General features: G+C 45.3%; 104 protein-coding genes and 1 CRISPR repeat array (2 of these 105 only partly in view). Of the genes, 36 read left to right on the top strand and 68 right to left on the bottom strand.

Features of this window, described 5'->3' with window-relative positions:
* The 7 genes from pstS to BS617_RS01545 all read left to right on the top strand — a co-directional run.
* Nucleotides 1-616: the 3' portion of a phosphate ABC transporter substrate-binding protein PstS gene (gene pstS, locus BS617_RS01575; RefSeq protein WP_083609892.1), read on the top strand. 440 nt of this gene lie to the left of the window's left edge; the window shows 616 of its 1056 coding nt (coding positions 441-1056); the start codon falls outside the window, past its left edge; the stop codon is at nucleotides 614-616.
* Nucleotides 617-746: 130 nt separating this feature from the next.
* A complete protein-coding gene (pstC, locus tag BS617_RS01570) occupies nucleotides 747-1724 on the top strand; it encodes a phosphate ABC transporter permease subunit PstC (RefSeq protein ID WP_075171170.1) in 978 nt (325 codons plus the stop codon).
* Complete coding sequence (gene pstA, locus BS617_RS01565; RefSeq protein WP_075171169.1) at nucleotides 1721-2611, top strand: phosphate ABC transporter permease PstA; 891 nt, start codon at nucleotides 1721-1723, stop codon at nucleotides 2609-2611. Before pstC ends, pstA begins: the two co-directional genes overlap by 4 nt.
* Before the next feature lie 15 nt (nucleotides 2612-2626).
* Entirely contained in the window at nucleotides 2627-3478 is an 852-nt protein-coding gene (pstB, locus tag BS617_RS01560) for a phosphate ABC transporter ATP-binding protein PstB (protein WP_083609891.1), read from the top strand.
* Between the two features lie 109 nt (nucleotides 3479-3587).
* The gene (locus tag BS617_RS01555) at nucleotides 3588-4298 is read left to right on the top strand and encodes a Fic family protein (RefSeq protein ID WP_075171168.1); all 711 of its coding nucleotides are present in this window, start codon (nucleotides 3588-3590) and stop codon (nucleotides 4296-4298) included.
* Complete coding sequence (locus BS617_RS01550) at nucleotides 4291-4569, top strand: hypothetical protein (RefSeq protein ID WP_075171167.1); 279 nt, start codon at nucleotides 4291-4293, stop codon at nucleotides 4567-4569. The genes BS617_RS01555 and BS617_RS01550 overlap by 8 nt, the downstream gene beginning before the upstream one ends.
* 104 nt (nucleotides 4570-4673) lie before the next feature.
* Complete coding sequence (locus BS617_RS01545) at nucleotides 4674-5978, top strand: glycerophosphodiester phosphodiesterase family protein (protein ID WP_075171166.1); 1305 nt, start codon at nucleotides 4674-4676, stop codon at nucleotides 5976-5978.
* Nucleotides 5979-6054: 76 nt separating this feature from the next.
* Here BS617_RS01545 and BS617_RS01540 read toward each other — a convergent pair whose 3' ends face one another.
* The 4 genes from BS617_RS01540 to BS617_RS01525 all read right to left on the bottom strand — a co-directional run bounded on the left by BS617_RS01540 (nucleotide 6055) and on the right by BS617_RS01525 (nucleotide 12493).
* Nucleotides 6055-7275, bottom strand: a complete 1221-nt coding sequence (locus BS617_RS01540) for an EAL domain-containing protein (protein WP_075171165.1) — start codon at nucleotides 7273-7275, stop codon at nucleotides 6055-6057.
* A 48-nt stretch (nucleotides 7276-7323) separates the two neighbouring features.
* On the bottom strand, nucleotides 7324-8766 hold the full coding sequence (locus BS617_RS01535) for a diguanylate cyclase domain-containing protein (RefSeq protein ID WP_075171164.1): 1443 nt from the start codon (nucleotides 8764-8766) through the stop codon (nucleotides 7324-7326).
* A gap of 227 nt (nucleotides 8767-8993) precedes the next feature.
* Nucleotides 8994-10223 carry a PQQ-dependent sugar dehydrogenase gene (locus tag BS617_RS01530; RefSeq protein WP_139303125.1) on the bottom strand — a complete coding sequence of 410 codons (1230 nt, stop codon included), beginning with the start codon at nucleotides 10221-10223 and terminating at the stop codon, nucleotides 8994-8996.
* Nucleotides 10224-10321: 98 nt separating this feature from the next.
* Nucleotides 10322-12493 carry a bifunctional diguanylate cyclase/phosphodiesterase gene (locus tag BS617_RS01525; protein ID WP_083609888.1) on the bottom strand — a complete coding sequence of 724 codons (2172 nt, stop codon included), beginning with the start codon at nucleotides 12491-12493 and terminating at the stop codon, nucleotides 10322-10324.
* A gap of 256 nt (nucleotides 12494-12749) precedes the next feature.
* Here BS617_RS01525 and BS617_RS01520 point away from each other — a divergent pair, with 256 nt between their 5' ends.
* From BS617_RS01520 to BS617_RS01510, 3 genes are all read left to right on the top strand, one after another.
* Entirely contained in the window at nucleotides 12750-13169 is a 420-nt protein-coding gene (locus BS617_RS01520) for a Rap1a/Tai family immunity protein (RefSeq protein ID WP_075171163.1), read from the top strand.
* A 349-nt stretch (nucleotides 13170-13518) separates the two neighbouring features.
* Nucleotides 13519-14046 (top strand): hypothetical protein, encoded by a 528-nt coding sequence (locus BS617_RS01515; RefSeq protein ID WP_075171162.1) that lies wholly within the window; start codon nucleotides 13519-13521, stop codon nucleotides 14044-14046.
* A gap of 182 nt (nucleotides 14047-14228) precedes the next feature.
* Nucleotides 14229-15389: a GNAT family N-acetyltransferase/peptidase C39 family protein gene (locus tag BS617_RS01510; RefSeq protein ID WP_075171161.1), complete on the top strand. Its 1161-nt coding sequence runs from the start codon at nucleotides 14229-14231 to the stop codon at nucleotides 15387-15389.
* A gap of 90 nt (nucleotides 15390-15479) precedes the next feature.
* Here the strand turns inward: BS617_RS01510 and BS617_RS01505 are convergent, their stop codons facing one another.
* Both BS617_RS01505 and BS617_RS01500 read right to left on the bottom strand, forming a co-directional pair.
* Nucleotides 15480-16946 carry a RimK family ATP-grasp domain-containing protein gene (locus BS617_RS01505; protein WP_075171160.1) on the bottom strand — a complete coding sequence of 489 codons (1467 nt, stop codon included), beginning with the start codon at nucleotides 16944-16946 and terminating at the stop codon, nucleotides 15480-15482.
* On the bottom strand, nucleotides 16939-18072 hold the full coding sequence (locus BS617_RS01500; RefSeq protein WP_075171159.1) for a peptidase M42: 1134 nt from the start codon (nucleotides 18070-18072) through the stop codon (nucleotides 16939-16941). The genes BS617_RS01505 and BS617_RS01500 overlap by 8 nt, the downstream gene beginning before the upstream one ends.
* 315 nt (nucleotides 18073-18387) lie before the next feature.
* Between BS617_RS01500 and BS617_RS01495 the strand changes: the two genes are divergently transcribed.
* The gene (locus tag BS617_RS01495; RefSeq protein ID WP_075171158.1) at nucleotides 18388-18960 is read left to right on the top strand and encodes a glutathione S-transferase family protein; all 573 of its coding nucleotides are present in this window, start codon (nucleotides 18388-18390) and stop codon (nucleotides 18958-18960) included.
* Nucleotides 18961-19015: 55 nt separating this feature from the next.
* Here the strand turns inward: BS617_RS01495 and BS617_RS01490 are convergent, their stop codons facing one another.
* The gene (locus tag BS617_RS01490; protein WP_075171157.1) at nucleotides 19016-19318 is read right to left on the bottom strand and encodes a hypothetical protein; all 303 of its coding nucleotides are present in this window, start codon (nucleotides 19316-19318) and stop codon (nucleotides 19016-19018) included.
* A 260-nt stretch (nucleotides 19319-19578) separates the two neighbouring features.
* Between BS617_RS01490 and modA the strand changes: the two genes are divergently transcribed.
* Genes modA through modC form a run of 3 tightly spaced genes read left to right on the top strand, consistent with a single transcriptional unit; the run spans nucleotide 19579 to nucleotide 22139 of the window.
* A complete protein-coding gene (gene modA, locus BS617_RS01485; protein WP_083609887.1) occupies nucleotides 19579-20370 on the top strand; it encodes a molybdate ABC transporter substrate-binding protein in 792 nt (263 codons plus the stop codon).
* A gap of 9 nt (nucleotides 20371-20379) precedes the next feature.
* On the top strand, nucleotides 20380-21051 hold the full coding sequence (modB, locus tag BS617_RS01480; protein WP_075171156.1) for a molybdate ABC transporter permease subunit: 672 nt from the start codon (nucleotides 20380-20382) through the stop codon (nucleotides 21049-21051).
* On the top strand, nucleotides 21048-22139 hold the full coding sequence (modC, locus tag BS617_RS01475; RefSeq protein ID WP_075171155.1) for a molybdenum ABC transporter ATP-binding protein: 1092 nt from the start codon (nucleotides 21048-21050) through the stop codon (nucleotides 22137-22139). The genes modB and modC overlap by 4 nt, the downstream gene beginning before the upstream one ends.
* Before the next feature lie 24 nt (nucleotides 22140-22163).
* On the opposite strand, the gene BS617_RS01470 is transcribed toward modC, so the two are convergent.
* From BS617_RS01470 to BS617_RS01455, 4 genes are read right to left on the bottom strand one after another with little or no spacing between them, the layout of a single operon-like run.
* Nucleotides 22164-22979, bottom strand: a complete 816-nt coding sequence (locus tag BS617_RS01470) for an ABC transporter permease subunit (RefSeq protein ID WP_075171154.1) — start codon at nucleotides 22977-22979, stop codon at nucleotides 22164-22166.
* A complete protein-coding gene (locus BS617_RS01465; RefSeq protein WP_075171153.1) occupies nucleotides 22979-23881 on the bottom strand; it encodes an ABC transporter permease subunit in 903 nt (300 codons plus the stop codon). The genes BS617_RS01470 and BS617_RS01465 overlap by 1 nt, the downstream gene beginning before the upstream one ends.
* Nucleotides 23878-25014, bottom strand: coding sequence for an ABC transporter ATP-binding protein (locus BS617_RS01460; protein WP_075171152.1), 1137 nt, complete (start codon nucleotides 25012-25014; stop codon nucleotides 23878-23880). Before BS617_RS01460 ends, BS617_RS01465 begins: the two co-directional genes overlap by 4 nt.
* Nucleotides 25015-25069: 55 nt before the next feature.
* Nucleotides 25070-26188 (bottom strand): polyamine ABC transporter substrate-binding protein, encoded by a 1119-nt coding sequence (locus BS617_RS01455; protein ID WP_075171151.1) that lies wholly within the window; start codon nucleotides 26186-26188, stop codon nucleotides 25070-25072.
* A 242-nt stretch (nucleotides 26189-26430) separates the two neighbouring features.
* Between BS617_RS01455 and BS617_RS01450 the strand changes: the two genes are divergently transcribed.
* Nucleotides 26431-27549: a tRNA-queuosine alpha-mannosyltransferase domain-containing protein gene (locus BS617_RS01450; RefSeq protein WP_075171150.1), complete on the top strand. Its 1119-nt coding sequence runs from the start codon at nucleotides 26431-26433 to the stop codon at nucleotides 27547-27549.
* 72 nt (nucleotides 27550-27621) lie between these two features.
* Here the strand turns inward: BS617_RS01450 and BS617_RS01445 are convergent, their stop codons facing one another.
* Complete coding sequence (locus tag BS617_RS01445) at nucleotides 27622-29109, bottom strand: helicase HerA-like domain-containing protein (RefSeq protein ID WP_075171149.1); 1488 nt, start codon at nucleotides 29107-29109, stop codon at nucleotides 27622-27624.
* Nucleotides 29110-29362: 253 nt separating this feature from the next.
* Here BS617_RS01445 and BS617_RS01440 point away from each other — a divergent pair, with 253 nt between their 5' ends.
* On the top strand, nucleotides 29363-29944 hold the full coding sequence (locus tag BS617_RS01440; protein WP_075171148.1) for a DUF1294 domain-containing protein: 582 nt from the start codon (nucleotides 29363-29365) through the stop codon (nucleotides 29942-29944).
* Here BS617_RS01440 and ureG read toward each other — a convergent pair.
* From ureG to BS617_RS01375, 13 genes are all read right to left on the bottom strand, one after another.
* Nucleotides 29941-30561, bottom strand: coding sequence for an urease accessory protein UreG (gene ureG / locus BS617_RS01435; protein WP_075171147.1), 621 nt, complete (start codon nucleotides 30559-30561; stop codon nucleotides 29941-29943). The two genes, BS617_RS01440 and ureG, sit on opposite strands and share 4 nt — an antisense overlap.
* Before the next feature lie 33 nt (nucleotides 30562-30594).
* Entirely contained in the window at nucleotides 30595-31260 is a 666-nt protein-coding gene (locus tag BS617_RS01430) for an urease accessory protein UreF (RefSeq protein ID WP_075171146.1), read from the bottom strand.
* Nucleotides 31261-31269: 9 nt separating this feature from the next.
* Nucleotides 31270-31470 carry a hypothetical protein gene (locus BS617_RS01425; protein WP_075171145.1) on the bottom strand — a complete coding sequence of 67 codons (201 nt, stop codon included), beginning with the start codon at nucleotides 31468-31470 and terminating at the stop codon, nucleotides 31270-31272.
* A gap of 20 nt (nucleotides 31471-31490) precedes the next feature.
* Nucleotides 31491-31976: an urease accessory protein UreE gene (gene ureE, locus BS617_RS01420; protein WP_075171144.1), complete on the bottom strand. Its 486-nt coding sequence runs from the start codon at nucleotides 31974-31976 to the stop codon at nucleotides 31491-31493.
* A 50-nt stretch (nucleotides 31977-32026) separates the two neighbouring features.
* Nucleotides 32027-33730, bottom strand: coding sequence for an urease subunit alpha (ureC, locus tag BS617_RS01415; protein ID WP_075171143.1), 1704 nt, complete (start codon nucleotides 33728-33730; stop codon nucleotides 32027-32029).
* 10 nt (nucleotides 33731-33740) lie between these two features.
* Complete coding sequence (locus BS617_RS01410) at nucleotides 33741-34046, bottom strand: urease subunit beta (protein ID WP_075171142.1); 306 nt, start codon at nucleotides 34044-34046, stop codon at nucleotides 33741-33743.
* A 9-nt stretch (nucleotides 34047-34055) separates the two neighbouring features.
* Nucleotides 34056-34358 (bottom strand): urease subunit gamma, encoded by a 303-nt coding sequence (gene ureA, locus BS617_RS01405; RefSeq protein WP_075171141.1) that lies wholly within the window; start codon nucleotides 34356-34358, stop codon nucleotides 34056-34058.
* A gap of 273 nt (nucleotides 34359-34631) precedes the next feature.
* A complete protein-coding gene (locus tag BS617_RS01400) occupies nucleotides 34632-34994 on the bottom strand; it encodes a Na+/H+ antiporter subunit G (protein WP_075171140.1) in 363 nt (120 codons plus the stop codon).
* 12 nt (nucleotides 34995-35006) lie between these two features.
* Nucleotides 35007-35276, bottom strand: a complete 270-nt coding sequence (locus BS617_RS01395) for a K+/H+ antiporter subunit F (protein WP_075171139.1) — start codon at nucleotides 35274-35276, stop codon at nucleotides 35007-35009.
* On the bottom strand, nucleotides 35270-35761 hold the full coding sequence (locus tag BS617_RS01390) for a Na+/H+ antiporter subunit E (protein WP_075171138.1): 492 nt from the start codon (nucleotides 35759-35761) through the stop codon (nucleotides 35270-35272). The genes BS617_RS01395 and BS617_RS01390 overlap by 7 nt, the downstream gene beginning before the upstream one ends.
* Nucleotides 35762-37285 carry a monovalent cation/H+ antiporter subunit D gene (locus BS617_RS01385; RefSeq protein WP_075171137.1) on the bottom strand — a complete coding sequence of 508 codons (1524 nt, stop codon included), beginning with the start codon at nucleotides 37283-37285 and terminating at the stop codon, nucleotides 35762-35764.
* Nucleotides 37285-37650: a Na+/H+ antiporter subunit C gene (locus tag BS617_RS01380; RefSeq protein WP_075171136.1), complete on the bottom strand. Its 366-nt coding sequence runs from the start codon at nucleotides 37648-37650 to the stop codon at nucleotides 37285-37287. The genes BS617_RS01385 and BS617_RS01380 overlap by 1 nt, the downstream gene beginning before the upstream one ends.
* On the bottom strand, nucleotides 37650-40451 hold the full coding sequence (locus BS617_RS01375; protein ID WP_075171135.1) for a monovalent cation/H+ antiporter subunit A: 2802 nt from the start codon (nucleotides 40449-40451) through the stop codon (nucleotides 37650-37652). Before BS617_RS01375 ends, BS617_RS01380 begins: the two co-directional genes overlap by 1 nt.
* Nucleotides 40452-40776: 325 nt before the next feature.
* Between BS617_RS01375 and BS617_RS01370 the strand changes: the two genes are divergently transcribed.
* Nucleotides 40777-41307, top strand: coding sequence for a 3'-5' exonuclease family protein (locus BS617_RS01370; RefSeq protein WP_075171134.1), 531 nt, complete (start codon nucleotides 40777-40779; stop codon nucleotides 41305-41307).
* Nucleotides 41308-41321: 14 nt separating this feature from the next.
* Here BS617_RS01370 and BS617_RS01365 read toward each other — a convergent pair whose 3' ends face one another.
* The 5 genes from BS617_RS01365 to BS617_RS01345 form a co-directional block, all read right to left on the bottom strand.
* The gene (locus BS617_RS01365; RefSeq protein ID WP_075171133.1) at nucleotides 41322-42158 is read right to left on the bottom strand and encodes a sugar phosphate isomerase/epimerase family protein; all 837 of its coding nucleotides are present in this window, start codon (nucleotides 42156-42158) and stop codon (nucleotides 41322-41324) included.
* A complete protein-coding gene (locus BS617_RS01360; protein ID WP_075171132.1) occupies nucleotides 42155-42979 on the bottom strand; it encodes a VOC family protein in 825 nt (274 codons plus the stop codon). The genes BS617_RS01365 and BS617_RS01360 overlap by 4 nt, the downstream gene beginning before the upstream one ends.
* 164 nt (nucleotides 42980-43143) lie before the next feature.
* The gene (locus BS617_RS01355; RefSeq protein ID WP_075171131.1) at nucleotides 43144-44643 is read right to left on the bottom strand and encodes a tripartite tricarboxylate transporter permease; all 1500 of its coding nucleotides are present in this window, start codon (nucleotides 44641-44643) and stop codon (nucleotides 43144-43146) included.
* Nucleotide 44644: 1 nt separating this feature from the next.
* A complete protein-coding gene (locus BS617_RS01350; RefSeq protein ID WP_075171130.1) occupies nucleotides 44645-45166 on the bottom strand; it encodes a tripartite tricarboxylate transporter TctB family protein in 522 nt (173 codons plus the stop codon).
* A gap of 69 nt (nucleotides 45167-45235) precedes the next feature.
* Nucleotides 45236-46231 (bottom strand): tripartite tricarboxylate transporter substrate binding protein, encoded by a 996-nt coding sequence (locus tag BS617_RS01345; RefSeq protein ID WP_075171129.1) that lies wholly within the window; start codon nucleotides 46229-46231, stop codon nucleotides 45236-45238.
* Nucleotides 46232-46656: 425 nt separating this feature from the next.
* On the opposite strand from BS617_RS01345, the gene BS617_RS01340 reads away from it, so the two are divergent.
* Nucleotides 46657-47340, top strand: coding sequence for a GntR family transcriptional regulator (locus BS617_RS01340; RefSeq protein WP_075171128.1), 684 nt, complete (start codon nucleotides 46657-46659; stop codon nucleotides 47338-47340).
* 66 nt (nucleotides 47341-47406) lie between these two features.
* A CRISPR array of direct repeats spans nucleotides 47407-50216; the repeat unit is 28 nt; unit sequence TTTCTAAGCTGCCTGTGCGGCAGTGAAC.
* A 127-nt stretch (nucleotides 50217-50343) separates the two neighbouring features.
* On the opposite strand, the gene cas6f is transcribed toward BS617_RS01340, so the two are convergent.
* The 6 genes from cas6f to BS617_RS01310 all read right to left on the bottom strand — a co-directional run bounded on the left by cas6f (nucleotide 50344) and on the right by BS617_RS01310 (nucleotide 57785).
* Nucleotides 50344-50895, bottom strand: coding sequence for a type I-F CRISPR-associated endoribonuclease Cas6/Csy4 (cas6f, locus tag BS617_RS01335; protein WP_075171127.1), 552 nt, complete (start codon nucleotides 50893-50895; stop codon nucleotides 50344-50346).
* Between the two features lie 8 nt (nucleotides 50896-50903).
* Complete coding sequence (gene cas5fv / locus BS617_RS01330; protein ID WP_075171126.1) at nucleotides 50904-51914, bottom strand: type I-Fv CRISPR-associated protein Cas5fv; 1011 nt, start codon at nucleotides 51912-51914, stop codon at nucleotides 50904-50906.
* Nucleotides 51915-51922: 8 nt separating this feature from the next.
* Complete coding sequence (gene cas7fv, locus BS617_RS01325; RefSeq protein WP_075171125.1) at nucleotides 51923-52870, bottom strand: type I-Fv CRISPR-associated protein Cas7fv; 948 nt, start codon at nucleotides 52868-52870, stop codon at nucleotides 51923-51925.
* Nucleotides 52871-52873: 3 nt separating this feature from the next.
* Nucleotides 52874-55813 carry a CRISPR-associated endonuclease Cas3'' gene (locus BS617_RS01320; protein ID WP_075171124.1) on the bottom strand — a complete coding sequence of 980 codons (2940 nt, stop codon included), beginning with the start codon at nucleotides 55811-55813 and terminating at the stop codon, nucleotides 52874-52876.
* The gene (cas1f, locus tag BS617_RS01315; protein ID WP_075171123.1) at nucleotides 55810-56787 is read right to left on the bottom strand and encodes a type I-F CRISPR-associated endonuclease Cas1f; all 978 of its coding nucleotides are present in this window, start codon (nucleotides 56785-56787) and stop codon (nucleotides 55810-55812) included. Before cas1f ends, BS617_RS01320 begins: the two co-directional genes overlap by 4 nt.
* 149 nt (nucleotides 56788-56936) lie before the next feature.
* Nucleotides 56937-57785, bottom strand: a complete 849-nt coding sequence (locus BS617_RS01310) for a helix-turn-helix transcriptional regulator (RefSeq protein WP_075171122.1) — start codon at nucleotides 57783-57785, stop codon at nucleotides 56937-56939.
* A gap of 233 nt (nucleotides 57786-58018) precedes the next feature.
* Between BS617_RS01310 and BS617_RS01305 the strand changes: the two genes are divergently transcribed.
* Nucleotides 58019-60958: a toxin VasX gene (locus BS617_RS01305; protein WP_075171121.1), complete on the top strand. Its 2940-nt coding sequence runs from the start codon at nucleotides 58019-58021 to the stop codon at nucleotides 60956-60958.
* 3 nt (nucleotides 60959-60961) lie between these two features.
* Nucleotides 60962-61924 carry a hypothetical protein gene (locus BS617_RS01300; RefSeq protein ID WP_075171120.1) on the top strand — a complete coding sequence of 321 codons (963 nt, stop codon included), beginning with the start codon at nucleotides 60962-60964 and terminating at the stop codon, nucleotides 61922-61924.
* Between the two features lie 16 nt (nucleotides 61925-61940).
* Here BS617_RS01300 and BS617_RS01295 read toward each other — a convergent pair whose 3' ends face one another.
* From BS617_RS01295 to urtA, 6 genes are all read right to left on the bottom strand, one after another.
* Complete coding sequence (locus BS617_RS01295; protein ID WP_075171119.1) at nucleotides 61941-62777, bottom strand: urease accessory protein UreD; 837 nt, start codon at nucleotides 62775-62777, stop codon at nucleotides 61941-61943.
* Nucleotides 62774-63469 carry an urea ABC transporter ATP-binding subunit UrtE gene (urtE, locus tag BS617_RS01290; RefSeq protein ID WP_075171118.1) on the bottom strand — a complete coding sequence of 232 codons (696 nt, stop codon included), beginning with the start codon at nucleotides 63467-63469 and terminating at the stop codon, nucleotides 62774-62776. The genes BS617_RS01295 and urtE overlap by 4 nt, the downstream gene beginning before the upstream one ends.
* Before the next feature lie 22 nt (nucleotides 63470-63491).
* Complete coding sequence (urtD, locus tag BS617_RS01285; protein WP_075171117.1) at nucleotides 63492-64331, bottom strand: urea ABC transporter ATP-binding protein UrtD; 840 nt, start codon at nucleotides 64329-64331, stop codon at nucleotides 63492-63494.
* On the bottom strand, nucleotides 64328-65416 hold the full coding sequence (gene urtC / locus BS617_RS01280) for an urea ABC transporter permease subunit UrtC (protein ID WP_075171116.1): 1089 nt from the start codon (nucleotides 65414-65416) through the stop codon (nucleotides 64328-64330). The genes urtD and urtC overlap by 4 nt, the downstream gene beginning before the upstream one ends.
* Before the next feature lie 3 nt (nucleotides 65417-65419).
* A complete protein-coding gene (gene urtB, locus BS617_RS01275; protein ID WP_246283308.1) occupies nucleotides 65420-66916 on the bottom strand; it encodes an urea ABC transporter permease subunit UrtB in 1497 nt (498 codons plus the stop codon).
* Between the two features lie 305 nt (nucleotides 66917-67221).
* A complete protein-coding gene (gene urtA / locus BS617_RS01270; RefSeq protein ID WP_075173381.1) occupies nucleotides 67222-68460 on the bottom strand; it encodes an urea ABC transporter substrate-binding protein in 1239 nt (412 codons plus the stop codon).
* A gap of 332 nt (nucleotides 68461-68792) precedes the next feature.
* On the opposite strand from urtA, the gene BS617_RS01265 reads away from it, so the two are divergent.
* From BS617_RS01265 to BS617_RS01255, 3 genes are all read left to right on the top strand, one after another.
* Nucleotides 68793-68990 carry a hypothetical protein gene (locus tag BS617_RS01265; protein ID WP_075171115.1) on the top strand — a complete coding sequence of 66 codons (198 nt, stop codon included), beginning with the start codon at nucleotides 68793-68795 and terminating at the stop codon, nucleotides 68988-68990.
* A 192-nt stretch (nucleotides 68991-69182) separates the two neighbouring features.
* Nucleotides 69183-69485, top strand: coding sequence for a c-type cytochrome (locus BS617_RS01260; protein WP_075171114.1), 303 nt, complete (start codon nucleotides 69183-69185; stop codon nucleotides 69483-69485).
* Between the two features lie 45 nt (nucleotides 69486-69530).
* Entirely contained in the window at nucleotides 69531-70598 is a 1068-nt protein-coding gene (locus BS617_RS01255) for a hypothetical protein (RefSeq protein ID WP_075171113.1), read from the top strand.
* 9 nt (nucleotides 70599-70607) lie between these two features.
* Here BS617_RS01255 and BS617_RS01250 read toward each other — a convergent pair whose 3' ends face one another.
* Complete coding sequence (locus BS617_RS01250; RefSeq protein ID WP_075171112.1) at nucleotides 70608-71465, bottom strand: ThiF family adenylyltransferase; 858 nt, start codon at nucleotides 71463-71465, stop codon at nucleotides 70608-70610.
* Between the two features lie 215 nt (nucleotides 71466-71680).
* Here BS617_RS01250 and BS617_RS01245 point away from each other — a divergent pair, with 215 nt between their 5' ends.
* The gene (locus BS617_RS01245) at nucleotides 71681-72508 is read left to right on the top strand and encodes a PEP-CTERM sorting domain-containing protein (RefSeq protein ID WP_075171111.1); all 828 of its coding nucleotides are present in this window, start codon (nucleotides 71681-71683) and stop codon (nucleotides 72506-72508) included.
* Nucleotides 72509-72580: 72 nt separating this feature from the next.
* Here the strand turns inward: BS617_RS01245 and BS617_RS01240 are convergent, their stop codons facing one another.
* Both BS617_RS01240 and pomA read right to left on the bottom strand, forming a co-directional pair.
* Nucleotides 72581-73522: a flagellar motor protein MotB gene (locus BS617_RS01240; RefSeq protein ID WP_075171110.1), complete on the bottom strand. Its 942-nt coding sequence runs from the start codon at nucleotides 73520-73522 to the stop codon at nucleotides 72581-72583.
* Nucleotides 73523-73531: 9 nt separating this feature from the next.
* Nucleotides 73532-74290 (bottom strand): flagellar motor protein PomA, encoded by a 759-nt coding sequence (gene pomA, locus BS617_RS01235; protein ID WP_075171109.1) that lies wholly within the window; start codon nucleotides 74288-74290, stop codon nucleotides 73532-73534.
* A gap of 171 nt (nucleotides 74291-74461) precedes the next feature.
* Here pomA and BS617_RS01230 point away from each other — a divergent pair, with 171 nt between their 5' ends.
* From BS617_RS01230 to BS617_RS01215, 4 genes are all read left to right on the top strand, one after another.
* The gene (locus BS617_RS01230) at nucleotides 74462-74701 is read left to right on the top strand and encodes an exodeoxyribonuclease VII small subunit (RefSeq protein WP_075171108.1); all 240 of its coding nucleotides are present in this window, start codon (nucleotides 74462-74464) and stop codon (nucleotides 74699-74701) included.
* 3 nt (nucleotides 74702-74704) lie between these two features.
* Nucleotides 74705-75583 (top strand): polyprenyl synthetase family protein, encoded by an 879-nt coding sequence (locus BS617_RS01225; protein ID WP_075171107.1) that lies wholly within the window; start codon nucleotides 74705-74707, stop codon nucleotides 75581-75583.
* A complete protein-coding gene (locus BS617_RS01220; protein ID WP_075171106.1) occupies nucleotides 75584-77323 on the top strand; it encodes a 1-deoxy-D-xylulose-5-phosphate synthase in 1740 nt (579 codons plus the stop codon).
* A gap of 132 nt (nucleotides 77324-77455) precedes the next feature.
* The gene (locus tag BS617_RS01215) at nucleotides 77456-78535 is read left to right on the top strand and encodes a hypothetical protein (protein WP_075171105.1); all 1080 of its coding nucleotides are present in this window, start codon (nucleotides 77456-77458) and stop codon (nucleotides 78533-78535) included.
* Nucleotides 78536-78605: 70 nt separating this feature from the next.
* Here the strand turns inward: BS617_RS01215 and ribA are convergent, their stop codons facing one another.
* The 9 genes from ribA to glyA all read right to left on the bottom strand — a co-directional run bounded on the left by ribA (nucleotide 78606) and on the right by glyA (nucleotide 85982).
* The gene (ribA, locus tag BS617_RS01210; RefSeq protein ID WP_075171104.1) at nucleotides 78606-79214 is read right to left on the bottom strand and encodes a GTP cyclohydrolase II; all 609 of its coding nucleotides are present in this window, start codon (nucleotides 79212-79214) and stop codon (nucleotides 78606-78608) included.
* A 99-nt stretch (nucleotides 79215-79313) separates the two neighbouring features.
* Nucleotides 79314-79790 carry a phosphatidylglycerophosphatase A family protein gene (locus BS617_RS01205; protein ID WP_075171103.1) on the bottom strand — a complete coding sequence of 159 codons (477 nt, stop codon included), beginning with the start codon at nucleotides 79788-79790 and terminating at the stop codon, nucleotides 79314-79316.
* 11 nt (nucleotides 79791-79801) lie between these two features.
* The gene (gene thiL / locus BS617_RS01200) at nucleotides 79802-80815 is read right to left on the bottom strand and encodes a thiamine-phosphate kinase (protein ID WP_075171102.1); all 1014 of its coding nucleotides are present in this window, start codon (nucleotides 80813-80815) and stop codon (nucleotides 79802-79804) included.
* Nucleotides 80816-80818: 3 nt separating this feature from the next.
* Nucleotides 80819-81301 carry a transcription antitermination factor NusB gene (gene nusB / locus BS617_RS01195; protein ID WP_075171101.1) on the bottom strand — a complete coding sequence of 161 codons (483 nt, stop codon included), beginning with the start codon at nucleotides 81299-81301 and terminating at the stop codon, nucleotides 80819-80821.
* Between the two features lie 6 nt (nucleotides 81302-81307).
* Entirely contained in the window at nucleotides 81308-81781 is a 474-nt protein-coding gene (gene ribH, locus BS617_RS01190) for a 6,7-dimethyl-8-ribityllumazine synthase (RefSeq protein ID WP_075171100.1), read from the bottom strand.
* A 9-nt stretch (nucleotides 81782-81790) separates the two neighbouring features.
* Nucleotides 81791-82912, bottom strand: a complete 1122-nt coding sequence (gene ribBA / locus BS617_RS01185) for a bifunctional 3,4-dihydroxy-2-butanone-4-phosphate synthase/GTP cyclohydrolase II (protein ID WP_075171099.1) — start codon at nucleotides 82910-82912, stop codon at nucleotides 81791-81793.
* Complete coding sequence (gene ribD / locus BS617_RS01180; RefSeq protein WP_083609885.1) at nucleotides 82909-84078, bottom strand: bifunctional diaminohydroxyphosphoribosylaminopyrimidine deaminase/5-amino-6-(5-phosphoribosylamino)uracil reductase RibD; 1170 nt, start codon at nucleotides 84076-84078, stop codon at nucleotides 82909-82911. Before ribD ends, ribBA begins: the two co-directional genes overlap by 4 nt.
* Nucleotides 84075-84563: a transcriptional regulator NrdR gene (nrdR, locus tag BS617_RS01175; protein WP_075171098.1), complete on the bottom strand. Its 489-nt coding sequence runs from the start codon at nucleotides 84561-84563 to the stop codon at nucleotides 84075-84077. Before nrdR ends, ribD begins: the two co-directional genes overlap by 4 nt.
* Nucleotides 84564-84725: 162 nt before the next feature.
* A complete protein-coding gene (gene glyA, locus BS617_RS01170; protein WP_075171097.1) occupies nucleotides 84726-85982 on the bottom strand; it encodes a serine hydroxymethyltransferase in 1257 nt (418 codons plus the stop codon).
* A 227-nt stretch (nucleotides 85983-86209) separates the two neighbouring features.
* On the opposite strand from glyA, the gene BS617_RS01165 reads away from it, so the two are divergent.
* From BS617_RS01165 to BS617_RS18460, 3 genes are all read left to right on the top strand, one after another.
* Complete coding sequence (locus BS617_RS01165) at nucleotides 86210-86608, top strand: glutathione S-transferase N-terminal domain-containing protein (RefSeq protein WP_075171096.1); 399 nt, start codon at nucleotides 86210-86212, stop codon at nucleotides 86606-86608.
* A 110-nt stretch (nucleotides 86609-86718) separates the two neighbouring features.
* A complete protein-coding gene (gene ettA, locus BS617_RS01160; protein ID WP_075171095.1) occupies nucleotides 86719-88377 on the top strand; it encodes an energy-dependent translational throttle protein EttA in 1659 nt (552 codons plus the stop codon).
* A gap of 123 nt (nucleotides 88378-88500) precedes the next feature.
* The gene (locus BS617_RS18460; protein ID WP_075173379.1) at nucleotides 88501-88875 is read left to right on the top strand and encodes a PilZ domain-containing protein; all 375 of its coding nucleotides are present in this window, start codon (nucleotides 88501-88503) and stop codon (nucleotides 88873-88875) included.
* Nucleotides 88876-88928: 53 nt separating this feature from the next.
* Here BS617_RS18460 and radA read toward each other — a convergent pair whose 3' ends face one another.
* Together radA and hemE are read right to left on the bottom strand one after the other, a co-directional pair.
* Nucleotides 88929-90299: a DNA repair protein RadA gene (radA, locus tag BS617_RS01150; RefSeq protein ID WP_075171094.1), complete on the bottom strand. Its 1371-nt coding sequence runs from the start codon at nucleotides 90297-90299 to the stop codon at nucleotides 88929-88931.
* Between the two features lie 221 nt (nucleotides 90300-90520).
* On the bottom strand, nucleotides 90521-91609 hold the full coding sequence (gene hemE, locus BS617_RS01145; protein ID WP_075171093.1) for a uroporphyrinogen decarboxylase: 1089 nt from the start codon (nucleotides 91607-91609) through the stop codon (nucleotides 90521-90523).
* Nucleotides 91610-91828: 219 nt separating this feature from the next.
* On the opposite strand from hemE, the gene BS617_RS01140 reads away from it, so the two are divergent.
* Nucleotides 91829-92593 carry a helix-turn-helix transcriptional regulator gene (locus BS617_RS01140; protein WP_075171092.1) on the top strand — a complete coding sequence of 255 codons (765 nt, stop codon included), beginning with the start codon at nucleotides 91829-91831 and terminating at the stop codon, nucleotides 92591-92593.
* A 75-nt stretch (nucleotides 92594-92668) separates the two neighbouring features.
* Here BS617_RS01140 and purK read toward each other — a convergent pair whose 3' ends face one another.
* Entirely contained in the window at nucleotides 92669-93745 is a 1077-nt protein-coding gene (purK, locus tag BS617_RS01135; RefSeq protein WP_075171091.1) for a 5-(carboxyamino)imidazole ribonucleotide synthase, read from the bottom strand.
* Nucleotides 93746-93750: 5 nt separating this feature from the next.
* A complete protein-coding gene (gene purE, locus BS617_RS01130) occupies nucleotides 93751-94242 on the bottom strand; it encodes a 5-(carboxyamino)imidazole ribonucleotide mutase (protein ID WP_075171090.1) in 492 nt (163 codons plus the stop codon).
* Between the two features lie 312 nt (nucleotides 94243-94554).
* On the opposite strand from purE, the gene putA reads away from it, so the two are divergent.
* From putA to putP, 3 genes are all read left to right on the top strand, one after another.
* On the top strand, nucleotides 94555-97689 hold the full coding sequence (gene putA / locus BS617_RS01125) for a bifunctional proline dehydrogenase/L-glutamate gamma-semialdehyde dehydrogenase PutA (RefSeq protein WP_075171089.1): 3135 nt from the start codon (nucleotides 94555-94557) through the stop codon (nucleotides 97687-97689).
* A gap of 10 nt (nucleotides 97690-97699) precedes the next feature.
* Nucleotides 97700-98377 (top strand): hypothetical protein, encoded by a 678-nt coding sequence (locus BS617_RS01120; protein WP_075171088.1) that lies wholly within the window; start codon nucleotides 97700-97702, stop codon nucleotides 98375-98377.
* Nucleotides 98378-98477: 100 nt separating this feature from the next.
* Complete coding sequence (gene putP, locus BS617_RS01115; RefSeq protein ID WP_075171087.1) at nucleotides 98478-99968, top strand: sodium/proline symporter PutP; 1491 nt, start codon at nucleotides 98478-98480, stop codon at nucleotides 99966-99968.
* 155 nt (nucleotides 99969-100123) lie between these two features.
* Here the strand turns inward: putP and BS617_RS01110 are convergent, their stop codons facing one another.
* From BS617_RS01110 to pilM, 10 genes are all read right to left on the bottom strand, one after another.
* On the bottom strand, nucleotides 100124-101554 hold the full coding sequence (locus BS617_RS01110) for an FAD-dependent oxidoreductase (protein ID WP_075171086.1): 1431 nt from the start codon (nucleotides 101552-101554) through the stop codon (nucleotides 100124-100126).
* Nucleotides 101555-101725: 171 nt separating this feature from the next.
* Nucleotides 101726-106183, bottom strand: a complete 4458-nt coding sequence (gene gltB / locus BS617_RS01105) for a glutamate synthase large subunit (RefSeq protein WP_075171085.1) — start codon at nucleotides 106181-106183, stop codon at nucleotides 101726-101728.
* Nucleotides 106184-106397: 214 nt separating this feature from the next.
* Nucleotides 106398-108050 carry an AAA family ATPase gene (locus tag BS617_RS01100; RefSeq protein ID WP_075171084.1) on the bottom strand — a complete coding sequence of 551 codons (1653 nt, stop codon included), beginning with the start codon at nucleotides 108048-108050 and terminating at the stop codon, nucleotides 106398-106400.
* A gap of 27 nt (nucleotides 108051-108077) precedes the next feature.
* Entirely contained in the window at nucleotides 108078-109154 is a 1077-nt protein-coding gene (gene aroB, locus BS617_RS01095; RefSeq protein WP_075171083.1) for a 3-dehydroquinate synthase, read from the bottom strand.
* Between the two features lie 11 nt (nucleotides 109155-109165).
* Nucleotides 109166-109720, bottom strand: a complete 555-nt coding sequence (gene aroK / locus BS617_RS01090) for a shikimate kinase AroK (protein WP_281363044.1) — start codon at nucleotides 109718-109720, stop codon at nucleotides 109166-109168.
* 18 nt (nucleotides 109721-109738) lie between these two features.
* Nucleotides 109739-111835 carry a type IV pilus secretin PilQ gene (locus tag BS617_RS01085; protein ID WP_075171082.1) on the bottom strand — a complete coding sequence of 699 codons (2097 nt, stop codon included), beginning with the start codon at nucleotides 111833-111835 and terminating at the stop codon, nucleotides 109739-109741.
* A 15-nt stretch (nucleotides 111836-111850) separates the two neighbouring features.
* On the bottom strand, nucleotides 111851-112402 hold the full coding sequence (locus BS617_RS01080) for a pilus assembly protein PilP (RefSeq protein WP_246283307.1): 552 nt from the start codon (nucleotides 112400-112402) through the stop codon (nucleotides 111851-111853).
* Nucleotides 112383-112985 (bottom strand): type IV pilus inner membrane component PilO, encoded by a 603-nt coding sequence (locus BS617_RS01075; RefSeq protein WP_075171081.1) that lies wholly within the window; start codon nucleotides 112983-112985, stop codon nucleotides 112383-112385. The genes BS617_RS01080 and BS617_RS01075 overlap by 20 nt, the downstream gene beginning before the upstream one ends.
* Complete coding sequence (locus tag BS617_RS01070) at nucleotides 112985-113572, bottom strand: PilN domain-containing protein (protein ID WP_075171080.1); 588 nt, start codon at nucleotides 113570-113572, stop codon at nucleotides 112985-112987. The genes BS617_RS01075 and BS617_RS01070 overlap by 1 nt, the downstream gene beginning before the upstream one ends.
* An 11-nt stretch (nucleotides 113573-113583) precedes the next feature.
* Nucleotides 113584-114645, bottom strand: a complete 1062-nt coding sequence (gene pilM, locus BS617_RS01065; protein ID WP_075171079.1) for a type IV pilus assembly protein PilM — start codon at nucleotides 114643-114645, stop codon at nucleotides 113584-113586.
* Between the two features lie 143 nt (nucleotides 114646-114788).
* Here pilM and BS617_RS01060 point away from each other — a divergent pair, with 143 nt between their 5' ends.
* Nucleotides 114789-115343, top strand: partial view of a penicillin-binding protein 1A gene (locus tag BS617_RS01060; RefSeq protein WP_075171078.1) — the 5' portion only. The gene runs 1791 nt beyond the window's last position; 555 of the gene's 2346 nt are visible here — the first part of the coding sequence; it begins with the start codon at nucleotides 114789-114791; its stop codon lies off the right edge, out of view.

The following is a 115343-nucleotide window of genomic DNA, read 5'->3' as shown; positions in this document are numbered from 1 at the left end:
CAACCCTGGTGTAGAACTACCAAACGAAGCCATTACAGTCGTCGTACGCTCGGACTCTTCTGGTACCACCTATGTTTTTACAGGCCACTTATCAGAAATCAACAGCCACTTTAAAGACAAGATTGGTCAAGCAAAATCTCCACAATGGCCAAATAGCGCTAAGTTCGTAAAAGCGCCTAAAAATGATGGTATTACTGCAACTATCAAACAAACACCTGGAGCTATTGGTTATATTGAGTACGGCTACGCTAAGCTCACCAACGCCAAAACTGCCATGCTAGAAAACAAAGCGGGTCACTTTGTCGCTCCGGGTTCGGAATCAGGTGCTGCTGCATTGGCTAGTGCTGAATTTCCTACTGGTAACCTGCCAAACAGTGATGTTCCCAACCTAATTGCTTGGGTCAATGACCCTGCTGGTGAGGAAGCCTACCCAATTGCCTCTTTCACATGGTTACTGCTTTACAAAAACCAAGATGACGAAAAAGCAAAAGTGTTACGTGACCTTATTGAATACTGCTTAACAGAAGGCCAAAAAAGCGCTGATGCATTGGGCTATATCCCATTACCAGAGAACGTTATCGCCAAAGTACGTGAAGCGGCAAAACTGGTTCAATAATAACCCGACTGCTCACAACAAGCCCAAACGGATTACCCATTCTTGTTCGAGCTTGGAAGCGTAGTGAACAAACACCTCTGGTACGACGAAACGTACCAGAGGTATTAGTAAGACGGATGAGGTATTCTCAATGTCGCAAAACCCTTTCGCACATTTGGCTAATGCCAGCCCCATATCAGCACCCCCTTCAAGCGCCGATTACACAGCCGATAGATTGTTCCGTAGCATCGCCATATCCAGCGCATCTTTAATTGTTATTTTAGTCGCTTTCATTTTATGGCAAATAGGTGGGGAAGCTGTTCCAGCCTTTAAACTACATGGTTTTGGTTTTGTAACAGGCACACAGTGGAACACTAACACCGGAACCTTTGGTGTTCTTCCAGAAATTTGGGGCACATTGTATAGCTCCTTCCTTGCTTTAATTATGGGCGGCTTACTCGGTGTAGCAATTGCCATATTCTTAACGCAAGACTTTATTCACGCCCGTTTTGCGGTTGTTTTCAGAACAATAGTCGAGCTATTAGCGGCAATTCCATCGGTGGTTTATGGCTTGTGGGGTATTTATGTTCTGATCCCAATGCTACGTCCCATAGCCGATTGGTTACACGAACACTTTGGCTTTTTACCGTTTTTTAGCACCGACCTAAGTGGACCTGGCTTAGCACCTGCTTCACTGGTCTTAGCCATTATGATTTTGCCGACTGTCGCGGCTATTTCCGTCGACTCTTTTCGTCGCATTCCTTACAAAGTTAAAGAGGCTGCCTACGGAATGGGCACCACAAAGTGGGAAGCTATTCTCAAGGTCATGTTGCCTACGGCATCTTCCGGCATTTTAGCCGCCTTAGTATTAGGTTTTGGTCGTGCATTAGGCGAAACCATGGCCTTGGCGATGTTAATTGGCAACAGTAACCAAATTAGCTTATCGCTTTTCTCTCCGGCGAATACTCTGGCCTCATTACTCGCGTCAAACTTCCCAGAAGCCGGTGGTATCGAAGTAGAAGCGCTGATGTATGCCGCTATGGTTCTACTAGCCATTACCTTCATCGTTAACGTGATTGGACTCGCCATCCAGCAATACACCGTTCGTAAGTTTGAGGGCAAAAAATGAAAGATGTAGATTTAAAAGCGCCCAGCATAGCTCCAACTTTACCGACACTTGAGCGCGAAATGTTTGAGCCGCGTGCGCTTAAGAATGGGTTATTGACGGGATTAACTTGGTTTGCGGCAATCGTGGCAAGTGTACCGTTATTCTCGGTTATCTTTATGCTCATCATGGAAGGTGGCTCGCGGCTGGACTGGGAAGCACTTACTGAACTGCCACCTACCGCATTCGAAACAGGCGGAGGCTTTGGTAACGCCATATTGGGAACACTCGTGATGGTTGGCATTGCCAGCTTAATCAGTGTACCTATTGGTCTGTTAGCCGCCGTTTACATGTCCATTTTGGGACCAACGAGTAAATTATCCATCACGGCGCGCTTTTTATCAAAAACGCTCACTGGCTTCCCATCGATTTTGGCAGGCGTATTTACCTACAGTGTATTGGTCATTACGTTTGGCTATTCCGCTTTAGCCGGTGGTATTGCCCTCTCCGTTCTAATGCTACCCACGGTCGTCTTAGCGGCGGAAGAAGCGATGCGCCAAGTTCCACAACGCATGAAAGATGCAGCATTTGGCATGGGTTGTACGCGTACCCAAGTTATTATGAAAGTAGTACTACCAACCGGTTTACCGGGCATTATTACCGGTGTGCTATTAGCTGTTGCAGGTGCGGCGGGTGAGTCAGCGCCGCTGCTCTTTACTGCTTTGTTCAGTAACTACTACCTATCAGAAGTGATGGAGCCAACGGCTTCTCTTTCTATTTTAATTTATAACTTTTCCGCGATGCCGTTTGATAATCAGATTCAACTCGCTTGGGCTGCCTCTTTGACACTTGTTTTGATTGTACTAGTGATCAACATTTTAGCTCGACTCATCGGCCAACCTAAGGTTTAACAAAAGGACTTTATTATGAGCGTAACAGCTATGCGTTTAGCAGAAGAATCAGTCGCCGCTAATCACCAACGTGCATCAGCTTTTGTCCCGCAAGGTGAGGTCGTAATCGACTGTAATATCGACAAAATATTTTACGGTGATTTCTTAGCCGTCAACAGCAGCGCGGTTCCGATTGAAAAGAAAAAGATCACTGGATTTATAGGGCCTTCGGGATGTGGTAAAAGTACCGTATTGCGTAGCCTTAACCGCATGAACGACCTAATTAGCAGTTTCCGATTAGAAGGACAGGTCAACTACCACGGCAAAGATATCTATGCGAAACAGGTCGACCCCGTGATTGTCCGTCGTTATATCGGCATGGTGTTCCAGCAACCAAACCCGTTTTCAATGAGCATCTACGATAACGTTGCGTTTGGCTTACGTTTAAATCGCTTTAAAGGTGACGTAGACGAGCGTGTCCAACAAGCCCTTGAACGTGCCGCACTATGGAACGAAGTTAAAGACAAACTCAAAAATAGCGGTTTATCGTTGTCCGGTGGTCAGCAGCAGCGTCTTTGTATCGCTCGTGCGATTGCAACAGAGCCTGATGTGCTTTTAATGGACGAACCTTGCTCAGCGTTAGACCCTATCGCAACAAGACAAGTTGAAGAGCTAATGCTGCAACTTAAAGAGCGCTATACGGTTGCGATGGTGACACATAATATGCAACAAGCTATGCGTGTTGCTGACACAACCTGCTTTTTTGGTGTCGACCTGTCTAAAGGCGGGCGTACAGGCTACCTCGTAGAAATGGGTGAGACTCGCCAAGTATTTGAGGACCCAGTAGCAGAACTAACCAAGCAATACGTCTCTGGTGAATTCAGCTAAGCCTATAGCTCACGCTAATCACCAACAGCTTCATAACAAATCGGTACAGTGACTGTTATTAGGTTACTGTGCCGATTTTTCCCATACCGCAGCCATGGAAATACACTGGATGGCCTCCCTTTCACTAGACATGGTAGAGATTCAACATACGCTGGAGAATGTCCAGCAACAATACTACTCGATCATTACCATGCTGGACGCTCGAATAGCGCCCATGGATGACCTAGTTATAGACAACTTATTAGCCGGATATGAACTAATTGACCAGTTTGTTAACGAAGGTATCGACCTATTTTCATTGGGTTATTCAACACATATTTTAGAGATCAATAATACGGTCCTATTTGGTCCCGCAAACGGCAAAGATCGTCAACATTACACCCAGCAACTTAAAGCAAGTGAAAAATATTTCTATGAAAAGTCGAGCGGTGGCATTCAAGACCTTATCGAATATCACCAGCAAACCCACTTTAGTGATGCGTTTACGGAAGCCGCTGCCGTGTATATTCGAACCCTTGCACAGCCTCAGCTATTTGTAGAAGGCAATCATAGGACTGGGGTACTGCTGATGAGCTATATATTGCTACGCAATGGATTCCCTCCCTTTGTCTTATCTGCAGACAATGCAAAGCACTACTTCGAAGCGCCGCCTATCAGTAAGATAAAACGGCACAGCCTCACTATGCTGATCAAGCGCTCACAACTTAACCGTTTTATTGCCTCATTATTGAAAAAAGAAGCATCTAAAGCCCACCATTATTTTTTGGATAAATCCAAAGCAACGCACATGACGGATAAGAAGGGACGTTTTTATGGATAAGCGACACGATGCTACTTCGTTTGAAGATGACCACTTAACGCCATTGGATAAAACCGAACAGTTCTATCAAAACTTGCTATCGCATTATGCGAATGGCGATGATAAAGAGTTAAGAGCCGCCTCCAAACTATTATTGGTGGCACTTGAAAAATTTCAGTGTCATGGTGGGCCTGCTTGGTACGCACTGATGTATGAATACATCAATATTGCCATCCACGAGCCTGAAAAGTTTGAGCTCATTTTGCAGCAAAACCGAAGTAGCACGCATTAGCAAAACAAGCCTGTGAATCTAGGATATAACGTAATACAAGTCTCATTAAATCGTCATCCAAAGGCATTACGATTGCGGCTAAAAATAACCCTAGGGACATCATTATGAAAGCTACTATTTTACCCTTATGCGCCTCGGTCATTGCGACTTTGTTGAGTATTCCTACTCTGGCTGCCCACCACGAAACCGCTCAAAAAGTAACTAATGTACAGGTAGGGCCACGCCCTTATTTTTTAGTTGCTGATATGGATGAAGGACCTCTCAAGGATAAACTGGCGTCCTGTGCTAATAGTCCGATGCAATCGAGTGATTTTTCCATTGGACATCGCGGTGCACCAATGCAGTTTCCCGAGCACACAAAAGAGTCTTACGAAGCGGCCGCTCGAATGGGAGCAGGAATTATAGAATGTGATGTCACGTTCACCAGCGACCAAGCACTGGTGTGCCGTCATTCACAATGCGACCTTCACACCACCACCAACATTCTAGAAACGCCTCTTGCAAGCAAGTGCTCTGTGCCGTTTCAACCCGCGCAATTTGGTAGCGACGGTAAGATGACTCAAGCGGCAAATGTCCAATGCTGCACGAGTGACATCACTTTGGCTGAATTCAAAACACTCAAAGGGAAAATGGACGCAGGTAATCCTAATGCACGAACAATCGCAGAATATCTAGATGCTACACCAAACTGGCGTACCGACCGCTACAGTAGCCAAGGAAGCTTGATGACGCATGCACAGAGTATAGAGCTCTTTAAATCATTAGGCGTAAAGATGACTCCCGAGCTGAAGTCTGCCAGCGTCGACATGCCATTTAATGGTTTTACTCAAGAAGCATACGCGCAAAAAATGCTCGATGAATACAAAGCCGCAGGTGTCGACCCATCTGACGTTTGGCCTCAATCTTTTAATCTAGATGACGTGAAGTACTGGATTAAAAATGAGCCTGAGTTTGCTAAACAAGGGGTGTACCTAGATGATCGCTATGATATCGAAGGCTTTGACTTTCGAAACCCAGATAGCTGGTCTCCGTCCATGGAGGAGTTGGTAGAATCAGGTGTTGCCGTCATTGCCCCCCCATTATGGATGCTAGTTGATGTCGAAAATGACAGCGACGGCAAAGCGGTCATTGTACCGTCAACATACGCCAAGGCGGCGAAAGACACAGGCTTAAAAATTATTGCCTGGTCACTTGAACGCTCCGGTCAACTTACCGAAGGTGGTGGTTGGTACTACAGCTCGCTTAATACCATTAACCCTAATACTCAAGTCAACAATCCAATCGCCATTAACAATGAAGGCGATGTAATGACATTAGTCGATGTGCTTGCACAAGACGTTGGGGTTATCGGAATTTTCTCCGACTGGCCTGCAACAGTCACCTATTATGCAAGCTGCATGAACAAATAAGTACACGCACCAGAGCATCACTAAAAAGCCCAGACATGTAGCAACATATCTGGGCTTTTTTTACTCTCAAATACAGTTAGGTTTCTAACCCTGGCACCCAGCTGGCCGGCATAGCACTGAAGCCAGAAAGTGTTTCGTTCGCTTTTTGCGTATCAAGCATATCCGCCAACAGAATTCGCTGTTCATCAATAAACATAACGGCTGTTTGCGCTTGCTTGCCACTGTGGATGTCTTGATAAGGTGCCGAAAAAACAACTCGGCTGTGTAAATCACTAGCCCCTAGCAGCTCAAAGAAATAAGGGCGCCAGCTCCAGTTCGAACCTTTAGGAGCCTCATTAATAATCCATCCCCGATCACTATTTTCGAAGTTAGGCGACACCTGATTACCGGACAAGTCGCAGATATAAAAGCGTAAAAAATGTTCGCTAGGTACAAATTGAATCAACTCTTCATCGCTGGGCGTTGTGCGTAACACTTCACGCAAGCCTAGCAACTCACCTTTGGCTTTTTCTGCCCGCCAATGATTTCTGGCCACCAGCTCAGTCGCCATATCCCGATAGTAATTGAGCAGTTCAGAAGCTTTCTCAACGGTGGACTCTGGATCCAACATGTTTTGCTGGGCAGGCGAGAACAAAAAACCTTGTGTACACACGGCTTGGCAGCTTAGCGCCAGAAAGAAGTCATCCTCCGTTTCAACCCCTTTACACATAACCTTACAACCCAAGCGCGAAGCAATCATACTGAGTTGTTGGACAAGCGAGACTCCTCGCCCTGCATCGGCCCCTTCGCGCAAATGCTGTATATTCAGTTTAACGTAATCAGGCTTTAATACGGCAATGCGATCTAGCTGAGAATAACCATTTCCAAAATCATCTAAGGCAACCTGCATACCTAACTCTCGGTAGCGGTTTACCAATTGTTCCAGCAAATGAAGGTCCCCTTCAGACTCGGTTATTTCGATAATAACCCGTGCAGGATCAACACCTGCTTCTTCAACCATTTCAAGAGTCGGCAATGCATCCAGAGTATCTAAATGCTGTATCCATTCAGGAGAAATATTAATACTAATGAAGGTGTTAGGCGGTAGCAGATGTAACTGCTCCATTGTTTGTCGGCGTATACTCCGGTCCCATTCAATACGCTCAAGAATAGGCACCAACTGATCAGTAAAACTATCTCCAGCAGACACTATTTTGCCGCCTGGCTCTGTTGTCCGAGCCAATGCTTCGTAACCGGCAATACGCCCGGTAGCTGTTTCAATAATTGGCTGATAAAAAGGGAAACGTTGCGATGCCATGGTCAATTCCTAATACGTAATAGACTCAATTAACTCAAGTATACCTCATTAACTCGCTTGTTTATCCTGGTACATTTTCTGGTCGGCGATCTCAATCAGCTCTGTGGCGCTTAAACCTTCGACGGGATAAATGGCCATACCTAAACTGCACCCAATGCGCTCTTCTACCCCCTTGATTTTAAATGAATAGCTAAATATTGAGCGTATCTTATCGCGTATTTTCAATAATTCATGCTGATGATTAACGTCCGTTACCATCACCACAAACTCGTCTCCAGCAAAGCGGGCAACCGTGTCGACCTCTCTAACAACATGCAGTAACCGGTCAGCTACTGTTTTTAATAGCTCATCCCCGGACGTGTGGCCCAGAGTGTCATTCACGCTCTTGAACTTATTTAAATCTAAGAAAAAAACACCCAATAACTGACCCGTTCGGCGCGTACGTAATACCTCTAACTCTAAACGATCAAAGAAAGCACGTCGATTAACTAATCCGGTCAGCGGATCATGGTTAGCTAAATGTGCTAAGCGTTGTTGTTCTTCGGCATGTTTACTGATGTCTGTCACCGTAATAATTGTTAGTGACTCATCTTCAAATTTAAATGGGCGTGTTGTTAAGTCGATACGAAAAGTATCGCCGTTTCGGCGGCTCCCTATCGTTTCGCCATTCGTTTTACGAATCAAGTTTTCAACGCCGATAGACATGAACAAATGAGCAGGATACCCAAATAACTCCTGGCTCATCCGATTAGCCATTACCACTCTTTTACGGCTATCAATAACAATCATGGCAGAAGAAGCATTATCTAGAAGCGCAAGAAAGCTACTCAACTGCCTGCTAGACTGCTTAGCACGCTGAAAGAACATACGCACAATAACAAAAAAATTAATCAGAGCTAGCGCAAAAGCAGCCCCTTGAACTCGCCTAATCAGCTGTGTTTTTTGCTGAGACAGTATCTCCATACGGCTTGTTAATTGATTCATTGCGGCCAGTAAAGGCCCGTTTACTTCAATAGCCACTCGGGCTGCCTCAGCAATTGTTGATGGAGAAGGAGCCGCCTGAAGTTGATTAATCGACGAAGAGAGTGGAAGGAAAAAGCTCATCGCTTTATGAATGACCTCAGAAGACTCCGGATCAAGGGTGCGTGAAAACGGTTTTAATATTCCACTGCCGTCAATGACATAACCACCATTTAAAAAGCCATCCAATGTCGTTGAAAAAAGATGCCTAGCGTTATTAAGCTCTTGCCGAGTTTCTCCTGAAGGTGTTTCGTACTGATTGGCTTTAATTTCTAATAGTGTTTTCGCCATTTGCTGGGATAGCATACGCTGGCGACCCGCCACATTGATCGCCAATGCATTCTGTTCAACATGCTGTGTTAACCACACATTGATTGCCAGAATAGAGCAGTCCAAAAGGATAAATAAGGCTATTGCCAACATTAAAGCTGTAGGCTTTCCTGCGCTGCGTTTTATCAGCTGCCGATCCATCGTCATTCTTATTAACTTCTTGTTATACAACCCTATAACGATCAGGCCGTTAATCTTTAGCTAAAAAGCACCCCATTTGTCGATCTTGATTCACATGATCGGTCTGCTTTATTCGTTAAGCTTCCATTCAATATTAACTTTAGATCAGCTAGCTCAAATTCCCAATTAATAATCGTAAAAGCTTACATTTTGGGGCCAAAACACGCCAAACCCATAAAAATCAGCCTTTAACTAATAGGCACCAAGCGGTATATAGCAGAAACAGGGCCATCGCTAGAGAAATAAATCACACCATCAGGGCTTAACGCGACACCTACAGGGCGTGACCATCGACGCCCATCAGCCCACTGAAAGCCGGTTACCCAGTCGATAACTTTTGGTGGTTGCTCTTCACTAAACACTACCAATGACAAGCCCGGAGGACGTTTAGATGCCCGACCTTCTCCTTCTTTAACAGCCCAGGAACCATGTAATGCCACAACAGCATTTCCGGCTAATCGAGCATCCGCATGTGTAGACGGGATAAACTCAATGGCCATGGGTGCGTTACGTGAAGGAAACGTTGCAACGGGTAGCGTAACAGCATCCATATCCATAGGAGGCTTATTGGTACGGCATGAATCACGAACAACCTTACCATCGATTACTTGATACCAGGGCATGCCATGAAAAGACCCTTCACTCAACGCCGCTAATTGTTCTTCAGGTTGATCATATCCCCAATGGTCTGGCCCGTTATTAGTAGCAAACAGTTCGCCTTGGTCGTTCCAAGCGAATCCAACGGGGTTACGTAACCCTGTCGAATAGGGTCTTAATTGCATTGATTTCCCTTTCTCTTCAACAACGAAAAGACCTCCACGTCGCTGCTCAAACGGGTAACCGGCTCCCATAAACTGATCACTGCAGTTACCGCTAATGCCCAGGCTGATATACAACTTACCATCATGCCCTTGTTTGACGGTACGACTGCTATGACCGTTACCCGCAGGCAGGTCAAGAACCCGCTGTACATTCACCAATTGTTTACCATTGATGCCTTCGGCTCGATACAAGGCTTCGGTAGATGCAATAAATAACTTACCCTCGCGTACCGTCAAGCTGTGTGGGTAACGAAAGCTTGGGGTTAGTTTTTGTACGCGGGTATAAGGCGGCACTAAACGATACACATAGCCGCTTTGAGATCCTGCAAACAAGTCGCCATTATCAGCAAAGGTCAGAAATCTTGGTTGCGACAGATCAGTGGTTACCAGCTCAAGCCGATAACCCTGCGGGACATTCACGCTTACACGCTTTCCCTCTACCGTAAGGGACTGCGGCTGTAATGCAAAAGTGCTGGCCTGCCCTGTTTGAGCCAAACTGGCGGCTAACATGATCAAACACACGCTAAAACGAGGAGTGCTTCGGGGTTTACGCATGGCGAAAGTATTCACCCAATACCTTAAACTGTCTTTGGTCATTATGCCTCCTGCTAAATGGGCACGTGAACATCCCGCACGACAAAAATGCCCTTTACAAAATTAGCCGCTATCCAGAGCCGGCCTCATGAGTAATTATATTAAGGTAAGCCTTCATAATAATGTTCGATAGATTTTGGCTTACTAAAGAAATACCCCTGCCCTTGCTCACACCCTAACGATTGTAAAATAGCACACTGACTAGGGGTTTCTATCCCTTCTGCTACAACTGTTAACTCTAACGTGTGAGCCATCGAAATAAGTGTACCAACAATTTTTCGGCCGCTCTCATCGGTTTCCAAGTCCATAATAAAACTACGGTCTATTTTCAATTTATCCACAGGTAAACGCTTCAATAAAGATAAGGAGGAGTAGCCTGTACCAAAATCATCAATAGCAACATTAATACCCATAGCACGGAGCTTATCCAATGTTGCACAAGCCTCGTCTAAGCAGTCCATTAAAGCAGTCTCAGTCACTTCAACTTCCAAATATTTCGCATCTATCTCGTATTTTTTAATAAAACGCTCGATAGTCGGAACAAGTTCCGCATCCGTGAACTGCCTCGGAGATAAATTAACCGCCACCCCAAAGCGCTCGTCCCCTAAGTAGGCCGTATTCTTAATCAATAAACAGGCTTGATTAATAGCCCAATAACCCATCTGCAGCAAAATGCCGCTTTCTTCAGCAATAGCAATAAACTTATCCGGGCTTAACAGCCCGCTTTCAGGATGCTCCCAGCGTATTAATGCCTCATAGCTAACTACTTTTTCAGTATTTAAATTTACAATCGGCTGGTAGTACAAACGGAACTCATCCCGTTCTAGTGCTTGGATTAGCCCTTCCTCTATTCGTAAACGATCTAACGCCGCTTGCTGCAAGGCACTATCGAAAAACTTAAAGCCGCCTTTTCCTTTACGCTTAGCCGCGTACATAGCAATATCTGCATTTTTAAGCAACGTGGGCACATCATCACTATCAGCAGGTATCAAGGTAATCCCGATGGAAGTAGAGATAGACAATGATTTTTTTTGTAATAGCATTGGCGCCTCAATAACTTGGATCAGCTTGCTCACCAATTGACTAATGTTATGGGTACTTGAAAAGTTAACAAATAACACCGCAAACTCATCTCCCCCTAAGCGTGCGGCAATATCACCTTTACGAATATTATTGACGATGCGTGTCGACACTTCTTCTAATAAACCATCCCCTATTTCATGCCCTAGGGAATCGTTAATACGCTTAAAGTCGTCTAAGTCCAGATACAACAAAGCTGACTGAATATTATTCCTGATGGACTTATTCACAGCATATTTTAAATGTTCAATGAGCAATCGCCGGTTTGCCAAACCCGTCAGTGGGTCATAGAAAGCAAGCTGCTCTAACTCGGCAGTCTTCTCATCAACGATGAGTTTGAGCACCTCCGGTTTACGCATATAGTAATTTGCCAGAAAAGCCAACAATCCCGCAAAAAATACGCTAAGCACTCCCCCCAACACATCAATTAACTCAACCCCATGATGAGGCTCATACACCGTCAAAAGCCAGCTAGAATTTGGCACATTAATACTGACAGTTTCACTAATACCTTCTAGCTCAAAACCGGATTTCAAAAAAATATAAGGCGCTTTAGACACAGGATCGGTACGTGACAACTGATACCCATAGCCCTGTTCCAATAGGTCTTCAAGGTAAGCCTGTTTGAGGAGTTCTTCCAAATAGATAACGACGGAACAAAACCCCCAAAACCGGCTCCCAACCTCGGCATCCAAAAAAACAGGATAACGTCCGATAACGGCGATGCCGCCCTGAACTAACTCAAAAGGGCCGGCTAACGTTAAGTGACGTTCTTTAATCGCGAGTAGCGCCTCATCCCGACGCTTATCATCCCGGAGTATGTTATGACCCAACGCTTTCTCATTACCCGTTAGAGGGTATATTTCAGTCACAATACCGTCAGGGGCTAACTGCAAATTAGAGATACCGCCCAAGGAGCTGATGATCTCTGATGCAAATTCATCAAAATTGTTGATGGTGCCGTTGTTGCGATTAATTTCAAGCGCCATGATGCGCGTGGAAGTCAGAATATGACCTAATCGACTTTCTAAAAATCGAGCCTTAGCATTACCCAAAGCACTCATTTGCGCACGAAGATGCGCATCGGCTAACGAATGACCTAATGTGACCCCATACAAGCCGATCGCTAGCGTTAACAGGAAAACAAATGCCGTTATTAATTTACGCTGGCTATAAATACGCTGCAACGCCATTAAGCACTCTCGTTTTTATACAGTTTTATCAAAATTAATAGTCTCCTCATTAGTTATCATCAGCATAGTACAAACCTTACTACTTTGGACGTATCCAGAGGAAAAGAGTACTTAGCCAAGACCTTAATTCACAGGCTACCCAATTATCCCTGCTAACTCATACGAAAATTTCATCGACCCCATCTAATGAAGATAACGATCTTTCATTCTTTATGGTAAAGTTCAAACAGCTTTTCAAAAAATTAAGGATAATCTCATGAAAGGACTTCTTTCTGCTGCCTTACTACTTTCCCTTTTCAGCAGCCAGTCTTACGCACTTACCAGCCAAGAGTTTTATGACAAGTGTAATAACCTCTATCAATCTCCCGGCAAAGAAACACCACAAGATGCAGTTAACCGTGCGCTAAACGCAGGATCTTGTTCTGGATTTGTAGGCGGTATGATCAACGGCTTTAATTTAGTGGGTAACATGTTGGGACAAAAAGGGGCGGTAAAACGTAACTTTGTCTGCCTACCTGCCGGTAAACAGTCTCAAGAGCTACTTGATGAAGTTATTGCTTACATAAAAGAGAACCCAGAGAAAGCCTCTGAGCCGGTTCAGATTAGCGTATATAACACGTTTGTGTTGGGCTACCCTTGCGAAGAGTTTGCTAATAAACCCGCAACTCAACCCTAATACGTCATCACTTTCCTGACATGATCTTCTTAACAAGAGCCTCTTATTGACGGCTCTTGTTATCTGTATGCTCCCCTCTTATCTTAGGCATCCACGCTAAGTACTAAGCTAATCCTGCTTTCTGCTATACCCAAGAAACTTTTATACCAAGGAACTTTCGGGGTTTATGTGCACTCTATGCGCTGACAAATTGTCAGCTTTCTTTACGATTAAGAGCAATTACACACTGATTTTCAAACGCTTGTTTTATTAATCTTGTGTTAAGTATATGCTTTACAGGCCTATTAGCTTATCAGGCATATTTGTTGCTTTACCTTAAGAAAGGCCTTTTGATTTGGAGATTTTCAGCATGTTTTATCCGTTACGAAAGGCAGAGATTTATCGACGTTGTAAAATCTGTATTCTGCCATTACTAACAACTTTCGCACTGACCGCGCCTGTTAATGCGGCCCCTATCACCACAACCACTTTTATGGGTATCGACTTTTCTATTGAGCCGGGATCTGCTGGTATTTTCGAGAGCGTCACACTCCCCGATATTGTGAGCGGTGGGTTATTCGGGCTTTTTATGTGGAATGGTTCAGAGTTTGTCTTTAAAACCGAACATTATGCAGGAACACCTTACACATTTGAGGATCCCGGCGTTACTACCTTTCGCGTGCTTGGTTTAGAAGACTCTACCGGAGTAGATGATACGGACCTTAGCTCTTTTGATGTCGACTTTACTTACACCATTGGTGATGACACCAATAACAGCTACACCATGAGCCCAGTATATAGTGATGCCTATGATGTGCCTGCCCCCGGTACACTAGCTTTGCTAGCAGCAGGCTTGCTGTTAGTTTCTGGAGCTTCTTACCGCACTAAAACAGCCTAATACTCAAGCGTTAAGGCCGGGAAATATTTCTACGACTCCCGCTCTTAACGCCCCTCTTCGCAGTAACGTTTATTTCACTCATTCGGTACTCATCTACTTTTATTCACCCACCAAAAGCCTCATTATCAGCAATTATTGTTTGATATTTTTACGTTGCACAACGCAATGAGTGCTTGCCAACCATGCCCAATGCCAATTTAGACACATCCACTTCTGTACCACCTACGCTAACGATACGCCAAGCCGCTATCTCTGATTTAGATGTGCTTGAGCAAGTCGAAAATACGTGCTTTCTTGGCGATAAATTGTCTCGCCGACGATTAAAGCATTGGCTGCAAGCTAACAATCGTATTTTTTTAGTGGTAGAAAATAACGCCACTATTTTCGGCTATGGACTGGTTCTTTTGCATAAAGGCACCCGCTTAGCTCGGCTCTATTCATTAGCGATCATGCCAACAGGCCGCAAAACCGGTGCAGGGCAAGCCCTGTTAACGGCTTTAGAAAACAACGCGGCTGAGAAAGGACGTTTTTTTATGCGTCTGGAAGTCTCAAAAAATAATACGCCCGCTATCACTTTATATCGCCGTTTAGGTTACTGGTGTTTCGATGAATACAGAGACTACTACGAAGACCATAGCGACGCCCTTCGTATGCAAAAACGTATACTCAGAGGAGCTTGTGCGCCCAATGTGCGGAATACGCCTTGGTACCAGCAAACCACCGAGTTTACATGCGGGCCTGCATCTTTGCTCATGGCGATGGCAACACTGCAGCCTGAGCGGGCATTAACACAGCTAGAAGAACTTGATATCTGGCGAGAAGCCACAACTATTTTTATGACCTCTGGTCACGGGGGGTGCCACCCGGTCGGTTTAGCGTTAGCGGCGCACTATCGAGGATTTGTTTCAGCGGTTTATATCAATACGCGCACGCCATTATTTATAGAGGGCGTACGCTCCGATCACAAAAAGCACATCATGGGTGTTGTTGATCAGCACTTTAAGGATCAAGCGCATAATGCGGGCTTACAGGTGAATTATGAGGACATCACCCAAGAACAAATACAACAAGCGTTAGTGCGCCATGCCACCATTATTCTTCTAATTAGCACCTACCGTATGGATGGCCGCAAAGCACCTCATTGGGTTGTTGTCACAGCCATGGATGATGATTGTTTATATGTACACGATCCCGACCCAGACGACTTGTCGCAAGACCCTCTCGACTGCCAGCATATTCCTATTGCCCGAGAAAACTTTAACCACATGGCCTGCTTTGGACGTGAGCGTTTACGCACCGCCATCATCATAGAAAACGCAGCCCACAGTAATAACCTCTCTTAAAAACACAATACGGACTCATAAAAAACGCCGACAGGAGAACTCCTTGTCGGCGCTTAATGATAGATGAGCTAAGCGGCCTTGCCTGCTGGTCTATCGTCCGCGCTTTTCTAAACGATTGGCAAATTCAGTCATAATGACCATGTATAGCTCATTCCCTAAGTACACGTCTTCTACCTTGTGATCGATACTTGGGTTGTCATTTACTTCAATAACATACACTTGGTTATCTTTTTGTTTTATATCCACACCGTACAGGCCATTACCAATCATATCGCAGGCTTTAAGCGCTGCCTGCAATACCGCTCTTGGAACTTCAAATGTGGGTAGGGTTTCAAAACCACCCGAGTTAAAACGCTTAGATTCGTGGTTATAAATTTGCCAATGGTTGCGTGCCATCATGTATTTGCATGCATAAATCGCGCGACCATTGAGCACCCCAATACGCCAATCGTAATCCGTATAAAGGTATTCTTGCGCTAACACCAAAGCCGTATCAACAAACAGTTCTTCTAAACGCTCTTTTAACTCCGTGCGGTCCTTTACCTTATAAACACCTTTAGAAAATGACCCTTCTGGCATTTTCAATACAAGGGGATAACCAAATGATTGCTCAACAGCATCTAAATCCGCTTCGCTGGCAGCAATCACCACTTCTGTTTTAGGTGATGGGACTCCGTTGTAACTAAATGCGTCGTGCAAAAAGACTTTATTGCAGCATCGCAAAATAGAAGTCGCGTCATCAATAACAACCAAACCTTCCTTCTCTGCCTTGCGCGCTAAGCGATATGTGTGATGATCAATCGCCGTAGTCTCACGAATAAACAGCGCATCATACTGGCTTAATGGTCCTAACTCTTCTGCGGATAAGGCTTCTGCATGAATGCCAACTTTGCTCGCCGCTTTAATAAAACGACTGATCGCCACTTTGTCACTCGGCGGCTGCTTTTCGTTAGGATTCACCAAAATAGCCATCTCCCAACGTGCACGCTTGCGGCTAGTGGGTGTTCGCCATACATTTTCAACAAAAGAAGACAACTGCTCTAAAAAAGCCGATTTAAGATCGCCTTCTAACTGCGCATAAGCATAACGCTCAACAATACAAGGCGATTGCTTGTGAGCGGGCGTTAACGACACTTTCAAAATAGGCGCTGGATATTGATCAAACACTTGGCGCGCAAACTTTGCTAAACGCTCATCCGGTATTGCCTGGCTATCAGCCAGCTGTCCAAAGAAAATCATCAAGGTGATCGTTTTGTCGCTAGGGACACCAGCGAGGGCCGCACTTAACTGTAAGCTGAGGGTTTTCTCATCACTGTCACGCAGATCATTAATCGCACTCACACTTGGGAGCACTTTGTGTTGGCGTGCTTCAGCCAACAAAGAACAATAGTACCCGCGGCTTAAATACTGACGCGTATCACATAGATTAATAAGCCGAGTTTTACGCTCATTACGTTTAGGATAGTCCGCTAAATAACGCTCAAACGTCACCGCATCAAACGCTGACATATCAGCCAGTTGGGTTTCGTTATCAACAACGACTAATGTTTTATACATCCAAACGCCCCTCTGCGGGTTGAGCCAAGCCACATAGGCCAGACAAGATATTTAAAAATCCAGAAACCGATGCCAATGGCGCCGACTCTGACAAGGTATGATAACCAGACGTGGGTATTTGCAAGGTGGTACCATCTACCAAGCCATTCGATGCGGCAATAATACGCCCCATCTCAGTCGAGCCTAATGATGAAGGCTCCTCGCCTTTTGCTTTTTGTATCGCATTCATTGCTTCAACATAACGGTCTTTAAATTGATAACGTAACCCTAACTCATCACATAAATGAGATAGACGCTGGGTTAATGGCTCATTGAATGTGGCGTTCGCGTCTTTGTTTCGTAATACAACATGCTGTTGGCCTGCTGCTTCTAAATCTGGATACGGGCTAGTGTCCACCACTATCAATTGGTTGGTTGTTTCGCCAAAACGCCTAAACCACTCCAGCAAATACCGCCAACTTTTTCCGGCTTCTTCCTGCGCGGTAAAAAAGGCCGTTCCTTCAAAACCCAGCTCAAATAAATACACTAAAGCTGCAGCCGTTAATACGTTATCTAACTGGCCGACTAATGCTTGATCGGTTTGCTTTAAGCGGTCTTGAAAAGCAACTGGTGTACCTGCAGCTAAGTGGTTCATGCCCGCCAACTCAAAAATCAGGTTGTTACGGTGCTCACAAATATACGCTCGATCAATCACCCCGCTTCCATGATAAGCCCCTGACCACGGCTCATATGCATAGACTGATTCGGATTCAAAGCGATGTACGATCTTATTCATCAACTGCTCGCTGACCGAGTTACCCAGCAAATCAGAACGTGCACTCGCCACAAACGCGGCATACTGAAACTCATTCGGTCCAGTGCACACCAAACCGTGACGGTCGATGTGTGCCGAGAACATAACGCTTTTAGGCCGAGCGCCTTGAGCCACTAACACACCCTCATACCAGCTTACCTGCGCACCGCGCTCTTCTAGTTCACGCTTAAGAACACGGAAAAAAGAATGCTCGGCTCCCACAACACTGGGGCTTCGCAGCAAAATAGCTAATAAGTCTAAAAAACGACGTGGAATGACCGAAGAAACGGGTCCCGATCGATCGTTTGAAGGCGGTGTAGATGTGTGTTCCATAGGCGTCAGTATCCTCGCTGGCCGATGCTTGCCACATCATATCTGACGGTCTGGGCACCCCAACGGTTGGGGTTAAAGGTCGGTAAGTAACTAGGTTGATAACCTCTCGGTACGAATCAATTTTTAAGCTACTTTTTAAAAATGCTATTTATCATGTCTATTACTCATGGGCAATAACTATTATCGTCTTACCGTATATTTAATGAGGCTTAACCTTTAACTCTTTGTTCCAAAATTACAGTCTTACGCAGCCTATTTATTCTTTATACTGGCCTTAGCTAACAAAGCCGCTACCGAATTCCACTGGAGAACAACATGCAGTTAATTGGATCGACTACCTCACCTTATGTACGTCGCATACGCTTGTTCATGGATAACTATCCACATGAGTTTATCGCACTCAATATCTACTCGCCTGAAGGCCGCGACGCATTGCGAAAATATACTCCGGTCATGAAAGTTCCAGTTTTGACTGATGACGATAAAACCCTACTCGACTCACGTGTAATTCATAAGTATTTAGCGAACAAGTTAAACCACGCGCAGATGAGCTGGGATCAAGAAAACCTGTTGACCATGATCGACGCTGTAAATGACTCATGCATCACACTGTTCATGTTGACGCGTTCCAGCATTAGCACAGAGGGAGAGCTGTTAATTGCAGACTTACAGAAAGAGCGGATTGCAAATACGATTAATCTGTTAGAAGCAGCCGCAGCTAATGGCAGCTTTGATGAGTGGCACTACCCGTCTATTTGTTTGTATTGTTTACTCGACTGGGTGAGTTTCCGCGAATTACTATCGCTTGAAGAAACTCCTGCATTAGCGGCCTTTTTGCAATCGCATAAGCATGAAACGCTCATCAAAAATACTGATCCGCGCCTTTAACCTTACAACAAAAAAAGCCCCGGATAACCGGGGCTTTTAACGAAACGCAGGCTGCTTACTTAGCCAACTTCTGCATCTCATCCATAGCAGTTTGGCTAGCACTTGTAGCCAATGCCGTAAACGCTTCACCTTGAGCTTTCATTAAATCGAATAAGCCTTGGTTTGCAGCGACATTAAACTTAACCATATCTTCAGGTGTTTTAAGGTCTTTTGCTTTTTCCATTTCAGTTTTGAAAAAGCTAGCAAGTTGCTCACCAGATGCTTTTTGTAGCTCAACTGATTTGTTCATAGTAGACGCTTGAAGAGCCATTAGGGTTTTCATAGTTTCAAGCGGCTTTTGTAAGTCTAAGTTAGTCATGTTTGTAACTCCAAGAATGTGTATATTGTTTCTATACGTTGTTTTTGCTGCACTGCACAATGATTATCATGATAGTCTTTTTTGTCGCTTTGTCAAACATTTTTGTGCAGTGCAACAAAACATTCTTTCTTCTGAAATATGAGATAAATTTGATCGATATCCGCCATCAATAATTTCTAAAAAAACTTATTAAAATCATAGACTAAAAGAAAACAAGAAACGTTCACAAGCAACAGCATCACACCTAAAGGAGAGCATACTTGATATCTTGTGTTTCGCATTTACACATTTTTTTTCGCCAATTCAGCTTCGCAGGCTTACGTAGGTGGTTAGTAGGAATATGTTGTTGCATCGCTTGCCTTCACACTAATGCAGCTACCGCAGGGGAAACCCGTATCGCTGTAGCCGCAAACTTTTACTCATCGGCAAGCGCATTGGCCCAAGCCTTTGAACAGCACTCCTCCCACACTCTAAAACTGAGTACTGCCTCTACAGGAAAGCTTGCTATTCAGATTATGCATGGCGCACCCTTTGATGTTTTTTTAGCCGCAGACACTCGCCGCCCGCAACGCCTCATCAAACAAGGCTTTGCTGTTGCACCTGCCTCTACCTACGCTATTGGGCAATTAGCCCTCTTTAGTAAGGCCATTCGTCTAGATCAACTAGGCAGCTCTGCGCTTTTAGATGGCAGTATTCATCGGATTGCGTTAGCCAATCCAGAATCCGCCCCTTACGGACTTGCCGCTCAGCAGTTTTTAAACAGCCTTCAATTAGATAACAAGATAATAAGAGTCACTGGTGATAATGTAAGCCAAGCATTACAGTTTGCCGACACCGGTAATGTTGATGCGGCTTTTGTTTCATTAGGGCAAGCCAAAGCAACGCAAGGTTATTACACCGTGATAAATTCAGACAAAATCACCCCCATTAAGCAGCAGGCAGTACTGTTAAAGCGTGCTCAAAAAAACGCAGCGGCGCTGGAGTTTTTAACGTTTTTACACTCCCCTGTGGCCAAAAAAATTATAACTGATCATGGCTATTTAACTGAGTAAAGCACCATCATGACCAACGCTATTCTGCTCTCACTACAACTGGCCTTTACGACAACGGCTATTTTATTAGCACTAGGCGTGCCGATAGCGTGGTGGCTGTCACGAAAGCGATCATGGGGAAGAGAAGTCGTCGCCGCTTTAGTCACACTCCCGTTAGTACTGCCGCCGACGGTTTTAGGCTTTTATTTGCTCCTATTATTAAGCCCTACAAATACACTAGGCCAGACACTTGCCGAGTGGTTTGGTGGGCCATTAACCTTTACCTTTAGTGGCTTAGTCATTGGCTCAGTCATTTTCTCTTTACCCTTTATGGTGCTACCCGTAAGAGCCGCGTTTGAGGCGATCGGCCCAAGGCCTCTTGAAGTAGCCGCAACATTGCGCGCTAGCCCACTGGATACTTTTTTTAGTGTCGTGCTTCCCATGGCACGCTCAGGCCTTGTCATTGGTGCCACAATGACTTTTGTCCACACGTTGGGAGAATTTGGTGTCGTATTAATGATCGGTGGCAACATCCCTGGCGAGACACAAGTGCTATCGATTGCTATTTACAACTATGTAGAAACACTCGAGTGGCACAAGGCGCATCAAATTGCAGCGGGGATGGTGGTGTTTGCATTAGTCGTCATGCTCCTGCTGTCTAAGCTTAATAAGCAGCCAAGTCACGGTGGGACAATACGATGATGACCACTACCCCACCTAGCAACCTAGTCATCAAACAAAAGACTCAATTAGAGGACTTTACCCTACAGGTCGACCTTACATTGCCTTCATCCGGCTTTACGGTACTTTTTGGGCCTTCAGGTTGCGGTAAAACCACGCTCTTACGTTGTATTGCAGGCTTACATCATGCGGTTGATGGCCAAGTCACAGTGAATAATATTCACTGGCAACGTGATGACAAGGCATTACCCACCTACCAGCGTGAGCTAGGTTATGTTTTCCAAGAAGCCAGTTTATTTGATCACCTCAGCGTGAAAGACAACTTACTATTTGGAGCGAAACGAAGCCGAGGCACTAATAACATTACGCTGGATCAGGTAACCAACTTATTAGGTATTGAACACCTGTTAGCACGCAAACCAACTCATTTATCCGGCGGTGAAAAACAACGGGTTGCCATTGGTCGGGCACTACTTTCACAACCAAAGCTACTGTTAATGGACGAGCCGTTATCCGCTCTCGACTTTAAAACCAAGAACGAAATACTGCCCTATTTAGAGCGCCTGCCCCACGAGCTATCAATTCCGATTGTGTATGTAACCCATGCACTAACAGAGGTTGAACGCTTAGCTGATCATTTGATTATTATGGAGAAAGGCACTGTCATTGCCGAAGGGGATGTACACACGTTAATGCTCGACCTCGAAGGTCCACTTAGCCACTTTAACCGTGCCGGAGCGCTAGTCGACGCCACAGTAAACCACTACGACAAGCAGTACGCTCTGACTCAATTAACAATCGATGGCGGTATGTTATACATGCCTGGCTATATCGCTACTGTCGGCTCACAGCGCCGTATTCGCATTGGTGCCAGCCACGTCAGTTTATCGCTAGCGCCACCCACGGATAGCTCCATTGTGAATTGCTTAAGCGCTACCGTGATTGGAATAAAACCTGAAGGCGAAGCCATGTGCAATGTGCGCCTACGTCTTGGGCATAAAAGCGAAATATTAGCGCGAATTACAAGGCGGTCAAAAGACCACCTTGCTCTCGAAGAAGGCACTCCGGTGTACGCTCAAATAAAAGGGGCCTCGCTTGTTAAGCTGTAAAGGCTGCGCATAGGTAACCGGTTATTACGATAAGCGGCTAGCACGCTTTTCTTTACGATACATCACGATACCCGCAATCAGTACGGCCATACTGACAACCAGTACAATAATTGTGGCTAGTGCGTTAATTTGAGGGCTAACCCCCAAACGTACACTCGAATACACCACCATAGGCAGGGTCGTTGCTCCTGGGCCCGATACAAAGCTAGCAACAACCAAATCGTCCATTGATAAAGTGAAGGCCAATAACCAGCCAGCTAATAATGCCGGTGCTATTAAGGGTAACGTAATAGCGAAGAAAACCTTAAGCGGCTTAGCCCCCAGATCCAAAGCCGCTTCTTCTAGCGACTGATCCATATGAGATAAACGGCTTTGCACAACAACGGTGACATAAGCCAATGAAAAAGTGACATGCGCAATCGTAATGGTTAACTGGCCCCGACCTTCGGGCCACCCCAAGGTTTTTTGCATCGCCACAAAAAGCAACAATAAGGACAAGCCAATAATGACCTCGGGCATAACCAAGGGAGCTGTCACCATGGTTTGCATAACGCTGCGCCCACGAAAGCGCTTAAAACGCACCAATGCCAGCGCAGCTAACGTCCCTAAAATAACCGCTAATGATGCGTTAACCGACGCTATTTTTACACTGAGCCACGCCGCGTCTAATATTTGTTCGTTTTGTAATAACTCACCGTACCATTTGGTGCTAAATCCAGACCACACCGTGACCAGGCGGTTTTCATTAAATGAATACACCATCAAGCTAAGAATAGGGCCATATAAAAACGCATAACCAAATACAAGCACTGTCATCAACACAGGCATTCTACGCCACATCAGCTCACCTCCTCGGCGCGGCGCTCAAAATGTCGCAATGCTACAAACGGGATAATCAAAGCACACAGTAATACAGCCGCTAAAGCCGATGCTAAGGGCCAGTCTTTATTACTAAAAAACTCTATCCACAGCAGTTTACCGATCATCAAGGTGTTGGGACCACCTAACAAATCGGGAATGACAAATTCACCCATAACAGGGATAAAAACCAACATAGAACCGGCTAACACCCCCGGCAACGAGAGTGGCCAAGTGACTTTGATAAACTGTTTCCATGGTGGGCAGCCTAAATCGGCAGCTGCCTCGTTTAAAGACTCATCCAACCGAATTAAAGTGGCGTACAAAGGCAGCACCATAAACGGTAAATAGCTATAAACGACGCCAATATACACTGCGATAGGTGTGTGCATAATTTCCAGCGGCGAATCAATAACTCCCATTCCCATTAAGACCTGATTGAGCAGCCCATTATTTTTTAAAATACCAATCCATGCATAGACACGAATAAGAAACGAGGTCCAAAAAGGCAAAATAATGAGCATTAGCAAAGGCAAGCGCCAATGTGACGGCGCCTTGGCAATCGCATAGGCCATAGGGTAACCCAGCACCAGACAGAGTAGCGTAGAAATACCAGCGACTTTTACTGATCCCCATAAGGCTTGTAGGTAGAGAGGATCTTCCAGCAAGAAGAGATAGTTGCCAAAATTCAGTTGGATAGTCACCAAACCATCTTGAATCTCACCGAGCAAATCTGTGTAAGGAGGCTGAGCTAACACGGCTTGGGATAGGCTGATTTTCAATATAAACAGAAAAGGCAGCAAAAAGAACAAACCCAGCCACAGCCAGGGTACACCGATGATTAACGTGCGCCCCGTCCAGAAACGACTAACCGCGTTAATCATTCGGTGAGCACCCCGCAACTGTCTTCTTTCCAACTAAGATGCACCGTTTGTTCCCATGTCAGTGGCTGTTCGGCTAATGCTTGCACATTAGATTGTGTAAACTGAACCCGCTTACCCGAAGGTAAATCAACATGATAAATAGACACATCACCTAAATAAGCGATTTCTTTGATCACACCACTGACTTCGTTTGGCTCACCTGTTAACTCTGGGATCAAACGGCATTTTTCAGGACGAATCGCGACCGTAACAGGCATACCTGCCACTAAAGGTTGGCTATGATGAACACGTAACAAACCGCCAGCTTCCTCACTCTGAATAGTGACGTAATGGCTAGTTTGCTCAACCACATAACCAGACAATAAATTGATACTGCCAATAAATGACGCGGCAAATTGTGTCGATGGAAACTCATACAAACGGCGAGGCGGATCAATCTGTTCAATGCGGCCATCACGCATCAATGCTATGCGCGATGACATGGTCATCGCTTCTTCTTGGTCATGCGTCACTATGATAAATGTCATGCCCAGACGCTCTTGGATATTAACGAGCTCAAACTGAGTTTTTTCGCGCAGTTTTTTATCCAATGCGCCTAACGGCTCATCCAGCAATAAAATTTTAGGCTGTTTTGCTAACGCACGCGCTAGCGCCACACGCTGGCGCTGACCACCCGATAGCTGGTGAGGCTTACGTTTTGCAAACGGGCTAATTTGTACCAGCGACATCATTTCTGCTACACGCTCTTTGCGCTCAGCTTTTGCCATGCCTTCTTGCTTTAAACCAAAGGCGATGTTGTCTTCCACGCTCATATGCGGAAAAAGCGCATACGACTGAAACATCATATTAATAGGCCGCTTGTACGGAGGTACCGCGGTAATATCAACACCGTCAATAAAAATACGTCCAGAGGACGGTGTCTCAAACCCCGCCAACATACGCAACAACGTTGTTTTACCGCAGCCGGACGATCCCAGTAATGAAAAAAACTCGCCTTTATGGATATCTAAGCTAACTTCATCAACGGCATACACATCACCAAACTTCTTGGTGACCTTCTCGATACGTACCAGCGGCTCGCCTTCAGGGGCTTGCCATGGCTCTTGGGGGGTAAATGAGCGAATAGTCGCCATCTAAACTCGTACTCCAATTAAAAACCCTCAGCGAGGTTCACTGAGGGTTACCTCATTACTGGCCCGTTTTTACACGTGTCCACAAACGTGTCATCGTCCGCGCTTCACGGTCACTCGGAGTTTTAATGGCTATCAATGACTTCAATTTTTCGCCTGAAGGATAGATACCCGGGTCATTACGAATCGCTTCGTCTACTAACTCAGTGGCTGCCTTATTAGCATTGGCATAGGCAACAAAATTAGTAATTGGCGCTATAACATCAGGGCGCAACAGGAAGTTAATAAACTGATGGGCCGCGTTTGGGTTAGGGGCATCAGCCGGTACAACCATGACATCAGTCCACACCACAGCTCCTTCTTTAGGGACTAGGTAAGCAATCTCAACGCCGTTATTCGCTTCCGCCGCACGGTCACGCGCCTGTAACACATCACCGCTGTAACCATGTGCAACACAAATGTCTCCATTAGCTAGGTCATTAATGTATTGCGAGCTATGAAAGTAACGAATGAATGGCCTTGCTGCGTTCACCGTTTCAGCGGCTTTATTTAAGCCTTGCGTGCTGTAATCATTAGTATCCGAATGACTGTAAGCCTGTGCCGCTTTAAAAACTTCGTTAGGGTCGTCCATTAACGAAATACCGCACTCACTCAGCTTTTCAGCTATGGCCGGATCAAAAATTAGCGACCATGTATCCAGTGGAAAGTCGTCACCCAGAATTGCTTTCACTTTAGTGAGGTTAATGCCAATTCCCGTTGTTCCCCACATATAAGGAACCGCATACTGATTGCCCGGATCAATATCCGAAAGCGAGTGTAAAATATCGGTATCGATATTCCCCAAGCGTGATAGTTGAGCCTTATCCAATGGAGCGTATAACTTCGCTTTAATATGGCGATCAACAAAAGGGCGTGCCGTTGGGAAGGCTAAATCATAGCCACTATTACCCGCTAGTAATTTTGCTTCTAGCACCTCATTAGAGTCATACACGTCGTATACAACATTAATGCCCGTTTCATCTTCAAAACGCTGAATGGTATCTTCAGCAATGTAGTCCGACCAGTTGTACACATGTAGCTCATCCTGAGCATTGGCAACTAAAGAGCTTGCCGCCAAAGTGGCGAGTATTGCTGTTTTAATGCCAGTCGCTTTTAAGCCTGTAGCAAAACGCTTCATAGGTAACATCCCCTCAGAGATATACAAGTGACTCCACAACGGAGAGATCATTTATCTTAGATGGTTAGTGGCCATCATTCAAAAACGCTGAATATGACAGGATAAACAGAAAAATCCATATTTTTTTAAGCCTTTGGCGCGATTAGAACAATCCACTCTCTTCTCTCATTTCCTAATCTCACATAGACTCTGCTATCAGCTTAAAGAATTGTTCCACACGCCCTGAAAAAAGGAATTCATTGATGCGCATTTTACTGCTATCAGCTTACGATGCTCATAGCCATCGTTACTGGCATCAAGGCCTTATAAAGCATTGTGATGACCATGACTTTACGCTGATGACACTGCCCCCTCGCTATTTCTCTTGGCGCATCAGAGGTAACAGTATGAGCTGGGCATTTGGCAAAGATCGTGCTCTACTCACGCAGCCATACGATCTCGTGATTGCTACTTCGATGACTGATTTAGCAAGCCTAAGGGGCTTCTTACCCGAGCTAGCCTCTACCCCAACACTGCTGTATTTTCATGAGAATCAGTTCGCCTACCCAGAGACGAACAATGTGCATGCAAGCGTTGAACCTATGATGGTAACGCTTTATGCCGCATTAGCTGCCGAGCATCTCGCCTTTAATACCGATTACAACCGCCACACATTTTTAACAGGCGTTGATCGCTTACTGCATAAATTGCCAGACCATGTTCCCGTCAACTTAGTAGAGCAGTTACGCCAAAAGTCATCCGTCATACCTGTGCCGCTGCCTGCACACTGCTTTACATCCCATCGTGAGCATAACAACCAAGGTGCTCTGCGTATGGTATGGAACCATCGTTGGGAATACGATAAAGGGCCCGACCTATTACTCGCCATACTAAACACACTAGAGTCGATGCGTGTTGATTACATCATTGATATTGTTGGCCAACAGTTCAGGCAGCAACCCAGCGCATTTAAAGTGATTAAAGATAAGTTTGCGCACCGGATCGACCGGTATGGTTATCTCACTCACGCGGATGCGTATCGACAATGCCTCAACCAAGCTGACGTTGTTTTATCAACCGCTGATCACGATTTCCAAGGCATAGCGGTACTAGAAGGCGTCGCCGCAGGAGCTATTCCGGTCGTTCCAAACCGTTTAGCCTATCCGGAACTATTAGACACTACTTATTGCTATACGGGAACGACTCAAAAAGAGGAAGCAAAAGCAGCAGCTATCCGAATAGCTGAGCTAGCTCAATTAAAACAAAGCAAACAACTACCAACAGCCCCCGACATAAGCCACTTAAGCTGGGATCAGATACAGCACCAGTATTGCTCATTAATCGCGGATTTAACGACCATAAAAAAGCACCTATATCAATGAAGACATAGGTGATTTTTTGGCATGGGTGTTTTAATTGGCATAGGTGCTTTATTGTCAGTGCGCAGTGCTTACTTACTTAATTAACGATCCCAAAATCCCCCGCAGCAGGCTTTTTCCCACACTGCGCCCCAGGCTACTACCGATACTACGCACTACTGACTTCATTAAGGCTTCGGTTACTGATTGGCGATTACTACTACGTCCTGAACTACGCTTAGCGGCTTTGGCTTCTTCTTTTTCCTTGGCGGCTTGTGCTTCTGCGGCTTCTTCATCTTGAATACGTTTAGCCGTTCGTTCTAATAAAATCTCATGCGCCGAACGAGGATCGTATGCCTCAGCATAACGGCGATTCATAGGGTCGTTTTTGATAAGCAATGCACACTCTTGCTCGCTCGCTGGCCCCATACGAGACGATGGAGGGCGAATCAAGGTTCGTTCAACAACCGAAGGGACACCACCTTTTTGTAAGACAGATACCAGCGCTTCCCCCACACCCATTTGTGTAATGGCTTCTTCCGTATCTACCTTGGGATTAGCACGGAAAGTTTGCGCAGCAACCCGCACGGCTTTTTGATCTTTAGGCGTAAAGGCTCGCAGCGCATGCTGCACACGATTACCGAGCTGACCTAGCACATTATCCGGTAAATCAGCTGGGCTTTGAGTAATAAAGTAAACGCCAACACCTTTAGAGCGAATTAAGCGCACAACCTGTTCTATTTTCTCTACCAATACGCGAGAAGCATTGCTAAACAACAAGTGCGCTTCGTCAAAGAAAAAGACCATTTTGGGTTTATCCGCATCACCCACTTCAGGCAAGTTTTCAAACAGTTCAGACAAGAGCCATAGTAAGAAGGTTGAATAAACTCGTGGGCTTCGAATTAACTTTTCCGACTCTAGAACATTGATAATCCCGCGGCCATCTCGGTCTACTTGCATAAAATCTTGCAGTTGCAGAGCAGGCTCTCCAAAAAAAGCCTCGCCACCCTCGCGCTCTAGCATTAATAAGCGGCGCAGAATGGCGTTAACCGACGCTTTTGAAACCGCCAACTGAGCATCTATTTCCTTACCGTGTTCTGCAATAAAGTTTAGGGAGGTGCGCAAGTCATTGAGATCAACCAACAATAGACCTTCATCATCTGCATATTCGAAAACGAGGGTTAACACACCTTCTTGGGTATCATTGAGGTCTAAAAGGCGAGCCAACAACTGCGGCCCCATTTCTGAAATAGTAGAGCGAACCGGGGTACCTTTTTCACCAAACACATCCCATAGCGAAATAGGATAGCCGCGCTGTGAGTAACCATCGATACCTATTTTTTCAACGCGTTCATCAACCTTAGGATGAGGGCTACCTGCTTGGCTCAACCCCGTTAGATCGCCTTTTACATCAGACATAAAAACAGGAACACCAATATCCGAAAAACCCTCGGCTAGGCACTGCAAAGTAACCGTTTTACCGGTACCTGTAGCCCCCGCTATTAATCCGTGTCGATTGGCATAACGTGGATCCAGATAAATTTTACCCGCGTCACAACCACCAATCAGAATTCCTGAATCCATTGTTAAAAAACCTCTACGTAAAGAAAAAGACGTTGACTAGTAAAGCGCATAACCCGTTTATAACAGCTTAATTCGTCTTTGTCTGCCGAGCACACGGCCACCACCAAGACCTACACAAAAAAAGTCTACAAAATGCGACACTAGCAAGCCCGCGTAATTAGCGCTACATTACGAGCGTGAGCGCAAATGATGTGGCGTGTTTTAAACGCTCTTCATTTGCAATGTATTAACGGAAATCGAAATCGAGTAAAAAATGCCAACGTTCACAGGTCGTATCATTCAATGGAATGAAGAGGACGGCTGTGGAGTAATCCAGACGTCCCATGAAAGCTCCGAAATTCCCTTTACTATTAATGGCATACAGGACAGCACATTTAAGCCATTTACGGGTGAAAAAGTCACATTCGACTTAAAAGCTGTTGCTGGTGGGCGCTTACAAGCCTATGGCATCCATGCTAGCGGGGTAAATGTGGGCAGTTTCCGCTACTCGCGAGTCACTGGAGCAACCTGGTTTGCTTGTTTCATTTCACTTTTGCTGTGTGTACTAGTAACGCCCGCTACCATGCTCCCCTTGTTGTTATACATTGGGATGTCAATTGCATGCGTAGTGACATTGCACCGCGACAAGCTACGCCACCGCTATAAAAACCGAGTCAGTGGTATAGAGCTGCTGATTGCTGAGCTTTTAGGTGGCTGGCCAGGAAGCCGGATCATTCAAACCGCCCTCAACCACCCTAGTCAGGATGAAGTCTATGTTCGCTGTAGCGGCTGGGTAGTTAGCTTACACATAGCCGCTTTAAGCATTCTTGCCTTGTACGTGATGCTGCCTAATTAGGCAGCATCTAGCATCCCTTGTTTGATAATAAAATCGATAATCACTTGCAAGCCTTCGCCTGTTTTTAAGTTGGTGAACACATAAGGCGAATTAGGACGCATGCGCTTAGTGTCTTGATCCATCACATTCAAGTCTGCGCCTACGTAAGGTGCTAAATCAATTTTGTTAATGACTAATAAATCCGAACGCGTAATACCCGGACCGCCTTTACGCGGGATTTTTTCCCCTTCGGCAACATCAATCACGTAAATGGTAAGATCCGCTAGCTCAGGACTAAACGTAGCGCTTAGATTATCACCGCCACTTTCAACAAAAACGAGATCGAGCGTTTTATGTCGACGTGCTAACTCATCTACTGCCGCTAAGTTCATTGACGCATCTTCACGTATTGCGGTATGCGGGCATCCACCTGTTTCTACGCCGATAATTCGATCAGCATCTAACGCTTCAGCACGGGTTAAAATTTTGGCATCTTCTTGGGTATAAATATCATTCGTTACAACGGCAATGTTGTAATCATCACGAATCGACTTACACAATGCCTCTAATAAAGCCGTTTTACCTGAGCCTACGGGACCACCCACACCAATACGCAACGGGGATTTGTACTCGCTCATTTTTATATCCTTTTCATCTAATTTGGCTATTCATTAGGAACGGAATAGCCGTGTATATTGTGTTTCATGGCGGCTGCTGGCGATAGCCAATGCAGGTGTAGAACTACCCACCTCGTCATCCACTATGGCTAATGCTCGTTCAACTGCCGTTGGGACTCGCTCGCTCAAGCGCATAAGCAACTTTTGCCCTGATGTTTGCCCCAAAGGCACCAGTTTGACACCCGCCATTACAGCATTTTCTAACCAACTCCATAAATATCCCGCGCACGCCGATTGAATTGAAATATCAAACTGTTGCGCGGCCAGTGCAAAGCCGGCTATCTGCGTGCTACGCACGGCTTCGATAACGGAATCGTCCATTGCCACATTGAGGTTGGGCAATAAGGTGGCCAATGCTTGGCCTCGTTGTCGCTCTTCTTTACGAAGCTCTGAGGTTTCTCGGCTGGCAATCAGAAACTGAGTCCAGTAATGAACCGCTTCAATATCTTGCCCCTCAAACGCTCGGCATAAGCGGATCATCACAGGTAATTCGAGCGTACTAACACTATGTGCCAGCACACTTTCGAGCCACTGCTCCAAAGCCTGCTCATTTTTTACCCAGCCTGCTTCTATTGCCCATTCCAAGCCTTGCGAATAGGTGAACGCTCCAATAGGCAAAGAAGGGCTAATTAATTGATAGAGTCGTAAATCCGCTAGCATCTGTGTGTCTTATTTACGGTTGCGAATACGACGATAAAGCGCCGGAGCATACGCAGCCAGCGCGAGCACAGCTACTAACGGCAATACATGTTCTGGAGCGGTAAACTGGTGTAAGAGGCTTGCATGCAGGCTCGATGCTGTTTCGCTGTTATGTGCCAATACCGAAGGGCTTATTAGAGCAACCGTAGCCGCAGTGATTAGATGTTTCATTTTAATTAACTCCCAAAAAATTAATGCTCGTGATCATGTGCATGCGCGTGATGGTGGCCGTGTTCATGATGTCCATGACTACTACTGCCGCCATAGGCGCCCGCCTCAGGCTCAAAAGGCGCCTGTTCACTAACTACTTGGCCTCCTAGCCCCTTCACCATATCGTCGAGTACATGATCATGCTGATAACGGACAAAACCATCCCCTACCTGTAAAGGTACGTGCCGATTACCTAGGTGGTAAGCGATACGAGTGAGTAACAACGGATCATGACATTGAACGGTGGAGACAGACTCATTCGCGGCGATAATACGAACAACATAGCCATCCTCCGTAGCGATTTGATCTCCATCGCGTAGCGTGATGCCTCGTTGTAAAAATAAGCCCGCTTCTTCGCCCGTGTCTAACTCGACCCGCAAGCGCCCTTTAATACGTTTATTGATAGGCAAGCTTAATGTGGCTTGGCTAGCCAAGCTCACGTCAACTTGTTTAGTAAATTGCTTCATTGTTCCCTCTTACTCACTTATTCAACACCGTCTTTTTAAACGTGAACGGTCTAAAACAAGAAGTACCTTTGTGCCATTGGCAACGCGTCAGCAGGTTCGCATGTTAGCAATACCCCGTCCGCTTTTACTTCATAGGTTTGCGGATCGACTGAAATATCAGGCTGATAGTTATTGTGAATCATGTCGGCTTTACGTACCGTACGGCAGCCTTTTACCTCACCAATCAAACTCTTTAAGCCTAGCTGTTCGGCCAAGTCCGTTTTAGCGGCGGCCTGCGATAAGAACAACATTGACGTAGCATGACAGGCACCTCCCATCGCACCAAACATAGGGCGGTAATGCACCGGCTGCGGAGTAGGAATTGAGGCATTAGGATCGCCCATCGGGGCGGCTGCAATCATGCCGCCTTTCAAAATAGTGCTGGGCTTAATCCCAAAGAACGCGGGCTTCCAAAGCACAATATCAGCAAGCTTACCTACTTCAATTGAACCGACCTCATGAGAAATACCATGGGCTAACGCGGGGTTAATCGTATATTTTGCGATGTAACGTTTCAGGCGATTGTTATCATTATCAGCTGAATCACCCTCTAACGGCCCTCGTTGCACTTTCATTTTGTGTGCTGTTTGCCATGTACGAGTAATGACCTCCCCCACCCGTCCCATCGCTTGGGAGTCTGAAGAAATCATCGAAAAAGCGCCTAAATCATGCAAGATATCCTCGGCGGCAATGGTCTCACGACGAATCCGCGACTCAGCAAAAGCTACGTCTTCAGCAATACTAGGATCGAGGTGATGGCATACCATCAACATATCCAAATGTTCATCAACGGTGTTGATCGTATAAGGACGTGTTGGGTTGGTCGATGAAGGCAATACATTAGAAAGGCCTGCCGCCTTAATAATATCAGGCGCATGCCCGCCTCCGGCCCCTTCTGTATGGTACGTATGAATAACCCTATCACCTATCGCTGCTAGCGTGTCTTCTACAAAACCGGACTCATTTAGAGTGTCAGTGTGGATGGCGACCTGAATATCCATCTCTTCAGCAACGGACAAGCAGCAATCAATGGACGCCGGAGTCGTTCCCCAGTCCTCATGCAGTTTTAAGCCCATTACACCCGCTTCTACCTGCTCACGCAGAGCTTCAGGCTGGCTCGCATTACCTTTACCTAAGAAACCTATATTCATCGGCAAGTTATCCACCGCTTGCAGCATACGATGAATATTCCAAGGCCCTGGTGTACAGGTTGTCGCATTTGTACCTGTTGCTGGGCCAGTACCCCCGCCAATCATGGTGGTTACGCCCGACATGAGTGCATCATCTATTTGTTGCGGGCAGATAAAATGAATATGCGCATCAATACCACCGGCTGTAACAATGGAGCCTTCCCCAGCCAACACTTCGGTGCCAGGGCCAATAATAATATTTACATTAGGCTGCACATCAGGGTTACCGGCTTTACCTATGGCCGCAATACGACCGGCTTTAATGCCGATGTCTGCTTTTACAATACCCCAGTGATCTAAAATCAGGGCATTAGTGATGACGAGATCAACCGTCTCTGCACTCAGTGCTTGGCCTTGACCTTGGCCATCACGGATAACTTTGCCACCGCCAAATTTAACTTCATCGCCGTAGGTGGTGTAATCCCGCTCTACTTCTAAAAATAGCTCGGTGTCCGCTAGTCGAACGCGGTCACCCGTGGTTGGGCCAAACATCTCTGCATAGGCGCGTCGTGAAATAGTTGCCATCCGAATCTCCTTACAGGGTGCCCATTATTTTGCCTTGGAAGCCAAACACTTTGCGGTCACCCGCATACGCGACCAGCTCAACGGTTCGACTTTGCCCTGGTTCAAACCGCACCGCGGTGCCAGCGGCTATATTTAAACGAAAACCACGCGTTTTATCGCGCTCAAATCGCAAAGCGTTATTGGCTTCATAAAAGTGGTAGTGTGAGCCAATCTGAATAGGTCGATCACCCGTGTTTGCGACGCTAATCGTTACCGTGTCACGTCCTGCATTTAAGGTTATATCGCCCGCTTGTGTAATCATTTCGCCCGGAATCATAATGGTCTCCTACACAATGGGATCATGAACAGTGACTAGCTTAGTACCGTCTGGAAAAGTGGCCTCAACTTGCACTTCATGGATCATCTCGGCTATACCATCCATGACATCATCAACCGTTAATAAAGTACGGCCATAATCCATCAGCTCGGCAACGGTTTTTCCATCACGTGCACCTTCAAGAATAGCGGCACTAATATAAGCAATCGACTCAGGGTAATTGAGCTTTAAGCCTCGATCTTTGCGGCGCTCTGCCAACAAGGCTGCGGTAAATAACAAGAGTTTATCTTTCTCGCGCGGGGTAAGTTCCATCGCTTTCGGTACCTCCTCTAATCCTGATCGACTCGTCAACTATCTATCGTTAACTAGACCAGAAAAGCAAAGAATATACCAGTTAGCGCTTTATAACTTTTCTCTTTATCAAGAAGGGATGAGGCACACGATAAGCGCCTTATTTCGGAGGAGAAGCGACTTAGATGAAAGCTGGGCCGATATTTATTGAGCAGTCACCTGAACGCAGAGCACTGTTATTGAACAGAAAGCGCACCAATACTGACCCTCAAGTCCACATTGGTGCGCAATTAATCAGTGATTGGGCGGCTGGCGCTGCTTAGCGATGTCCGCCAGATCGCGGTTAAGCGTACCCTTGTGGATTTTAAGGTGGTAATGCAAACCCGTTTTGGCCATCATCATGGCTGTAACCGGTGCGGTAATGAACAAGAAAATGCTAATAAGCAATTCATGCGCACTTAACCCATTTTGATTGACGCTCACCAATATCATAGAGGCTATCAATATAGCCCCCATCCCTAACGTGGTCGCTTTAGTCGGTGTATGCAATCGCATATAGAAATCTGGCATTTTCACCAAACCTATAGAGCCCATTAGCACAAAGAAACCACCTAACAGTATTAAAATTGAGCCTATCAACTCTACCCAAAATGGCATAACACACTACCCTTATTCAATTATGTCGCCGCGCAATAAGTACTTGCACAAAGCCGCTGTGCTTACAAAGCCCAGCATTGCAATCATCAGCGCCGCTTCAAAATAAATGGCGGTACCCATAAACAAACCAAACAATAAAATCAGCGCAATACTGTTGATATACATAGTATCCAGCGCCAATATTCGATCAGGCTTATCTGGCCCACGAAACAGCCGCCATACATTAAGCACTAAGGACACCATGACCATTGCAGTGGCGATCATCAAGCTAATTTCTAGCATCCGAATATCTCCAAAAGCGGCGCTTCATAACGTTTCTTAATTTCACGCACCAGGGTGGTTTCATCTTTCATATGCAACGCATGCACATATAACCACTGCTTATCTTCTGAAACCTCAGCTGACAAGGTACCCGGCGTTAACGAAATGGTGCTTGCCAAAACAGTAATAGGAAAATCTCCTGTTAGCTCCAGCGGAATCGCGACAAATGCCGGCTGTAAATACTTAACCGGACGCATGAGCTGCACCGTTACCTCGATGTTCGCAACGATGATATCAACCAAAACTCGCAGAAAATATATAACGGCTTTAATAGGACGCCTAATGTGCGGCTGCTCAGCTTGCATACCTCCCACTAGAATCGGAATCAGGAGCGCAAAAATTAACGCCAACAGTAGATGTCCCGGCGCTATCGATTGGTTAAGCAACAGCCATACAATAAACAGCACTAAGCTGTGAGTCGGCATAGGGAATATACGTCGTAGCATTTACTCAGGACTCCCTAATGATGGTGTAGTGGGTAACAATAACTCAGGCTGAACGCCCAATTGGTATAACTGTAACGCGGCTTGCGAGGTAAAGTCAGAGACTTGACCACCAAAAATCACTAACAACGGAGAAGCAGATAGTAAAAAGTAGATGGCAAACAGCTTGGGTTTCGCGATTATTTTTTTCTCATTGGTCTCGCTGCTAATACGCCAAAATAAGGTTGATCCGCCCCGTGATGCGGCAATAACACTCATCAAACTAGCGATTAAAACAGCACCCCATACCCATGCCATTTGAGCTGCGCCCACACTGGATTGTAGCACTAATACCTTACCCACAAACCCGGAAAACGGTGGTAGGCCGGTCATGGATAAAATGCCGATGGCAAATGCTATGCCTAAAGGCAGCGAGCTGGTCATTCGTCGAGCACGAACAAACCGGTCAGACGCTTTACCACGCTGTTCGGCAATTGCATCAGCCAGTAAAAAGAGCGCCCCGGTAACCAACGTTGAATGTATCAAGTAATAAAGCCCTGCCGTGGTGGCTTGCACAGTATTAATGGCTACCGCACTTAACATAGTGCCAACAGACACGATCACCAAATTAGACACTAACTGGCGTAAGGATTGGCTTGCCAACGCGCCCAAAGTACCCGCGGATATCGTTAAGATTGCAGCCGGCCACAGCCAAGGCTGGATTAGGTTGGCAAGCTCACCGGCATGGTGTCCAAATACAACTGTATGGATTCGCCAAATACTGTATATCCCCACCTTTGTCATAATCGCAAACAGCGCCGCCACAGGTGCACTAGCACTTGAGTAGGTTTTGGTCAGCCAAAAGTGAAGTGGGAACATGGCAGATTTAAGACCAAAGACGATCAACAGCAATAGCCCGCCAATACGCGCCAATTGTTGTTCTGCTTCAGGTAGTTCGCGTACTTTGAGCGCCATATCGGCAATATTAAGCGTTCCTAAGGTGCCATACAGAATGCCTAAGGCAAACAGAAATAGCGAAGAGCCGATGAGGTTTAAGATCAGATAATGCAAGCTAGCTTGGGTTTTCTGTTTACCGCCAGCATGTATTAACAGTGCATACGAGGCTAATAACAGCACCTCAAAAAATACAAAGAGGTTAAAGATATCACCGGTAAAAAATGCTCCGCTGATACCCATTATTTGCAGCATAAAGAGCGGATAAAAGAACACTCCGCCTCGGTCATCGCCGGCCGTCGAATACAATAATGCTCCTAAGGCTAATACGCCCGTCAGCAGCACCATTAAAATAGCTAAGCGATCAACCACCAGCACTATGCCGTAAGGCGCTTGCCAGTTCCCTAGTTGGTAAACTTGAATCGACCCACTCAAACTAATTATGAGCAGTTCGATAGCCACGCCAACCAGCCCAAGCAAGGCAACAAATGCTACAACACGCTGGCGCTCTAGGCTGTTGGCCACCGGTGGCAACAACATCAAAACAGCGGCCAACATCGGTATTAGGATAGGTAATATGGGCAAGTGATCCATCACTTAGACTTCTCCTTGTCCTTATCCGCTAATTGATCTGTCCCAAAATCCTGACCATCAACATGATCATTGCCTAAATCTGCACGCGCACGCATTGCTAGGATCACGGCAAACGCCGTCATTGCAAAACCAATAACAATGGCTGTCAGCACCAAGGCCTGTGGTAAAGGATCGGCATACGTTTCCGATTGACCAAGCACAGCAGGCTTATTCACCACCAAGCGGCCGCTTGAAAACAAAAATAAATTAACGGCATACGAGAGCATAGTTAAACCGACAACAACAGGAAAAGTACGTCCGCGTAGCGTTAGAAAAATCCCGCATGTTGTTAACAGCCCTACACAGGCAGCATAAATCAATTCCATTACTGATCCTCCAACACGCGTTCATCCGGACGTTCCGATGTCGTTAATGTTCCTAAGTTAGCCAAAATCAGCATAGTTGCTCCGACAACGGTTAAGTACACACCTAAATCAAATAACATGGCACTGGCGAGCTCAAACTTACCCACCCAAGGCCATTTAAAGTAATCAAACCATGATGTTAAGAAAGGCTTATCGAAGAACCAACTGCCTACACCGGTAAAAGCAGCTATTAACAAGCCAGAGCCGATCATCCACTGATAATTAATATGGACGCGCGCTTTCATCCACCCAACACCGTTTGCGATGTACTGTTGTATGAGCGCGACTCCGGTAATCAAGCCAGCAATAAAGCCGCCGCCGGGTTCATTATGCCCTCTAAGGAAGATGTAGACCGAGACTAACAAGGCCAGAGGCAACAAAATTTGAGAGATAACTGCAAGTACCATTGGGTATGTGTCGGTACTCCAATGACGGCCATACTCATCGCCGGAAGGCATATACAAACGCATTCCCACAATAAGCTTATAAATCGCAATAGCAGCGATACCTAACACGGTTATTTCACCTAAGGTATCAAAGCCTCGGAAGTCGACCAAAATGACGTTAACCACGTTGGTACCGCCACCACCGGTTTTACTGTTAGCAACAAAAAAGTCAGATATCGTCTCGAGTGGACGGGTCATCATGGCGTAATTGACGGTACCGATCACACCACCCACTAAGGCAGAAATACCTATATCCCTGACCAATCGACGCGGCGACGACTCTTTAGGCGTTTGCTGAGGTAAAAAGAAGAGCGCCAACATTAACAAAATAACCGTCACTACCTCTACCGCTAACTGGGTCAACGCTAAGTCGGGAGCGGAATACCGCGCAAAAGCGATTGAAACAATCAACCCCACAACAGATAACATCAACAAAGCCACCAGCCGTTTACGGTTCCAGATCACCGTTGCTACTGCACTGAGCACCAGCAAGATAGCAGCGGTTACTGATGCAGCATCCATGGGTAATTGCGGTTTCAGACCCGATGTTTGCTGCAAAGCGGTAAGCGGTGTCACTGTAACGGCCAGTGTGGCCAATAACAGCAAGAAGATATAACGCTGTAGCGAGCCATTTTCGATATAGGCATGACCAAACCGGCACGCTTTAATCGCTCTTTGGACCCAACGTTCAAAAACGACTTTTGAGTCCGGCTCAGGAAACTGCATTTGAAAATGAAACAAGGTTCGGCGGTTATAATACACAAAGAAACCACCAGCCATTGCCACAAAGCTCATCATTAGCGGCAAGTTAAAGCCATGCCAAATTGCCAAACTGTAATATGGTACAGGCCCCAACAAAGATGCGGATGAGGCCGCGTTTAATAACTGAGCAACCACTAAACCGGGGACAATACCTACCAGCAAGCAACAACCCACTAATATCTCGACTGGCAGCTTCATATAGCGCGGTGGCTCATGAGGCGTTTTCGGTAAATTAACGGGCTCGCCGTTAAAAAACACATCATGAATAAATCGCGTTGAATACGCGACGGAAAAAACACCGCCCAAGGTTGCAAGTACCGGAATAATCCATGATAGCGACCCTAACGAGCCTTGATCTAACGTCTCGTTGAAGAACATTTCTTTTGATAAGAAACCATTCAGCAAAGGAACACCAGCCATTGACGCAGCCGCGATAATCGCCAACGTGGCCGTGTACGGCATATACTTCCACAAACCATTAAGCTGGCGCATATCGCGCGAACCCGACTCATGATCAATAATACCGGCCGCCATAAACAACGATGCTTTAAACGTTGCATGGTTGATAACATGGAAGATTGCCGCCACAGTTGCTAAACGAGTATCCAAACCAAACAGCAACGTTATCAGTCCCAAATGGCTGATCGTTGAGTAAGCCAACAAACCTTTAAGGTCGTGCTTAAACAAGGCCATATACGCACCAAAAAGAAAGGTACATAAGCCTGTTAAACTAACAATTAAGAACCACATTTCCGTGCCGGACAGAACGGGGTAAAAACGGGCCATCAAGAAAATACCCGCTTTTACCATGGTCGCAGAATGCAAGTAAGCACTGACCGGTGTAGGTGCTGCCATTGCTTGAGGCAACCAAAAGTGAAAGGGGAACTGCGCTGATTTTGTAAAGGCACCTAACAGCACCAACACCAAAATAAATGGGTATTCGCCGGACTCCCTGAGAGCATCACCGCTGTTAAGTACAGTCTCTAAATCAAAACTACCTACGACTTGGCCAACTAATAGCAACCCTGCCAGCAGAGCGAGACCACCAGCCCCGGTTACGGTTAGTGCCATCCGTGCCCCTTTGCGAGCATCAGTACGTGAAGACCAAAAACTGATTAACAAGAAGGAGCTAATACTGGTCAGCTCCCAAAAAAACCACATCTGAATAATGTTACCTGATGCGACCACACCCACCATAGCGGACATAAACATCATGAAGTAACAATAAAACCGCCCCATCGAGTCGTCGGGCGACAAATAATAACGCGCATAGAGTATCACCAATGCGCCGATGCCGAAGATCAGTATCAAGAAGAGGAAAACCAAACCATCAAGGCGGACTGACAGATCCATCCCCATAGCGGGTATCCATGAAAGGGATGACGATAGTACGACGCCATCCAATAAATCTTGGCTCATCGTTAGCAGCAAAATTAAAGCCGTAACGGGGGCGATCGCTGTCAAAAAAGCACATAAAGTGCGGCTGCAGCTTTTAGCCAATAGAGGAACAACAATACCAACTAGGGGTAATACCAGCAGTAAAAACAAATCCATACGCAATTTTTCCGGTCCTATTTAACTTATCTCTTATCGGGCTTTCTATACGTACTATTTAATCAACTGCATTACTCCACTTACACACTAGAAGACGGTGACCTTATACATGAGGCATAGATTATCGCATGTTAAAATTCTACGTCTATCCTACAAGCATAGTAAAAGAGGCTCAAAAACATAAACAATATTCGGCACTTAAGCAAACGCTGTCTATAATAGCTTTATGACCGTCTTATGACCGTACAGACTTTGTGCTAACGCACACCGTCATCAAGGAACGATATTAACACCACGCTGGATGCAAAACAGGAGTTACGGATCTATGTTTCGACATAACGCTCAAAACCCGCCCATTATTCTTGATATTGAGGCTTCAGGGCTTAGCGAACAAAGCTACCCCATAGAAATCGGTTTTTATCAATCCGATACACACTGTTTTTGCGCGCTCATAAAGCCTGCTCGTCATTGGAGCTATTGGTCAGAGGAAGCCGAAACCCTCCATGGTCTTAGCCGTGATATTATTACCCGACGCGGACAAAGCACCCGAGAAGTCGCCATCGAGTTGAATCATTTATTGCAAGGGCGCACCGTTTTTAGCGATGCTTGGGCTGTAGACTCGACTTGGTTCAATAAACTGTTTTATGAAGCAGGCGTTGCCCCCCGCTTTTGGCTTTCATCCATCGAAACCGTAATGACAGAAGCCATGATTGATATTTGGGACGAAACAAAACGGGAAGTGATTGCCGATCTCTGTATTCCTCGCCACCGCGCGTCAACCGATGCCAAAATCATCCAAGCCACATGGCTTAAAGCTTATAGCAGAACATCCGAACCGGAAAAACTACAGGCGTAGCATTAACACTGTGCTTAATTCAACTTCGATAAAACCCAGTCCCGTGACTGGCTCGCTTTAGCGATTACAGTTTCCAATGATGAAAATCGATACCGATCATCATTGGCACTGAGCACTAAATCCCCTTGATAACCCGCTGTTTGACAGTTACGCAATAAGGTCGTGAGGTCACTTGAGTGCCCTCCTTCACCGGGAAAAAGACGCTGATGATGATCAACTTCTATTTTATCCTCCAAGGTGTACAGGGTGCTCATGGCAAAATCAGATAAGCGGATAAGGAAAACTTTATCCCCCGGCACCTGCGTGAAAAGCTCATCAATATTCAGATCAGTCAGGTTGTGAAAGCTATCTACAACAAGCCCTAGGTTAGCGTTACCAGCCTGCTCGACTAAACGATAAGCGGATTCATAATCGTAAGCATGGTCAGACCAAGGCAAAGGCCGATACCCCACTTTTATCCCTCGCAACATGGCCAAAGTAGACAACGCGCGTAATTGAGCGATTATTTCATCATCACTATCTGTTCTGTTGCGTGCGGATGGCGTCACCACTAACAAGTTACAGCCTAAAGCGGCCATCATCTTCAAATTAGCTTGAGCCAGTTGCATTTTGTAACGAATAACATGGCCCTTATGGCCCGTAAAATCTTTAAACTCTTTATAAGCAGATAACTTCAATCCGCTTTCCAGCAACAGGCTTTCCGCCAAGCGCAAATCGCCTTGCTTCGAGAGCTCGACCGCATCCAGCTCTATACGGTCAAAACCCGCTGCTTTTATAACCGATAAACGATCACCAAAATCCCCCGTCAGCCCGGTTAGGCTAACCGCAATTTTTTGCGTAGGAACACTCATGCAGCTACCTCAAAACGCCAAACAATGGCAGAGGGAAACGTGGCGGGCAGTTTCACTTGCACACAATTATCATCTTCTGTTTCAAGGAAGGTTAAGTCTCCTTGCGCACCTATCTTCTCTAAGACCGTTTGGCTACTTATCTTAAAAGTGATAGCACTATAATACTCATCACCAATATCAGCCCCAGCAGACAACTCGCTTCCATCGACCTTAACCGCTAACCCGCTTTGGCTAATCACGCCCGTACCCGCTAACGAAAAGCCAAGCAACTGCACAAAAAAATCATTCCACTGTTGTTCTCGACCATTGGCTACAGCCAGTGTTAACGATGAGATACAAGCAGCGTTATCGTCAGCCAGTACCGAAAAGCGAGAGCCTTGACCATCTAATGGCATAAAATCGATATCATAAATACTGACTCGATCATCAAAGCGGTCAATCAAATAAATGTGCGTTCCACCCACACCTTCAATGGCAGGAATATTCAACTCCATCACACCCGCTTGGGTTTCTGCTTCCCATGCACCCGCATTAATTAAAGATTGATACGCCTCTTGGGCATCATCTACCCTTATAGCAATAGCGCAGATAGAGACACCGCGCTCAACAGCTTGGTCATGTACGGCCCCCGTACTGGCGCTATTGACGATTAAGTTGATATGCCCCAGACGATATAAAGTAACAGGCTTGTGACGGTGGCGCGCAATAGCCGTAAAGCCCATTGATTCCAAAAATATAGCCAGTGGCGCCGCATCCGGGGTGGCCAGTTCTATAAACTCTAGCCCTTTCATTTGAATGGCACTTAAAAACGCAGGTTGCATACCAGCAGCCTCCTTAGAATCATCAATAAATTAGCGCAGATGAATAGCGCTAACAGTGTAGGTTCTATCAAATCAAATTAGTAGCATCGATTCTTAGACAACCCCGACTAAAACACCTGTCTAAATCATACAAAAAGCCCCATAAAGAGGCTTTATTCATAGGACTATGCGGTTGTTTTTTTCTTTTTCCATATTCCCCATAACGGGGTTTGCGAAACAAGGATCAACACAATCGCGGCAAACAAAAAAGTCGAAAGCGGACTTTGAAATAAATTACCAAAGAACATGCCTAAGCTTTCTTGATCAGAAATAATCGCACGTCTCCAGTTTTCATCTAACAAACGGCTCAAAATAACACCCAAAATAACAGGCCCTACTTGGAAGCCATACAACTTCATAAAGTAGCCCAACACACCAAAGGCTAGCATCCACCAAATATCCGTGACCGAATTATTAATCGCATACGAGCCGACAACTGACAACAGAAAGATAAGCGGGATTAAAACGCCTTTAGGGCACTCCACAATTTTGGTAAACAAACGGATACCCGTTAGTCCAAAAATGAGCACAAAAATATTTGCCATGGTTAGGTTACCCACCGTAAACCAAAACATTTCTGGCTGCTCGGCCAACAGCATAGGCCCTGGGTTTAAACCATGAATAAACAATGCCCCTAAAAACACAGCGGTGACAGCATCACCGGGTATTCCAAGTGTCAGCATAGGAATGTAAGCGCCACCAACAGCGGCGTTGTTTGCAGCTTCTGGTGCAATCAAACCTTCCTTTGCGCCTTGGCCAAAGGGTACTTCGGGGTTTTTCGTTGTACGCTTGGCATAGTCATAAGCCATTAACGCGGCAATATCCCCTCCTGTACCGGGTAACGCACCAACCACTACACCCAACGTGGATGTTTGCAGACTTAAAGGCAAATATTTATAAACATCCCGCCAAGCCGGCAAGATCTTATCCAACTTTTGCCGAACGGCTGCTTTTTCCATGTAGTGCAGTTGTGTGAGCGCTTCCGAGATGCCGAACATACCAATCATCACGGCAACGGGGTTAATACCGTTCCATAACTCAACAACACCAAACGTAAAACGTTCTTCTGCCGTCAACGGATCAAGGCCAACCGTACCAATCAGCATGCCTAACGCGCCACAAAAAATCCCTTTAGCCAAGCTGTCACCCGCAAGAGATCCCACTAACATAATGCCCAGCACTGCCATCATCATGTAATCACGTGGCTGGAAAGTTAATGCAAAATCACTCACCACAGGCGCTGCAATCGATAAGATAAAGATACCTACAAAGCCACCGATAACCGACATAACAGTCGACAAACCAATAGCTTTACCCGCATCCCCTTTTTGCGCCATAGGATAGCCATCCAAGGCGGTAGCTATGGCCGACGGCGCCCCTGGCATATTCAACAGAATAGCTGTACGCGACCCACCGTAAACGCCGCCCATGTAAATCCCCACCATGAGACACAAGGCATGATTAACATCCCACGAGAAGGTAAAGGAAATCAAAATAGAAACGGCCATCGTTACCGACAAGCCCGGTATTGCGCCTACATAAATACCTAAGAAGGTACCTAATGCAGTTAACCCCATTAACTCAGGAGACACCCAAGAAATGGCAAAATTACTTAATGCGTCCATATCAGTTCCCCTCAGCCCCGAATAGGTTGCCCAACCACGCTAAAATTTCTCGTTCGGGGACAATCCCCTCAGGCAAAATAATTTGAAACACCAAACGAAAAATCACATAGATTAAAATGAGGGCTCCGGTTGTAATCACCAAAGAACTAACCAGACTGCGACGATGTAATAAATGAATCGCGATCAATAGAAAAACAAAGGTACTTGGAATAAAACCGAGTGAATCCAACACCACGGCATATACCAAGATCAAAGCAATCATTACCGCAACAAGTGGCGGTAAAATGTGCGTAAAAAAACTATCCACTACCTGTGAAGGCGATTGACGTCGTGCGTTTTTAACTACAACAACACACGAAGAGATCACCATAATACCAGCCGCAGCTAGCGGGAAAGCCCCTGGCGAACTAAGCGCCTCAAAGCCAGATATCTGATATGCCTGCCAAAATAAAAAAACACTGAGCAACAGCATCAAATAGCCAAAGACCGTTTCGCCTGGCTGTTTTTGCGTAGAGTCGACCATCAGGATTTACCGATAAAATGTACGAAAGAAAGAGCCCCAGAAAAGGGGCTCCGCATAACACCTAACGCCTTACTCTGGACGCTTAATGCCAAAATCTTCAGGAGAATGCTTAGCAATACCAGAATCAAATACAACCCAAGAAGAAACAGAACGATAGTTATCAAGGAACTTATTCGCAGCGTCTCCAGACAGGTTCATGATGCTAAAACCACGCTTGTCCATCAGCTCTTTAAAGTCAGGTGCTTCAGCACCGGCCTTGAAAGCTTCTACTAATTTAGCTACTGCTTCATCCGGTGTGCCTTTCTTCACGAACACGCCAAAGAATGGTCCGTACGGCAGGTAGTTAGCAAACCCAGGCAGTTCTTCTGTAATGGGTTTAACATCAGGAAGTAAAGGATTAGCAACCGTATCGACTAAACCAATAGCCTTCATACGACCGGCTTTAATATGCTCAATCGCTGCGCCCAGCACCGCAGGCATCACATCGATAGCACCACCTTGTAAAGCAGTTAGAGCCGGGCCGTCCCCATCATACGGTATCGTGGTTACGTCAATACCCACTTCACCATCTAACATAGCAGAAACAATTGAAGCCAAACCGCCAGGCCCGGTAGAACCAAATTTAACTTTTTTAGGGTTTGCCGATGCATATTCAACCATTTCCGTGATGGTATTGTAGGGAGCATCGTTGCTGGCAACAAAAATAGGAATACCACGAGCCAACACATTAACCGGAATCATATCCGAATAATCGATGTTTGCTAATCCAAGCACTTTATACATTTGTGGGTTTTCAGCGCCCATCAACAAAGTATAACCATCGGCTTTTTTCGCATTCACCAGCTTTGTTGCTATTGCTCCCACACCGCCGGTTTTGTTCGTAAGAATAATATCCGTACCCAGCACTTTTTCAGCGTGTGGCGCTACCGAGCGCATCACTGTATCCGTAGAGCCACCCGCACCCCACTGAATAACACCTTGAATATCTTTTGTTGGGTACTCAGCAAACGCCGCCGTAGAAATAAACGTCAGTGCCGCTAACGAACTAATAAACTTGGTTTTCATAGCATAGCTTCCTTCATTGTTATTATGCTTAATATTGGGGTCCGGCCTCACGTGGAAGGCTCGCTAAAGTACCGGATTAACTAAGATTAATGCAGATTATGAATCCTTAAGAGGGCCTCAACAATCCTAAACCAGCCATTTCATGATAGCCAGCTTCAACTAACCGTCAGTTTGCACCTAATCGTCCAATGTTACCTTGAACTACCAGCAAACCCATACGGCAGTGTTCATCTTACTTAATTTGATAGTACGAAAGCGATTAGCTCCTATCAATTAAAAAAACATCGCACTTATTATATCAATAGTGATATAAGATAAAGAAACTAAGCCTCAGGTCATATCCATACTGAGATGATAAGATACCGTTACGTAAGGCATTTACGGACAAATACCACATAACTAACAACAAAAAATGCGGCGATATCATGACAATAAAAAACACCAAGGACCCGAACACCAGCTACCAACAACTACGCCAGCATATAGTTGACGGCGCCATTCCCCCCGGCAGTAAATTATCTATCAACCACCTAACGCAGCAGTACGAGACCAGCGCCGCTCCTATCCGAGAAGCCTTATCTAGGCTCGATGCCGAAGGTTTAGTGATCCGTAAAGGGCAACGAGGCTACTGGGCAGCGCCAGTCTCATTAGAAGAATTTTTAGAAGTATCGCGCTTACGAGTCATGCTAGAAGTAGATGCGTTGGCACAGTCTATTCGGCTGGGCGATCTCAACTGGGAAGCAAACATCGCCGGAGCACGCCATCGCGAAATCACCATCAAACAACAAGCCATAGGCCAACGCGAAGCCATGGCAGGCGAACTGATTAGAGAAAACAGGCTCTTTCATCTGGCACTGATCAGCCAATGCCCATCACAATGGCAATTACGTTTTTTATCAACACTCTATGATCAATCCGAACGATATCGCCGACTGTCACTTATCCATCAACCAGAGCAAACGACTAACGACACTCAAAACACAGCCCATCAAGATGACCATAAACTCATCATGGAAGCCGCGTTTAAACGAGATGACAAAACCGCCTGTGAACTACTCAAAGCTCATATAGAACATTCCAATCAGCGTATTATCGAGACAGTTTTTTAGGCAATTGTTAAACACGCGCCCAGCCTCTGATAACCGGGCGCTACCCTAGCCAACAGGTTATTGTATTTTCTAAGCTGCCTGTGCGGCAGTGAACGCTCGTTAGCCGCACAAGTCATCGCACTGGGTTTTCTAAGCTGCCTGTGCGGCAGTGAACGAGTCACACAAGAGAGCAGCACTAGTTGAAGTTTTCTAAGCTGCCTGCGCGGCAGTGGATAAAAGCACGGCGTCACCGGATCAAATTCAATTAAAAACACTGTTTCTTTCGCGTTTCTAAGCTGCCTGCGCGGCAGTGGATCGGTTCTTGTCTCTCATGCTCAAAATTCTTATTTTCTAAGCTGCCTGTGCGGCAGTGAACAGTTCTTTGCTGCTTACCCTGATCACCGAAAGTTTCTAAGCTGCCTGTGCGGCAGTGAACTTGCAATGCGCTGTAATCCCCATGAGCGGATCTTTCTAAGCTGCCTGTGCGGCAGTGAACTTGAAGCTCTTTAATGTCAGCTTCGGTAGTGTTTTCTAAGCTGCCTGTGCGGCAGTGAACCCGCCTGATTCTTTGATTTGCGCTAGCTTCTCTTTCTAAGCTGCCTGTGCGGCAGTGAACACAAGTTAAAGGTATCGCGCCTTGGGCGAGGATTTCTAAGCTGCCTGTGCGGCAGTGAACGATATGGGTGAATACGTTTTTAGCCGCCTGCCTTTCTAAGCTGCCTGTGCGGCAGTGAACGCATTGATTAACCCATTCAGAGCGCCCCTTGCGTTTCTAAGCTGCCTGTGCGGCAGTGAACCCTGGGCCTGAAGCATATGCTGGATCACCTTCTTTCTAAGCTGCCTGTGCGGCAGTGAACCAAGGTGACGCGCTAACGCCGCCTTACGCGCTTTTCTAAGCTGCCTGTGCGGCAGTGAACTAAAATATGAAGATGATATTGAATGTCCTTTATTTCTAAGCTGCCTGTGCGGCAGTGAACGTTGAGTAGCGCAATAGCTTCATCATCAAGCTTTTCTAAGCTGCCTGTGCGGCAGTGAACGCTCTTGATCTTCGTCGTAATCATACGATTTCTTTCTAAGCTGCCTGTGCGGCAGTGAACCAGTTGAACCATGATTACCGGTAGTACCGTTTTTTCTAAGCTGCCTGTGCGGCAGTGAACAATTGAGCGCCCAGATACTCCTTTATTTATTATTTCTAAGCTGCCTGTGCGGCAGTGAACTTGGCGGCTCAACACTTACAAGCCTGCCCTTTTTTCTAAGCTGCCTGTGCGGCAGTGAACCGTAGCGTAGGAAACATCAATGTGCTGTTCACTTTCTAAGCTGCCTGTGCGGCAGTGAACACAGATCAAACGGCGATATACGCTCCACTTGCTTTCTAAGCTGCCTGTGCGGCAGTGAACCATTGATTAACCCATTCAAAGCGCCCCTAGCGTTTCTAAGCTGCCTGTGCGGCAGTGAACACTGTGCCTTTTTCTTTATCGGTGTATTGAATTTTCTAAGCTGCCTGTGCGGCAGTGAACCATGTTGCTCCTTACTGCACTTAGCGCCGCGATTTCTAAGCTGCCTGTGCGGCAGTGAACTATACAAAGATTTTTGACTGGACAGGAATGGATTTCTAAGCTGCCTGTGCGGCAGTGAACAATCAATAGTTGCCCCGGCGGTAGGGGTTATGTTTCTAAGCTGCCTGTGCGGCAGTGAACGTGCTTGCTGGTATTTTATTTCGGCTTCTGTTTTTCTAAGCTGCCTGTGCGGCAGTGAACTGTTGTTAATGCCTATGCTGTCTATTCCATAATTTCTAAGCTGCCTGTGCGGCAGTGAACGCGTCGGCACAAACGATATAGCATACACAGAATTTCTAAGCTGCCTGTGCGGCAGTGAACCACTCCTCGCCCGCCGCACCGAAAGCAGTGCATTTCTAAGCTGCCTGTGCGGCAGTGAACCTGGCTAAGTTAATATGTGCAGAGCTATTTGCTTTCTAAGCTGCCTGTGCGGCAGTGAACAGGCCCTTGTCGCCCTTGGCGGCGCGATTCAATTTCTAAGCTGCCTGTGCGGCAGTGAACGACACTCATCATAGAAGACAATAGAACCGACATTTCTAAGCTGCCTGTGCGGCAGTGAACATGGGTATTACACCTCGCCACAGGTTCAAGAATTTCTAAGCTGCCTGTGCGGCAGTGAACGAGGCAATCGTGCGCCGTGGTTATGAGTTGATTTTCTAAGCTGCCTGTGCGGCAGTGAACTAAAGGGTATCGAAATCTACAAACTGGCAATATTTCTAAGCTGCCTGTGCGGCAGTGAACGTTTAGTAGCATAGAGAGACTTCCCCGCACCTTTTCTAAGCTGCCTGTGCGGCAGTGAACACAGTAGGCGGCGAAACGTCGGCACTAAGCGCTTTCTAAGCTGCCTGTGCGGCAGTGAACCACTGTTACATGCTCATGTTCGCGCTCTGATCTTTCTAAGCTGCCTGTGCGGCAGTGAACATTTCGCAATATTCAAATTTACAAAATTATGATTTCTAAGCTGCCTGTGCGGCAGTGAACATGCAACATCAGCACGAGTAATCTTAATGTCATTTCTAAGCTGCCTGTGCGGCAGTGAACTTTCTGTTGTTCGTGGCCCTGATGTTATTCTATTTCTAAGCTGCCTGTGCGGCAGTGAACCAATGGCTCTGTTGCTGACATATCAAGAAATGTTTCTAAGCTGCCTGTGCGGCAGTGAACCCCTATTGACAAGCTTGAAAGCCAGCAATAATTTTCTAAGCTGCCTGTGCGGCAGTGAACGAAAAAACTAAATCTTTAAAGCCGCTTACTATTTTCTAAGCTGCCTGTGCGGCAGTGAACTGTAACTCGCATCGTCTGGTGTTGTCGCATCATTTCTAAGCTGCCTGTGCGGCAGTGAACAATAGATTAGCAGCATAAAAATAAGTTACAACAAGCAGTTAGGATAAAAACACTCTTTTACCTTATTAAAAACCACCATTGTAACTTATTGTTTTTAAAATGAATTTTTAAAGAGCAAAAAAATAGGTTAAAACCAAGGTACGGTAGCTGTGGTGCTTAATCCATATGAATCAAACTTTCCGCTCGTTGGATTTGGTTGTAACTCACCAAATTCAAAAAATTTACGGTGTACCTGCCCTGTTGAGCCACTAAACAAGTCAAGGTAAGGGTTATCAAACCCTTGGCTGAGCATTTTGACTTTGTAACGCTTCTCACCTTCTTTATCTATACTGCCTCGAGCAATTAAACGTTTTAACTTGGCTTTACTTAAATTACTGCGTTTAACTGAAACAACGCGGTATTTCACTTGTTCAGGCACCGCAGAAACGGCACTAAACTGACAATAACCAGATAATGCTCCCAGCCACTCTAAATCTTGCAAATCATGTAATGCACTAGCTTGACTATGTATACGAAATAGACGACCTAATTTTGTATGTACTTTCGGAAAGCTAATGCCAATATTGTTGCTATTTAGCGTGACCAAGGCTTTGTGGAATTTAGTAAAAACCTTGCTGCTAAGCTCTGCTTCGCGCATTTCGCTATCCGGTTTTAATTGAATATCAATATATGAGTCCATGGTTGCTCCTAAAGCCGAATGTTTGAAACATAAGCCAGCCCTTTTTTACCAAGGTAAAAACTCGATACGCCGGCATTTTCAATCAGAGTTTTTATTTCTTGGGCTTTATCTCGATCTACATCAATAGTAATTTCTAATTGGCCGCTGGCTTTGGTCATCATGGAAGTCACCTCCCCTTGGCCTTTTATTTTTTCTTTTTTGATATATGGATTACCCCATATTATTTTTTTTGGCCCTGTAGTATATCTTCCCATAAAATCTTTTTTGGTAAATCCACGTTTGGATATCCCACTAATACCACCTGCTTTAGTTTTAGCAGATGTCATATCAAAATCGCTTTCTAAGCGCTCAAGTTGTAAATAAAGAGCTGAACAATAGATACTAATAGGTGTTATTAGACCTTTCTTATTATAATACTCAATATCAGGAAAAGATGACTTTAGCAGTTCAACCGCCTTGGCCAGATCACCTTGATTTTCCATCGCTTTTTCTTTATTTAAAAATTCTAAACGATTAATAATGCTAAGCGGATTTAGATCTATGACTTCAACTACTGGTGGATTGAAAATAATAAAATCACAAAGCTGCTTGAAACTTAGGTTCAGCACACCCCAAAACTGCTGTGAGTATTTTGACGTAAATACAGGATCAGCGACTTTTATCATTCCAGTGAATGCATTCTGATCAGTGCTGCCATTCATGTTTCGGATGTAGGTCATTTCATTGGTTAGTCTTGGCTTATCTATAAAACTCACTTTATCTTCTAACTTTTCGAAATAATAAGCGGTTTCATACATTTTGCTACGCGCCTGATAAAGCTTACGTTGATCACCAATCAAACGATTCAGTACGCCCATTACTGTGTCTAGTGTATTTTTACACAGTTTAAAATTACCGTCTTTTTTTAAGCTCGTCATTGAACCTAGAAATTCACGGCCTTTTTTAGGGACTGGCTCATTATTTGAGCCCCCTAAAAAAGCATTACGCCAACAAGAGTCGTATTCAATGGTTATTTTCATGCTTCCTCCTATTTTGCATAAAAATATTGAGCAAAAGGTGCATGTTGTTCATTCACGATTTCTGATTCATCACGCTTAATGCGCATCATCTTATGGCTGTCGTTATAATCAACAGTAATCTCATCAACATACATATAACCTTTCGCCTGACGAATACTTAAGTCAGCAATACGTGATAAGGTATGTTCAACAACAGCTTGAATTGCATCATTGTTAAGTAAAATTCCGCATTCACCCTCTTCGAAGATTGTACCCTTGCGTATATAGTTACCATGGAAAGTCGCTACAGGGTTAAGTACTGGATTCAATGTTGTAATGAAATTTTGTACTGTTTTAGCAACTTCTTCACCTTTCCCTTCTGTGATAACCATGCTGGCGCGGTCAAACTTTTTATCGAGAGAAATAAACTGTAATTGCTCAATGCTGATTGAGCCATACGAAATATATTCTGTATCACCGAAGGTAGTTTTAGAAAAAAATGATGAACTATCACGTGCACCAGCTTGACCAAATTGTTCAAAATTGCCGTTACCTAGCTGATCAACAAAATCTTCAATAAGTAGGGGGCTTGTTCGTTTACATTGGCTTGACGGCACAACATAACCACGAATTAACCCAGTAACTGATGCTAAGACCATCTCTAAATTTTTATCTGCCGCGAAATGCAAATCAAATGCTTGATCTTTAAAAAGGTGATGACGAATACAATTTTGGCTGATGTATAGCGGTGTCTTCTTAAAATCGATATCCGTCGCTTCTTTTTTATACTTATAGCCAGTATCGTCTTTTACTTTACCCGTTAAATTTGTATATCCTCGTAATTTAGGTAATGTATGATTGTCGACCGTTTTCCCATTATCTCCGGTCAAGGTTGTTGGCCCATTCCAATTCACGACACCATGTCCTGCTGCTTTAATTTTAAAATCAACACTCTTAATTCCTGTTACTTTTTCCATGATTTATTCCTCATCTTCTGTAGTTTGATTAATTTGTTTTATAGACATAGCGCCGATAGCTTGTTTATCGCATACCGCATAATAGATTGCATGTGCGTGGCGAGCACTTTCGCCGCCCACCTGCAATAAATCGTTAGTGGTATAACTTAAATAAATCGGTGACTCTGGATCTCGAGCTTCGTTTAGTAATATTTTATCGGTGAATGACTTACCCGTACCGCCCATAATGTTATGGTGTTTTTTAAACATGTGAGACAGTAAATCTTTATCACTTTTCCCGTAGCCACAAATTGCATTAGTGGAGTAAGTAAGATTATCGATATTACTGTCATCGTCCAACGGCATTGAGTAAGCGTATTCTGTAGGGTGGTATTTCGGATTTTGATCAGTTAAATCAACAACCGCCATTTGCACAAAACGGTTATCTCCACGCAGTGAACTTTTGCTAATTTTACTGCGCTTTTTATCTTTGGTTTTTTTCGGTGGTACCGTAATAGGATCGATCACTTTATGATTTATCTGTTGCACGCTATTTTTAAGCGCAGCGACTAAATCATTTTCAATAAGCCCTCGGTTACGGTCGGTATGATGAAAGGTAAAATACAACTGATATATCTCGGGCAAGGTAAACGTTTTACCTGCTAGTTCATTATTTAAAAACTGATACCATGCGCGCGCTGAACTTAGTACGTACATTTTGCCAAGGAACCCCGCAGCTGGGCTTTTTCCTTTTCCATTTGCAATGGATTCAGGTACCGCTAAGGCGTAAATATTCACATTTTTATTTTCGCCAAAACGATCTAACCGACCTAAGCGCTGTAAACAGTTTTCTGCACTAGTTATTTCGGCCACCATGTAATCACAACTGATATTCAGTGATGCTTGCACAATAGGCCCACTGCGCAGCACTTCATATTTGCGAGTACCATCACGCTTATATGCATCGTACACTTCAGCAAACCATTTACGCTTGTCACTTTTGATGAATTTTGAATGGAGCAACACAGCATTTTCGATATGTTGATTGACTATAAAACTGTTTTGTGCGGTAAGCGCCATGTTACTGATCACAAAAGTACAATCGCTTTGTGGTGTAAAAAGTGGATTGGATTTACCTAAGTCAGTATCGTCAAATACTTTAAAATCAAGTTGATACTGGCTTTGGTTAAACGAAGGCATGACTTTAATGTCGTCTGGGTGAATACCCAACAAGTCTTCAACAAATACATAATGCGGTGTAGCCGACACTAACAAAGTTTTTGCCTGCTGTTCTTGCATTTTTTTCGCCGCTATCAGCTCAGCAAACAATAAATTAAAAGACGGCATATTGACGTATTCATGAAATTCGTCAAACACAACATGTACGTTTAAAAAATCAATAAGGGTATTGGCTTTGGTGTGGCTTATAACTGAGCCGAGAACCTGATCAATAGTAGTGATTACTATGTCGCCAGAAAAATTCTCACCCTCGGATATTGGATTATCCCATTGATTATGAAACTTAAACTCACCAGTATTAATTTCAATAGTGCTATTAGGTAGGTATTGCTCTGAGGTCAGCTCATAAAATAAGCCTTGGCATACCTGTACCCGAGGACATACCCAAATTATACGCTTTGCGCCTTGTAGCTTTGCCCATTCCAAGGCAATTTTAGTTTTACCACAGCCTGCTGCACCTGCAAGTACCGCAATATCTTCAACATGATTTAGTTGCTTGGCGATTCCACTTTGTCTTTTACTTCGGACGCTTTCTGGAAAAAATGCACCTAAACAAGTCTCAATATCACTACTCAGAGTGGATTCAACATTAAGCAGCTCGGCAACAAGCTCATTTAATGAGCGTTCAAAAATAGCCGAGTGTAAACCCTCAGCACTTAACGAAGATACTTTTCGGTCTGCCGTGATCAAGCAAGCTCTTGCAATGTTATTTAACGCGTTTATTTTTACATTGGCATTATAGGCAGAGACTGACTCCTCAAAATCGTATTCTTTATAACTAGGTAACGGTGGCGCATCGGGCAGGCTAGCCTCTATTTCTTGAGAGACTTCCATCAGAATGGAGTTCTCAAGCAGGCTTTTACTTGAATTACGGTATGTTTTATCTATACCAATAACGTGCTTTAGCAAAGTTTGAGCTTTAGCCAAGATAGCTGTCAAACTACATTCTTTTTGATTCGCCGCCCATTTTTTACTGATGTCTTTATAAGTATCAAAACCGCTTTTTTCTTTTCGAAACGGTTTAGCATGATGCCAGTAAACTGCATGTTTGACTGTGCGTTTATTGCTCGGGTTTAATAAGGTAAGCGATGCGCTATCAAGCAATTGATATAGCAATAACGACACTTCATTGTGCCTTGGGTGTTTATCGAAGCTAAACTTAGCATCGTCAATATGCTGGCCATCTTCCGCTATAAACGTTTTCTTTTTTGGGTTAGTTACCCACTCTTGGAACTTAGGGTCAACTTTGCCAAGGTCATGCAGACAACCCGCAATAAAATTCATGATTGAAAACTGTGAATTATCTGGGAATAGTTGCCGATGCAATTGCTCAGCCACATAACCTACGGCAAATAAGTGTTCACTTAGCGGCTGTAAATGTGTGTTTGCATACAACACGCCTTGTTTGGGTTTATCTGTTGCTACATCTATAAAAACCTCTTTTTCTGTCGTGTTCACAGGCACTACACCCTCCAAATTAAACTTATTCTTATTACCTACCACCCATAGAAACTGGCTGCGAGATCGACTTCTGATCCAATGGCAACTAACTGCCGTACTTTTACTCGCGGTTTTACGCAGCATCTTTTTAACCGTTAAGAGCCCCTCTTCGGTAATCAATGTTTGCCATGTGTTATCACCTATGCGATTGGCAAATGCATCTAGCACACGGCGTGTTTTTTTAAGGGCATTTTTCTCGCACTGGGAAACAAAGGTCACCATCATAGGTTTTGTTCCTCAATTTGAGTTTGGGTGTAATCTTGTAATGCGACTTTTTTTACCGACTCGAACATACAATCCATGGCTTTGTGATCGGTAAATTTTTGCAGTATTTGTTGGCGAAACTCTTGCTCTGTCGCGTCTTCTTTTGCGCAGATAAATGCCCACGGTAATACGATGGCGTCTTTGATTAAGTCTGCAATATCAAAGACTAAAGCTCCCCGGCGTGTTTTGCCGTGCATTACCGCAAAACCATGAGGTATACCCAATACCCATAAGCAGCTTGCGGCTAAACCGTAGGCTAAGTAGTTACCATGATTAAGAAAATCATTCGCTTTGTCTGCGGATTGATGCTGACGGGTAAAGTCGCTGATGCTCACATTATTTGCAGCGTATTTATAAAGCACCTTAGTCAACTGAGCTTCAGTTAAGAGCAGATCTGATTGCTTTTTAGCCGCACCTGTTCTTTGATGGAAGATTTCAAATGGCGACGTTAGCTGGCTATCTTTTATCGAAAACCCTTCGGCTTTTAAATCTTTATCTCTATTCCATACTTGCTCCAAAAAACCAATTCTCGTTTGCTGAAACGTTTTGGCAGCCATCAGCCGCTTTTCATCATCAAACCAAAACTTCATCCAGCCGTGCAGATATTCAGTTGGTCGATATTCACTTTGTGGGGTTAACCATTCGACTTCGCTTGCCATGTGAAGCGGTGTGCCCCCACCGCCACAAAAGCCAACCAACACTCCCGCTTGTGATAACATACGCATCGCCGCTTGAGTAATAGAAGTGCCAGTACCCAACATGATGACGGTGGTGTTAGCGATAGGAATATTAAAGTATTGGTTTTCTTTTTTGGCTTCGGTGAGATAGAGCACACGCCCGTCTTTTTGCATAACTCGGCAATATTCTAGGTAATACATATTGGCTCGTTTAGAGTGCAATATGGTTTTCATATCCGACGGTGAGAACTGCTCCATTTAACTCTCCTTAAAATAAGGCCATCCTTGGCTTTTCCATTTCCTTGGTATCCCTAACCCTATTCATCCATCCTTTTGTCGTCCTGACCTTTTCATTGGAGCGTATATTTGTGAGCCGCTCAATACTGGTCAGAAACACATGTCGCTTTTTAAGGCAGGTAGGGTTTAATCGCTTTATGGCTTTCGGGGGTGATGGTAATTTGTTGAGCTTCGGGGTCTTGGGCGTAATGGTCCAGCCGCAGACGTTGCCATACATAAAGTACTAAAGCGGCGCGTAGAGGAATAATGCGTTGGTTGTTTTCCATTTGGTAATCCATAGCAATGATACGCTTTTTGGCAGGGCTTAAACGCGGGTCTGGTTCGATGACGATATCTAACCAGGTATTCCATCGCTCATCGTCTTCAGCGGTATGTTCTGAAGGGCCTTCAAATTCGAATTCACCACTAAAGCGAGATAAGACAAAATCTCGGTATTGTTGATTTTTTTCGCACCATGCGCGTACGTGCCAGCGGATACCATCAAATACTAAACAGTGAGGCGAGATAATGCGGGATTCATACTCAGGCGACGAGACGGAAGCGTAGCCAATATCTAAGCGGCGTTTTTCGCGTATGGCTTTAATGATCGGCTGCACCAATGCAGGTGAGATATTACGAAGTGGGGCTTCAAGTAGGGAGAAACCTGTCTGCAAAAACGACAGGTAGTCATTATGGCCAGCTCGCGTCAGTAAGTGATAATATTCATCAAAACTACTACCGGCATGCCAAGGCGTAAATTCATCCGTCAGCTGATAGCCTTTTGCAGATGCGTTGTAGTCTAAGTTTTGAGGGTAGCGCTGCGTATAAGACCCAATAATTTCAGACGCTTTTTGCCGGCCTATGCCAAATACATTCTGGAGGTGAGTTGTATTCACTCGGCCTTCCCACAACGCAAACAATTCGATTACGCGGTATCTTTCTTTTTCGTTGTACCTTAGCGGTCCATTGCTGTTTAACATGAAAATCCTTAGTTAATCCATCAACTGTGTTTTCATACTAGCTCAAAAAAAGCACTTTACAATGACCTGCATCGATCAAATCTAAGGAGGAAAATCGAATGCATAAAATCGACACATCAAGCGTAAAGCAAATCGGTTAGAGACTAATTGTTAGACCTTTTCTAGGATAAGCAGTAATATTCTTTCGCTCTATCAAAATGCTTATAAAGCGCATCATTAGATAAGGATATCCAATGAGCAATGCGAAAAATGATCACGGCCAAATACTCCACAGCATACTCAATGGGGAAAGCCTAAAAAAAGCAAAAGCCATTGTCCCACCAGTTGCCAAGCCCAGCGACTCACCTAATACTAAAGGAACCGGTTTTACTTCGTTAGGTAAAGCAAAAGCTAACTACACACCGCCACCCGATACCAACATTATCCCTATCTTCCCTATGCGTTATGCGATCAAAGGGGATTCCTTAACTAGCTTGATGGAGTCACCTAAGCAAATCGCGCCGCCTCAAAATATTAACAACCTCAAAGATCATGAATTACTGCGAGTACGCAAAGGTTATATCTTTATTTATGATGACAAAGGCGTATGGAATATTTTTTCTCATTACACAGATAGCGAAGATACAAACGGTACTGAGTTTAGACAACTGGATGACGGGGATTTTTCGGCACCCTACAGTTTTAGCAAAGTATTTTGGAATAATGGCGCGCGAAGCGACTGGACAAAAGACGAAAAAGAGAATGGCTACCCCTTCGCATTTGTTACAAAAGACGTAAAGACATTTTGGATAGCCTACAGCGAAGAGCGATGGCCTAAGCCGCTGTTCGATGCAGTATCGACTAACAGCACGTTAAAAAATCAACTCATGACACAGGTTAACGTAAGTGATGGTGGTGATACCCATGCCGTGCCGCTTAGCGAACTTTCCAACATAAGCGACGCATTTACAAAAGAAGTTCCGGCTCAATCAAACACCGCTTATGAATTCGAGAATCTAATTAGGCATACGATGGCTCATCAAGAACCATCAGCGATGTTTGACAGTTTTTCCAGCTACCTTAATGGGTTAATCGTTGGTATTCACGATCCCATTGGAGAGCACCTGGATATTAACGCGATGGTCTCTTTTCAAAACAACATAGCAGCCAAGTTTTACGATGATCACTATTACCCATTAACCATTGGTCAACTCATCGAACAACTACAAGCATCAGACCGCAAATATAAGTACCAACTACCCGACACACCCAGAAACAGACGGAATAAAATAGCAGGCAACCGAAGAAGGCCACCAATTAGCGACCCTCTCAGCCTTGAGTTCGATACCAAATATGGCGAATTAAAGGCGGAGTATGAAGAGAATGATAAGATCAATGCCACGCTTACCCAATCACTGGCCTTACATGGGGAGCGTACAGGCAAAGGAACAGCAGAGCCTATTCTCAGTTATCTATCCAAACACCTAGAGCACGCCAAAGGCGCGGACTTAGAAGAATATATCACCTATTATTGCCTCTATTATGCCAAAACCCTAGACAACCTATCGCACACCATCCCGGGGACTCACTATGTTCAAGCGATTATTAATGCGATGGATTCAGAGGACTCCCCTCCACTGTCATTCAAACAAGTAAAAGCGGCTGGTGCTTTTTTAAGCAACGGGTTAAAAGGATTTATTCGTGCCAGTGTCGCCAGCGGCTCTGTTTCAACGCGTTTCCCCATTGTTTTGGACGCTGTCTGCAAGGCCATCGGTAAAGAGGCCGCGTATAAATACGTAGAGACCAAAAAGAAAGGCAGCAAAGGTACCTACAAACGAAAAGTCATCAGTCAGTTTGTTGAAACCTTTTTCGAAGCCTCATCCGAAGAATTTAAATCGGATTCAGCTACTCGGCAAATATTTGAATCAAGGCTACGTAATGGCGGCCGGTTCATCGACAACATCAAACCCATGAAACAAAACGGTACTTTTGCCTTAACAGGCAAATACCGAACTGAAAGCCCTGCCTCCTCTGAATCGGGCAAGATCTACATTTACAGGGTAAATATGAAGTTTGCGTTAACGCCGCAATCAATCGATAACCATGAGAAAAAAATAGGGTGGGACTATAAGGCGACTCATTTAGGTATTGCCCTATCATTCTTATCGCTTTACGACACACTTGCCTCATACAACACACCTAATCGAGCACACTCCGCAGCAGGTCAATTAATAAACGATCCGCGAGCCAAAATTACCAAAGCGTTTGCAGACTCATTCAGCGCCGTATTCGCGCTCAATGAAGTCAAATTTGCAGCCAGCGCGGGTATGATTCGATCAGACCTTACCGTAGAAACGTTAGCCAAAACATTTAAGAAAAGATCCTTAATAGATAAATACATCAGAGGCTTACCGAAAAGAGTCGATGAGGATTGGCTAGAATTACTAAAACCCTCAAGAGCCAATGTGAGTACAGGGCGGAAACTAGCACGACACACCGTTAAAGGGTTGGGCATTATCGGTGTATTCTTATCGGCTGGTCTTGCATATGAATCCTACGCAAAAGGCGATACCGTAGGTGCTATCGGCAACAGTATCACGGCCATCGGCAGCTTTATTTTACTGTTTAGTACAATAGCACCGCCTTTGTTTATTGTAGCCATAGGCCTCGTCATCATCGGCACGGTCATTTCTTTGTTTTCAGATGATGAAAAGGAGACGTGGATAGAGCATTCGTTTTGGGGGACAAGTGATAGTTATTTATCATTTCATGAAAGACCCAAAATCAACAAACTTATAAATCTTGCTTCTTTGAGAAAAGAAAACTTAGAATTAGGCTTCAAAAGAGAAGTTGAAGAGTTTTTAGATATAATGTCGAAATTAACAATCACTGACGAGAACATTAATGATAATAAGTTCGAAATACTTTGTTCTAAAATCACCAACGACTCTGAGATCAAAAAACTCACAATAACATGTAATTCCTATCAAAAAATACCAACACCACATGGCCATATTAAAAAACCTATCAAAAAAATCATCACATCAATAAAAAAATACCTAGTATCACCTGGTAAGGTAGAAGTTTTATATGAGGCCCCAAAAAAGCCCCATCGCATTCTTCTAGTTTTTCAAATAACACTACCTAGAGTACCTAACGGTGAGTTTTTTGAAGAAATAGAAATAGAGATTTAAAAAATGATCAACAACTTAAGAAAAAACTTAAAATCAAACAAAAAAACATTAAAAATAAAAGTTAACACAAACGAACACATTAGACTAACTCTAATCATAGGCTTAATTGCTTTTGTATCAGGAGTATTTTTTATAAATAATTTAAGCATAGGAGAATTAAAAGAAAACTTCGAAACTTCATATAATAAATCTTTTAATCGAGAAGTATTAACTAGAAAAACATTTATAGAGATTCTTGGATACGAACCCAAAGATCATGAATTAGCTCCCTTCGCAGAAGAATGGCTTAGACCTCTAAGCCCAGACCAAGTATTCCTTAACTATTTTGGCTTTTTCTTCTTCTATATAACACCTATCGTTATATTTCTCTTCATACTCTGCTACCCAAGAAACCAACCCATTGTTTGCGATAGAGAAAGGCGTGTTATTTATACCGTGTCGTTTAATCGACTCTATATTTTTCAACTTCAAAACCTAGATAAGCGCTATTACACGCCCATTACATTTTTAAAAATGGATAATAAAACAGGGGTATTTCAACCTGTTGATGGTGCATTACACGACAGCTTACATGTCAATTTACAGCGCGCGGACAAACCCGAAGTGATTAAAACCTTTCGTTGTGGCAGTATCCCTGTTGTTGATGCGTATTTTGGTAAAGTGATACGCGACTTTGTTGCCGATTATTTTTATGGCGATTTAGACGAAAAGGATCTCTATCAGTCTAAAAACAGCTTTAGTATATTAGACCCTATTCGGTGGTTTTTTGACTACCCACTGTGCTATTACCGTGATCGCACGCGTGATAAAAAAATACTGGCTAGAGTCGACCAATACATAGCCGACAACCCTAAGCCGTTCATTTCTGACGGTACGCCATCTAAAGAACAGGTAGTCGCCGAGCACAACACCAAAAAAGGGAATTACCACCGCTATTATAATGGATTGATTCCGGATTATGATTAACGCTAGGCACTGAAAGCTACGTCGCCCAAATTCGCGGTGGGCACGCGGGTACTTCTAACCACTGTTCACGTAGCGCTTTCCACACGGGGATAAGTACTTTTTGTATGTCTTCGGTGTTGTTACCTAGCATGCGAACAACAAGGAGGTTATCCATCCAAGTGGCGCCTACGGGTAAGCTGGGGTCAAACGATTCGAGTACGGTTCGTACAGTATCTAGGTGAGTTTCTGGGATAGTGCCTGCGATTAGCGAAGCATTCATAGCATACCCACGCAGCCCAGCTGCGCTCTCTACTAACGAGAGGCCATTTGTTTTCATGCTATCAATAAGCTGCAATGTGCCATCAACATGTACACGCAAGCAGGTATCCATATTGCCGTTATCAAATGTTTCTTGAATTGCGGGACGGCCTAAGCATTGCAGTTCCCAGCCGATAAACCGGCTGCCCTGTACTAAGTGAACATCACTGTAAATGCGAGCATTTGCGCCTGGAAATGCTATATTTTCTTGTGGCAGCCATTCCAATGTGGCCCCCGCTTGCACCGTTAAGGTTTGTTGCTGCAGTGCTTGTTTACCTTCGGAACGATAAAACTTGGTGGCACCCGGCGTAGTGATCATGGCATGAGCATTCGGTTGAACATCTACCCGGATATCCAATTGATCGCCGCCCACAACGCCGCCCGGAGGGTGCAGCAAATAGGTATGGCAAGGTGCACCTTCAGGATATAAAGAGCGCTGCACAGCTAATGGGCCGCGTTGAACACGATCTACCAGCCGCGTTTTTCCATTGCGATCTTGATAACCCAATTGCAGCTGTGCTTTCCACCCTGTTTCTGGCTGTACCCGTGCATTCATACTGTTAAATACTCTTTTACTAAGGCGTCATTAAGAGCCGTCATTTCACCTTCAGCAACATGACGACCGCGATCGAGAATGCAAAAACGGTCCCCTACCTTGCGAGCAAAGGGTAGTTTTTGTTCGACTAATAGGACGGTAAGCCCCATTTCTCGGTTCAACTTACGAATGATATCACCAATTTCAGATACCACATTAGGCTGAATCCCTTCTGTGGGTTCATCCAGTATGAGCAGCTTTGGGTTGACTACTAAGGCTCGTCCTATTGCTAGCTGCTGCTGTTGACCACCCGATAAATCACCACCGCGACGGTGTAACATATCGTTAAGCACAGGAAATAAATCAAAAATATATTCGGGTATTTTTCGATCACCGCGTGCTCGGACTGGCAGACCTATTTCTAAGTTTTCTTCGACGCTCAATAAAGGAAAGATTTGGCGCCCCTGCGGCACGTATCCCACCCCTAAACGAGGGCGTTGCTCTACTGATTTGTTTAACAGGTTTTCTCCAGCTAGCATCATGCTGCCACTTTTAACCGCATGGTGGCCCATAATGCACTGAAGCAGGGTGGTTTTTCCCACACCATTGCGCCCCATTAGAACGGTGCATTGCCCTTCTGGCACGTGTAAATCTACATCCCACAGTGTATGGCTCTGACCATAGAATTGGTTCAATGCTTCTATTTTTAACATGGTAAATTCCTATCGTCAGCGGCTATTCGCCCAAATATACTTCCACTACTTTGGGATCGTTCTGTACTTTATCCATGGAGCCTTCTGACAGCACACTGCCTTGATGTAAAACGGTGACTGTGCGCTCTTTGCCCGCTAAGCTACGCACAAAATCCATATCATGCTCCACCACAACAACCGAGTGACGACCCGCCAACGATATGAGCAACTCGGAAGTTCGATCCATTTCTTGATGAGTCATGCCTGCAACAGGTTCATCCACTAACAACAAGCGCGGTTTTTGCATGAGTAGCATGCCTATTTCTAGCCATTGCTTTTGACCGTGGGATAAGCGCCCCGCTGGCATACCCACATTCTCTTTTAAACCAATAAGAGCCACTGTTTCCATGAGCATGTCGCTCTGCTCACTATTTAGTTTGGCATTCAGTATGGTCCAGACTTTACGATCGTCGGCCATTGCCAGCTCTAAGTTTTGCCAAACGGTGAGCTCTTCAAACACCGTTGGCTTTTGAAATTTCCGCCCAATACCCGCCTGAGCTATGGCAGGCTCATCCATCTCTAGTAAGTTGATGGTTTGGCCAAACCACGCCGTACCAGAATCCGGCTGAGTTTTGCCGGTAATGATATCCATCATGGTGGTTTTACCTGCTCCATTAGGGCCAATAATACAGCGCAACTCGCCATCATTAATGTAAAGATTAAGATTGTTAATCGCTTTAAATCCATCAAAGCTAACAGAGATATCTTCTAAGTAGAGCAGGATGTTTTTATCAACATTCAAGTTACTGGCTTGCTTGGGCACCATAAACGGATAAACATGGTCTCGATTGACCATATGCTCAAATGCACTTTTTACACTCATGCCTGTGCCTCCTTACGCGATAGCAGCCCAACCACCCCTTTAGGTAAGAGTAGAGTAACAAGAACAAAAATCCCCCCCAGCGCAAACAACCATATTTCCGGCAGCTCAGCGGTTAGGTACGTTTTTGCGTAGTTGATCAGTAAAGCCCCGACAATGGCACCAAACAATGTTGCCCGACCACCTACGGCTACCCAGACAACAACTTCGATGGAGTTCAGTGGTGAAAATTCATTCGGGTTGATGATACCTACTTGTGGCACATACAGCGCCCCTGCAACACCGGCTAAAATCGCAGAAATAACAAATACCCATAACTTTACATTCTCAACTCGATACCCCATGAAACGAGCTCGTGATTCAGAGTCACGAACCGCCACACAAACGCGGCCTAATCGGCTATTCATAAGAAAGCGACATACTATGTAGCCTGCTATCAAGGCGATAGCCGACGCAATAAACAACGCAATGCGTGTACTGTCTTCTTGCAAAGAAAACCCGAGCAAGTCTTTAAAGTCTGTTAAGCCGTTATTACCACCAAAACCCATCTCATTCCGATAAAACGCAAGCATCAATGCATACGTCAACGCTTGCGTGATAATAGATAGATACACCCCGGATACGCGTGACCTAAAGGCTAACCAACCAAACACAAATGCCAACAGCCCTGGGACTAAAGCTATCATGATGACCGCAAACCAAAACTGATCAAATCCATACCAAAACCAAGGGAGTTCTTGCCAATCAAGGAAGACCATAAAATCGGGCAACTCGGGATTGCCGTATACACCCCGATCACCAATCTGGCGCATTAAATACATGCCCATGGCGTAGCCGCCGAGCGCGAAAAAAGCACCATGCCCTAAAGTAAGAATCCCCAAATACCCCCAAACAAGGTCAACAGCTACCGCGAGTAAGGCTAAGGTAAGGTACTTACCCAACAAGGTTACCGTATACGTTGGCACATGAAAGGCACTGGTTTCGGGAACCGCAAGGTTGAGAATCGGGACAATAACCGCCAACGCCAACACCAAACTTAATACAATTTGGCCACCACGGTCATTCTGCAAAACAGTCAGCAGTCTCATGGCTTAACCCTCCGCCGCACGGCCACGTTGAGGGAATAATCCTCGTGGACGCTTCTGAATAAATAGAATGATAAACACCAGCACCAAAATTTTTGCCAATACCGCTCCAGCCCAAGGCTCTAGCACTTTGTTAGCTACTCCTAAGCTCAAACCCGCAACCAGCGTACCCCACAGGTTGCCTACACCGCCAAAAACCACAACCATGAAAGAGTCGATGATATACGCCTGTCCCAAATTAGGACCAACGTTAGTGAGCTGCGACAACGCCACACCTGCCACACCAGCAACCCCTGAACCTAGCCCAAAGGTCAGCGCATCTACTCGGTTAGATCGCACGCCCATGGCTTGCGCCATCGCTCTATTTTGCGATACCGCACGCACTTGCAAACCCAGCGGTGTTTTTTTCAAGACGAGTGATAAAGCAAAGAACACAATTAAGCAGAACAATATGATGTACAAGCGGCTCTCTGTTAGCGCAAAGACAGGGTTGATTTGGATAAGTCCACTCATCCATTCGGGTGTCTCAACACTGCGGTTCAGCGGCGAGAATATAGATCTGACAGCTTGCTGCAAAATAAGGCTGATACCGAAAGTTGCCAGCAAGGTTTCTAATGGACGACCGTATAAAAAACGAATGACACCGCGCTCAATAGCAATCCCAACAAGCCCAGAAACAATAAACGCAGCAGGGATTGCAATAATAACGGACATCCCTATATGGTTAGGCATCAGCTGCTGAATAACATAAGTGGTATACGCACCAATCATAATCAACTCGCCGTGGGCCATGTTAATAACCCCCATTACGCCGAACGTAATGGCCAAACCTATGCCTGCAAGTACTAATACTGACCCCAAGCTCAGCCCAAAATACAGCGTTTCTAACCAACCATAATATTCAATTTTATTATCAATACCGTTAATGACCTTTTGAGCTTGCTGTTGCAGGTCTTCTGAAGGGTGATCATTCACAATATTCAGTAAAGCTGCTCGCACCTCTTGCTCTAAAGAGCCATCGACGCGCTCAATCGCTTGAGCTACGGTAGCCGCATCATCACTTTTTAAATCATTAACCGCCAGCGCTGTACCGATTAAGGCTTTTACGCCGGCATTTTGCTCTTGAGTAAAGCGTGTTTTAAGCAAGGAGACAGTGCTGGGCGAAAGGTCCTTCATCAAATCACGAACCGCTACTTCACGCACTCCGGGATCGATGGCATTGAGTTCCATTTCAGCTGTTAGTTGTGTAATAACACCACGCAACGCATTATTTAATGTGACTTTTTTGTAGTCTCGTTTACGGGAAATAACTTGTGATTGGCCATCAAAGTTAATAGCTTCCGCGCCCGTATCATAATTTCTTATAATAAATAACTGCTTATCTTTTTTATGATAAAAAAGCTGACCATCACCTAATAGTTTTAATACTTCTTTGGTATCTGGGTTATTTTCACTGGCTAACAACTGAAGCGCCTCTGATTTATCATCAAAAGAGCTACTCATTAATAACTCACCAGCTTTCCCCAAATCACTTATGGCATAGGTTGGTAACGAAAAACTAGTCAGAAAAAGTAGAACAAGAAAAAGTCGAGCCATGCTTGAATAACAAGCACTAACGCGATTAGAGAAGAAATATAGAGGCATAATCAACTCACTTTAAAGAGTGATAGTAGGGAAAATTTCTCTCCCTAGAAATAGAGCAGCCGAGACAGTTATGTCATATCAATCTATCGAAACGACACAGTCTATTGTAAAAGCAAGCATTACTGATAAGGGCTCTATTACTAGAGCCCTACACATTATTCTGATTAGTAGTTTTGACCAGAACACTTAGCGGTTTTAACGTTGTAGTTACCGCACGACAACGGCGCACGCCAATCAGAGATCAAATCTTTAGATCCTTCCAAGAAATCAGACCACGCATCCCCCGCAACTGTCCCCGAAGTATTCCAAACAACTTCGAATTGACCATCGTCCTGAATTTCCCCAATCAATACAGGTTTAGTGATGTGGTGGTTAGGCATCATAGTAGAATAGCCACCCGTCAAGTTAGGTACGCTAACCCCAATGATTGCCTCTTGTACGGCTTCAGAATCCGTTGTACCTGCTTTTTTAACCGCCTCTACCCACATATTAAAACCAATGTATGTCGCTTCCATTGGGTCATTAGTTACGCGATCTTCGTTCTTAATATAACTGTGCCACGCATCAATAAACTCATCATTAGCGTCTGCCTCTACGCTCATGAAGTAGTTCCATGCAGCCAGATGACCAACCAGTGGCGCTGTATCGATACCAGACAGTTCTTCTTCACCTACCGAGAAAGCAACAACGGGGATATCTTCAGCCGACACACCTTGCGAGCCTAACTCTTTATAGAAAGGAACGTTGGCGTCACCATTAATGGTAGAAACCACAGCAGTTTTCTTACCCGTAGAACCAAACTTTTTAATGTCCGACACAATTGACTGCCAATCTGAATGACCGAAAGGCGTGTAATTGATCATGATGTCTTCTTCAGCGACACCTTTATCTTTTAAATACGCTTCAAGCACTTTGTTAGTCGTACGCGGATAAACATAGTCAGTACCCGCAAGAACCCAGCGCTCAACCCCTTGATCCATTAAATAATCAACAGCGGGAATGGCTTGTTGATTTGGTGCTGCCCCGGTGTAAAAAACGTTTTTAGAGGACTCTTCCCCCTCATACTGAACCGGATAGAACAACAGGTTATCGGTCTCTTCAAACACCGGCAAAACTGACTTACGAGATACCGAAGTCCAGCAGCCAAATACCGCAGATACTTTATCTTTCTCTACAAGCTCACGCGCTTTTTCGGCAAACAAAGGCCAGTTTGATGCAGGGTCAACGACGACTGCCTCTAATTGTTTGCCCAGCAAACCGCCTTTCTTATTTTGCTCTTCAATGAGCATGAGTACAGTGTCTTTCAGCGTTGTTTCACTGATCGCCATTGTGCCTGATAGGGAGTGCAACACGCCGACTTTAATAGTATCTGCCGCGAATGCCGATTGAGCTGCGATCGCCATTGATAATGTGCAAGCTGCGCCTAACAGGTTTTGTTTAAATGCCTTCACCGTAGTACTCCTTTATTATGTAAGTTCTAAGGGTTCTAAAGCACAGAATGTTCCAATAGGATTTTCTAAATACAAATCAATAGGTTACAAACAAAACCAGTCATTTCATTTTTTACTGCGCATTCAAATCGCCCCAAATAAATCTGACGCACCAAGATGACGCACCACATAAGTGCGATTTTTATGAACTTTTGCTGAATATATGCCTCTTATTAGGTTGCTGACATATTTCTGTCATATTTTTGTTAGATGATGCAGCAGCTTATAAGAACGAGGAAAACACGATGGAACGACATCACTTACATGCTCAACTGAAGCAAATGTTGAAGCGCGGCCACACAGCCGAAGAACTGCGCCAATCATTCGATTTACCGAATACTGTTATTAATGAGGCCATTGAAACTTGCCTTTCGGAAATTCGAAATGAACAGCGTTATCAGCGTAGCCAACAAAACCAAGCTAGCTATGCAATGGGTCTGTAATTAACAGACAGCACTACCGATTGCCGATGAAAGCATAAACGCTTTCATCCGGCACTCAACTCCCTTTTAGCACTCCCCTCCTACTAAAGTCCTGCGACGCTATACCGCACTATTCAGCAATAGCCTTTAAGAGTTAGAGTATTCCTTCTATTATTTAGATGACTTGTGAGCCCCAACTATAAAGGTAACATTATGATAAAAGTCTTTATTAGCGTTAGCGCATTGTTATTCATTCCTCTTACTGCACATGCCGAGCGTGGAGGCGAAGAAGTTTACAATGCCAAATGCTTTGTATGCCATGCACAAGGCGTTGCAAATGCGCCTAAATTTGGCGATGCTGCCGCTTGGAAACCACGTATAGATAAAGGAATGGATGCGTTACTTGCTACAGCTAAATCTGGTATCAATGCCATGCCTCCAATGGGCACATGCATGGATTGCTCAGATAACGAAATGAAAGCCGCTATTCAGTTTATGCTAGATAGCGCTAAATAGTGGTAACAGGCATGTTTATAATCTAAACATCAAGGAGAAAGGGTAATGGATATTGTAACGATTAAGAAAATCATCCAAGCGGCTCTACTGGGATGCACACCTGACAACTCGACAGTTTTTCGTTACGCTATTACCCCTCTGACTACAAACCAGCCAGCCATCAAAATTTTTTACAACTCTGAAAAGGTAGCTGGCAAATCATTTCCTAAAGACGACCCCGCCATTTATTTAGCCCTAGGGTGTGCCCTATACAATATTAAAGCATGCTGCAAGGAGCTATCATTAGAAGTGAGTGTAGATATAGCAACCAAGGAAAACAATTCTGATCTACTAGCATTCATTTCTTTATCTAAGTTACCACCTGAAAAAGAGGAAATATCATCTACTATACAGGTTATAAAAAAGAGACATACGGACAGAGGTGCGTACCATAAAAAAATATCTGAAAAAGATAAGAAAGCCATTCAAGATATTACAACTAGATCCACACGAAATTCCACTTTGCTTTTTGAAAGCAAAGATAAATCATCTCTTATAAAACTGATCCAGAAAGCCTCTGAAATCCGTTTTCAAGTCAAAGAGATACATGCTTTACTTAAAAACAGCTTACAGTTTGATAACTCACAACCTGATGGACTTCACATTAAAACTCTAGCTCTTCCGCCAGGTGGTAAGTATTTTCTAAAATTCATATCAAAGTGGGATAATTTAGCCCTTATTAATAAAATAGGTGGGTATAAATTACTCGCAGCACAAGAGATCGCTCTATTAAAAAACTCTCCTTTTTTGTTAATTCTTAGAGGGAAGGGAAGCCAACTTGATTTCATTAGCTCTGGAGAAGAGTTATGCCACGTTTGGACTAGTTTAAATAACGCGGGATACAGCGTTCACCCATATTATGTTATACCGGATATATTACATAGGCTGGAGAAGAAAACGCTGCCTAGTAAGCATCATGTGCAAGCTGAACACTTACTCTTTGAGGGAGCCGCCCTACTCGAAAAGGATAAAGAATTTGTTTATATGATTTTACGTATTGGAAAAACCAAAAAATCTGCTAACCGCTCTACAAGACCTGACATTGAAAGCATTCTAAGCATTGAAGACCATTAACGAATACAGCTACTTTTTTGATATTCTTTTCTTAGCGATATTGAATACCAGTTTTTGTATAATATTTTTATTACCCCAAGGGCGGTAGGTCCGCTTTGATCTATTTAGATAGGCGTCCACATGATACCCATATGGAGCGGCCAACACCGTTCCTCGGTTGAGTAAAATTTTTACCGCATTAGCTCCCGCAACGCCAGCACATAAATCACAACCTATAACAGTTGACGGTCCTTTTCCTTTTGTAAAATCTACAGTTCCATCACTGATTAAATATTTAACTTGCATTAAAGAAGGAGATAGCCCAACCAGAAATTTAATATAGTTATCTTCCTCATCTTCCCCAAAATCAAAATATTCTTCAAAGCTCATACCATTTGGATCAAAATATAAAAAGGCAGACCCCATCCCTAAAGGTGCAGCAGTAATAGCAGGTATTCCCTTTTCTCTACACTTTGCAAAAACTTTACGGCGTATCTCTAAACAAAAGAAATCTAAAGAATCGACGTAAATATCTACATCACGTAAAAAGTCGTCAAGGTTAGAATCATTAACACCTTCATTAAATTTATTAATTTTACTATTTGGATTAATATCGAGTGCCAATTCCGTCATTACATCTATTTTTTTTCTATCGATAGTAGAGCAAAAAGCTCCAGATTGACGGTTAAAGTTTTGCAGCTCAAATATATCGAAATCTGATATATTAAATGCACTAATCCCTAAGCGAGAAAGCGTGATTAAATGGGCTCCCCCTACTCCCCCTAATCCAGCAATAGCCACACGTTTGTTTTTTAATGAAGCTTGCTCCGAATTAGAAAACCAACCTATATTTCGAGAGAATGCAGTTTCGTCGCTAAATTGATACACAAGAAGCACCGTATTTTTTATTAATAGTAAAACTATAGCAAAAAAATAAACTTTATCCCTTTTATTTTTAGTGTCAGCTTTATTTACAATCGCGCTTTAATTACAAAACACATAAACCCACAAACCTTTTAGAAACAACAAATTAAGAATGTAGGCACATAGCTTGCAAAGCTTACTCTGTAGAATGACCCCCCATTTACAAACGGAGTTTTAACATGGACTTTAAAAAAACAATCTTAACAGCAGCGACTGCTGTTGCACTCAGCGGTGCAGCAAATGCGGATATTGTTAATGTAGGCGGCGTAACTTGGGACACAGATGCTGTTAGTGACTTCTTTTCTGAAGCATCATTAACTGAAATGCAAGTACAAGTTACTGGCGATAGTCTTTCCGGTTTCGGTTTGATCTCGTCTTTAAACTCGTTAACTGGCCCAAACGCTAGTAGCTTTTGCCCTTCGTGCGAATTAACTTTCGAATTCAAAAATTACACATTAGTCGACACAAACCCTCTCGACAGTGAATTCTACTTCACTGGTGGTGTGTTAAGCATGTATGTAGATTCTACACCTGATTATACTCTTACAAATGCACCCGATGGCGGTCTAAGCACTGCAACTAACGGTACATTATGGTTAGAGCTTGCCAGCGTAAGCTATTTCGAACCTACTTATGGTGAGACTGGTACTTTGTTTGGCTCACTAACTGCCGGGTCAATTTCAAGCCCTGAAGCAGATGAGCGCGGTAGCGGTGACGGTTTCTTCGAAGTAACTGGTGGCTTGGCTGCTGATTATTTCGATACCGATACATTTACTGATATTCAGCAAGCTGACGGTTCTACTGTAACTGCTGACTTCTCTTTCTCTTCAAGCTTCCAGCCTAGCGACGCCTTTGCCAACTTTGGTGTTGGCTTAGCGCTTCGCGGTACTGGTGAATTACGTGGTGACTCGGTTACTGTTCCTGAGCCTTCATCACTTGCACTTCTCGGCTTAGGCGCTTTAGTCGCTGGGGCTGGTATGCGTCGTCGCAAGCAAAAAGCAGCATAATTGCTAGTTCTATTATAAAAGCCGATGGCATAAACCATCGGCTTTTTTTAAACCATTAAAGAGTAACAAAAACTAAAAAATATCCTCCGGCGCCAAACCTTCTCCTTCACTATCGCCTAACCCCCTCGCCTGTATTTTTTCTAATAGCTCTTTATCTCTGCCTCGTTGAATCACAATTTCTACTCGACGATTAGTCGCTCTGTTTTCAGCCGTATTATTAGGCACCAAAGGCTTTGTATCCGCATGCCCAATAATTTGATACTTAGTCTGATCTATTCTCTCATCATCAAAAAGCTCATTTGCAACCGCTAAAGCCCTGGCGGCCGACAGATCCCAATTCGAGAAAAACGCACGGCCGGAATAAGGGATATTATCCGTGTGCCCTTCAATCGAAACATTGCCAGGCACATCCAGTAATACATCACGAATTTTTGCCATCACAGGTATATACTCAAACTTCAACTCGGCCGACCCTGAAGAAAACGAGCCTTTTTCTTGAACCCGTATAATGACTTTTGTTTGATCGGTTTCTACTTCAACAGCACCATCACCTATTTCTTGAGCCAATGCTTGCGCAAATTGCACAGCCTGCTCTCGAGCCTCTTCCTCCATTTGTTGCTCTAGCTGCTGCATCAGTTCTGCTTCACCGTCTTGCTTATCCTTAGTCTCTGAATCGCCTTCAACCGATCGAATATCCAAGGTATTCATATTATTGTTGACGGTCATTTGCCGTACTTCATTTAACGGTGTTGGTTCTGGCCTACCAGGGCTAAACTCTTGGGCAATTATCGATGTGCCTTTGGGGATATCTTCAACCTTAATTTGGTTTTGAACACCAAAAGCCTCACGCATTGATCCTGCGAGTTGCTTAAACTTTAAAACATCCATTTCAGAAAAAGATAATAAAAGTACGAAAAAACACATTAACAAAGACATTAAGTCCGCAAAAGTAGCGACCCACCCGGGAAGACCGGCCGCACAGGGAGGACATTCTTGTTCAGCATCATCACTCATGATCTACTCCTAATCCCCTGCCGCTGGACGCTTCTTCTCAGGCAAGTAATTACGTAGCATTTGCTCAATGACCCGAGGGTTTTGACCTGCCTGAATAGCTAATAGTCCATCAATAACCAATGATTGATTCAGCGCCTCTTCGTTATTTCGAACCGTTAACTTGTCAGCGATGGGCAATGCCACCATGGTCGCTATCATGGCTCCATAAAGCGTTGTTAACAAAGCAACCGCCATCGCAGGACCGATCGATTTAGGGTCACTCATATTCGATAACATCTGTACCAAACCTACGAGAGTACCAATCATTCCCATCGCAGGAGCAACATCACCCATAGCTTTAAAGATATCTATTCCGGATTCATGGCGTTCAGCCGACAGCTTCATCTCTTTATTTAGGAGTGCTTTAACCACCTCTGGGTCATGGCCATCAACCAATAGCTGGATTCCCCGCTGCATAAAATCACTACTAACAGTTTTATCTTCAAGTGAGAGCAAACCACCTTTACGAGCGGCGTCTGCCAATTCTACAGTCTCTGAAATAATGGTTTCTGGGCTGATCGATTTAAACATAAACGATTTACCCATAATTTTACCCACACCCAGGAACTGCCCCAGCGTAAATTTCATTAAAGCGACCAGTAGCGTTCCGCCCACTACTATCAATAATGAAGGTGCGTTTACAAACGCCCCAATATCACCACCGCTAAACATCGCCGCAATAACAATGCCGAAGCCGCCTAAAAGCCCGACGAGCGTCGCTATATCCACTGAGATCTCCTTTTACTACAAGCTGATGACTATGTGTTTATGTGTTTTTCAGGGATAATGTCAATGATATGGACACAAGCCCTCTGCGCCTTTTATCGGCCGATCTTGCAATTGATTGACCACTAGTTTGTGTTTCGCTAACGTACCGTCAAGTTTTAACAGGATGCCTCTATGCCCCGTAAAAAAAAGACGCCCGACTTTGAACAGTCACTATCCGACCTCGAAGCACTCGTCAGTCGAATGGAACAAGGCGAGCTCACGCTAGATGATTCACTTGCTGCATTTGAAGACGGCATACGACTTACACGCGAATGCCAATCATTCTTGGATCAAGCCGAGCAAAAAGTTCAGATCCTTAGCAGCAACGACGGCAAGCTAACCGTAGCGCCATTTGACACTGAACAGGATTAATCAATGCGGCTGCGTCACATGCTAGATCATTACAAACAACGTACTGAAAGCCAGCTAAACCAGTTCCTATTGCATTCAAGTATAGACCCGGTTTTACAAGAAGCGATGCGATATGGCTTATTTAATGGTGGCAAAAGAGTTCGCCCATCACTGGTGTACATTACTAACGAGATACTAGAGGGGCATGTCGACGCCGCCGATCGTGCCGCGTGTGCGATTGAGTGTATTCATAGCTACTCTCTCGTACATGATGACTTACCCGCAATGGACAATGATGACTTACGTCGCGGCAAGCCCACATGCCACATTGCCTATGATGAAGCGACAGCTATTCTTGCAGGTGATGCGTTACAATGTTTTGCCTTTGAGCTTTTAAGCCAAGAAACCACCCACCCCGGCCAACAACTCGCCATGATTCAAGTCTTGGCTAAAGCCAGTGGCGATAAAGGTATGTGCGCAGGGCAATCGTTTGATTTAAGAAACGTCAATAAACCTTTAACGTTGACGCAACTAGAAGAGATGCACCGCTGCAAGACCGGCGCATTAATTAATGCTTCACTTGAACTTGGATATCTTGCATCGGGCTGCCAGGATGAAAAAATACGCCATGCGTTACAACTTTATGGAGATACCATTGGCCTGGCCTTTCAAGTTAAAGATGATATTTTAGACGTCGAAGGCGATACGGCTACACTGGGTAAACCACAAGGTTCTGATGTGGACCAAAACAAACCAACTTACCCCGCCTTGCTTGGCATGGACGCTGCCAAGGCAAAACTGCAATCTTTGCATAGCCAAGCCCACGATGCGCTATCCCCCTTACACCAAAAAGGTGAGCCGCTAAAAGCTATGGCTGACTTCATTTGCCAGCGGTCACATTAGATGTTTACAGAAATACCTAGCACGCGCCCGGACACGCCACTACTCAACAGTATTAATAACCCAGCACAGCTTCGCCAACTAAACCCTGAATTGTTACCCAACCTTGCTGACGAGCTTAGGGCATTTTTACTTTACAGCGTAGGACAAACGGGCGGGCATTTTGGTGCTGGCTTAGGTGTTGTAGAACTCACTATTGCGCTGCACTTCTTACTGAACACCCCTGATGATCATTTAATTTGGGACGTAGGTCATCAATCCTACCCACACAAAATACTCACCGGTCGGCGTGAAGCGTTACTCACTATCCGTCAACCTGAAGGCTTAGCCCCCTTCCCCAGACAAGCAGAAAGCCAATATGACGCCTTTGGTACAGGCCACTCCAGCACCTCCATCAGTGCTGCATTAGGCATGGCTGTTGCCGATAAAATAAAAGGATTAAAAAATAAGAGCGTTGCCGTCATTGGTGACGGTGCGTTAACTGCAGGAATGGCATTTGAAGCCCTCAATCATGCCGCACATACCGGTGCAGACTTACTGGTAATCCTCAATGATAACGACATGTCGATTTCGCCCAACGAAGGCGGACTCGCGACTTATTTAGCGAAAAACCTTAAATTAGCCAATAATCGAGGGGCAACGACAGCCGCTTTGTTTGAGGCATTAGCATTTGAATACCACGGTCCTGTGGACGGTAATGATTTTAATAGCTTACTACCAGCACTCAGTAACAGCCTAAACAAAGCAGGCCCCCAGTTCTTACACATCACAACCATTAAAGGCAAGGGGTTTGCCCCTGCCGAAAACGACCCTGTTGGTTATCACGCCATTACCAAACTAGAACCAATCACAGCGTCTCCAAAAACCAAGGCCCTAACTTACGCTAACTACTTTGGGCAATGGATAGTTCATGCTGCCAACCGAGACGATAGATTAGTGGGTATAACGCCAGCTATGCGTGAGGGTTCAGACTTAGTAGCCTTTTCACAACAATTTCCAGACCGGTACTTTGATGTAGCAATAGCCGAGCAACACGCTCTCACCTTCGCTGCGGGCCTTGCCAGCGCGGGTATGAAACCGGTTGTCGCCATTTACTCTACTTTTTTACAACGCGCCTATGATCAGCTCATTCATGATATTGCAATCCAAAAGCTCGACGTCCTGCTAGCCATTGACCGAGCAGGTCTGGTAGGCGAAGACGGAGCCACGCACGCAGGCTGTTTTGATATCGCGGCTCTTCGCTGTATTCCAGAAATAATCATCATGACACCGTCGGATGAACAGGAGCTGCTGCTCATGCTCAATACGGGCTTTCATTACAATGGTGTGGCCGCAGTCCGCTACCCACGTGGCTCAGGGAGCTACCAACATCCAAAGATCACGGATGAGCAAATTCCTATAGGCAAAGGCAAGGTTCTTCGGGAAGGGAAAACCGGTATCGCTATCCTTAATTTTGGTGCTCTGCTCCCAGAATCAAGCGCACTAGCAATAAACAAGGGGCACACTCTAGTTGATATGCGCTTTGCCAAGCCAATTGATACGATGCTGATTGATCAAATACTCAGCACACATCACCACATCATCACCGTTGAGGATCATTCAATCGTCGGTGGTGCAGGGTCGGCTGTAGCTGAACATCTAGCCAAGAAAAGCTGGAACGGCACTATAGAAATCAAAGGCATAGCTGATCAATGGATCGAACACTCCAGCCGCACGGCTCAAATACAAAAAATATTTGAATAATTTTTTGTAAAGTTCCTTTAGACATTGACGGTTAAGGTCGACAACTGTCTAATTACAGCTAAATTATTTAGTTAGTGGAACTTTTTTCGAAAAGGTCTAGCTTTGCTACCCGTCTTAACAAGGAGTTTATTAATGTCTTTCAAAATGCGCCTATTGGCTCTCATCATCATGGGCACTGGACTAACAGCGTGCGGCGGCGGTGGAGGTAGCAATGACAACTTGTTTAACCCTGCTGAGGACACAACCGATGCTACAACAGAAGATGGTGACCCAACGGTTGATGATGGCACTGCGGATGATGAAGATAGCGGCCTATCTACTTCTGATTCAGGGGATGTTTACACAGTAGAAAACGAGTTTGTTGGGTTTTACATAGAAAGCCCCCAATACGACCCAACTAGCTATAGTGTTGGAGCGGTTTATATTAGAACGTTTCTAACCCCTGACAACATGGAGGAAGGCTTTATTTTTGAAGGCATTTCTTCATTCCACTATAAAGATTGCCAGGATGACAACCTCTTCACCTACACGGGGATCCTGCAACCCGATGACTCATTAGAGTCTTATCAAGCCAATGCGACTATAGACGGAATTTCACAAACTTATAATGTAGATTTAACGTGGGATGGGAGTGGCTACAAGGGGCCTTATAACTTAGCTGCCTCGGCCAACATCAACAACAACTGCTTAACCCATCAACAAGCTGTTAGAGGGAAAATAGAAGTATACCCACTAAACACGACACAATTCACAGATACACTATCTGACTCGGTAATTTCATTCAGCACCGAAGGCACTCGCACTATTAATTGGAATTATACAGAATTCTCCGATGTTGCAAGCGATATTGAACACATCTCTATCAGCGTTATCGACAAGGATGCGTTAGATTCCATAGGCTTCTTCTCTGACGAATACCTACTCAGAGCTGAACTTGAGGCATTACAAGACGACCCTAGTGCTGATTCCGATGATATTGAAGCGGCAGAACAGGCGCTATCGAGCGCTTTAAACAACCATAGACTTCAAATGACAGAAGATGTTTTCTTGTTCCAGCAAACTATATCGGGTTCATTAACAAGCTTCACACTACCGGATGATGTCGATTTAGTCAGCGGCGGAAAATATTTATTAAACCTGACAGCTTGGTCTTCTGATGGCGAATCAAACTTCGTCTACTACCATTCAAGTCATGAGTTCTTTGCGAATTAAATAAATAAATAAATAAAAAGGAGCACTCTGATAATCACAGTGCTCCTTTTTTATATTGATAATTAGCAAACTAGTCTTTGCTGAAATGCTCTTCCGTCATCATATGACCCAGCTTACCCATTTTTGTCGCTAGGTATTGTTCGTTATGGCTATTTTTACCCACCTGTAGCGGCACCCGTTCAGCAACGTTAACACCATAGGTTTTTAGCGCTGCCACTTTACGCGGATTATTAGTCATTAAATTAACGGACTTAATTCCCAAATGCGCTAGCATAGGGTCACACATACTGTAATCGCGCATATCAGCTGCGAATCCAAGCTGCTCATTGGCCTCGACCGTATCAGCACCTTGGTCTTGCAGGTGGTACGCTTTAATCTTATTTAACAAACCTATGCCGCGACCTTCTTGACGAAGGTATAACAACACTCCACGACCAGCTTCCGAGATTCGTTTCAATGCCTCTTGCAGCTGAAAACCACAATCACAACGCAAGCTAAATAAAGCATCCCCGGTTAAGCATTCAGAATGGATACGTGCGAGCACGGGTTCATCACCACTAACATCGCCATAAACTAGTGCAATGTGGTCTTTACCTGTTTCAGTGTCCTCAAAGCCTACCATAGTAAATGTCCCCCATGGCATGGGAAGCTTCGAATCCGCTACGTATTCAATTGTCACGTATCATTCCTCTGTAAAATCAAGCCACGCAGTTTAGCAGCGATGGCGAATATTAGGTAACGATAATCCATTACTAACTGGTGCTTTTTTGGCTTTTATTTAACCAATCCATGCAACACATAAATGCAAGCACGCCAGCGCCAACACACCCGCCAAGACGTCATCAAGCATAATACCTAAGCCTCCATGGACATGCTTATCACACCAGCTAATAGGCCAAGGTTTCCAAATATCAAATAGCCTAAACAGAGCAAACCCTAGCAATATATTCAGGCCTGTGACGGGAACGGCGATCATTGTTATCCAAAAACCAACAAACTCATCCCACACAATTCCGGGATGATCATGCACCTTTAGCTCTCTAGCTGCTTCTCCACACAGGAAAATCCCAATGATAGCTGCGGCGAACACTATCGCAATGTAGGCTTGTGTATCGAGAAGAGATAGCGCTAAATAAAAAGGAATAGCCGCTAATGTACCTACTGTTCCCGGCGCTTTCGGAGATAACCCACTCCCTAAACCAAAGGCTAAAAATTGAGCTGGATGCGTAAAAACTGAACGTGGTGTTGGTTGCATAGTTTAACTTATTACTCTTTTGAGGGCCGGCCATTGGCCGGCTGAGAAAAATGGCGGTACCCGCTCAACGCTTCCGCATCAATACCCCTGACCACACGATCATTTGGGTCTGAAGTGATCGTGCCCACAACGCGAATCGGCAATCCAGTTTCATGCCTAATTGACTGCAGCTTTAACTCGTTGGTTGGATTAATAGTAAAACAAAGCTCAAAATCTTCTCCACCGGTTAATGCCCAACTAATCGCCTGCTTATTCCCCACTAAACGCCCCAAAGCAGCCGAATAAGGCAGGCAATCCGCATTTATCTCGACTCCGACTTTTGATGCCTTAAGTAGATGCTCAACGTCGCCCAACAGACCGTCTGAAATATCTATACAAGCCGTAGCCGTATCGATGAGAGCCTCTCCTAGCGCTATACGAGGTTCCGGGCGGTAAAAGCGATCGAGCAAATATTGAGCATCAGAGCTAACGTTATCCATCGCGTAGCCATCATCTTGGGTTTGTTGCTCAAGCAAATATAGCCCACCGCGACTATCTCCCAACGTTCCGCTTACGCACAATAAGTCGCCTACTTTCGCGCCGCTTCTCATCAGCGCCATACCAGCAGGGACCCAACCATGAACCGTTGCAGTTAAAGACAAAGATCCACGCGTGGTGTCACCACCGATCAATTGAATGCCGTACTCATTGCACGCGTCGTGTAGAGCAGACGAGAATAAAGACAACCAATCATGGTCAACCTCAGGCATCGTAATCGCCAATGAGATCCACGCCGGAATAGCCCCCATTGCGGCAAGGTCGCTTACTGATGCACCCAACAGCCTCCACGCCAAATCATCGGCAGGGGAGTTTGCAAAAAAGTGAGTACCCACTACCAAGCTATCAGTTGATACTACAAGCTGATAACCTGGTGGAACGCTCAGCACCGCACAATCATCACCAATGCCCGCATATACTCCGCGGTCTATGTCCGCTTCAGAATTTGGCGGCGTAAAGTAATGACTGATTAGCTCAAACTCATCCATATTTTATGATGACAACCGCTTTGCCTGTATTTCGGTCAAACGAACACGGCCAGCCACCTTATCTAAAATACCGTTGATATAACGGTGGCTATCGGTAGCACCAAAAATCTTTGCTAGATCAACGCTTTCGTTAATGGCTACACGGTACGGCACTTCAATACGATGCTTCAGCTCAAAACAACCTATGCGTAATGTTGCCAACTCGACAGGATCTAGATCATCGAGTGCGCGATCCAAGAAAGGAACATACAAGGCATCTAAATCTGTTTTGTGCTCAGCGACACCATGAAGCAAATCGTGAAACAGCTTGATATCAGTCGACTTCATATCGTTATCAACACGAAATTGAGCTTCAATTTCATTAATGGCTTGTCCAGCCATTTGCCACTGATACAAGGCTTGCAACGCAAAACTACGCGCAGAACGGCGCTGCTCCGTCAACGATGCTTTTTTCTTACGTGGAGCGGGGGATGTTTCTTCAGTCATTTGACATTATGCCTCAAGGTTACGCAATAAACTCACCATTTCCATGGCTGATAAAGCGGCTTCCGCGCCTTTGTTTCCGGCTTTTGTACCCGAGCGCTCGATGGCCTGCTCAATACTGTTTACCGTCAAAATACCGTTCGCTACTGGGATGTCGAAATCCAATGAGATCTGAGCAACACCACCCGAGCTTTCACCAGACACATATTCAAAGTGCGGTGTACCACCACGAATAACAGCACCTAATGCAATGATGGCATCGTCTTTCTTTTGCTCAGCAACTTTTTTTACTGCCAATGGAATTTCAAACGCACCTGGCACACGGACAACACGTACCTTGTCATCGCTTACTCCATGGCGTTTTAGCGCGTCCAGCGCACCTATTAACAAGCTCTCAACTACAAACTCATTAAAACGACCTACGACGATTGTGTAACGGCCATCAGCCGAAACGAAATCACCTTCTATTACAGTTACAGACATGGGAATTCCCTATGATTCATCACAACTAATGTATTCCACAATTTCCAGATCGAAGCCAGAAATCGCATTAAACTTCATTGGTGCACTTAATAAGCGCATTTTACTCACACCCAGATCACGTAGTATTTGTGATCCAGTACCAACCATCAGATAAGCACCCGACGCGTTATGCGTGGCAGGCCGACGATGCACAGGCTTGCCTAGCAAGCGATCGAGTGCCGCTCCAATATCTTCACGACGCCCATTATCCAGCAGTAGCACCACACCTTTGCCTTCCTCAGCAACCGACTGCATGGCTTGCTGCATGGTCCATTTCGATTCGCCTTCACGCGTCACGCCCACTAAATCTCGTAGCACGTCACCACGGATGTGCACACGCACCAAGGTTGGATCTTCAGGCGTAATATCGCCTTTAACCAGCGCCATGTGCGTAACATCCTGAATAGTGTCGTGATAGGTCACATAGTTAAATTCGCCAAAGTCCGTCGCCAAAACGCCTTCAGATTGCTTTTCCACTGTGCGTTCATTAGTGGTGCGGTAATGGATTAAATCCGCGATCGTACCTATCTTAAGATTATGTTTTTCTGCAAACACTTCTAAGTCAGGGCGCCGTGCCATGGTGCCGTCATCATTCATGATTTCAACGATAACTGATGCAGGCGTCATTCCGGCCAAACGCGCCAAATCGCAACCCGCTTCAGTGTGCCCTGCCCGACTTAACACGCCACCAGGTTGCGCCATGAGTGGGAAAATATGCCCAGGCTGAACTATATCTTCTGGCTTTGCATTTGCTTTTACCGCTGTTCTCACCGTTAATGCACGATCCGCCGCAGAAATACCGGTGGTCACTCCTTCAGCGGCTTCAATAGAAACCGTAAAGTTTGTGGCGTACACAGTGCCATTACTTTGCACCATTAACGGGAGTTTGAGTTGCTCGCATCGCTCACGTGTCAGCGTTAAACAAATCAAACCTCGACCGTGAGTTGCCATAAAATTGATATCTTCAGGACGAACCATTTCTGCCGCCATGACAATATCGCCTTCATTTTCGCGATCTTCATCATCCATCAAGATAACCATTTTGCCTTGACGGATATCTTCAATAATTTCTTGTGGCGTATTCAGCTTCATAACCCAGCCTGTGTAGATTGGTTAATAAGATCATTAAAATGATAGGTTAGACGTACATCTTCACCTAAGTGGCGCACATCAGTGAGTATCAGTCGTTGTTGCTCTCGCATCTCCGATAGCGGTAAGTCAACTAATGGACGAGCTTGCGACCCAAGTAAAGTGGGAGCCATATAAACCACTAGCTCATCGACCAACTGCGCCTGAATAAATGCACCCGCTAAACGCGCCCCCGTTTCCACTAATACTTCGTTACATTGCTCCTGCTTTGCCAAGTAGTTTAGCAAAGTAGGTAAATCAATCCCTTGAGCTGAAGCAGGCATCACTAACTGTTCACATTCAAGACCGGCCGATGCCGTCGCCTCTTCTTGGGTTACGACCTGAACCGTCCGTCCTGACTGCTGAATGATAGATGCCGATCTGGGCAAACGAGCATGACTATCCAATACCACACGTAACGGTTGACGAATAAAACCATTTTCATCAGCTAAATCTACATCACGGACAGTGAGCGCAGGATCATCAAGTAAGACAGACTCAATACCTGTAATAATGGCCGAGCTACAGGCCCTAAGCCGCTGAACATCACTACGAGCGGCAGCTCCTGTAATCCACTGTGACTCCCCACTACTCATAGCCGTTCGCCCATCTAAACTCATGGCTAGTTTTACACGAACAAATGGTTTTCCCGTCTCCATGCGTTTAATAAAGCCTGGGTTTAACGCTCGCGATTGAGTTTCTAGCAAACCCACCTCAGTGCTTATGCCTGCGGCTTTCAACATGCCCAGCCCACGCCCAGCAACACTTGGGTTTGGATCTTGCATCGCACTGACAACACGCGCCAACCCCGCATCAATCAACGCTTGGGCACACGGGGGCGTGCGACCAAAGTGACTACAGGGTTCTAATGTGACATAAGCCGTTGCACCACGCGCCTTGTCCCCGGCCTCCCGCAAGGCATTAACTTCTGCATGCCCCTCGCCGGCTCGGATATGATAGCCTCGGCCTACAACTGTGTTGTTTTTAACAATGAGGCAACCAACACGAGGGTTTGGATCCGTTGAATAGACACCGCAACGCGCTAACCGGATTGCTTCCGCCATATATTGGTAATCATTGGTAGACCATGACGAACCACCTGTAACAAAACCTGAATCAACCGGATTCATGCTTTACCTTCTGACTGTTTACCGTCTGGTAGATCATCAACAGACAAGCGCTCAATCTCTTCCCTGAATTCGTTAATATCTTGAAAACTGCGATACACAGAAGCAAAACGCACATAGGCAACCTGATCTAACTTACGCAGTTCAGACATCACTTCTTCACCAAGCTGGCGTGACGGCAATTCGCGTTCGCCGGTAGCTCGAAGGCGGTGCTTAATACGATTAATACAGGCTTCGATAGCCTCAACACTCACAGGGCGCTTTTCGAGTGCTCGCTGGATACCGGCGCGGAGTTTATCTTCATCAAAAGGTTGGCGAGTGCCGTCCGCTTTAATCAAGCGAGGCATAAGAAGTTCGGCAATTTCAAACGTGGTAAAGCGCTCATGACAGGCGATACATTCACGACGACGCCTTACCTGCTGGCCTTCAGCCACCAAGCGGGAATCGACCACTTTAGTTTCATTGGTTCCGCAAAACGGGCAATGCATAGCGTGTTCCTGTCAGTAAAGAGCGTGGGCACTAATAGACTGGTATTGCAAAAATACGTTCAGCCTTGATTAGTTGTCCTAAATAAAGAGCGATGTAATTTTGTCATAACGACAAAAAGGGCGACTCAATGAGCCGCCCTGCGCATTCTACCGATTTACGCGTTATTTATAAACCGGGAAACGCGCGCAGATATCAACAACCTGGCCTTTAACACGTGCAATAACGTCTTCGTTATTGATGTCATCAAGAATATCGCAGATCCAATTAGTTAACTGGGCCACTTCTTCCTCTTTAAAGCCGCGACGTGTCACCGCAGGTGTACCAATGCGAATACCCGATGTCACAAACGGAGAGCGCGGGTCATTAGGTACCGAGTTTTTATTCACGGTAATATTTGCGCGACCTAACGCAGCATCGGCATCTTTACCCGAGAACTCTTTGTCGATCAAATCGACCAAGAAAAGGTGGTCTTCAGTGCCATTTGAAACGATGTTAATACCACGAGACATAAATGTCTCAGCCATCGCTTGTGCGTTTTTAACTACTTGCGCTTGGTATGCTTTCCACTCAGGCTCCATTGCTTCTTTGAAGCAAACGGCTTTAGCAGCAATAACGTGCATGAGTGGGCCACCTTGCGATTCAGGGAATACCGCAAAGTTTAATTTTTTCTGCAGATCTTCATCAGCTAGCTTAGATAAGATCAAACCGCCACGTGGACCACCTAATGTTTTATGCGTCGTTGTAGTCACCACGTGCGCATGATCCATTGGAGATGGGTACACGCCCGCCGCCACTAAACCTGCAATGTGTGCCATATCAACGAATAGATAAGCACCTACTTTATCAGCGATTTCACGGAATTTAGCCCAGTCCACAATACGAGAATACGCAGAGAAACCAGCCACAATCATTTTTGGCTTATGCTCAACCGCTAAGCGCTCAACTTCGGCGTAGTCAATTTCACCCGTATCAGGATTTAGACCGTACTGAACTGCGTTGTAGATACGCCCAGAGAAAGAAACCGATGCACCATGAGTTAAGTGGCCGCCATGTGCCAAGCTCATACCTAAAATAGTATCGCCTGCTTTACACAACGCCATATAAACAGCCGCGTTAGCTTGTGAGCCAGAGTGCGGCTGAACATTAGCATAAGTTGCGCCGAACAATTCGCAAGCACGATCAATGGCTAGCTGCTCAACAATATCAACATACTCACAGCCGCCGTAATAACGCTTATTAGGATAGCCTTCAGCGTATTTATTCGTCAGAGCAGAACCTTGCGCTTCCATCACACGAGGGCTGGTGTAGTTTTCAGATGCGATTAGTTCGATGTGCTCTTCCTGACGCGTCGTTTCTGATTGCATCGCTGACCACAGATCGGCGTCAAAGTCGGCAATTGACATATCTTTGCTAAACATAGCTATCCCCTAAGATGTAGGTCTTACCCGATATAGGACGGGCTTTCAAAAAAAGGTCGTTAATTATACGCCTAAAGCAGAAGAAAACACACTTGAAACTCGATCACGTTTCAACAAACTGCATTCATATTTTGAGCAGATCATCGTTAGACTGTGCGGAAAAGTTCCGAACCGTGATAAACTCCGCGCGTTTACTTTATCGACACCCTTAAATATAGGTATCCAAAATGCGCTTTGTTCGTTGGTTTCTAGGTAATCTCATCCTCTTTATCGATTTTATTACGACACCACGTGGTATTAAACGATCCCCTGATGCACAAGCTCAAGTAGATCAACAGACACGCATGCTAGCACTCTACCAATTCCATGCCTGTCCTTTCTGCGTCAAAGTTCGTCGCTCAATGAAACGTTTCAGCCTTAATATCGAATTACGTGACGCCAAAAACAACAGCATGTATCGAGAAGAGCTAGAAAAGGAAGGTGGCCGTATCAAGGTCCCTTGTTTGCGGATAACAAATGATGACGGTAGCGTTAGCTGGATGTATGAGTCCTCTGACATTATTCGTTACTTAGAAAAGCGTTTTGTTGAATCAACACCAACAAATAGCCAACACAGCAAAGCGTAAATCACAGCGTTAGCACAAATAAGCTCCCCGAAAGCGTGACGAGATTAGCAATCGCCACGCTGCAAGGTTAAAATCAGCGGCAATTGATCGAACATCACCGCTGAGGGCTTATGGCACAGTACGTTTATACAATGAATCGCTTAGGCAAGATTGTTCCGCCTAAGCGTCAAATTCTCAAAGATATTTCTTTATCCTTCTTTCCTGGCGCCAAAATTGGCGTGCTCGGCTTAAATGGTTCGGGTAAATCAACCCTTCTAAAAATTATGGCGGGCGTAGATACCGATTTCATCGGCGAAGCGCGTCCCATGCCAGATTTGAACGTAGGTTATTTGCCTCAAGAACCGCAGCTAGATGACAGCAAAACAGTTCGCGAAATTATCGAAGAAGCGGTAAGCGATGTTAAAAATGCTATGGCTGAGCTCGATCAGGTATATGCGGCCTACGCAGAGCCTGATGCCGATTTTGAAGCACTAGCTAAGAAACAAGAAACACTTGAAAACCTCATTACCGCTAAAGATGGTAATAACCTTGATCTTGCTTTAGAGCGCGCAGCAGATGCCATGCGCCTACCACCTTGGGAAGCTAAAGTTGAGCACTTATCCGGTGGTGAACGTCGCCGTGTAGCGCTATGTCGCTTATTACTTGAAAAACCTGACATGCTGCTACTTGATGAGCCGACCAACCACTTGGATGCCGAGTCCATCGCGTGGATTGAACGCTTCTTACAAGAGTATACGGGCACTGTTGTGGCTATTACCCATGACCGTTATTTCCTCGATAATGCAGCTGGCTGGATCTTAGAGCTAGACCGTGGACACGGCATTCCTTATGAAGGCAACTATTCATCTTGGCTTGAGCAAAAAGAAAACCGTTTAGCTCAAGAAAGCAAACAGGAAGCCGCACACCAAAAAGCCGTTAAGTCCGAGCTTGATTGGGTACGCCAAGGGCAGAAAGGCCGCCAAGCAAAATCTAAAGCGCGCTTAAAACAGTTTGAAGAAATGAATTCTCGCGAATTCCAAGAGCGGAACGAAACACAAGAAATCTATATTCCGCCAGGACCTCGTTTGGGTGACAAAGTCATAGAAATCAATAACGTAAGCAAAGCCTACGGCGACAAGTTACTGATAGAAAACATGAATGTTAGCATCCCTCAAGGAGCTATTGTTGGTGTTATTGGCGGTAACGGTGCGGGTAAATCAACGTTATTTAAAATGATTGCCGGCGAAGAAAAGCCTGATAGCGGCGAAGTTGTTCTAGGCAGCACAGTCAAGCTGGCTTATGTTGACCAAATGCGTGAGCTCGATGGAAATAACACCGTATGGCAAGAGCTGTCAGACGGTCAAGACATCATCACAATCGGCAACTACCAAACATCATCACGCGCCTATTGCGGTCGTTTCAACTTCAAAGGCTCCGACCAGCAAAAACGAGTGGGCGATCTATCAGGTGGTGAACGCAACCGACTGCACCTAGCTAAGCTACTAAAAGAAGGTGGCAACGTTTTACTACTCGATGAGCCAACCAACGATTTGGATGTAGAAACACTGCGTGCACTAGAGGAAGCGCTGCTAGCGTTCCCAGGTTGTGCCGTTGTGATCTCGCATGACCGCTGGTTCTTAGACCGCGTGTGTACGCATATGCTAGCGTACGAAGGCGACTCTCAAGTCACTTTCTTTGATGGCAACTACACTGAGTACGCTGAAGACTTTAAAAAGCGCTTCGGCAAAGACCACCAGCCAGAGCGCATTAAATACAAGCGCATCAACTAGTTACACAATAAAGCCCCGTTTAGGGGCTTTTTATTTTCTGTAATTTCACGCCACATTTTTACAGAAAATTGACTATCATAAATAGAGTTTATGAAACTGGCCTATTGGCCTACGGAGGCTGCTGTGACCACCCCTACTACTGAACGCCGTCGATTCGCTCGCATTCACTTTGATGGCGACTGTATGTTTTATTCTGATACTGTCAAAGCCCCACTTAAAATCAATGACATTAGCTTTAAAGGCGTATTAGCCGAATCAGAACACCTACCTGAGCTAAAAGTCGACGATAAAGGCTTACTGATTATACAGCTCGATGCAGGCGAAACCCGGATCGAAATGCCCGTTACAGTCAATCATTTAACGGCTCGGTGCATCGCATTCCAAGCTGGCACCATGGAACTGGAAAGCATCGCCTACTTGCGCCGATTGGTCGAGCTCAACTTAGGCGATCCATCTTTGCTAGAACGCGAATTAGAAAATTTAGTGGCTCAAGAATAACAAACGGGTCCAGCTCTTTTATGCCAGCACTTTGTCGGGATCAGCTATCGTACTTAAATAGCATCTAGCGCTTCTTCTAATCGCGAGACGCCGACCACTTCCAAGCCAGGAATTTTTTCTTTCGGTGCATTGCCTTTAGGAACAATAGCCCTTGTAAAGCCATGTTTGGCCGCCTCTCTAATACGCTCTTGGCCATTAGGAACAGGACGGATCTCCCCCGACAAGCCAACTTCCCCAAATACCATCAAGTCTTGAGGTAAGGCGCGGTCGCGATAGCTCGAAACAACCGCCAGCAACAAGGCTAAATCGGCACTGGTTTCAAGCACCTTCACGCCACCTACGACGTTGACGAAAACATCCTGATCTCCCATATGCATACCGCCATGACGATGCAACACAGCTAGCAACATCGCCAACCGATTAGCTTCTAACCCCACGGCAACTCGGCGAGGGTTATTCATATGCGACTCATCTACTAAGGCTTGAATCTCAACCAGTAAAGGGCGAGTTCCTTCCCACACCACCATCACTACACTGCCTGGGCTTGGCTTTTCACCACGATTAAGAAAAATCGAGCTTGGGTTCTTCACCTCTTTCAAGCCTGTTTCAAGCATGGCAAATACACCTAACTCGTTCACAGCACCAAAGCGATTTTTATGAGACCGTAGCGTCCTAAACCGACTATCCGACGAGCCTTCCAGCTGCAGCGAGCAGTCGATCATATGCTCCAGCACTTTTGGCCCCGCTAGCGAGCCGTCTTTAGTAACGTGCCCTACTAAAAATAAAACCGTACCCGTTTGCTTCGCATAGCGCGTCAAATCCGCCGCCGATTCCCTTACTTGCGCAACGGAGCCCGGAGCTGACGAGATCTCTGCCATATGCATAACTTGGATAGAATCAATGACGATCACTTTTGGCTGCAGTTCAGAAGCCACCTGTGTTATCGACTCCACACTGGTTTCCGATAACATTTTGAGCTGATCCGCTTTTAAGCCTAGGCGATGCGCCCGCATTGCCACCTGCTGCAATGACTCCTCTCCAGTTATGTAAAGCGCCGGCATTTTTTCAGCAAGGTAACACATAATTTGCAACAAAAGCGTGCTTTTACCAGCTCCGGGATGCCCTCCCATTAATACTGCCGAGCCTTGAACCAAACCTCCACCTAGTACCCGATCAAGCTCATTAGACCCTGTAGACATACGCGGCATTTCGGCCAAGTTCACTTCACTTAAGCTTTGCACTCGCCCGCTGGTTTTGCCCGCATACCCATCAAAGCGAGGCTTAGCAGCCGCGCTTTTTTCTGTGGCGCCCAAACGCATTTCGGTTAATGTATTCCATGCTTGGCATGCTGTGCACTGACCTTGCCACTTTGAGTAATCAGCACCACACTCGGTGCAAACATACGCGGTTTTGGTTTTAGCCATAATGCCTACTACCTACCTAAATATTTTATGAACATTACTTAATTAACAAAACTTTAGCATAAGAAACGCTAAAAATATGTATATCCATACAGCTTTTAAACTCATTTAATGAGTTTAATATAAAAGAGACAACACATGGGTATATAGATCTGCTTCCTCGTCTATCCACAAAAAAGGACGCTCGAAGCGCCCTTTTAAATCATTCGTTATTTCAACTGCTCTCAGGCATGGTACTTAGCACTGAGCTCGTGCACAGCATCCACAAACACCTTTGCATGATCCGGATCGGCAAACTGATGAATACCATGACCCAAGTTAAAAACTTGACCATTCCCCGGCCCAAAGCGCTCTAGAATATCAGCCACTTCTGCCCGGATACGCTCAGGAGATGCATACAATACGCTGGGGTCCATATTGCCCTGCAAGGCCACTTGACCGCCAACACGCTGGCGAGCCTCACCAATATCTGTCGTCCAATCAACACCTAGTGCATCAGGCTTAGCAGCTGCCATAGACTCCAACCACTGACCGCCATTCTTAGTGAACATAATCACTGGCACTTTGCGGCCTTCATGTTCTCGTATCAGGCCAGCGACAATGCGCTCCATATAAGCCAGCGAAAACTGTTGATACATTTCACGACTCAATACGCCGCCCCAAGTATCAAAAATCTGGACCGCTTGAGCACCTGCACGAATCTGCGCGTTTAGATAAGTCGTTACCGATTGCGCAAGTTTATCCAGCAGTGCATGTAACACGTCGGGCTCGGCATACATCATTTTTTTAATATGACGGAAATCCTTCGAAGAACCGCCCTCAACCATATAGGTCGCCAGCGTCCAAGGGCTGCCAGAGAAGCCTATAAGAGGAACCCTACCGTTTAACGCACCACGTATTTCTGTGACGGCGTTCATTACATAATCCAAATCGACTTCCGCATTTGGAACGACGATATCAGACACATCTTTTTCTGTGCGGATGATCTTTTTAAAGCGCGGCCCTTCGCCCTGCTCAAAATACAAACCCAAATCCATAGCATCAGGAATTGTTAAAATATCCGAAAATAGGATTGCAGCATCTAAATCAAAACGCTCAAGGGGCTGCAGTGTCACCTCACAAGCCAACTCACGATTCTTACATAAGCTTAAGAAATCGCCAGCTTGAGCTCGGGTCGCACGGTATTCAGGAAGGTATCGCCCTGCTTGGCGCATCATCCATACGGGAGTTACGTCAACAGATTCGCGTAGTAAAGCACGCAGAAATCGATCGTTTTTTAGTGGCGCTTGTACTGTCGTTTGTGGTTCAGCCATAATCAATGTCAGCCATCATCAAGTTCGGATTCTGGCGAGCTATTCTACCGATTTCTTCACAAAAATGCGCCGCAATTCGTCCTAACTGAATTATCAATTAGGTTAGTCAACAAAATAACGAATACCGATAGCTTTAAGGCAAACAATCACCTAGCATAAATGATACTTGTTTCGATGATTGTATAATTATTAACCAAACCAGCTTATACTAAAATAACTATGCCAATCGCTGATACTAAACTACTCACATTACCAGAGACAGCAAACCATCATGACCATCAATACCACCAACTGGTGTTTGGTCTTGAAGGTGATACTGAATTTGATATCCAGGGTCGTGGTCAACACGTCAAGCTTGGCCACGGTTGTTTAGTACCTTCATCTACCGACCATGCTTTTTGCGGCATGGGTGACAATCGAATTGTTGTAATTAATATCCCAATAGACAAACTCGACGCTGGACTCATCGATCCTATTTCGCGCTTATTCAATGCGCCGTCTTATTTTACGCTCGATACTCAACGCAAGGTGCTACTGCAATCTATTTGTCGAGAAATGGCTGTCACCCCGCCCGAATCTCCTCTTCTTCAGGCATGCGGACAAGCATTATTGCTATCAATGCATAATTTCATGAACACACCTCGGCCGCGGAACAGCCAATCGGCGATAGACAAAACCGCTTTAGATCAGTACATCGCGATGAACATGCATCGTAAAATATCAATTTCTGAACTAGCCGCTTTAGTGTTTTTAAGCCCCAGCCATTTCCACAGCCGGTTTAAAGAAGCCTTCAACATCACGCCACATCAATATGTTCTACAAAAACGTTTAGAATGCGCGCGACAGAAGCTTGAGGAAGGATGGACGGTAATGAGAGCGGCTGAACATAGTGGTTTTAGCAGCCAAAGCGCATTTACGCACGCCTTTAGAGATTATTTTGCTATAACACCGGCACGCTGTAGAAAGCTTGTAAAAGAGCACTAACACATAACAAGCCAGTGCTCTTCACTTTTAATAATCAGCGCTGTTTAGATGAATACGACTATCACCAAACGATTGTTATTTATCGGACGACGATAGATTGCGATCAACCCATTCAAAGACTATCGGGTACGGTTCTGGTAACAAGCTCGATAACTGGTGTAAAGAAGCACACAAATCAGATTGCTTGGGTGCACACACATTAATATGTCCCAATTTACGACCTGCTCTTACTTCCTTCCCGTACCAATACAGCTCAGTACCTTCAACACCCAACCAACCATCATTACGCTCAACGCCAATCAAGTTAATCATAACCGTTTGGGCTTTGATACGTGCAGGTGCCAACGGCAAACCCGCTACAGCGCGCACATGGTATTCAAACTGGCTAATTGACGCTCCTGCTTGAGTCCAATGGCCACTATTATGAACACGAGGAGCCAGCTCATTGACCATTAACTGATCCCCAACTCGGAAGCACTCCATTGCCATTACGCCCACATAATTTAGCGAGGTAAGTAGCTTACCGAGCATAGACTCCGCCACAGGCTGTAACTGAGCTAAACGCGAGAGCGGAGAGACCGATGCCATAAGAATGCCATCTAAGTGCAGGTTTAGCGTTAAGGGGTAAAAGAATAGGTTACCATCTTTATCGCGCGCGCCAACTAACGACACCTCTTCATCAAATGGTATTTTCTGCTCGGCGATCGATTGATTTAGAAAATCTTCTGGAACTTGAGTGGACTCAGCATTCTTTAACCAATATTGCCCGCGCCCGTCATAGCCACCTGTTCGGCGCTTCAATAGAACCGTATCGCCTAAGGCTGAGTACAAGCTAGCAGCCGTTGTTTCCGCTTCAACGACACGCCAAGGCGCCGTAGCAATGGAAAGCTCATCCAGCAACTGCTTTTGTGTATAACGGTCAGCCAAGCGAGGAAAGACATCTTTGTTAACAAAGTTTGGATGCGCCGATAGCTGATCAGTTACAGCCGACTGGGGCCACAATTCAATCTCTGCTGTTACGGCATCGTCAGAGCCAAGACTTACCTTAGGCGCGTCAAATGCAACAGCTTCTACGTCAACATTAAGCGGCAAACCGGCATGTTTCATCATCGCGCCTAATTGCCCAGCGCCAAGAACCCACACTTTTTTCATAACAACTACGCTTCCCGAGGATCCGGATTATCTAAAATGGTTTCAGTTTGTTCGTGACGGAAGCTATCTAAACGAGCAGCAAGCTCCGCGTCTTGGTTCGCTAAAATTTGCGCCGCGAGCAAACCCGCATTGAATGCACCTGCTGTACCGATCGCCAGCGTACCTACCGCTATACCCTTGGGCATTTGCACAATAGATAACAGGCTATCCATACCGCTCAACGCTTTACTTTGAACAGGAACACCCAAAACCGGCAAACGAGTTTTAGAAGCCACCATGCCCGGTAGGTGCGCCGCACCGCCAGCCCCGGCTATGATAACTTGATAGCCATCATCCACAGCAGCAGCCGAAAACGAAAATAATTTATCAGGCGTGCGGTGAGCAGAGACTACTTCGACATGATAAGGAACCTGCAATAGGTCTAAAATATCAGACGCATTTTTCATCGTTTCCCAATCACTTTTGGAACCCATGATGATGGCAACTTTCGGCTGCATAGTAAGAAAACCCAGTTTAATCTAGTGATCTATAGTAGTGCGATAAGCGAGGCCAATCGCGAAAGCAGCGCATAATAGCAAATAACCCCGTTTTGATCTGCATAAAGTCGCATTTTAGATCGCATATGCGACATCAAATCAAAAAAGTTCCTTAAAAGCAGGGCAAAACCAACCCTCGTGTAGCTTTTCACAAAAGCTCCGTAGTTTTTCGCAAGACGAAAACTACATGTTGTCCCTAAAGTGAAACAATCATGTTTTAGGTTACTCCGCATTTTGCGAACGGCCTGTGTTGTGTTTTAGGAGAGCATACCTATGTTCAAGGCTATTGATGTCTTAACGCCCGGTTTTATCGACCAGCCACTATCGGCTATTTGGTCACTTATATCACCGCTTTACTCGGTCGACGAGTCAACTTGGTTACAAGAGCTGTTGCCCTTGGCCACCCCTACCGAGCAGGAACGCCAAAATACAACAACAGCGGCTACACAGCTGATCCAGCAAGTTCGTAAGGATGACGATGCCATCCACATGATCGACGCTTTACTACTGGAATATAGTCTAGATACACATGAAGGCATTCTTCTCATGTGCTTAGCTGAGGCTTTGATGCGCATTCCTGACGCGGATACGGCTGATGCGCTGATCCGCGACAAACTATCTGTTGCCGACTGGAAAAAACACCTTAGCAACTCAGATTCCCTATTTGTAAACGCATCGACCTGGGGCTTATTAGTCACAGGAAAAGTCGTAACAATGGATGAAAATGAAGACGGCACGCCTTCCAATGTTATCAATCGCCTTGTTAACCGCGTATCCGAGCCTGTAATTCGTAAAGCCATGAATCAGGCGATGAAGATCATGGGGCACCAATTTGTATTAGGTCGCAACATGAAAGAAGCCCTTAAACGCGGCCACGGCTTTCGCGACAAAGGCTACACCTACTCGTTTGACATGCTAGGCGAAGCAGCTTTAACACAGCAAGATGCAAATAAGTACTTCGACGATTACATGAAAGCCATTACGGCTGTCGGTAACGACGGCTACCAAGGCAGCAACTCTCCTAGCCCAACCATTTCTATTAAGCTTTCTGCCCTGCACCCTCGCTACGAGGTAGGACAAAGTGAGCGTGTGATGGGAGAAATGCGTGAACAACTACTTGGGCTTATTCGCCATGCGCGATCGCTTAATGTGGGTATCACCATTGATGCAGAAGAAGCCGACCGCCTAGAGTTGTCTTTGCACTTATTCAAATCACTATACGAGCACCCAGACACCCGCGGCTGGGGTCAGTTTGGTTTAGTAGTCCAAGCCTACTCAAAACGCGCGCTACCGGTCCTCGCTTGGTTAGCAGCCCTTGCCAAACAACAAGGAGACTGTATTCCTCTGCGTCTAGTTAAAGGCGCGTACTGGGATACTGAAATTAAAAACTGCCAACAGCGCGGTCTTAGCGGTTACCCGGTTTATACTCGCAAAGAAGCGACTGACACGTCTTACCTAGCTTGTGCGCGCTTCCTATTGAGTGAATCCGTTCGTGGGAATATCTTCCCGCAGTTTGCCAGCCATAATGCCCACACAGTAGCGGCCATTACTCAAATTGCCCAACACTCAGATTTTGAGTTCCAACGACTTCACGGCATGGGCGATGCTCTATACAACACTGTAATCAAACAAAACGATGTAAACGTACGCATATACGCACCGGTAGGTAGCCATAAAGACTTGCTTCCTTACCTCGTACGCCGTTTACTTGAAAACGGAGCCAACAGCTCATTTGTTCACCGTTTGGTGGACGCTCGCTGCCCTATTGAGGACCTTGTTCACCATCCCGCAGACGTCCTTGCGGGCCGTTCACCACTGGCTAATCCTCACATTCCGTTACCAGCTGACCTTTACGGTGATGAGCGTCGTAACTCACAAGGCTTCAACATCGAAATTGAGCACGAGTGGTCAACGTTTAGCGATCGCATTAAGCCTTTCATGCAGACACAATGGAAGGCTGGCCCTCTTATCAATGGCCAATTAATAACCGAAAACGTGGACATTAAATCTGTTCTAGCACCATACGACCACAGCGAAACCGTAGGTAGCATCGGATGGGCTAATGCTAATTTGGTTAATGATGCTCTGAACACCGCCGCCCAAGCCTACCCTGCATGGCGTGATACGCCAGTGAATGAGCGCGCAACGGCGTTAGAAAAGCTAGCTGATTTATTGGAAGAAAACTACGGCGAGTTCATGGCTCTTTGTCATCGTGAAGCCGGAAAAACAATCCAAGACAGTATTGATGAAGTCCGCGAGGCCGTTGATTTCTGCCGTTATTATGCTGTCCAAGCACGCAAAAACATGAGTGCTCCCGTCAGCTTCACTCGCCATGATCAACGCACCGTTCAGATGACTCGTAAAGGACGCGGCGTATTCGTGTGCATTTCGCCCTGGAACTTCCCGTTAGCGATATTTTTAGGCCAAGTTACTGCAGCCTTAGCCGCAGGCAACACGGTTATTGCTAAACCTGCAGAGCAAACAGGTCTTATTGCATTTCGTGCTATTGAACTCATGCTTGAAGCTGGCATTCCAGCCGGAGCTATTCAGTTTATGCCGGGTGATGGTGCGACAGTAGGTGCACCGCTGACCTCCGATAGCCGTGTAGCTGGCGTTGCCTTCACCGGCTCCACTGATACAGCTCGTTTAATTAACGCCGCTTTAGCAACACGTGACGCAGCGCCTGTGCCATTCATCGCTGAGACCGGCGGTCAAAACGCAATGATTATTGACTCTACATCTTTGCCTGAGCAAGTGGTACGTGATGTGGTTCGATCCGCTTTTGCATCAGCCGGCCAACGTTGTTCTGCGCTTCGAGTGCTGTTTGTACAACAGGATGTAGCTGATCGAATCATCCCTATGATCAAAGGTGCCATGCAAGAACGCTCTGTAGGTCTGCCTGAGCAGCACAAAACCGATATAGGTCCAGTTATTGACCGTGAAGCGCAAAGCGGCTTACTTAACCATATTGCACGCCTCAAACAAGAAGCAACACTCATTGCAGAGTCTCCTTTACCGGCGTACGCTGAAAAAGGAACGTTTGTTGCTCCAACTGCATTTGTTATCGATTCTATCGACCAGCTTACCGAAGAGCAGTTTGGCCCTATTCTTCACGTAGTCCGCTATAAAGCGAAAGAGCTGGATGCGGTTATCGATCGCATTAATGCAACAGGTTTCGGCCTCACTTTAGGGGTGCATTCACGCAACGAAACGACAGCCAAGCATATTGCACAGCGCGTAAAAGCTGGCAACATATATATCAACCGAGATCAAGTCGGCGCTGTTGTTGGGGTTCAACCTTTCGGCGGACAAGGTCTTTCAGGTACCGGCCCTAAAGCCGGCGGGCCGCACTATCTCAATCGTTTTACGGTAGAACACCATACCGTTTTAGATACAGCTCAGGCATAAGGGGAAGAACATGACTGAATTAAACACTCAGACCCAATCAGCCTTGTCAGCACAAGAGCTATGGAATAATAAAAGCGCGGCTGCTCGAGTGGCACTTTTAACCCCGATCGCGCAACATTATTCATTAGCGGCGTGGCTACTTGAAAAAATAGCTAACCATATGGAAGAAGAGCTGGTTTTACCAGGACCAACGGGTGAAGCAAATACACTGCTATGGGGTGGACGCGGCGTTGTAGCTGTATGTTGCGACGACACAGCATCCACACCAGCAGCCAGTAATGCATTTGCAGCTCACGCCTTTACAGCATTGGCGACTGGCAACGCTGTCGTCTTACAAGCGTGCTCACCTGCGGCAAAAGCACTAGCTTCCTCTTTGGCTGAAGCCTTGCCAAAAGGGCTCGTACATATCAGCGACTCCTCTCTAGAAACGCTAGCGAACGATATTAATTTTGCGGCATACGCCTTTGTCGGAAGTGCCGAAAACGAAACAGTACTCAACCGCCTTTTATCAAAGCGCGGAGGAGCATTGGCGCAGTTAATCTCAGAAACCGACTGGGATAACAGCGTGCTACAAACTAGCCAAGATTACCCTTGGCGGTTTACGACAGAAACCACTCTCACCGTAAACACTACGGCCGTGGGTGGGAACGCCTCGTTGCTGGAATTGGGTGGCAGCAACGATCATTAAAAAAAGAATAACGCCAGCGCAATGTCTGGCGTTTTTTTCATCTATCGGCCAGTAAACCCTGTGCTTACTGGAAACTATACTTATAAAAGGGGTCATCTCAATGATTGAGAATAGCGGTGCAATTATAGGCACTTTTATCGTCTATCTGGGTTTAATGCTCGCCATTGGTGTGTACGCATACAGGCGCACAGCCAATTCTTCCGACTACTTCTTAGGTGGTCGTACATTAGGACCGTGGCCAGCGGCATTATCGGCCGGCGCTTCTGACATGAGCGGCTGGTTGCTTTTGGGGTTACCCGGTTACGCCTTTTCATCAGGCTTAGAATCTTTGTGGCTAGGAGGAGGCTTATTGTTAGGTACATGGCTCAACTGGTTACTGGTTGCCAAGCGCCTACGCACTTATAGCTTTGTTGCTGAAGATGCGATCACTCTTCCTGAATTTTTCGCTAAGCGCTTCCAAGACAAATCTAATTTGTTGCAAGTAATTTCCGCTTTTTTCATTTTGCTGTTCTTCTTGTTTTATACCAGCTCGGGTCTAGTTGCAGGCGGCAAATTATTTGAAACTGTGTTCGGTTTGGATTACACCCTCGCACTTGTCATCGGCACGGTATGTGTAGTCTCTTACACTTTATTCGGTGGTTTCTTAGCGGTATCTTGGACTGACCTTGTACAAGGTCTATTAATGGCTGCGGCATTGGTTGCTGTTCCTGTAATTGCTATGCAGTCTGAAGGCGGATTTGACGCTCTCTTTGCTGCTGTAGAAGCCAAGAACCCAGAACTTCTCACTATTTGGAATGACGCATCAGGTGAGCCTCTCACATGGATTGCCATTGTATCGCTAGCAGCTTGGGGCTTAGGCTACTTTGGCCAACCGCACATTTTAGCTCGTTTTGCGGCTATCCGAAGCAATGCTGATGTACCTACAGCTCGTCGTATCGCTGTAACTTGGTCAGCCATTGCAATGGCCGGTGCTATATTAGTTGGCTTCACCGGTATGATTTACGTGGATACCAACCTTGCAGGCACTTTAGGTGACGGCGAAAAAATCTTCATGGTTTTAGTGAACGCAATGTTCCACCCCGTTGTGGCCGGTATTCTATTAGCTGCGATCTTGGCTGCCATTATGAGTACTGCTGACTCACAACTGCTTGTATCTTCTTCTGCATTAGCCGAAGACTTTTACAAGCAAGTGTTCAATAAAGATGCTACCCAAAAGCAAGTTGTCTTAGTGGGTCGCGTAGCGGTTATTGGTTTATCCATTATTGCTCTTTTACTGGCACTTAACCCTGATAGCTCAGTACTTGGCCTAGTGTCTTACGCATGGGCAGGCTTTGGTGCTGCATTCGGCCCTACGCTAGTTCTAAGCCTCTACTGGAGCGCTATGAACCGCAAAGGCGCCTTGGCGGGTGTAGTTGTTGGTGGCCTAACTGTAGTTGTCTGGAAACAACTCAGCGGCGGTTTGTTCGACTTGTACGAAATTGTACCAGGCATTGTGTTCGCTACAATCGCGATTGTTGCCGTAAGCCTAGCAACTGGCGAGCCTAGCGATGAAGTTAAAGCTCAGCACAAACGCTTCAAAGACGCGCTTTAAGCCAAGTCGAAGCCCCCAACCTAAAGAGATCGAACTATGCAGATCTCTTTAGGTACACCTTAAAACACTAAGGTGTCAGAAACAAAAAAGCCGCTAATAAAATTAGCGGCTTTTTTAGGTCCGTAAACAGATGACCATTTACTACATGTCGTGTCTTAAACCTCTAAAAAGTCCAAGATACCTTCAGCTGCTTTGCGGCCTTCAGCAATAGCCGTCACCACCAAATCAGAACCACGAACCATGTCACCACCGGCAAACACTTTATCGTTCGTTGTTTGGAACGCATGACGACCAAGTTCAGGACTCTCCGGCGCGATCACCCGCCCATCTTGGTGCAAATCTATACCAAAATCAGCAAACCATGGAGCAGGGCTTGGACGGAAACCAAAAGCGACAAGCACAGCGTCAGCAGGCAACACCTCTTCAGAACCCGGCACCACTTCAGCACGCTGACGGCCGTTTTCATCTGGCTCACCCATTTGCGTGCTAACCACTTTGATACCAACAACTTTTCCGTTTTCACCAACAACCTCGACAGGTTGACGGTTAAACTGAAACTTAACGCCCTCTTCACGTGCATTTTCCACTTCACGCTTAGAACCTGGCATATTGGCTTCATCACGACGATAAGCACACACAACGCTTTTAGCACCCTGACGGATTGAGGTACGGTTACAGTCCATTGCTGTATCGCCGCCACCCAATACGACCACCCGCTTTCCTTTCATCCCTATGTAATCCGCTTCATCTTTTTCAAAACCAAGGCAACGATTAACATTAGAAATTAAGAAAGGCAGTGCATCATAAACACCTTCAAGCTCTTCGCCTGGGAATCCACCTTTCATGTAGGTATATGTACCCATGCCTAAGAAGACAGCATCGTATTGGTCGATTAAGTCCTGCATTTGAACATCTTTACCAACTTCGGTGTTAAGGCGGAACTCAACACCCATATCGGTAAAAATTTCGCGACGACGAGACATAACATCTTTTTCGAGCTTAAACTCAGGTATCCCGAACGTCAGCAAGCCACCCACTTCTGGGTTACGATCAAAGACAACTGGCGTCACACCGTTACGCACCAAAATATCAGCCGCGGCTAATCCCGCAGGGCCAGCACCGATGATGGCCACTTTCTTGTCTGTTTTGACAACATGCGACATATCAGGACGCCACCCCATCGCAAAGGCAGTATCAGTGATGTATTTTTCAACAGAGCCGATGGTCACAGCACCAAAGCCTTCATTCAGCGTACACGCGCCTTCACATAATCGATCTTGCGGACATACACGACCACAGACTTCAGGCAACGAGTTGGTTTGATGGCTTAATTCAGCGGCTTTAATGATATTCCCTTCTGATACCAACTTGAGCCAGTTAGGAATATGGTTATGAACCGGACATTTCCATGAGCAATACGGGTTACCGCACTCTAAACAACGATGGGACTGCTCTGCAGCCTCTTCGCCTTTATAAGGCTCATAAATCTCGGCGTACTGTTTTTTACGAACAGATGCTTTGATCTTCTTGGGGCCTTCACGACCCACATCGAGGAACTGAAAATCGTTATTGAGACGTTCAGTCATATTGTCACCTCGTTTGAGGCACCCTTCAAAGGTGCAAATTAAAACTGGTTAGTGGTTAGCGCACAAACGGCAGCTTGACCACATTACTACTCGAAACTTAACTGTGAACTTGAGGCCTGTAGGATGTAAGCAAAGCGCATACCATACCAACAGGCCTTCGATATCACCGTATTATTCTGGGCGCTTACGTACGCTATTCATTAGATCGTTAATGCTGGCAGCTTTAGGTTTCACTAACCAGAAACGACCCAAGTAGTCTTCGTAGTTATCAAGGATCTCTTGACCCCACGCGCTACCCGTTTCTTTAACAAACTTGATGATGACTGAGCGTAAGTGGTTCTTATAAACCTCCATATGCTCAATATGAATACGATGTATCTCGACTAGCTCGTGGTTATATTTATCCACGAAGTTCTTTTCAAGATCTAATACATAAGCAAAGCCACCGGTCATACCCGCACCGAAGTTATAGCCTGTCGGGCCTAAAACCGTGACAAGACCGCCGGTCATGTACTCACAGCAGTGATCCCCGGCCCCTTCAATAACTGCATGACAGCCAGAGTTACGCACAGCGAAACGCTCACCTGCCGTACCCGCTGCATACAATTTACCACCGGTAGCTCCGTATAAGCAGGTATTACCAATGATAGAAGTCTCATTCGACTTGATTGTTACTTCGCGGAACGGACGGATAACGACTTTACCGCCAGCCATGCCTTTACCTACGTAATCGTTGGCATCACCCTCTAGATACAGTGACTGACCACCCGCATTCCACACACCAAACGACTGTCCAGCATGACCTTTAAAACGGAAAGTAATCGGTGATGACTCCATCCCTAAATCGCCATAACGCTTAGCGATAGCTCCCGACGTACGGGCACCTACGGAGCGGTCACAGTTGGTAATGGTCAATTCCCATTCACCGCCTGTTTTGTTTTCTATGCTCTCTAGCGACATCGCTAACATTTCAGTGTTTAACGAGCCTTGGTCATATGGCTCATTACGCGGCTTTTGACAGATCTGAGGATATTCAGCCGGTACACCTGCATCACTGATGATCGGCGACAAGTCCAAATTCTTTTGTTTAGAAGTAAAACCTTCCGCTAACTCTAGCAAATCAACGCGGCCAACTAACTCATCCATGGTTCTCACACCCATGGCTGCCATCCACTCTCGTGCTTCTTCAGCTACAAAGCGGAAGAAGTTCTTTGCCATTTCGACAGTACCACGGAAATGATCACGACGAAGCTCTTCATTTTGAGAAGCCACACCGGTTGCACAGTTATTTAGGTGGCAAATACGTAAATATTTACATCCCAGCGCAACCATTGGCATAGTACCAAAACCAAAGCTTTCTGCTCCAAGCATAGCGCCTTTCACAACATCCAAACCGGTTTTAAGACCACCGTCAGTTTGCAAACGGATATTGCCACGCAAATGGTTAGCACGTAGTGACTGGTGCGCATCTGCCAAGCCTAATTCCCACGGAGAGCCCGCATAGTGAATAGACGTTAATGGAGAAGCCGCTGTACCACCATCGTAGCCAGAGATAGTAATTAAATCGGCATACGCCTTAGCAACACCACACGCAATTGTGCCGACACCTGGACGTGATACCAATTTTACAGATACCAATGCTTCAGGGTTCACTTGTTTCAAATCGAAGATCAGCTGAGCCAAATCTTCAATCGAATAAATATCATGATGTGGTGGAGGCGATATTAGCGTCACACCCGGAACGGAATAACGCAAACGGGCAATCAGCTCATTTACCTTACCGCCAGGTAACTGTCCGCCTTCACCTGGTTTAGCGCCTTGAGCTACTTTAATCTGCATAACATCAGCACTACTCAAGTAACCCGGTGTTACACCGAAGCGACCAGAAGCAACCTGTTTAATTTTAGATCGCTTATTAGTGCCGTGACGAACAGGATCTTCACCACCTTCGCCAGAGTTAGACCGGCCACCTAGCTCATTCATCGCCATTGCTAGCGCCTCATGAGCCTCAGGCGATAAAGCACCCAACGACATTGCGGCAGAGTCGAATCGTTTTAATATATTTTCAACCGGCTCAACCTCATCCAGAGGAATAGGTTTAACGCCTTTTTTAAGCGACAGTAAATCACGGAGCGTAGCGACTGGGCGCTTGTTAACAAGATCAGCATAGATACGATATTTAGCCGGATCTCCTGTTTGCACAGCCTCGTGAATGGTACGCACCACATCAGGGTTGTACGCATGGTACTCACCATCATGTGTATATTTGAGCAAGCCACCTTGCTGAATAGGCTTACGTGCAGTCCACGCTTCCTTAGCCAGCAACGACTGCTCAAATTGGAAATCTTCGAAGCGAGCCCCTTCAATCCGGCTAGTAACACCATTAAAGCAAAGATCAACCACTTCAGAACTCAAACCAATGGCTTCAAACAATTGCGCGCCACGGTAAGAGGCAATAGTTGAAATCCCCATCTTAGACAGGATTTTCATTAAGCCTTTCTTGATGCCTTTGCGATAATTTTCATGGCTCTCAAGCGGTGACAATGGAATCTCACCGTCTTTACACAAATCAGTCAAGACGCGATATGCCATGTACGGGAATACTGCCGTTGCACCAAAGCCAAACAAAACAGCAAAGTGATGAGGATCTCGAGCGGTGCCGGTTTCAACAATGATGTTGGCATCACAACGCAGACCGGTTTCTACTAGACGATAGTGCACAGCACCTGTCGCCATCGAAGCATGAACAGGGAGCTTGCCTTGCTCAATATCCGAGTCAGACAAAATAATGAGGGATTTTCCTGCACGAACGGCCTCTTCAGCCTGATCAACGATTAGCGTAATCGCCTGCTTCAAGCTTGTTGTTTCTGGGTCGTAATGCAGGCTTATTTGAGCGACTTCAAAGCCCTTCTCGGTATTATCACGCAAACGTTTAAACTTAGAGGCGGATAAAACAGGACTTGTCAGAATAACCCGACGCGCATGCTCGGCCGTCTCTTCGAACATATTTTGTTCGCGACCTAAGCAGGTTTCAAGCGACATCACGATGGCTTCTCGCAATGGATCGATTGGCGGGTTAGTCACCTGTGCAAACTGCTGACGGAAGTAATCATACGGTGAGCGAATGCGGCTAGAAAGCACAGCCATTGGCTTATCATCACCCATGGAACCAACAGCTTCCATACCGGACTCGCCTAAAGGACGTAAGATTTGCTCACGTTCTTCAAACGTCACTTGGTACATTTTCATGTACGCTTTTAACTCGTCAGCCGACATGTCCGTGAAGGATCTTGCTTCCTCATGGTTATCCAATGTCTGCTCTAAGCGTAATGCGTTCTCTTTAAGCCATTTTTTATAAGGCTTAGCCGCTTTGAGACGGTTATCGACATCAGCTGTATGTAAAATTTCACCAGTCTGAGTGTCAATCGCCAAGATTTGACCAGGACCCACGCGTCCTTGTGCCACAATGTCTTCCGGCTTGTAAGAAAACACGCCGATCTCAGATGCCGTGCAGATATAATCCTGCTTAGTCATTACCCAACGCGACGGACGCAAGCCGTTTCGGTCAAGCATACACACAGCAAAACGACCATCAGTCATTACCATACCCGCTGGACCGTCCCATGGCTCCATATGCATAGAGTTATACTCATAAAATGCACGTAGATCGGAATCCATAGTATCAACGTTCTGCCAAGCTGGCGGAACCACCATACGAACAGCACGGTAGATATCAACACCGCCCGCCATCAAAAACTCCAACATATTATCCATGCTGGAAGAGTCTGAACCGGTTGTATTAACAATAGGCTGGAGTTCATTTAATTCAGGTAGCAAATCTGTAGCAAACTTACGTGAACGAGCACGCGCCCAGCTGCGGTTACCTTCGATTGTATTAATTTCACCATTATGGGCCAAGAAACGGAATGGCTGCGCCAATGGCCAGCGAGGTGCTGTGTTTGTTGAGAAACGCTGATGGTATGTACACACCGCTGTTTTCAAACGCTCATCTGCCAAATCTTTATAAAAAGCTGGCAAATCAACCGGCATCATCAAACCTTTGTATGAAATTACGCTCTCAGACAAGCTGCAGATATAAAAATCGGCATCTGAAGTCAGGGCGTTCTCGGTTTTACGACGGGCAACAAATAAACTAATACCAAAAGCACGCTCGCTATTTTGATCAGGCTCTACAAACACCTGTTCCATATGAGGGAGCGTGTCTTTTGCGATCGGCCCAAGACATGATTCATCTGTAGGCACAACACGCCAACCAGCGACTTTAAGGCCTTGAGCCTTCAATTCCTGATTCAGCGTTTCACGTGCTTTTTCAGCAAGTTTGGGTTCACGCGACATGAAAACCATGCCCACCGCATACTGCTCTCCTAATGTGATACCAAGCTCATCTTTGGTAACCATTCGAAGGAAGCTATCGGGCTTTTGCATAAGCAAACCGCAGCCGTCACCTGTCTTCCCATCGGCAGCGATACCGCCACGGTGGGTCATACACGCTAATGCTTCAATTGCCTTTAACAACAGATCATGACTGGCTTCACCTTTGAGGTGCGCCATCAGACCGAAGCCACAGTTATCCTTAAACTCACCGGGGCGATACAGACCTGTGCTCATAAGTCATTCTCACTTAAAAGTTCTTGTAAAACAAAGACTTAACAAAAAGCCTTTTCGACTGATTCTTATTATTGCAGGCAAAAAGGGACGGGTATTTTACACAGAGATACCGTTCGGGACAAATTTTAAGCAATTTGCCTTGCCCCTAAAGATTGGAAAAGCGCGATTTATGGCGCTTTTTTAAAAGAATTTACTAAAAAAGCGAAAGAAAAAGCTATTTTTTCTTTATGTCCAGCTGAACACCCCTAATACTTCTAGCCCAAGGTTTAAGACGTTTCAGCTCTTCTGGTAAGGTACTGACTGCTCGGTTGGCGGCGGTACGATCAGAATATTGACCATATACGACTACATGCCAAGGAGCACCTTTATAGACCGTTCTAAAATAATACAGTTTATCGCGATTATTTAAACCCGCCATAAACTGCGCAACACTCTGTTCCGATCTCGCACCTAATAACTGCAAAGTATACCCTTTTGCAGGCCATGCGAGTAGCTGATCCTCTTTTAACCACTTAGAGGCAGGCCCACTAGCGGCAACCTTAGCCGGTTCCACATCATTTTTCTGAACAACTTTTGGAGCTGGAGCTGGAGCTGGAGCTGGAGCTGGAGCTGGAGCTGGAGCTGGAGCTGGAGCTGGAGCTGGAGCTGGAGCTGGAGCTGGAGCTGGAGCTGGAGCTGGAGCTGGAGCTGGAGCTGGAGCTGGAACAGGTTCCTGGCTTGCTAAGGCCTCGTCAAGTATTCTTGCATTATCAACAACTTGTTGATCAACACTTGCCTCAGCAGGCACTGATTGACTCACCTGTTCGTTATCTTTAACAACAGGCGATGTCACAACTTCTGGTGCTGTGGATAAAGTGGATTCCTCAACTATATCTGACTTAGCAGGAGCTTCTACTACCGAAGGAGGCGCTTCAATAACACGTTGGTTTGCACGTAATTCTGCTTCTTGAGCCGCTAGTCGTTTGGATAACTCACTTCGCTCATCCGCCATTTCAATAGGTGCGGGTAATACCTCTGACTGATCAACGCTATCAAGCGGTAGCGTTACCGGCATAGAGACCCGTCCATCCACAATCTCAGGTTCGGAGGAAACATCACTTGGAAACAGTTGCCACAAAGAAATTCCAACTAATACCAATATGACGACTGCAATGGCAGCTATATGAGGAACAGGCAAAGGCAAACGTGAGGCTGGAGATGATGTTTCAGGCCCCTGCAACAAGTCAACACTCTCGACCAAACCTCCGGGATAACCATCACTTAATTGATAGACTTTTTTATAAGCCTTTGGTGTTAATTCAGGCCGCAGCGGGTCGAGAAGCCTAAGAAATTCATGCCCTTCTTCTTCGGTAAATGCAGATAAGGTTTCAACATGAACACGCCCCTCTAATAGCTCAGGAATACCCAACGAGACCAAGCGCTTAACTAATGACTCTTCACCAGCCAGCACCAAGCGAGGACCGCCTGTGCCGGACATGAGCAAGCCTGCTAATAATTCTATTGCTTCATCATTGAGCCACTCAGCATTATCGATAACTATCATCAAATGCTGGCCCACTTCATCCAGCGCTTTACACTGCTCATGAATAGCAGCTAATGCTTCTGCTTGTGTATTAGCCTCTAGTTGCAGCGCTTTTTTTAAAGAAATCAGAAGTGGTTTTGTGCCAGTATCTGCAGACAAACTAACAATTGCTTGCTGTGTAGAAGAGTCGCTCGTAACGTGCATAAGCTGATGAGCTAAGCGTGTTTTACCGCTTCCTGAGGCCCCAGTAACCACCAACAAAAAGTCAGAATAGCGCAATAAATGCGCCATTTTATCAACTAGCTGCAGCCGACTGGGAGGCTCATAGTAAAATTCTTGGCTCATCTGTTCCCTATGCCTAGGCAAAGAATATTAAAGACACAACTCATCGAGTAATTCGTTAAGCACTGCTGGATCATACTCCGATGTCACAACAGCTTCGCCTATATTTTTTAGTAGTACTAATCGAATCCGACTGTCTAGATTCTTCTTATCTACGGCCATTAACGACATAAAGTCATCTCGGCTCATGTTATCCGGTGGAGTGACCGGCAAAGAAGCTCGTTCAAACATATTAATCGCCCGAGCTACGTCTTGTTCGGATATCCAGCCCAACCGCTCAGACATACGCATAGCCATTATAGTTCCCGCGGCTACTGCTTCCCCATGCAACCAAACCCCATATCCCTGATGAGTCTCGATAGCGTGACCGAAAGTATGCCCCAAATTCAAGATCGCCCGAATACCACCTTCACGTTCGTCTTGAGCAACCACTTGCGCTTTAATTTCGCATGAACGTTTAATGGCCTCAATCAGCACATCTGACTGTTTAGCCATTAATTCATCAAGATGAGCCTCTAGCCAGTTCAGAAACTCCTGATCATAAATCAAGCCGTATTTGATCACTTCCGCCAAACCGGCAGAAAGCTCCCGGGCAGGCAATGTATCGAAAACACTTATATCAATTAACACGGATTGAGGTTGATAAAAGGCCCCAATCATATTTTTGCCAAGCGCATGATTCACACCGGTTTTACCGCCAACAGATGAATCGACTTGAGACAATAACGTGGTAGGCACTTGAATAAAATTAACCCCACGCTGATAGCTCGCTGCCGCATAGCCGGTCATGTCACCTACTACACCGCCACCTAGCGCAATTAACGTCGTTGAGCGGTTATGGCGAGCAGCCAGCAGTCCATCATAAATAAGGTTTAAATGCGTTAAATCTTTGTAAGCTTCACCGTCAGGTAGAATAACCACATCGACTTGATAATCACTCAGGCAAGCCTTCAATGCATCTAAATACAATGGCGCGATAGTGTCGTTTGTCACTATCATCACTTGCTTAGCATGAATGTACGGCTTAATTAACTCAGCGTTGAAGATCTCCTCTCCAATAATGATTGGATATGAGCGCTCACCAAGGTTTACAGACAATGATTGCATGATAACTCCAGTTACCCTGACGGTAACTCAGATAACAAAGAAGCAGAGGATTCGGACTGATTTAACAGCATAACCTGTTTGATAATATCGGAAACTACGCCTTTAGGATGTCGGCGATCAGTTTTAATAATGATATCGCATGTTTCCAAATACAGCGGTTCGCGCAACGCCAACAAGCGTTCTAGGACCGCTCGGGGATTCTCAGCTTGCAGCAAAGGCCTATTTTTATCCTTAGCCGTTCGCTCAAGCTGATGATCAACTGATGTCTTAAGGTAAACCACCGCGCCACGCTTTTTTAGAAACTCACGGTTTGATGCGCGTAAGACGGCACCGCCGCCTGTAGCTAAGACTATATTATTACGCTGTGTGAGCTCATCCATGACATTTTCTTCTCTGTCACGAAAGCCACTTTCACCCTCTACATCGAAGATCCAAGGAATATTAGCTCCCGCACGATCTTCAATGACACGATCAACATCAATAAACGCTAAGTTAAGTTCCTGTGAGAGCAGTCGCCCTATGGTGCTTTTCCCCGATCCCATAGGGCCTACTAAAAAAATGTTCAACTAAATATTACCCAATGATTAACGCGTACTGCCTAGGGACTCTCTGATCAACTTAGGTGTAATAAAGATCAACAATTCTTCTTTGTTGTTCTCTGCCACTGTTTTCTTAAACAGATTACCCAGCACAGGAATATCACCTAACAGTGGTGTTTTATATACATAATCTGAGCGGTTATCTTGATACACACCACCTAAAACAATGGTTTCACCATCTTTTACCACAACAGATGTTTCGAGCTCGTTTGTGTCGATCCCGATTTCACCATTATCCAGCGTTTCACCGATAGAGTCTTTAGTAATCTTCAATTCTAAAGCAATTCTGTCACCTGGGTTTATTTGCGGCGTAACATCTAGACTTAAAACAACGTCTTTAAATTCGATGCTAACCTCACCATCCTCAACCGTTTGGTAAGGCACTTCTTTACCTGATTTAATGTAGGCCGCTTTACCGTTAGTCGTAATTACCTTGGGTTGAGATACGATCTCGATTTTACCTTCGCTCTGCATAGCTGATAATTCAGTTGCCAGTGCAAAACTATTAGTCGCATAACCCAATACTAGTGATGACGTTGTTCCTGAAGCGCCAAGGTCTACGTTAAGCGGCAAATCAGCCCCTGATACTGGGAAATCTTCTACGTAGTAAGCAGATGAATCACCAGAGCCTCCAGCGACAAAATTCCCGTCCTGCAAACCAAAGCCCCAACGAATACCTAGTTCACGGCTATAATCTGCCCGAGCTGTCACCAAGCGTGCCTCAATCATAATCTGTGAAACTTCAGTATCGAACTGGCGTAACGTACGACGAATCTCTTCTAGCTGAGCTGACGTTTCGCGCACCATGAGTCGGTTAGTTTGATCATCAGCAACGATAAAACCACGCTCTGTTACTAACTTGGCATCGTAGATACGCTGACGCATCTCTGACGCTTTGCGAAAGTCGACTTGGATAAAGTCAGTTACTAACGGAGATAATTCCTCAACCTGCTTAAGACTCTCTAATTCGATGCGTTCGCGCTCGGCAATTTGCTCAGCCGGTGCGACTAATAACACATTACCAATTTGGCGCTTATCAAGACCACGTGTTTTAAGGACAATATCTAACGCCTGATCCCATGGAACATGCTTGAGCAACAGAGTGATTTCGCCATCAACCGCATCATCGACCACCAAGTTAAGCTGCGCCACTTCTGCTAAAATCTGCAAAACAGAACGAACACTTACATTCTGGAAGTTAAGATCGATTTTTTCGCCGCTGTAAGGGAATTCGTTCTTTTTAATTTCTTCTTTTTCAGCGCGCGTTAGCGGCTTAAAGTCGACGATTAACTTGCTACCCGTTTGGTATGCCATGTAGTCATACGGTTCAGCACCTGGCTTGATCAAAATTTTAGTATTACGACCAGAAGCCATTGCATCCACAAAAGTAACTGGCGTAGCAAAATCCTGAACATCTATCCGTTGCTGTAACGAATTGGATAAAGAGGCTCCGCTCAAACTAACAACTACGTTATTACCTTCCTCTTCAATATTTAAGCCCGCTTGATCATCCGTCATCGTTACCACAACACGACCAATACCACCGTCTACACGCTGAAAGTCGATACCACTAACACGCGTTTTATCGTCATAAGACTGCTTAACATTTCGTGGGGCAGCTAGCTGGCGCTGAGGTGCTACAGAGGCTCCTGACTTCTCACCAAAAACAATAAATAAACTATTTCCTTCAGCGTAAGTCCGATAATCCGTCATTTGATTTAATGACGTAACTAAACGCAAACGGTCTCCGCCTTGTGCAAAGCTCATCGCGTCCACATCAGCCGTTCGGATATCAATAGACTTGGTACCCAGATCGTTTTCAACACCCCACATATCAAAAATGACACGTGCTGGGCTATCTGTAGTGTAAGCTTTTGGAACCGGAGGTGGCTGGTCAAACTCTAGACGAACCTCTAAGTTTCCTCCTGGTAAAGAAACAAAAGACGTGTCTTTTAACAGCACACTTTGCGCCTGAGCAGTTAATGACAGGAATAAGCTGAAACAGCCAATCAGTGCAGCTAATGCACCTTTCAAAACTTCGCCCTTGGCTCGGGACATTCGTACAACGGTGTAATGCTTCATTCAACTTTCCTTCGGTTATTCCTGCTCAACCAACTCTAAAGTGCGCGGGCGTTGCATCCACCCACCGCGTCCATTCGAAATAATTTCAATAACATCTACACGCTGCTCATTTACAGCGACGACCTTACCAAAGTCTAGTCCGATATAATCCCCGACAGATACACGATGTATTTCGCCATTATCATCTAAGATTAATGACCAAACACTCTTTTGGTCTGTTTTTCCTATTGTCCCTACCATGTGTAAGTCATCAATAGAAAATTGTTCCAAATAGCTTCGTGGCCGATTTTGATCTGGCTCTACCCCATCGCTATCGTCGTATTCGATATCTAATGCGGACTCAATTTTGACCAAAGGAACAAAAGGATCTCGCAAACTAGCGCCTTGATATACAAAGCTATGGTAAGGCTCAAATGTGGGCAATGGTTCAATAGTACCACGTGGTTTGGACTGCACATCAGAAACAAACGATGCTAAGTCCTGCGTATCTTCAACCCAGACGCACCCAGAGGCCACTATGCTGCAAAGTACAGCCACCACTAATGGTTTACTTTTCAGTATCATCATATCGGTATGTCTTCGCTAAAATTTTCATTTCTAGTCCACCTTCAGGCACCGGTGTAATAATAAAGTCATGCAAGGTTACGATACGACGGATAGCGGCAATACCACTAACAAACTGCCCCATCTGATGATAAGTACCACGCACTACAATGTTAATTGGAAGCTCGATATAAAACTGCTCTTTTTTCTCGGGCGCTAATTCAATTAATTTAATGTCTAAACCAGCTGCGCGACCAATATCTGAAATATCTTCAAGAAGGCCTGGTACTTCTTTTTCAGTAGGCAACTGTCGCAAGAGTTCAGAAAACTCTTCCTCTACATCGGCCATTTGTTTACGAAGCGCAGCCAAGTTAGCAACTTGAAACGATTTTCGCTGAAACTCTTGTCGAAGATCTGTTTCTTTGGCCACTTCACGATCCAACTGACCAGCTTTATCACTGATATAGAAATGATTACCGGCAAACAATACCAGAATAAAAAACAGTAAATAGACAATTACCTTTATGCCTATAGGCCAATTACCCGCTGTATTAACATCTAGGTTGTTGGGATCAAAGCCCTGAAAAGCCGCTTTAAATGCCTGCATTATTGCGTCTCCTCAGCTTTAGGTTTTGCCAACAGAACACGCAGATCAAACGAGCGCACACCCGCCTGACTATTTATATCACCAACCTTAGCGAGGTCGGGCTCTCCAAACCAAATTGAGTTATCCATATTTCGCATAAGCTCTGATACATCCTTGTTCTGAGCAACTATACCCTCAATGCGCAACGTATCACCCTTAAGGCCAGTTTCTTTAAAACCGGACTCTTTTCGTTCTACTGCAGTGTAATTAATAGAATCAGGCAAAACCCGCACTAATTCATCAAAATTACGAACAATGATAGGGCGGTTACCTTGCAACTCTTGAATGGCGTTAAGTCGTGCAAGTAAACGCTCTCGTTGAGCTTTCAGCTCTTCGATTTCTTTTAATTTAGCATCTAAGTCAGTTATTTTTCCTTGAAGGTAAGTATTACGCTGTCCCTGACGGTCCATTTGTATGTCGTAATACGTACCGGCTACAAAAACGACGGCCGCGCCAACCAAACAAGCGGCCAATACATTGGTAATAAACTGCTTTTGTCTTGCCGCTGAACGCTCTTCACGCCAGGGGCGAAGGTTAATCTTTGCCATAATTTACGCCCCTATTGATCAAAAGATCGTAATGCCAAACCACACGCTTTAACCAATGCAGGTGTATCTTTTATTAAACGTTCGCGATTAACTTTCGCACCAATATTCATGTCATCAAACGGCTTAGCCAAGGTCACTGACATTGATAGTTCCTCTGTTAGCACGTCACCAATACCATCAATTGACGCAGCTCCGCCACACAGGTAGATCCGCTCTAGCTGGGACTGGACACCCGATGAATAAAAGAACTGAAGTGCACGCGAAACTTGCTGAGCAATCGTAAATCGAAATGGGTAAACCATTATTTCTTTGACTTCATCGCTCACTTCACCCAAACGTAGCGCTTGTTCGACCTCGTCAATAGCCATTCCATATTGATGATGAATACTGGTCGTTAAGTCATTACCACCAAATGACTGCTCACGGTTGTAAATAATTTGACCGTTTCGCACGACATTCAAAGTCAATGTGGCAGCACCTACATCCACTATGGCTACCATATCGTCCGCTTTGAGATTTTCGTTAATCAATATGGGAAACACACGCTCCATGGCGTAGGTATCAACATCTACGATTTCGCACTTTAAACCAGCGGCATTAATGGCATCCTCGCGCTGATCGACATCGTCACGACGACACGCCACCAGCAGGATCTCATTTAAGTCCGGATTATTAGCGGTAGGGCCCACTATTTCGAAATCCAACGCGACCTCATCAAGCGGGTACGGTATGAATTGATCAGCTTCTACTTTCACTTGCTCTTCGAGCTCTATTTCAGTGAAAACATTACTCAACTCAATTTTTTTGATGATGACCGATGAAGAAGGAACCGCGCAAATCGTATTGGCTTGGCGAATCCCACAGATCTTAACGCCTCTTTCGATAGCTTCCGATACGGCATTAATTTCTTGCACATTTCCATCGACCACCGCCGAGGGTGGTAAAGCAACGATTGCGTAGGCATCCAACCCTATTGAGCTGCCATGACGCGAAAGCGCAACCAGCTTAACAGACGAGGACCCAATATCGACTCCAACCCAGCTAGCTGTCTTTTTGCGAAACAAACTGACCACAGATTTTTCCTTTAATCATATAGATTTACGCTCTGTATGCAGACTTTAGCTATAATTTGCACAAAATTAAACTCTAATTCATGTGGAGAGGCTATATTAGCGTCGATATAATGCCCCTCTAACTTTCAACGACCAAGGTCTTTATGCGCGTTCTAACATGGTTTTGCCGTATTACCATCATTTTCATTGTACTTGGATCCATTATCGGAGGTATTGCTGCTTTTGCGCTATACCAACATTTTGTACCGCAATTGCCAGATGTCGAGACTCTGCGTGATACAAAATTCCAAACACCACTAAAAGTACTTTCAAGTGATGGCAAACTCATCGCCGAATTCGGCGAAAAGAAGCGTATCCCCGTTACTTACGAACAAATCCCTGAGCGCTTTGTTCAAGCACTACAGGCAGCAGAAGATAGCCGATTCTTCGAGCACAGTGGCATCGATATAAAGGGGCTAACGCGCGCTGCTGTCCAGCTTGTTTCTACCGGCCGCATACAAAGTGGTGGATCAACCATCACAATGCAAGTAGCCAAAAACTTCTTTCTTTCTCGCGATCGAACATTCGAGCGGAAATTTAATGAGATATTATTAGCGTTGAAAATTGAACGTTCCCTTAGCAAACCGGAAATTTTCGAACTTTATGTTAATAAAATCTATTTAGGCCACCGCTCCTATGGTATCCAATCAGCGGCCAAT

This window comes from Neptunomonas phycophila (assembly GCF_001922575.1).
In the GTDB taxonomy this organism is placed as follows: Bacteria; Pseudomonadota; Gammaproteobacteria; order Pseudomonadales; family Balneatricaceae; genus Neptunomonas; species Neptunomonas phycophila.
This window is presented reverse-complemented; position numbering and strand designations above follow the sequence as displayed.

Coding starts and splice junctions, on each gene's coding strand:
- BS617_RS01380 (WP_075171136.1), bottom strand. CDS start 37,650: ATGGAATTGATTTATGCTGCCTGTGTAGGGCTGTTAACAACATGCGGG.
- BS617_RS01245 (WP_075171111.1), top strand. CDS start 71,681: ATGGACTTTAAAAAAACAATCTTAACAGCAGCGACTGCTGTTGCACTC.
- modB (WP_075171156.1), top strand. CDS start 20,380: ATGACCAACGCTATTCTGCTCTCACTACAACTGGCCTTTACGACAACG.
- glyA (WP_075171097.1), bottom strand. CDS start 85,982: ATGTTTAGCAAAGATATGTCAATTGCCGACTTTGACGCCGATCTGTGG.
- ureC (WP_075171143.1), bottom strand. CDS start 33,730: ATGGCAACTATTTCACGACGCGCCTATGCAGAGATGTTTGGCCCAACC.
- BS617_RS01535 (WP_075171164.1), bottom strand. CDS start 8,766: ATGGATCGGCAGCTGATAAAACGCAGCGCAGGAAAGCCTACAGCTTTA.
- putA (WP_075171089.1), top strand. CDS start 94,555: ATGTTCAAGGCTATTGATGTCTTAACGCCCGGTTTTATCGACCAGCCA.
- BS617_RS01100 (WP_075171084.1), bottom strand. CDS start 108,050: ATGAGCCAAGAATTTTACTATGAGCCTCCCAGTCGGCTGCAGCTAGTT.
- BS617_RS01470 (WP_075171154.1), bottom strand. CDS start 22,979: ATGTGGCGTAGAATGCCTGTGTTGATGACAGTGCTTGTATTTGGTTAT.
- BS617_RS01355 (WP_075171131.1), bottom strand. CDS start 44,643: ATGGACGCATTAAGTAATTTTGCCATTTCTTGGGTGTCTCCTGAGTTA.
- BS617_RS01520 (WP_075171163.1), top strand. CDS start 12,750: ATGAAAGGACTTCTTTCTGCTGCCTTACTACTTTCCCTTTTCAGCAGC.
- hemE (WP_075171093.1), bottom strand. CDS start 91,609: ATGGCTGAACCACAAACGACAGTACAAGCGCCACTAAAAAACGATCGA.
- BS617_RS01085 (WP_075171082.1), bottom strand. CDS start 111,835: ATGAAGCATTACACCGTTGTACGAATGTCCCGAGCCAAGGGCGAAGTT.
- pstC (WP_075171170.1), top strand. CDS start 747: ATGTCGCAAAACCCTTTCGCACATTTGGCTAATGCCAGCCCCATATCA.
- BS617_RS01230 (WP_075171108.1), top strand. CDS start 74,462: ATGCCCCGTAAAAAAAAGACGCCCGACTTTGAACAGTCACTATCCGAC.
- BS617_RS01385 (WP_075171137.1), bottom strand. CDS start 37,285: ATGGATCACTTGCCCATATTACCTATCCTAATACCGATGTTGGCCGCT.
- BS617_RS01260 (WP_075171114.1), top strand. CDS start 69,183: ATGATAAAAGTCTTTATTAGCGTTAGCGCATTGTTATTCATTCCTCTT.
- ureE (WP_075171144.1), bottom strand. CDS start 31,976: ATGAAGCAATTTACTAAACAAGTTGACGTGAGCTTGGCTAGCCAAGCC.
- pstB (WP_083609891.1), top strand. CDS start 2,627: ATGAGCGTAACAGCTATGCGTTTAGCAGAAGAATCAGTCGCCGCTAAT.
- cas5fv (WP_075171126.1), bottom strand. CDS start 51,914: ATGAAAATAACCATTGAATACGACTCTTGTTGGCGTAATGCTTTTTTA.
- BS617_RS01345 (WP_075171129.1), bottom strand. CDS start 46,231: ATGAAAACCAAGTTTATTAGTTCGTTAGCGGCACTGACGTTTATTTCT.
- pstA (WP_075171169.1), top strand. CDS start 1,721: ATGAAAGATGTAGATTTAAAAGCGCCCAGCATAGCTCCAACTTTACCG.
- cas7fv (WP_075171125.1), bottom strand. CDS start 52,870: ATGGAAAAAGTAACAGGAATTAAGAGTGTTGATTTTAAAATTAAAGCA.
- BS617_RS01550 (WP_075171167.1), top strand. CDS start 4,291: ATGGATAAGCGACACGATGCTACTTCGTTTGAAGATGACCACTTAACG.
- modC (WP_075171155.1), top strand. CDS start 21,048: ATGATGACCACTACCCCACCTAGCAACCTAGTCATCAAACAAAAGACT.
- urtC (WP_075171116.1), bottom strand. CDS start 65,416: ATGAGACTGCTGACTGTTTTGCAGAATGACCGTGGTGGCCAAATTGTA.
- BS617_RS01465 (WP_075171153.1), bottom strand. CDS start 23,881: ATGATTAACGCGGTTAGTCGTTTCTGGACGGGGCGCACGTTAATCATC.
- BS617_RS01255 (WP_075171113.1), top strand. CDS start 69,531: ATGGATATTGTAACGATTAAGAAAATCATCCAAGCGGCTCTACTGGGA.
- BS617_RS01430 (WP_075171146.1), bottom strand. CDS start 31,260: ATGCTAGCGGATTTACGACTCTATCAATTAATTAGCCCTTCTTTGCCT.
- BS617_RS01530 (WP_139303125.1), bottom strand. CDS start 10,223: ATGACCAAAGACAGTTTAAGGTATTGGGTGAATACTTTCGCCATGCGT.
- BS617_RS01365 (WP_075171133.1), bottom strand. CDS start 42,158: ATGAGTGTTCCTACGCAAAAAATTGCGGTTAGCCTAACCGGGCTGACG.
- gltB (WP_075171085.1), bottom strand. CDS start 106,183: ATGAGCACAGGTCTGTATCGCCCCGGTGAGTTTAAGGATAACTGTGGC.
- BS617_RS01305 (WP_075171121.1), top strand. CDS start 58,019: ATGAGCAATGCGAAAAATGATCACGGCCAAATACTCCACAGCATACTC.
- BS617_RS01310 (WP_075171122.1), bottom strand. CDS start 57,785: ATGTTAAACAGCAATGGACCGCTAAGGTACAACGAAAAAGAAAGATAC.
- BS617_RS01265 (WP_075171115.1), top strand. CDS start 68,793: ATGGAACGACATCACTTACATGCTCAACTGAAGCAAATGTTGAAGCGC.
- BS617_RS01140 (WP_075171092.1), top strand. CDS start 91,829: ATGCCAATCGCTGATACTAAACTACTCACATTACCAGAGACAGCAAAC.
- BS617_RS01445 (WP_075171149.1), bottom strand. CDS start 29,109: ATGGATTCAGGAATTCTGATTGGTGGTTGTGACGCGGGTAAAATTTAT.
- BS617_RS01495 (WP_075171158.1), top strand. CDS start 18,388: ATGCAGTTAATTGGATCGACTACCTCACCTTATGTACGTCGCATACGC.
- BS617_RS01340 (WP_075171128.1), top strand. CDS start 46,657: ATGACAATAAAAAACACCAAGGACCCGAACACCAGCTACCAACAACTA.
- BS617_RS01455 (WP_075171151.1), bottom strand. CDS start 26,188: ATGAAGCGTTTTGCTACAGGCTTAAAAGCGACTGGCATTAAAACAGCA.
- radA (WP_075171094.1), bottom strand. CDS start 90,299: ATGGCTAAAACCAAAACCGCGTATGTTTGCACCGAGTGTGGTGCTGAT.
- BS617_RS01450 (WP_075171150.1), top strand. CDS start 26,431: ATGCGCATTTTACTGCTATCAGCTTACGATGCTCATAGCCATCGTTAC.
- BS617_RS01510 (WP_075171161.1), top strand. CDS start 14,229: ATGCCCAATGCCAATTTAGACACATCCACTTCTGTACCACCTACGCTA.
- ureG (WP_075171147.1), bottom strand. CDS start 30,561: ATGAGCGAGTACAAATCCCCGTTGCGTATTGGTGTGGGTGGTCCCGTA.
- BS617_RS01240 (WP_075171110.1), bottom strand. CDS start 73,522: ATGAGTGATGATGCTGAACAAGAATGTCCTCCCTGTGCGGCCGGTCTT.
- urtB (WP_246283308.1), bottom strand. CDS start 66,916: ATGAGTAGCTCTTTTGATGATAAATCAGAGGCGCTTCAGTTGTTAGCC.
- ribH (WP_075171100.1), bottom strand. CDS start 81,781: ATGTCTGTAACTGTAATAGAAGGTGATTTCGTTTCGGCTGATGGCCGT.
- BS617_RS01300 (WP_075171120.1), top strand. CDS start 60,962: ATGATCAACAACTTAAGAAAAAACTTAAAATCAAACAAAAAAACATTA.
- BS617_RS01440 (WP_075171148.1), top strand. CDS start 29,363: ATGCCAACGTTCACAGGTCGTATCATTCAATGGAATGAAGAGGACGGC.
- nusB (WP_075171101.1), bottom strand. CDS start 81,301: ATGACTGAAGAAACATCCCCCGCTCCACGTAAGAAAAAAGCATCGTTG.
- BS617_RS01080 (WP_246283307.1), bottom strand. CDS start 112,402: ATGATGATACTGAAAAGTAAACCATTAGTGGTGGCTGTACTTTGCAGC.
- ettA (WP_075171095.1), top strand. CDS start 86,719: ATGGCACAGTACGTTTATACAATGAATCGCTTAGGCAAGATTGTTCCG.
- BS617_RS01205 (WP_075171103.1), bottom strand. CDS start 79,790: ATGCAACCAACACCACGTTCAGTTTTTACGCATCCAGCTCAATTTTTA.
- BS617_RS01370 (WP_075171134.1), top strand. CDS start 40,777: ATGTTTCGACATAACGCTCAAAACCCGCCCATTATTCTTGATATTGAG.
- BS617_RS01165 (WP_075171096.1), top strand. CDS start 86,210: ATGCGCTTTGTTCGTTGGTTTCTAGGTAATCTCATCCTCTTTATCGAT.
- urtE (WP_075171118.1), bottom strand. CDS start 63,469: ATGTTAAAAATAGAAGCATTGAACCAATTCTATGGTCAGAGCCATACA.
- urtD (WP_075171117.1), bottom strand. CDS start 64,331: ATGAGTGTAAAAAGTGCATTTGAGCATATGGTCAATCGAGACCATGTT.
- BS617_RS01525 (WP_083609888.1), bottom strand. CDS start 12,493: ATGGCGTTGCAGCGTATTTATAGCCAGCGTAAATTAATAACGGCATTT.
- cas6f (WP_075171127.1), bottom strand. CDS start 50,895: ATGGACTCATATATTGATATTCAATTAAAACCGGATAGCGAAATGCGC.
- ribD (WP_083609885.1), bottom strand. CDS start 84,078: ATGAATCCGGTTGATTCAGGTTTTGTTACAGGTGGTTCGTCATGGTCT.
- nrdR (WP_075171098.1), bottom strand. CDS start 84,563: ATGCATTGCCCGTTTTGCGGAACCAATGAAACTAAAGTGGTCGATTCC.
- BS617_RS01110 (WP_075171086.1), bottom strand. CDS start 101,554: ATGACTGAACGTCTCAATAACGATTTTCAGTTCCTCGATGTGGGTCGT.
- BS617_RS01225 (WP_075171107.1), top strand. CDS start 74,705: ATGCGGCTGCGTCACATGCTAGATCATTACAAACAACGTACTGAAAGC.
- BS617_RS01515 (WP_075171162.1), top strand. CDS start 13,519: ATGTTTTATCCGTTACGAAAGGCAGAGATTTATCGACGTTGTAAAATC.
- BS617_RS01410 (WP_075171142.1), bottom strand. CDS start 34,046: ATGATTCCGGGCGAAATGATTACACAAGCGGGCGATATAACCTTAAAT.
- aroB (WP_075171083.1), bottom strand. CDS start 109,154: ATGCAATCATTGTCTGTAAACCTTGGTGAGCGCTCATATCCAATCATT.
- BS617_RS01500 (WP_075171159.1), bottom strand. CDS start 18,072: ATGGAACACACATCTACACCGCCTTCAAACGATCGATCGGGACCCGTT.
- BS617_RS01075 (WP_075171081.1), bottom strand. CDS start 112,985: ATGCAGGCATTTAAAGCGGCTTTTCAGGGCTTTGATCCCAACAACCTA.
- thiL (WP_075171102.1), bottom strand. CDS start 80,815: ATGGATGAGTTTGAGCTAATCAGTCATTACTTTACGCCGCCAAATTCT.
- BS617_RS01320 (WP_075171124.1), bottom strand. CDS start 55,813: ATGATGGTGACCTTTGTTTCCCAGTGCGAGAAAAATGCCCTTAAAAAA.
- BS617_RS01390 (WP_075171138.1), bottom strand. CDS start 35,761: ATGCTACGACGTATATTCCCTATGCCGACTCACAGCTTAGTGCTGTTT.
- putP (WP_075171087.1), top strand. CDS start 98,478: ATGATTGAGAATAGCGGTGCAATTATAGGCACTTTTATCGTCTATCTG.
- BS617_RS01460 (WP_075171152.1), bottom strand. CDS start 25,014: ATGGCGACTATTCGCTCATTTACCCCCCAAGAGCCATGGCAAGCCCCT.
- BS617_RS01120 (WP_075171088.1), top strand. CDS start 97,700: ATGACTGAATTAAACACTCAGACCCAATCAGCCTTGTCAGCACAAGAG.
- BS617_RS01555 (WP_075171168.1), top strand. CDS start 3,588: ATGGCCTCCCTTTCACTAGACATGGTAGAGATTCAACATACGCTGGAG.
- BS617_RS01295 (WP_075171119.1), bottom strand. CDS start 62,777: ATGAATGCACGGGTACAGCCAGAAACAGGGTGGAAAGCACAGCTGCAA.
- BS617_RS01395 (WP_075171139.1), bottom strand. CDS start 35,276: ATGCTAGAAATTAGCTTGATGATCGCCACTGCAATGGTCATGGTGTCC.
- BS617_RS01540 (WP_075171165.1), bottom strand. CDS start 7,275: ATGGCATCGCAACGTTTCCCTTTTTATCAGCCAATTATTGAAACAGCT.
- BS617_RS01360 (WP_075171132.1), bottom strand. CDS start 42,979: ATGCAACCTGCGTTTTTAAGTGCCATTCAAATGAAAGGGCTAGAGTTT.
- BS617_RS01425 (WP_075171145.1), bottom strand. CDS start 31,470: ATGAAACATCTAATCACTGCGGCTACGGTTGCTCTAATAAGCCCTTCG.
- BS617_RS01375 (WP_075171135.1), bottom strand. CDS start 40,451: ATGGATTTGTTTTTACTGCTGGTATTACCCCTAGTTGGTATTGTTGTT.
- cas1f (WP_075171123.1), bottom strand. CDS start 56,787: ATGGAGCAGTTCTCACCGTCGGATATGAAAACCATATTGCACTCTAAA.
- ureA (WP_075171141.1), bottom strand. CDS start 34,358: ATGGAACTTACCCCGCGCGAGAAAGATAAACTCTTGTTATTTACCGCA.
- BS617_RS01350 (WP_075171130.1), bottom strand. CDS start 45,166: ATGGTCGACTCTACGCAAAAACAGCCAGGCGAAACGGTCTTTGGCTAT.
- BS617_RS01215 (WP_075171105.1), top strand. CDS start 77,456: ATGTCTTTCAAAATGCGCCTATTGGCTCTCATCATCATGGGCACTGGA.
- BS617_RS01070 (WP_075171080.1), bottom strand. CDS start 113,572: ATGGCAAAGATTAACCTTCGCCCCTGGCGTGAAGAGCGTTCAGCGGCA.
- ribBA (WP_075171099.1), bottom strand. CDS start 82,912: ATGAAGCTGAATACGCCACAAGAAATTATTGAAGATATCCGTCAAGGC.
- urtA (WP_075173381.1), bottom strand. CDS start 68,460: ATGGCGATCGCAGCTCAATCGGCATTCGCGGCAGATACTATTAAAGTC.
- BS617_RS01490 (WP_075171157.1), bottom strand. CDS start 19,318: ATGACTAACTTAGACTTACAAAAGCCGCTTGAAACTATGAAAACCCTA.
- BS617_RS01220 (WP_075171106.1), top strand. CDS start 75,584: ATGTTTACAGAAATACCTAGCACGCGCCCGGACACGCCACTACTCAAC.
- BS617_RS01545 (WP_075171166.1), top strand. CDS start 4,674: ATGAAAGCTACTATTTTACCCTTATGCGCCTCGGTCATTGCGACTTTG.
- purK (WP_075171091.1), bottom strand. CDS start 93,745: ATGAAAAAAGTGTGGGTTCTTGGCGCTGGGCAATTAGGCGCGATGATG.
- purE (WP_075171090.1), bottom strand. CDS start 94,242: ATGCAGCCGAAAGTTGCCATCATCATGGGTTCCAAAAGTGATTGGGAA.
- BS617_RS01505 (WP_075171160.1), bottom strand. CDS start 16,946: ATGTATAAAACATTAGTCGTTGTTGATAACGAAACCCAACTGGCTGAT.
- BS617_RS01400 (WP_075171140.1), bottom strand. CDS start 34,994: ATGCCATTTTGGGTAGAGTTGATAGGCTCAATTTTAATACTGTTAGGT.